This is a genomic window from Streptomyces sp. NPDC028368 (genome assembly GCF_055565615.1).
In genome coordinates this window covers 200,198-304,491 of record NZ_JBVHTY010000011.1, presented here as the reverse complement: position 1 = coordinate 304,491, position 104,294 = coordinate 200,198, and the positions used below count along the sequence as shown (strand labels likewise).

At 69.7% G+C, this 104,294-nt stretch carries 90 protein-coding genes and 1 rRNA gene; 30 read left to right on the top strand and 61 right to left on the bottom strand.

Annotated features, from left to right (window positions below):
* The 4 genes from ACZ4S3_RS25855 to thyX all read right to left on the bottom strand — a co-directional run.
* Positions 1-93: ribosomal RNA gene (locus ACZ4S3_RS25855) — 16S ribosomal RNA — on the bottom strand; the annotation flags it as partial.
* 702 nt (positions 94-795) lie between these two features.
* Positions 796-2,481: a ribonuclease J gene (locus tag ACZ4S3_RS25850; protein WP_467938049.1), complete on the bottom strand. Its 1,686-nt coding sequence runs from the start codon at positions 2,479-2,481 to the stop codon at positions 796-798.
* 113 nt (positions 2,482-2,594) lie between these two features.
* A complete protein-coding gene (gene dapA / locus ACZ4S3_RS25845; protein WP_400070107.1) occupies positions 2,595-3,494 on the bottom strand; it encodes a 4-hydroxy-tetrahydrodipicolinate synthase in 900 nt (299 codons plus the stop codon).
* Between the two features lie 198 nt (positions 3,495-3,692).
* Positions 3,693-4,451 carry an FAD-dependent thymidylate synthase gene (gene thyX, locus ACZ4S3_RS25840; RefSeq protein ID WP_467938046.1) on the bottom strand — a complete coding sequence of 253 codons (759 nt, stop codon included), beginning with the start codon at positions 4,449-4,451 and terminating at the stop codon, positions 3,693-3,695.
* Positions 4,452-4,725: 274 nt separating this feature from the next.
* On the opposite strand from thyX, the gene ACZ4S3_RS25835 reads away from it, so the two are divergent.
* Positions 4,726-4,965: a hypothetical protein gene (locus tag ACZ4S3_RS25835; protein ID WP_467938044.1), complete on the top strand. Its 240-nt coding sequence runs from the start codon at positions 4,726-4,728 to the stop codon at positions 4,963-4,965.
* A 102-nt stretch (positions 4,966-5,067) separates the two neighbouring features.
* On the top strand, positions 5,068-5,625 hold the full coding sequence (locus ACZ4S3_RS25830; protein WP_467938042.1) for a hypothetical protein: 558 nt from the start codon (positions 5,068-5,070) through the stop codon (positions 5,623-5,625).
* Positions 5,626-5,658: 33 nt separating this feature from the next.
* On the opposite strand, the gene ACZ4S3_RS25825 is transcribed toward ACZ4S3_RS25830, so the two are convergent.
* The 6 genes from ACZ4S3_RS25825 to eccD form a co-directional block, all read right to left on the bottom strand.
* Complete coding sequence (locus ACZ4S3_RS25825) at positions 5,659-6,111, bottom strand: hypothetical protein (protein ID WP_467938040.1); 453 nt, start codon at positions 6,109-6,111, stop codon at positions 5,659-5,661.
* Positions 6,112-6,126: 15 nt separating this feature from the next.
* Positions 6,127-6,879, bottom strand: a complete 753-nt coding sequence (dapB, locus tag ACZ4S3_RS25820) for a 4-hydroxy-tetrahydrodipicolinate reductase (protein ID WP_467938038.1) — start codon at positions 6,877-6,879, stop codon at positions 6,127-6,129.
* Positions 6,880-6,910: 31 nt separating this feature from the next.
* Entirely contained in the window at positions 6,911-8,290 is a 1,380-nt protein-coding gene (locus tag ACZ4S3_RS25815) for a M16 family metallopeptidase (RefSeq protein WP_467938036.1), read from the bottom strand.
* Positions 8,287-10,500 (bottom strand): polyribonucleotide nucleotidyltransferase, encoded by a 2,214-nt coding sequence (locus ACZ4S3_RS25810; RefSeq protein ID WP_467938034.1) that lies wholly within the window; start codon positions 10,498-10,500, stop codon positions 8,287-8,289. Before ACZ4S3_RS25810 ends, ACZ4S3_RS25815 begins: the two co-directional genes overlap by 4 nt.
* A gap of 268 nt (positions 10,501-10,768) precedes the next feature.
* Positions 10,769-11,056 carry a 30S ribosomal protein S15 gene (rpsO, locus tag ACZ4S3_RS25805; RefSeq protein ID WP_130880217.1) on the bottom strand — a complete coding sequence of 96 codons (288 nt, stop codon included), beginning with the start codon at positions 11,054-11,056 and terminating at the stop codon, positions 10,769-10,771.
* Positions 11,057-11,212: 156 nt separating this feature from the next.
* Entirely contained in the window at positions 11,213-12,679 is a 1,467-nt protein-coding gene (eccD, locus tag ACZ4S3_RS25800) for a type VII secretion integral membrane protein EccD (protein ID WP_467938031.1), read from the bottom strand.
* A 254-nt stretch (positions 12,680-12,933) separates the two neighbouring features.
* Here eccD and eccCa point away from each other — a divergent pair, with 254 nt between their 5' ends.
* Positions 12,934-16,890, top strand: a complete 3,957-nt coding sequence (gene eccCa, locus ACZ4S3_RS25795) for a type VII secretion protein EccCa (RefSeq protein ID WP_467938029.1) — start codon at positions 12,934-12,936, stop codon at positions 16,888-16,890.
* 112 nt (positions 16,891-17,002) lie between these two features.
* On the opposite strand, the gene ACZ4S3_RS25790 is transcribed toward eccCa, so the two are convergent.
* Entirely contained in the window at positions 17,003-17,746 is a 744-nt protein-coding gene (locus ACZ4S3_RS25790) for a WXG100 family type VII secretion target (protein WP_467938027.1), read from the bottom strand.
* Positions 17,743-18,051 (bottom strand): hypothetical protein, encoded by a 309-nt coding sequence (locus ACZ4S3_RS25785; RefSeq protein ID WP_467938025.1) that lies wholly within the window; start codon positions 18,049-18,051, stop codon positions 17,743-17,745. Before ACZ4S3_RS25785 ends, ACZ4S3_RS25790 begins: the two co-directional genes overlap by 4 nt.
* Positions 18,052-18,289: 238 nt before the next feature.
* Between ACZ4S3_RS25785 and ACZ4S3_RS25780 the strand changes: the two genes are divergently transcribed.
* The 3 genes from ACZ4S3_RS25780 to ACZ4S3_RS25770 all read left to right on the top strand — a co-directional run bounded on the left by ACZ4S3_RS25780 (position 18,290) and on the right by ACZ4S3_RS25770 (position 22,418).
* A complete protein-coding gene (locus ACZ4S3_RS25780) occupies positions 18,290-18,697 on the top strand; it encodes a hypothetical protein (protein WP_467938023.1) in 408 nt (135 codons plus the stop codon).
* A gap of 266 nt (positions 18,698-18,963) precedes the next feature.
* The gene (locus ACZ4S3_RS25775; protein ID WP_467938022.1) at positions 18,964-21,054 is read left to right on the top strand and encodes an ATP-binding protein; all 2,091 of its coding nucleotides are present in this window, start codon (positions 18,964-18,966) and stop codon (positions 21,052-21,054) included.
* Positions 21,051-22,418, top strand: a complete 1,368-nt coding sequence (locus ACZ4S3_RS25770; protein ID WP_467938020.1) for an SUKH-4 family immunity protein — start codon at positions 21,051-21,053, stop codon at positions 22,416-22,418. The genes ACZ4S3_RS25775 and ACZ4S3_RS25770 overlap by 4 nt, the downstream gene beginning before the upstream one ends.
* A gap of 185 nt (positions 22,419-22,603) precedes the next feature.
* Here the strand turns inward: ACZ4S3_RS25770 and ACZ4S3_RS25765 are convergent, their stop codons facing one another.
* Positions 22,604-22,903: a hypothetical protein gene (locus ACZ4S3_RS25765; RefSeq protein WP_467938019.1), complete on the bottom strand. Its 300-nt coding sequence runs from the start codon at positions 22,901-22,903 to the stop codon at positions 22,604-22,606.
* A 540-nt stretch (positions 22,904-23,443) separates the two neighbouring features.
* Between ACZ4S3_RS25765 and ACZ4S3_RS25760 the strand changes: the two genes are divergently transcribed.
* Both ACZ4S3_RS25760 and ACZ4S3_RS25755 read left to right on the top strand, forming a co-directional pair.
* The gene (locus ACZ4S3_RS25760; protein WP_467938017.1) at positions 23,444-23,782 is read left to right on the top strand and encodes a WXG100 family type VII secretion target; all 339 of its coding nucleotides are present in this window, start codon (positions 23,444-23,446) and stop codon (positions 23,780-23,782) included.
* A gap of 180 nt (positions 23,783-23,962) precedes the next feature.
* Entirely contained in the window at positions 23,963-25,012 is a 1,050-nt protein-coding gene (locus tag ACZ4S3_RS25755) for a WXG100-like domain-containing protein (RefSeq protein ID WP_467938016.1), read from the top strand.
* 179 nt (positions 25,013-25,191) lie between these two features.
* Here ACZ4S3_RS25755 and mycP (ACZ4S3_RS25750) read toward each other — a convergent pair whose 3' ends face one another.
* The 7 genes from mycP (ACZ4S3_RS25750) to ACZ4S3_RS25720 form a co-directional block, all read right to left on the bottom strand.
* The gene (gene mycP / locus ACZ4S3_RS25750) at positions 25,192-26,517 is read right to left on the bottom strand and encodes a type VII secretion-associated serine protease mycosin (protein ID WP_467938014.1); all 1,326 of its coding nucleotides are present in this window, start codon (positions 26,515-26,517) and stop codon (positions 25,192-25,194) included.
* A 91-nt stretch (positions 26,518-26,608) separates the two neighbouring features.
* Complete coding sequence (locus tag ACZ4S3_RS25745; RefSeq protein WP_467938012.1) at positions 26,609-28,105, bottom strand: hypothetical protein; 1,497 nt, start codon at positions 28,103-28,105, stop codon at positions 26,609-26,611.
* Positions 28,106-28,107: 2 nt separating this feature from the next.
* Complete coding sequence (locus ACZ4S3_RS25740) at positions 28,108-28,437, bottom strand: hypothetical protein (RefSeq protein ID WP_467938011.1); 330 nt, start codon at positions 28,435-28,437, stop codon at positions 28,108-28,110.
* Positions 28,438-28,439: 2 nt separating this feature from the next.
* Positions 28,440-29,711, bottom strand: coding sequence for a type VII secretion-associated serine protease mycosin (mycP, locus tag ACZ4S3_RS25735; protein ID WP_467938009.1), 1,272 nt, complete (start codon positions 29,709-29,711; stop codon positions 28,440-28,442).
* 222 nt (positions 29,712-29,933) lie between these two features.
* A complete protein-coding gene (locus ACZ4S3_RS25730) occupies positions 29,934-30,227 on the bottom strand; it encodes a WXG100 family type VII secretion target (protein WP_467938007.1) in 294 nt (97 codons plus the stop codon).
* Positions 30,228-30,343: 116 nt separating this feature from the next.
* On the bottom strand, positions 30,344-30,667 hold the full coding sequence (locus ACZ4S3_RS25725) for a WXG100 family type VII secretion target (protein WP_467938005.1): 324 nt from the start codon (positions 30,665-30,667) through the stop codon (positions 30,344-30,346).
* A 308-nt stretch (positions 30,668-30,975) separates the two neighbouring features.
* On the bottom strand, positions 30,976-32,628 hold the full coding sequence (locus ACZ4S3_RS25720; protein ID WP_467938003.1) for a type VII secretion protein EccB: 1,653 nt from the start codon (positions 32,626-32,628) through the stop codon (positions 30,976-30,978).
* 345 nt (positions 32,629-32,973) lie between these two features.
* Here ACZ4S3_RS25720 and eccE point away from each other — a divergent pair, with 345 nt between their 5' ends.
* The 3 genes from eccE to ACZ4S3_RS25705 all read left to right on the top strand — a co-directional run bounded on the left by eccE (position 32,974) and on the right by ACZ4S3_RS25705 (position 38,136).
* Positions 32,974-34,203 (top strand): type VII secretion protein EccE, encoded by a 1,230-nt coding sequence (gene eccE / locus ACZ4S3_RS25715; protein ID WP_467938001.1) that lies wholly within the window; start codon positions 32,974-32,976, stop codon positions 34,201-34,203.
* Entirely contained in the window at positions 34,203-35,045 is an 843-nt protein-coding gene (locus ACZ4S3_RS25710) for a hypothetical protein (RefSeq protein ID WP_467937999.1), read from the top strand. The genes eccE and ACZ4S3_RS25710 overlap by 1 nt, the downstream gene beginning before the upstream one ends.
* Positions 35,046-35,406: 361 nt before the next feature.
* Entirely contained in the window at positions 35,407-38,136 is a 2,730-nt protein-coding gene (locus ACZ4S3_RS25705; protein WP_467937997.1) for an SCO5717 family growth-regulating ATPase, read from the top strand.
* A 90-nt stretch (positions 38,137-38,226) separates the two neighbouring features.
* Here ACZ4S3_RS25705 and ACZ4S3_RS25700 read toward each other — a convergent pair whose 3' ends face one another.
* From ACZ4S3_RS25700 to rimP, 8 genes are all read right to left on the bottom strand, one after another.
* Positions 38,227-39,174 (bottom strand): bifunctional riboflavin kinase/FAD synthetase, encoded by a 948-nt coding sequence (locus tag ACZ4S3_RS25700; protein WP_467937995.1) that lies wholly within the window; start codon positions 39,172-39,174, stop codon positions 38,227-38,229.
* A gap of 678 nt (positions 39,175-39,852) precedes the next feature.
* Positions 39,853-40,779, bottom strand: a complete 927-nt coding sequence (gene truB / locus ACZ4S3_RS25695) for a tRNA pseudouridine(55) synthase TruB (RefSeq protein ID WP_467937993.1) — start codon at positions 40,777-40,779, stop codon at positions 39,853-39,855.
* Positions 40,776-41,231 (bottom strand): 30S ribosome-binding factor RbfA, encoded by a 456-nt coding sequence (gene rbfA, locus ACZ4S3_RS25690; RefSeq protein ID WP_467937991.1) that lies wholly within the window; start codon positions 41,229-41,231, stop codon positions 40,776-40,778. Before rbfA ends, truB begins: the two co-directional genes overlap by 4 nt.
* Positions 41,232-41,296: 65 nt before the next feature.
* On the bottom strand, positions 41,297-41,590 hold the full coding sequence (locus tag ACZ4S3_RS25685; RefSeq protein WP_467937989.1) for a DUF503 domain-containing protein: 294 nt from the start codon (positions 41,588-41,590) through the stop codon (positions 41,297-41,299).
* A gap of 145 nt (positions 41,591-41,735) precedes the next feature.
* Positions 41,736-44,891, bottom strand: a complete 3,156-nt coding sequence (gene infB / locus ACZ4S3_RS25680) for a translation initiation factor IF-2 (RefSeq protein WP_467937987.1) — start codon at positions 44,889-44,891, stop codon at positions 41,736-41,738.
* 191 nt (positions 44,892-45,082) lie between these two features.
* Positions 45,083-45,361, bottom strand: a complete 279-nt coding sequence (locus tag ACZ4S3_RS25675) for a YlxR family protein (RefSeq protein WP_467937985.1) — start codon at positions 45,359-45,361, stop codon at positions 45,083-45,085.
* Between the two features lie 121 nt (positions 45,362-45,482).
* Positions 45,483-46,475, bottom strand: coding sequence for a transcription termination factor NusA (gene nusA, locus ACZ4S3_RS25670; RefSeq protein ID WP_467937983.1), 993 nt, complete (start codon positions 46,473-46,475; stop codon positions 45,483-45,485).
* 2 nt (positions 46,476-46,477) lie between these two features.
* The gene (gene rimP, locus ACZ4S3_RS25665) at positions 46,478-46,990 is read right to left on the bottom strand and encodes a ribosome maturation factor RimP (RefSeq protein WP_467937981.1); all 513 of its coding nucleotides are present in this window, start codon (positions 46,988-46,990) and stop codon (positions 46,478-46,480) included.
* A 118-nt stretch (positions 46,991-47,108) separates the two neighbouring features.
* Here rimP and ACZ4S3_RS25660 point away from each other — a divergent pair, with 118 nt between their 5' ends.
* Genes ACZ4S3_RS25660 through ACZ4S3_RS25650 form a run of 3 tightly spaced genes read left to right on the top strand, consistent with a single transcriptional unit; the run spans position 47,109 to position 49,198 of the window.
* Positions 47,109-47,690: a hypothetical protein gene (locus ACZ4S3_RS25660; RefSeq protein WP_467937979.1), complete on the top strand. Its 582-nt coding sequence runs from the start codon at positions 47,109-47,111 to the stop codon at positions 47,688-47,690.
* Between the two features lie 46 nt (positions 47,691-47,736).
* On the top strand, positions 47,737-48,237 hold the full coding sequence (locus tag ACZ4S3_RS25655; RefSeq protein WP_467937977.1) for a DUF4439 domain-containing protein: 501 nt from the start codon (positions 47,737-47,739) through the stop codon (positions 48,235-48,237).
* Between the two features lie 49 nt (positions 48,238-48,286).
* Positions 48,287-49,198 carry an aminoglycoside phosphotransferase family protein gene (locus ACZ4S3_RS25650; RefSeq protein ID WP_467937975.1) on the top strand — a complete coding sequence of 304 codons (912 nt, stop codon included), beginning with the start codon at positions 48,287-48,289 and terminating at the stop codon, positions 49,196-49,198.
* 87 nt (positions 49,199-49,285) lie between these two features.
* Here ACZ4S3_RS25650 and ACZ4S3_RS25645 read toward each other — a convergent pair whose 3' ends face one another.
* From ACZ4S3_RS25645 to ACZ4S3_RS25605, 9 genes are all read right to left on the bottom strand, one after another.
* Complete coding sequence (locus ACZ4S3_RS25645) at positions 49,286-50,995, bottom strand: proline--tRNA ligase (protein WP_467937973.1); 1,710 nt, start codon at positions 50,993-50,995, stop codon at positions 49,286-49,288.
* Between the two features lie 89 nt (positions 50,996-51,084).
* Positions 51,085-51,621: a GNAT family N-acetyltransferase gene (locus ACZ4S3_RS25640; protein WP_467937971.1), complete on the bottom strand. Its 537-nt coding sequence runs from the start codon at positions 51,619-51,621 to the stop codon at positions 51,085-51,087.
* A gap of 40 nt (positions 51,622-51,661) precedes the next feature.
* A complete protein-coding gene (locus ACZ4S3_RS25635) occupies positions 51,662-52,507 on the bottom strand; it encodes a GNAT family N-acetyltransferase (protein WP_467937969.1) in 846 nt (281 codons plus the stop codon).
* Between the two features lie 167 nt (positions 52,508-52,674).
* On the bottom strand, positions 52,675-53,832 hold the full coding sequence (gene ispG / locus ACZ4S3_RS25630) for a flavodoxin-dependent (E)-4-hydroxy-3-methylbut-2-enyl-diphosphate synthase (RefSeq protein WP_467937968.1): 1,158 nt from the start codon (positions 53,830-53,832) through the stop codon (positions 52,675-52,677).
* Positions 53,833-54,041: 209 nt separating this feature from the next.
* Entirely contained in the window at positions 54,042-55,343 is a 1,302-nt protein-coding gene (locus ACZ4S3_RS25625) for a M50 family metallopeptidase (protein WP_467937966.1), read from the bottom strand.
* Positions 55,340-56,605, bottom strand: a complete 1,266-nt coding sequence (gene dxr, locus ACZ4S3_RS25620; RefSeq protein ID WP_467937965.1) for a 1-deoxy-D-xylulose-5-phosphate reductoisomerase — start codon at positions 56,603-56,605, stop codon at positions 55,340-55,342. Before dxr ends, ACZ4S3_RS25625 begins: the two co-directional genes overlap by 4 nt.
* A gap of 81 nt (positions 56,606-56,686) precedes the next feature.
* Positions 56,687-58,606 carry an acyl-CoA dehydrogenase family protein gene (locus tag ACZ4S3_RS25615; protein ID WP_467937964.1) on the bottom strand — a complete coding sequence of 640 codons (1,920 nt, stop codon included), beginning with the start codon at positions 58,604-58,606 and terminating at the stop codon, positions 56,687-56,689.
* A gap of 442 nt (positions 58,607-59,048) precedes the next feature.
* Positions 59,049-60,506, bottom strand: a complete 1,458-nt coding sequence (locus ACZ4S3_RS25610) for an aldehyde dehydrogenase family protein (RefSeq protein WP_467937962.1) — start codon at positions 60,504-60,506, stop codon at positions 59,049-59,051.
* A 196-nt stretch (positions 60,507-60,702) separates the two neighbouring features.
* Positions 60,703-62,349, bottom strand: coding sequence for a PucR family transcriptional regulator (locus ACZ4S3_RS25605; protein ID WP_467937961.1), 1,647 nt, complete (start codon positions 62,347-62,349; stop codon positions 60,703-60,705).
* A gap of 272 nt (positions 62,350-62,621) precedes the next feature.
* Between ACZ4S3_RS25605 and ACZ4S3_RS25600 the strand changes: the two genes are divergently transcribed.
* Complete coding sequence (locus tag ACZ4S3_RS25600) at positions 62,622-63,023, top strand: RidA family protein (protein WP_467937960.1); 402 nt, start codon at positions 62,622-62,624, stop codon at positions 63,021-63,023.
* Positions 63,024-63,046: 23 nt separating this feature from the next.
* Here the strand turns inward: ACZ4S3_RS25600 and ACZ4S3_RS25595 are convergent, their stop codons facing one another.
* On the bottom strand, positions 63,047-65,188 hold the full coding sequence (locus ACZ4S3_RS25595; RefSeq protein ID WP_467937958.1) for a type IV secretory system conjugative DNA transfer family protein: 2,142 nt from the start codon (positions 65,186-65,188) through the stop codon (positions 63,047-63,049).
* Positions 65,189-65,392: 204 nt separating this feature from the next.
* Between ACZ4S3_RS25595 and gabT the strand changes: the two genes are divergently transcribed.
* Together gabT and ACZ4S3_RS25585 are read left to right on the top strand one after the other, a co-directional pair.
* Positions 65,393-66,742: a 4-aminobutyrate--2-oxoglutarate transaminase gene (gene gabT, locus ACZ4S3_RS25590; protein ID WP_467937956.1), complete on the top strand. Its 1,350-nt coding sequence runs from the start codon at positions 65,393-65,395 to the stop codon at positions 66,740-66,742.
* Positions 66,743-67,251: 509 nt separating this feature from the next.
* Positions 67,252-67,905: a phosphatase PAP2 family protein gene (locus ACZ4S3_RS25585; protein ID WP_467937954.1), complete on the top strand. Its 654-nt coding sequence runs from the start codon at positions 67,252-67,254 to the stop codon at positions 67,903-67,905.
* 9 nt (positions 67,906-67,914) lie between these two features.
* Here the strand turns inward: ACZ4S3_RS25585 and ACZ4S3_RS25580 are convergent, their stop codons facing one another.
* The 7 genes from ACZ4S3_RS25580 to ACZ4S3_RS25550 form a co-directional block, all read right to left on the bottom strand.
* Positions 67,915-68,367, bottom strand: coding sequence for a hypothetical protein (locus ACZ4S3_RS25580; protein WP_467937952.1), 453 nt, complete (start codon positions 68,365-68,367; stop codon positions 67,915-67,917).
* Positions 68,368-68,530: 163 nt separating this feature from the next.
* Positions 68,531-69,949 (bottom strand): NAD(P)/FAD-dependent oxidoreductase, encoded by a 1,419-nt coding sequence (locus ACZ4S3_RS25575; protein WP_467937950.1) that lies wholly within the window; start codon positions 69,947-69,949, stop codon positions 68,531-68,533.
* A 5-nt stretch (positions 69,950-69,954) separates the two neighbouring features.
* Positions 69,955-70,821 carry an ABC transporter permease gene (locus ACZ4S3_RS25570; RefSeq protein ID WP_467937948.1) on the bottom strand — a complete coding sequence of 289 codons (867 nt, stop codon included), beginning with the start codon at positions 70,819-70,821 and terminating at the stop codon, positions 69,955-69,957.
* The gene (locus ACZ4S3_RS25565) at positions 70,821-71,753 is read right to left on the bottom strand and encodes an ABC transporter permease (protein WP_467937947.1); all 933 of its coding nucleotides are present in this window, start codon (positions 71,751-71,753) and stop codon (positions 70,821-70,823) included. Before ACZ4S3_RS25565 ends, ACZ4S3_RS25570 begins: the two co-directional genes overlap by 1 nt.
* 73 nt (positions 71,754-71,826) lie before the next feature.
* Complete coding sequence (locus ACZ4S3_RS25560) at positions 71,827-72,999, bottom strand: ABC transporter ATP-binding protein (protein WP_467937945.1); 1,173 nt, start codon at positions 72,997-72,999, stop codon at positions 71,827-71,829.
* A gap of 62 nt (positions 73,000-73,061) precedes the next feature.
* Positions 73,062-74,309: an ABC transporter substrate-binding protein gene (locus tag ACZ4S3_RS25555; protein ID WP_467937943.1), complete on the bottom strand. Its 1,248-nt coding sequence runs from the start codon at positions 74,307-74,309 to the stop codon at positions 73,062-73,064.
* Between the two features lie 107 nt (positions 74,310-74,416).
* Positions 74,417-75,934 (bottom strand): gamma-aminobutyraldehyde dehydrogenase, encoded by a 1,518-nt coding sequence (locus ACZ4S3_RS25550; RefSeq protein ID WP_467937941.1) that lies wholly within the window; start codon positions 75,932-75,934, stop codon positions 74,417-74,419.
* A 201-nt stretch (positions 75,935-76,135) separates the two neighbouring features.
* On the opposite strand from ACZ4S3_RS25550, the gene ACZ4S3_RS25545 reads away from it, so the two are divergent.
* Complete coding sequence (locus ACZ4S3_RS25545; protein ID WP_467937939.1) at positions 76,136-76,765, top strand: NADAR family protein; 630 nt, start codon at positions 76,136-76,138, stop codon at positions 76,763-76,765.
* A 42-nt stretch (positions 76,766-76,807) separates the two neighbouring features.
* Here the strand turns inward: ACZ4S3_RS25545 and ACZ4S3_RS25540 are convergent, their stop codons facing one another.
* Positions 76,808-77,245, bottom strand: coding sequence for a DUF4190 domain-containing protein (locus ACZ4S3_RS25540; RefSeq protein WP_467937937.1), 438 nt, complete (start codon positions 77,243-77,245; stop codon positions 76,808-76,810).
* Between the two features lie 204 nt (positions 77,246-77,449).
* Between ACZ4S3_RS25540 and ACZ4S3_RS25535 the strand changes: the two genes are divergently transcribed.
* A complete protein-coding gene (locus tag ACZ4S3_RS25535; protein WP_467937935.1) occupies positions 77,450-78,472 on the top strand; it encodes an adenosine deaminase in 1,023 nt (340 codons plus the stop codon).
* Positions 78,473-78,574: 102 nt separating this feature from the next.
* On the opposite strand, the gene ACZ4S3_RS25530 is transcribed toward ACZ4S3_RS25535, so the two are convergent.
* Both ACZ4S3_RS25530 and ACZ4S3_RS25525 read right to left on the bottom strand, forming a co-directional pair.
* Positions 78,575-79,051 carry a hypothetical protein gene (locus ACZ4S3_RS25530; protein WP_467937933.1) on the bottom strand — a complete coding sequence of 159 codons (477 nt, stop codon included), beginning with the start codon at positions 79,049-79,051 and terminating at the stop codon, positions 78,575-78,577.
* A gap of 231 nt (positions 79,052-79,282) precedes the next feature.
* The gene (locus ACZ4S3_RS25525) at positions 79,283-79,840 is read right to left on the bottom strand and encodes an HXXEE domain-containing protein (RefSeq protein ID WP_467938073.1); all 558 of its coding nucleotides are present in this window, start codon (positions 79,838-79,840) and stop codon (positions 79,283-79,285) included.
* Here ACZ4S3_RS25525 and ACZ4S3_RS25520 point away from each other — a divergent pair.
* Complete coding sequence (locus ACZ4S3_RS25520; protein ID WP_467938077.1) at positions 79,788-80,033, top strand: hypothetical protein; 246 nt, start codon at positions 79,788-79,790, stop codon at positions 80,031-80,033. The genes ACZ4S3_RS25525 and ACZ4S3_RS25520 overlap by 53 nt on opposite strands.
* A gap of 53 nt (positions 80,034-80,086) precedes the next feature.
* Here the strand turns inward: ACZ4S3_RS25520 and ACZ4S3_RS25515 are convergent, their stop codons facing one another.
* Both ACZ4S3_RS25515 and ACZ4S3_RS25510 read right to left on the bottom strand, forming a co-directional pair.
* Positions 80,087-81,268, bottom strand: a complete 1,182-nt coding sequence (locus tag ACZ4S3_RS25515) for a polyamine ABC transporter substrate-binding protein (RefSeq protein WP_467937931.1) — start codon at positions 81,266-81,268, stop codon at positions 80,087-80,089.
* A gap of 181 nt (positions 81,269-81,449) precedes the next feature.
* Positions 81,450-82,904: a gamma-aminobutyraldehyde dehydrogenase gene (locus ACZ4S3_RS25510; RefSeq protein ID WP_467937929.1), complete on the bottom strand. Its 1,455-nt coding sequence runs from the start codon at positions 82,902-82,904 to the stop codon at positions 81,450-81,452.
* Positions 82,905-83,083: 179 nt separating this feature from the next.
* Between ACZ4S3_RS25510 and ACZ4S3_RS25505 the strand changes: the two genes are divergently transcribed.
* The 4 genes from ACZ4S3_RS25505 (at position 83,084) to ACZ4S3_RS25490 (ending at position 87,057) form a co-directional block, all read left to right on the top strand.
* A complete protein-coding gene (locus ACZ4S3_RS25505; RefSeq protein ID WP_069571649.1) occupies positions 83,084-83,557 on the top strand; it encodes an Lrp/AsnC family transcriptional regulator in 474 nt (157 codons plus the stop codon).
* A 2-nt stretch (positions 83,558-83,559) separates the two neighbouring features.
* Complete coding sequence (locus tag ACZ4S3_RS25500) at positions 83,560-84,921, top strand: aspartate aminotransferase family protein (protein ID WP_467937927.1); 1,362 nt, start codon at positions 83,560-83,562, stop codon at positions 84,919-84,921.
* Between the two features lie 226 nt (positions 84,922-85,147).
* On the top strand, positions 85,148-85,891 hold the full coding sequence (locus tag ACZ4S3_RS25495; protein ID WP_467937925.1) for an ABC transporter ATP-binding protein: 744 nt from the start codon (positions 85,148-85,150) through the stop codon (positions 85,889-85,891).
* On the top strand, positions 85,873-87,057 hold the full coding sequence (locus tag ACZ4S3_RS25490; RefSeq protein ID WP_467937924.1) for a hypothetical protein: 1,185 nt from the start codon (positions 85,873-85,875) through the stop codon (positions 87,055-87,057). The genes ACZ4S3_RS25495 and ACZ4S3_RS25490 overlap by 19 nt, the downstream gene beginning before the upstream one ends.
* Positions 87,058-87,120: 63 nt before the next feature.
* Here the strand turns inward: ACZ4S3_RS25490 and ACZ4S3_RS25485 are convergent, their stop codons facing one another.
* Positions 87,121-87,537, bottom strand: a complete 417-nt coding sequence (locus tag ACZ4S3_RS25485) for a RidA family protein (RefSeq protein WP_467937922.1) — start codon at positions 87,535-87,537, stop codon at positions 87,121-87,123.
* A 121-nt stretch (positions 87,538-87,658) separates the two neighbouring features.
* On the opposite strand from ACZ4S3_RS25485, the gene ACZ4S3_RS25480 reads away from it, so the two are divergent.
* The 5 genes from ACZ4S3_RS25480 (at position 87,659) to ACZ4S3_RS25460 (ending at position 92,522) form a co-directional block, all read left to right on the top strand.
* A complete protein-coding gene (locus ACZ4S3_RS25480) occupies positions 87,659-88,066 on the top strand; it encodes a MarR family winged helix-turn-helix transcriptional regulator (RefSeq protein WP_467937920.1) in 408 nt (135 codons plus the stop codon).
* A gap of 1 nt (position 88,067) precedes the next feature.
* The gene (locus ACZ4S3_RS25475; protein ID WP_467937918.1) at positions 88,068-89,222 is read left to right on the top strand and encodes an LOG family protein; all 1,155 of its coding nucleotides are present in this window, start codon (positions 88,068-88,070) and stop codon (positions 89,220-89,222) included.
* 172 nt (positions 89,223-89,394) lie between these two features.
* The gene (locus tag ACZ4S3_RS25470) at positions 89,395-90,432 is read left to right on the top strand and encodes a DMT family protein (protein ID WP_467937917.1); all 1,038 of its coding nucleotides are present in this window, start codon (positions 89,395-89,397) and stop codon (positions 90,430-90,432) included.
* A gap of 255 nt (positions 90,433-90,687) precedes the next feature.
* Entirely contained in the window at positions 90,688-91,842 is a 1,155-nt protein-coding gene (locus ACZ4S3_RS25465) for a sensor histidine kinase (protein ID WP_467937915.1), read from the top strand.
* On the top strand, positions 91,836-92,522 hold the full coding sequence (locus ACZ4S3_RS25460; protein WP_467937913.1) for a response regulator: 687 nt from the start codon (positions 91,836-91,838) through the stop codon (positions 92,520-92,522). The genes ACZ4S3_RS25465 and ACZ4S3_RS25460 overlap by 7 nt, the downstream gene beginning before the upstream one ends.
* A 54-nt stretch (positions 92,523-92,576) precedes the next feature.
* Here ACZ4S3_RS25460 and ACZ4S3_RS25455 read toward each other — a convergent pair whose 3' ends face one another.
* The 10 genes from ACZ4S3_RS25455 to ACZ4S3_RS25410 form a co-directional block, all read right to left on the bottom strand.
* Complete coding sequence (locus tag ACZ4S3_RS25455; RefSeq protein ID WP_467937911.1) at positions 92,577-93,647, bottom strand: ABC transporter ATP-binding protein; 1,071 nt, start codon at positions 93,645-93,647, stop codon at positions 92,577-92,579.
* Positions 93,648-95,276 (bottom strand): ABC transporter permease, encoded by a 1,629-nt coding sequence (locus tag ACZ4S3_RS25450; protein WP_467937909.1) that lies wholly within the window; start codon positions 95,274-95,276, stop codon positions 93,648-93,650.
* Between the two features lie 38 nt (positions 95,277-95,314).
* Positions 95,315-96,391 (bottom strand): thiamine ABC transporter substrate-binding protein, encoded by a 1,077-nt coding sequence (locus tag ACZ4S3_RS25445; RefSeq protein WP_467937907.1) that lies wholly within the window; start codon positions 96,389-96,391, stop codon positions 95,315-95,317.
* Between the two features lie 258 nt (positions 96,392-96,649).
* A complete protein-coding gene (rlmN, locus tag ACZ4S3_RS25440) occupies positions 96,650-97,756 on the bottom strand; it encodes a dual-specificity RNA methyltransferase RlmN (RefSeq protein WP_467937905.1) in 1,107 nt (368 codons plus the stop codon).
* A 186-nt stretch (positions 97,757-97,942) separates the two neighbouring features.
* On the bottom strand, positions 97,943-99,091 hold the full coding sequence (locus ACZ4S3_RS25435; protein WP_467937903.1) for a phosphatidate cytidylyltransferase: 1,149 nt from the start codon (positions 99,089-99,091) through the stop codon (positions 97,943-97,945).
* Positions 99,091-99,648 carry a ribosome recycling factor gene (gene frr / locus ACZ4S3_RS25430; protein ID WP_362709436.1) on the bottom strand — a complete coding sequence of 186 codons (558 nt, stop codon included), beginning with the start codon at positions 99,646-99,648 and terminating at the stop codon, positions 99,091-99,093. The genes ACZ4S3_RS25435 and frr overlap by 1 nt, the downstream gene beginning before the upstream one ends.
* A gap of 175 nt (positions 99,649-99,823) precedes the next feature.
* On the bottom strand, positions 99,824-100,594 hold the full coding sequence (pyrH, locus tag ACZ4S3_RS25425; RefSeq protein WP_467937901.1) for a UMP kinase: 771 nt from the start codon (positions 100,592-100,594) through the stop codon (positions 99,824-99,826).
* A 161-nt stretch (positions 100,595-100,755) separates the two neighbouring features.
* The gene (tsf, locus tag ACZ4S3_RS25420) at positions 100,756-101,592 is read right to left on the bottom strand and encodes a translation elongation factor Ts (RefSeq protein ID WP_467937899.1); all 837 of its coding nucleotides are present in this window, start codon (positions 101,590-101,592) and stop codon (positions 100,756-100,758) included.
* A gap of 108 nt (positions 101,593-101,700) precedes the next feature.
* Positions 101,701-102,615 (bottom strand): 30S ribosomal protein S2, encoded by a 915-nt coding sequence (rpsB, locus tag ACZ4S3_RS25415; RefSeq protein WP_467937897.1) that lies wholly within the window; start codon positions 102,613-102,615, stop codon positions 101,701-101,703.
* Between the two features lie 327 nt (positions 102,616-102,942).
* Positions 102,943-103,458: a hypothetical protein gene (locus ACZ4S3_RS25410; protein ID WP_467937895.1), complete on the bottom strand. Its 516-nt coding sequence runs from the start codon at positions 103,456-103,458 to the stop codon at positions 102,943-102,945.
* On the opposite strand from ACZ4S3_RS25410, the gene ACZ4S3_RS25405 reads away from it, so the two are divergent.
* Positions 103,439-104,107, top strand: coding sequence for a murein hydrolase activator EnvC family protein (locus ACZ4S3_RS25405; RefSeq protein ID WP_467937893.1), 669 nt, complete (start codon positions 103,439-103,441; stop codon positions 104,105-104,107). The genes ACZ4S3_RS25410 and ACZ4S3_RS25405 overlap by 20 nt on opposite strands.
* The last annotated feature ends 187 nt before the right edge of the window (positions 104,108-104,294 follow it).

The window sequence follows — 104,294 nt, the reverse complement described above, 5'->3', positions numbered from 1 at the left end:
TAATCCCCTCCCGAAGGAGGTTCATCGTTCGACTTGCATGTGTTAAGCACGCCGCCAGCGTTCGTCCTGAGCCAGGATCAAACTCTCCGTGAATGCTTACCCGACTGCGTTTAATTAAAAACTGCGGGTGACACTCGCGTTGAGCGGAACGAGTGGGCGGAATAAGCCCTCTCGTTCACTGCGTCCTCGCTGTGTATTGCCTACCGGCACAGTGTGTCGGTAGGACTTTCAAAGGAACCTCATCCACCGGATGTTTCCGGTAGACGGGGTATCAACATATCTGGCGTTGACTTTTGGCACGCTGTTGAGTTCTCAAGGAACGGACGCTTCCTTTGTGCCTGTTTCACCAGGCTCTCCGGGCGCTTCCCTTCGGTCTTGCGTTTCCGACTCTATCAGATCCTCGCGGTCCTGATTTTCGCCGGTGCGTTTCCGCCTTTCGGCTTCTTCGCGTTTCCAACCTTACCAGATCCGTTTCCGTCTCTGGCCCCCTGTTGGAGCGGGGTTGGCCTTCCGGCTTTCGCTTTCCGGCCTTTCCGACTTTATCAGATCCGGGCCTCGCCGTTTCCGGTCGAATTTCGGTTCCGATTCCCCGTCGGAGGGGGCTGCCTTTCGGCTTTTCCGACTTTAACAGATTGCTCTGGGTCGGAATTTCGCTCCCTTTGGCGAGGAGCACCGTACGCGCAAGCGTGTGGCGCTTCCCGTTCAGGAGGAGCCGTAAACGTACTGGAGCGGGGCGCCTGGATGCAAATCCGGGCGCCCCGCTCCGACTTGAGGACCGTCGTACGAGTCCGTGCGTCAGACCTCGACGACCACCGGGAGGATCATCGGGCGGCGGCGGTAGTTGTCCGACACCCACTTGCCGACCGAGCGGCGGATCAGCTGCTGAAGCTGGTGGGGCTCGGTGATGCCGTCCTGGGCCGACTTGGCCAGGGCCTCTTCGATCTTCGGGATGACGGCGGAGAAGGCCGCGTCGTCGATGCCGGAGCCGCGGGCGTGCATATTCGGTCCGCCGACGGTCTTGCCGGTACTGCTGTCCACGACCACGAAGACCGAGATGATGCCCTCGTCGCCGAGGATGCGGCGGTCCTTGAGGTGGGCCTCGGTGACATCGCCGACCGAGAGGCCGTCGACGTAGACATAGCCCGCCTGGACCTTGCCGACGATCTTTGCGACGCCGTCGACGAGGTCCACGACCACGCCGTCCTCGGCGATGACGATGCGGTCCTTCGGTACGCCGGTCAGGGCGCCGAGTTCGGCGTTGGCGCGCAGGTGGCGCCATTCACCGTGCACCGGCATGAGGTTCTTCGGCTTGCAGATGTTGTAGAAGTACAGCAGCTCGCCGGCCGAGGCATGGCCCGAAACGTGGACCTTGGCGTTGCCCTTGTGGACGACATTCGCGCCCCACCTGGTCAGGCCGTTGATCACGCGGTAGACCGCGTTCTCGTTGCCCGGGATGAGGGACGAGGCCAGGATCACCGTGTCGCCGGGGACGATGCGGATCTGGTGATCTCGGTTGGCCATGCGGGACAGGGCCGCCATGGGCTCGCCCTGGGAGCCGGTGCAGACCAGCACGACCTCTTCGTCGGGAAGGTCGTCGAGCGTCTTGACGTCGACCACCAGGCCGGCCGGGACCTTGAGGTAACCCAGGTCACGGGCGATACCCATGTTGCGGACCATCGAGCGGCCGACGAAGGCGACCCGGCGGCCGTATTCGTGGGCCGCGTCGAGGATCTGCTGGATGCGGTGCACATGGCTGGCGAAGCTGGCCACGATGATGCGCTTCTGGGCGTTCGCGAACACCGTGCGCAGGACGTTGGAGATGTCGCGCTCGGGCGGGACGAAGCCCGGGACCTCGGCGTTCGTGGAGTCGGAGAGAAGAAGGTCGATGCCTTCCTCGCCGAGCCTGGCGAAGGCGGGGAGGTCGGTGAGACGACGGTCCAGCGGGAGCTGGTCCATCTTGAAGTCGCCGGTGTGCACGACCATGCCCGCGGGGGTGCGGATGGCCACGGCCAGGGCGTCCGGGATGGAGTGGTTGACCGCGACGAACTCGCAGTCGAAGGGGCCCAGACGCTCGCGCTCGCCCTCGGCGACCTCCAGCGTGTAGGGACGGATCCGGTGCTCCTGGAGCTTGGCCTCGATCAGGGCGAGGGTCAGCTTGGAGCCGATGAGGGGGATGTCCGGCTTCTCGCGCAGGAGGTAGGGGACACCGCCGATGTGGTCTTCGTGGCCGTGCGTGAGCACGATGCCGTCGATGTCGTCGAGGCGGTCCCTGATGGACGAGAAGTCCGGCAGGATCAGGTCGATTCCGGGCTGCTCCTCCTCGGGGAACAGCACTCCGCAGTCGACGATCAGCAGCCGGCCGCCGTATTCGAAGACCGTCATGTTGCGGCCGATTTCACCCAGGCCGCCGAGGGGGGTGACCCGCAGGCCGCCCTTGGAAAGCTTCGGCGGGGCGCCGAGCTCGGGATGCGGATGACTCAAAAGACTCTCCTCACCACGCGCGCCACGCTGCCGTCGAGGCACGTGGCGCGCATGACATTCGTGCACTTGCTATGTGGCGGTTGTTGGTCCGTATTCAGTTGTGAAGTCTGTGATCAGAGCTGTACCCCGCCGGCGGCGAGGTCGCGCGTGAGCTGTTCGGTCTCCTCGGGGGAGAGCTCCACCAGGGGCAGGCGCAGCGGACCGGCGGGCAGGCCCTGGAGTCCGAGCGCGGCCTTGGTCGTGATGACGCCCTGGGTGCGGAACATGCCGGTGAAGACGGGCAGCAGCTTCTGGTGGATCTCGGTGGCCTTGGTGACATCGCCGTTGAGGTGGGCGTCCAGCAGGGCGCGCAGCTCGGGGGTGACGACATGGCCGACGACGGAGACGAAGCCGATGGCGCCGACGGAGAGCAGCGGGAGGTTGAGCATGTCGTCGCCGCTGTACCAGGCGAGGTCCGAGCGGGCGATGGCCCAGCTGGCGCGTCCGAGGTCGCCCTTGGCGTCCTTGTTGGCGACGATCCGCGGGTGCTCGGAGAGCCGGACCAGGGTCTCGGTGTTGATCGGGACGCCGCTGCGGCCGGGGATGTCGTAGAGCATGACGGGCAGCTCGGTGGCGTCCGCGATGGCCGTGAAGTGGCGCAGCAGGCCCTCCTGCGGCGGCTTGCTGTAGTACGGCGTCACCGCGAGCAGGCCGTGTGCGCCGGCGTCCTGGGCGGCGCGGGCGAGCTCGAGGCTGTGGCGGGTGTCGTTGGTGCCGGCTCCGGCGACGACAAAGGCGCGGTCTCCGACCGCATCGACCACGGCGCGTACGAGCTGGGCTTTCTCGGCGTCGCTGGTGGTCGGGGACTCTCCGGTGGTGCCGTTGACGACGAGACCGTCGTTGCCGGCGTCCACCAGATGGGCGGCGAGCCGCTGCGCGCCATCGAGGTCGAGTGCGCCATCCGCCGTGAACGGCGTGACCATGGCGGTCAGCACTCGCCCGAAGGGGGTCTGCGGTGTGGAAGTCGGAGCCATGGGTCCCACGCTACTCGTAGCGCACCCCGGGGTGCGCCTCTGGGGAGCAGGGATGTGGACTCCGGCACTGCCTGCTCGGGGGTTCAAGCAGTGCCGGGTCCGTTCGTTCAGAGTAGATGAACTTCTCAAAGCGCCGCAATCCGGACACCTCGCACGCCAGTGCCGCAGCGCGTGGTGTCCGGCCTGCCGCCTGGCGCTTTACGGCGCAATGCGGCCGTTCGCATTGAATGCGCCGTACGTGAGCGGCATGAGCTTGGCCCACTGGGCCTCCATCTGCTCGCCGACCATCTCGATCTCGCGCTGCGGGAAGGAGGGGACCTGCGCCAGCTCGTGCTGCGTACGCAGCCCCAGGAAGTGCATCAGAGAGCGGGCGTTGCAGGTCGCGTACATCGAGGAGAAGAGGCCGACGGGGAGGACGGCGCGGGCCACCTCGCGGGCGACGCCGGCGGCGAGCATCTCCTGGTAGGCGTCGTACGCCTGGCGGTAGGTGTCCTCCATGACGCGGGTGGTGAGCTCGTGCTGCGCGGGGGTGCCCTCGACGAATTCGTACTTGCCGGGGCGGCCCTGCTGGACCAGCTTGCGGGACTCGCCGGGGACGTAGAAGACCGGCTCCAGCTGACGGTAGCGGCCGGATTCCTCGTTGTACGACCAGCCGACGCGGTGCCGCATGAACTCGCGGAAGACGAAGATCGGCGCACTGATGAAGAAGGTCATGGAGTTGTGCTCGAAGGGGCTGCCGTGCCGGTCCCGCATGAGGTAGTTGATCAGGCCCTTGGAGCGCTCGGGGTCCTTCTGGAGCTCCTCCAGTGACTGCTCGCCGGCCGTGGAGACCCGGGCGGCCCACAGCACGTCGCTGTCGGCCGCGCTGTGCTTGACCAGCTCGACCGTCACCTCGCTCCGGAAGCTGGCGGCTGCACTGTCCGTGCTCTCAGTGCTCTCGGCGGGGGTGTGGGACACCGGCGGTTCCTTCCGTTCGATCCTCGTGCGGCGCCCAGCCTACGGCCCGCCACTGACAGCCGGGGAAAGCCGAAGGAACGTGAGGAACGCGAGAAAAGCTCAGGAAATGACATCTGATGCACTGTTAGGCGAGCAAAACGGACCCCCCGTAGCGAGGGCCGAGCCGGCGGTTGATATTTTTCACAGAACTCACTGAAAACGGGCACCAATCGGACGACAGAGACGTCTAACCCTGTGACAGTGCCCACTTCGAGGTTCCTAGGAGAGCCCGCTCATGTTCCGCCGGCGAGAGCCCGTCCCGTTCGCCTTCGTTGCCGAGGCAGACCGGTTCCGCAGCAATGTCACTCCCCCGCCACGCCAGCGCGCCTCCCGCGCGCAGCTTCTCGGCCAGTCCCTGATCACCCTCACCGTCGTGGGCGGCCTGGCCGGCGCCCTGCTGTTCGGCATTCCGTCGCTGCAGCAGGACAGCTCCGGGCCGAGCCGGGTGCATCAGTCCGAGGCCTCGCACCGCTGACCGGACCGGACGGAGTGCGGCACCGAGTGGTTGTGCTCCGTCCGGCCCGATAGCCTCACCGGTCACAGCTTCCGTCTGCGTGATCATGAGTGAGGTCCAGCCGTGCCCCTGCCCTTTCTGACGGCCGACCGTGATCTCGACGGCCAAGGCCGTGTGGCGGATCCGGCCGCACTCCCGCACGACGAGCCCCACCACTGGCGCCGTCCCTACCGCCCAGGACCGTGGCGGGTGGGGACGGCGGCGGTGTTTTTACTGCTCGCTTCGTTCATTCTGCTGTCGGCGATGATCATCGGGCTGGCGGGTTCGCTCACCGGGGCCGCGGTCTGTGCGGCGGTGGCGGCACTGGTGATCGCCCTCTCCCTGCGCCTGTTGCGCGTGGGGGTGTGGGTGAGCGCGAGCGGTCTGCGGCAGGTGTGTCTGCTGCGGACGACGACGGAGCCGTGGAGCGCCATCGCCTCGGTCCGTACGGTGCAGCAGCCGGTGCGCTGGCTGGGGCTGCCGCGGACCGTGCAGGGCCAGGCCCTGATCGTCCACCGGTTGCCGACCGGGCAGCCGCGGATCCTGCTCACGGACCGTAACGGCGATTTCCAGTCCCGTCCCGAGGCGTTCGAGCGGGCGGCGGATGTGCTGGAGGCATGGGCGGCGGAGTACCGCCGCTAGCCGCCCGCCAAGAGGCCCCCAGCCCGTACGGACTCAGGTCCGTACGGGCTTGTTGTCGTGCAGGGCGATGGCGCGCTGCATGGCCTTGCGGGCGCGCGGGGTGTCCCGGGCGTCGTGGTAGGCCACCGCGAGCCGGAACCACGTACGCCAGTCGCCGGGCGCGTCCTCCGTCTCGGCCTGCCGCTTGGCGAAGACCTCGTCGGCCGAGTCCCGGTCGATCCGGCCGCCGGGGGTACGCCGCAGCTCATCGACCGGCAGCCCGCCCTCGGCCTCCAGCTCGCGCGAGAGGAGGCCGGCCTTGCGGGCGAACTGGGTGGTGTGCCAGAGGAACCACAGGCCGATGAACGGCAGGATCAGGACGGCGGCCCCGAAGGCGACGGTGACCGCGGTGCCCTGCTCGATGAGCAGCACGCCGCGGCTGCCGACCAGCACGAAGTAGACGACGAGAACGGCCGCCAGAACGAAATAGGTGATCTTTGCGCGCACGGTGGGTATTGCCTGTCAGCCCAGGTCGAGGAAGTTTTCCAGGCCCACGGTCAGGCCCGGAGTGGTCACCACGCGGCGCACACCGAGCAGGATGCCCGGCATGAAGCTGCTGTGGTGGAGGGAGTCGTGGCGGATGGTGAGCGTCTCGCCCTCACCGCCGAGCAGCACCTCCTGGTGCGCCAGGAGCCCGCGCAGCCGTACGGAGTGGACGGGGATGCCGTCGACGTCCGCGCCGCGGGCGCCGTCCAGCGCCGTGGTCGTGGCGTCCGGCTGCGGCGCGCTGCCCGCCTTCTCGCGGGCGGCGGCGATCAGCTGGGCCGTGCGGGCCGCCGTACCGGACGGGGCGTCCGCCTTGTTCGGGTGGTGCAGCTCGATGACCTCGACGGACTCGAAGAAGCGGGCCGCCTGCTGAGCGAACTGCATGGTCAGCACCGCGCCGATGGAGAAGTTCGGTGCGATGAGCACGCCCACCTCGGGGGAGGCGGCGAGCGAGGTGCGCAGCTGCGCGAGGCGCGCGTCGGTCCAGCCGGTCGTACCGACCACACCGTGGATGCCGTGGCGCGCACAGAAGTCGAGGTTGCCCATGACGGCGCCGGGGTTGGTCAGCTCGACCGCCACCTGGGCACCGTTCTCGACCAGCGTCTCCAGCTTGTCGCCCCGGCCCAGGGCCGCGACCAGCTCCATGTCCTCGGCGGCCTCGACGGCCCGTACGGCCTCGGAGCCGATGCGCCCCTTGGCACCCAGCACGGCCACGCGCAGCTTGCTCATCGTTTCCAGCTCTCTCTAGGTGGTACGGCGGCTAGGCGACGGCGTCGTCCAGGCGGGCCGCCTGCCGGTCGTTCAGCGGGCCGATGACGGACAGCGAGGGGCGGGTGCCCAGGATCTCGCCGGCTACCTCGCGTACCTCGTCGGGGGTGACGGCGGCTATCCGGGCGAGCATCTCGTCGACCGACATCTGATCTCCCCAGCACAGCTCGCTTTTGCCGATGCGGTGCATCAGCGCGCCGGTGTCCTCCAGGCCGAGGACGGTGGAGCCGCGGAGCTGGCCGATCGCGCGGTGGACCTCGTCGTCGGTGAGGCCGTCGGCCGCCACCTTGTCGAGTTCGTCGCGGCAGATCTTGAGTACGTCGTGCACCTGGTTGGGGCGGCAGCCCGCGTAGACGCCGAACAGCCCGCAGTCGGCGAAGCCCGAGGTGTAGGAGTACACGCTGTAGGCCAGGCCGCGCTTCTCGCGGACCTCCTGGAAGAGGCGGGACGACATGCCACCGCCGAGGGCGGTGTTCAGTACGCCCATGGCCCAGCGCCGGTCGTCCGTGCGGGACATTCCGGGCATACCGAGGATGACGTGCGCCTGCTCGGTCTTGCGGCTGAGGTGTTCGACGCGGCCGGTGGTGCGGATGTTCCGGGCGCCCGCGCGGGGGGCGACCGGGGTGGCATCCGTACGGTCCAGTGCCCCGGCCTGCTCGAAGGCGCGGCGGACGAGGCGGACGACCTTGGCGTGGTCGATGTTGCCCGCGGCCGTGACGACGAGGTGCGTGGGGTCGTAGTGCTTCTTGTAGAAGCGGCGGATGCGCTCGGGGGTGAGGGCGTTGACGGTGTCGACGGTGCCCAGGACCGGGCGGCCGAGCGGGGTGTCGCCGAGCATGGTGTGCGCGAACAGGTCGTGCACGCAGTCGCCCGGGTCGTCCTCGGTCATCGCGATCTCTTCGAGGATGACGTTGCGCTCGGCGTCCACGTCCTCGGGCTCGATCAGCGAGCCGGTGAGCATGTCGCACACCACGTCGATGGCGAGCGGCAGGTCGGCGTCCAGCACCCGCGCGTAGTAGCAGGTGTATTCCTTCGCGGTGAAGGCGTTCATCTCGCCGCCGACCGCGTCGATGGCGGAGGAGATGTCCAGTGCGCTGCGCCGCTCGGTGCCCTTGAAGAGCAGGTGCTCCAGGTAGTGCGTGGCGCCGTTGAGGGACGGGGTCTCATCGCGGGAGCCGACGTGCGCCCAGATCCCGAAGGTGACCGAGCGGACCGACGGGAGGGTTTCGGTGACGATGCGCAGACCGCCCGGGAGGGTGGTCCGGCGGACCGTGCCGGCGCCCGCGGTGCCCTTGAGAAGCGTTTGGGTACGGGCGACGGCCCGCCCCTCCGAAGAGGTGCGGGCCGTCGTCGTGTGCGTACGGGACGTCACTTGGCGGCGTCGTCCTTCGTGTCGTCCTCTTCACCCTCGATGACCGGGATCAGGGAGAGCTTGCCGCGCTGGTCGATCTCGGCGATCTCGACCTGGACCTTGGCACCCACCGCGAGCACGTCCTCGACGTTCTCGACGCGCTTGCCGCCGGCCAGCTTGCGGATCTGCGAGATGTGCAGCAGGCCGTCCTTGCCGGGGAGCAGGGAGACGAACGCACCGAAGGTGGTGGTCTTGACGACCGTACCCAGGTAGCGCTCGCCGACCTCCGGCATGGTCGGGTTGGCGATGCCGTTGATCGTGGCGCGGGCGGCCTCGGCGGCCGGGCCGTCGGAGGCACCGATGTAGATGGTGCCGTCGTCCTCGATCGTGATGTCGGCGCCGGTGTCCTCCTGGATCTGGTTGATCATCTTGCCCTTGGGGCCGATGACCTCACCGATCTTGTCCACCGGGATCTTGACCGTGATGATCCGCGGGGCGTTCGGGGACATCTCGTCCGGGACGTCGATGGCCTCGTTCATGACGTCCAGGATGTGCAGACGCGCGTCGCGGGCCTGCTTCAGCGCGGCGGCCAGGACCGAGGCGGGGATGCCGTCGAGCTTGGTGTCGAGCTGCAGCGCGGTGACGAACTCCTTGGTGCCGGCGACCTTGAAGTCCATGTCGCCGAAGGCGTCCTCCGCACCGAGGATGTCGGTGAGGGCGACGTAGTGCGTCTGGCCGTCGATCTCCTGGGAGATCAGGCCCATGGCGATACCGGCGACGGCGGCCTTGAGGGGCACACCGGCGTTCAGCAGCGACATGGTGGAGGCGCAGACCGAGCCCATGGACGTCGAGCCGTTGGAGCCCAGCGCCTCGGAGACCTGGCGGATCGCGTACGGGAACTCCTCGCGGGTCGGCAGCACCGGCACGATGGCGCGCTCGGCCAGCGCGCCGTGGCCGATCTCGCGGCGCTTGGGCGAGCCCACGCGGCCGGTCTCACCGACGGAGTACGGCGGGAAGTTGTAGTTGTGCATGTAGCGCTTGCGGGTCACCGGGGAAAGGGTGTCCAGCTGCTGCTCCATGCGGAGCATGTTGAGGGTGGTGACGCCCAGGATCTGGGTCTCGCCACGCTCGAACAGGGCGGAACCGTGCACCCGCGGGATCGCCTCGACCTCGGCGGCGAGCGTACGGATGTCCGTGATGCCGCGGCCGTCGATGCGGACCTTGTCCTTGATGACGCGCTCGCGCACGAGGGACTTGGTCAGCGAACGGTAGGCGGCGGAGATCTCGCGCTCGCGGCCCTCGAACTGCGGGAGCAGCTTCTCGGCGGCCACGGCCTTGACGCGGTCCAGCTCGGCCTCGCGGTCCTGCTTGCCCGCGATGGTCAGCGCCTGGGCGAGCTCGTCCTTGACGGCGGCGGTCAGCGCCTCCAGGACGTCGTCCTGGTAGTCGAGGAAGACCGGGAAGTCGCCGGTCGGCTTCGCAGCCTTGGCGGCGAGGTCCGACTGGGCCTTGCACAGCACCTTGATGAAGGGCTTGGCGGCCTCGAGACCGGCGGCGACGACCTCTTCGGTCGGGGCCTCGGCGCCGTCCTTGACCAGCTGGATGGTCTTCTCGGTGGCCTCGGCCTCGACCATCATGATCGCGACGTCGCCGTCCGGGAGGACGCGGCCGGCGACCACCATGTCGAAGACGGCGTCCTCGAGCTCGGTGTGCGTCGGGAAGGCGACCCACTGGCCGTTGATCAGGGCGACACGGGTGCCGCCGATCGGGCCGGAGAAGGGCAGACCGGCCAGCTGCGTGGAGCAGGAGGCGGCGTTGATGGCGACCACGTCGTAGAGGTGGTCGGGGTTGAGCGCCATGATCGTCTCGACGATCTGGATCTCGTTGCGCAGGCCCTTCTTGAACGAGGGACGCAGCGGCCGGTCGATGAGCCGGCAGGTGAGGATGGCGTCCTCGGAGGGACGGCCCTCACGGCGGAAGAAGGAACCGGGAATCTTCCCGGCTGCGTACATCCGCTCCTCGACGTCGACGGTCAGCGGGAAGAAGTCCAGCTGGTCCTTCGGGTTCTTGGAAGCGGTGGTGGCCGACAGCACCATGGTGTCGTCGTCCAGGTACGCCACGGCGGAACCGGCGGCCTGCTTGGCCAGGCGGCCCGTCTCGAAGCGGATGGTGCGGGTGCCGAAGGAACCGTTGTCGATCACGGCTTCGGCGTAGTGGGTCTCGTTCTCCACCAGGAATATCTCCTCGTCTGCGTCCGTTGCCCGTGTGGCAACGGACCTTCTGCGGCGGAGCGCCGTGCGGGCCGGTCTTCGATCGAAGCTCCCGGAGATCTCCGGGGGCCACTACCGAGGACCGGCGGCCAGGAGGCGCTCCACTGCGTTCGCTTTTGCGATATGGCACCAGACTACAAACCTTCCGTCCACCGCGCGGTGGCGAAGGTGTCCGGCGCGTACGGCAAAGGGAGCGGCTCCCGGTGGGAACCGCTCCCTCAACGGCGTCTTACTTGGCGCCCGCCGCGCCGCGGCGGATGCCGAGGCGCTCGACCAGCGCACGGAAGCGCGTGATGTCCTTCTTGGCCAGGTACTGCAGCAGGCGGCGACGCTGGCCGACCAGCAGCAGCAGACCACGGCGGGAGTGGTGGTCGTGCTTGTGGGTCTTGAGGTGCTCGGTCAGGTCCGAGATGCGGCGGGTGAGCATCGCGACCTGGACCTCGGGGGAACCGGTGTCACCCTCCTTGGTGGCGAACTCGGTCATGATCTGCTTCTTCGTTGCGGCGTCGAGCGACACGCGGACTCCTTTTGGGTCTGGTCCTTGAGCGCCCCTGGTTTGGCTTCACAGGGAATCTTGGATGACTCGAGCGGACCGTCACACAGCGTACCAGCAACAAAACGGCCCCCCGACCGGGTGGTCGGGGGGCCGCGGCGGAGCCGGGTGTGGCCGTCGCTAATTCGCGGTGAGGGTGCGCACGGTGGCGTACACATCCAGGACCGCGAGGCACAGCGGGACCAGGGACAGCAGGATCAGGCCGTCGAAGATGTCGAAGAGCCGGCCCCAGAAGGGGGTGACGCCCTTGCGCGGGACGACCAGGCCGACGCCGACGAGGAGGGCGGCGCCCACCGCGATGCTGGCGGAGAACCAGACGGTGTGGATGTTGAGCGGGCCGGAGTCGTCGAACTTGACCAGGTCGACGAACATCTCCTGCGGCGGGTTCAGTGCGACACCCAGGATCAGCAGGACGATCGTGAGGATGCCCGCGATGGTCAGGCAGGCGACCTGCGCGGTGTAGTCGAAGAGCCGGGCCCGGAGCATGATCGTGATGCCGGCGGCCAGGGCCAGCAGCTGGGCCCACATGTTGTCGGAGAAGCCCAGGACGATACCGGCCGAGCCGACGACGAGGGCGGCGCAGCCGGCGACGAGGCCGAGCAGCAGCTCGTGGCCGCGGCGGGCCTGGTTGCCGATCTTGATGAAGTCGACCGACTCGGTCTCACCGCGTTCGCTGTCGAAGGAGCCGCGGGCGATCTGGTCGGGCGACTGGTAGCCGATGGGCAGCCGGGCGAAGCGGGCGGAGAGGCCGGGGAGCCAGGCGACCATGGCGATGGAGACGACGGCGGTGACGGCGGCGACCTCGCGCGGCTGGGCGTCGGTGAGGATCGCCGCGAAGACGGCCAGGGTGCCGATGGCGGACAGGAACGCGGCGGCCACGAAGGGCGCGTCACCCCGTGGCAGCAGGACCACCAGCAATACGGAGGCGATCAGTACGGTCACACAGCCGACCAGAAGCTGCAGCCGGCCGGGGCCGTGCCCGGCTTCGACCGGGAAGATGCCGGAGCCCGCGATCAGCAGATGCGGCAGGGCCGAGAGGCCGAGGGCGATGGAGGAGCCGTGGTCGTCGTAGACCCGGGCGCGGACGCCGGACAGGGCGACCAGGACGATGCCGGTGACGCCGGCGATGATGCCGGGCAGGCGGTGCATGTCACGGTTCTCAGGGTTCGAGATCCACAGCGCGAACGCCATCATGACCAGCAGCAGGACGCCGGCGGTGAGGCCGACGTAGACCATCAGGTCGTCGCTCCACCGGCTGCGGTTCTGCTTGACCGCGGAGGCGACGGCGTCGGAGACGTCGTCGAAGACCGGGAGCGGCAGGGACTCGGCGAACGGCTTCAGGAGAAGAAGGTCGCCGTCGAGGATCTGCTGCTGCGCGAGCGACTGTCCGGCGTCAAGTACCGTGCCGTCGCGGCGTACGAGGTGATAGCCGGTCGGAGCGCCCTCGGCCTGGGACTGCCCGGAGAGCCGCAGGATCTCCGGATAAATGTCGACGAGTGCGACGTCCTCCGGTAGAGCCACGTCGATCCGTGCATCCGGCGCGGCGACTGTGACCCGGCAGAAGCCGGTGCCAGTGCTCGTGCTCACCTGGCGGTTCCCCCTATCCGTTGGGCGTTTTGTCGCGTCACGCGCCCTATATATAAAGCCGTCACTACGGGGCTGAGGCACGCTCGCGGTGCGCCAGCGTACCGTCCGATTCGGGGGCTGCCCCACCCACCCCATGACTTGACGCTTAACAGTAGGATCAACGCCTGCGTCGGGCCAAGGACTTGTGCCCGGGGGACCGTCAAACCAACGGGGGCGGTCCGAGACTGCGAGATGCATGAAGGACTGATGCCTCGGTGAGCGTTGTCATCGTCAAGCGCCCGCCCCGCGCGCTGCCACCTGAAGTACCCGCGGAGGAGGTGACACTGGAGGCACCTCCGGAGCTTCCCCGCGAGGGCGAGCAGGAGAACATGCTGATGAGCCTCATGCCCATGATGGGCATGGCGTCGTCGGCGGGATTCCTGTTCATGGGCAATCAGCCGTTCATGAAGATCATGGGCGGCTTCATGGTGGCCTCCACCCTGGCGATGGCGATCGTGCAGATCGTCAAGGCCCGCCAGGGTCCTTCCGGGCAGATGCTCCAGGAGCGCCAGGACTACCTCAAGTACCTTGCGCAAAAGCGCAAAGAGGTACGCCGTACCGCGCGTAAGCAGCGGGATGCCCAGCTCTACATCCACCCCGACCCGGGCCAGCTGTGGTCGATCGTGGCCGAGGGCAAACGGGTGTGGGAACGCCGGGCGAACGATCCGGACTTCGCGCAAGTACGTCTGGGGCTGGGGCCGCAGCAGCTGGCCACTCCCCTGAAGGCTCCGGAGACCGCTCCGGTCGATGAGCTGGAGCCGCTCACCGCGCATGCGATGAAGGAATTCCTGGACAAGCACGGACAGTTGGAGAACCTGCCGCTGGCGGTCTCGCTGCGTGCCTTCTACCACCTGACCGTCTCGGGTGACCCGGACACGGTCTACGGCGCCTCGCGCGCCATCGTCGCCCAGATGTGCACCCTGCACTCGCCCGAGGACCTGGTGGTGGCGGTCGTCGCCTCGCCCGGTGCGCAGGCGGAGTGGGAGTGGACGAAGTGGCTGCCGCAGGTCCAGCACCGGACCACGGACGGTGCGGGTACCCGCCGGCTGGTCGTCGGCGACCTCGGTGAGATCGAGGAGCTGCTGACGGACGAGCTGGAGGGCCGCGGGCGGTTCAACCCGCAGGGCGCTCCGGTGACCGACGCCCCGCACGTGGTGGTTGTGCTGGACGCCGGTGAGGTACCGATGGACTCGGTGATCGCCGGGGCCGAGGGCCTGCAGGGCGTCACCATCCTGGAGATCGTGCCGGGTGACCTGGACGAGATCCGCGGTGGTCTGGCCGTACAGGTGTGGCCGGGCAAGCTGGTGCTGGAGTCGGCGAGCGGCGCGGTCTACAACGGCGTCTGCGACACCCTCTCGATCCCCGAGGCGGAGTCGCTGGCGCGCCAGCTGGCCCCGCTGCGGGCGGGTTCCGGTGCGGACGGCGAGGAACCGCTGCTGTCCAACCTGGACTTCACCGACCTGATGAACATGGGTGACGCCGGGTCCTTCGATGTGTCGCGTACCTGGCGGCCGCGGACGCTGCACGAGCGGCTGCGGGTGCCGATCGGTGTCGACAAGGACGGCCAGCCCGTCATGCTCGACATCAAGGAGGCCTCGCAGGAGGGCATGGGCCCGCACGGTCTGTGTGTCGGTGCGACCGGTTCCGGTAAGTCCGAGGTGCTGCGCACCCTGGTGCTCGCCCTCGCCGTCACGCACTCCTCGGAGACGCTGAACTTCATCCTCGCGGACTTCAAGGGTGGCGCCACCTTCACCGGTATGTCGGAGATGCCGCACGTCGCGGCGGTCATCACCAACCTCGGTGAGGACGTCACGCTGATCGACCGGATGCGTGACTCCATCACCGGTGAGCTCCAGCGCCGTCAGGAGCTGCTGCGCTCGGCGGGCAACTACGCCAACATCACCGACTACGAGAAGGCGCGTGCCGCGGGTGCGCCGCTGGATCCGCTGCCGTCGCTGGTGATGGTGCTCGACGAGTTCTCCGAGCTGCTGACCGCCAAGCCGGACTTCATCGACATGTTCATCCAGATCGGCCGTATCGGCCGGTCGATGGGTGTGCACATGCTGCTCGCCTCGCAGCGTCTGGAAGAGGGCAAGCTGCGCGGTCTGGACACCTTCCTGTCCTACCGGCTGGGTCTGCGCACCTTCTCCGCGGCCGAGTCGCGGACCGCGATCGGTGTGCCGGACGCCTACCACCTGCCGAACGTTCCCGGTTCCGGCATCCTGAAGTACGACACCGAGACGATGGTCCAGTTCAAGGCCGCCTATGTCTCCGGGCCGTACCGCGGTCCGGGTGTCGGCGGTGGCCCCGGTGGCAGCCGTACGAACCGGTTGCCGGTGCCGTTCACGGCGGCCCCGGTCATCGAGCAGATCATCGAGGACCCGACGCCCGTCGAGCCGGTCGCCCAGGAGCAGGACGACGCGCTGGCCGACACCGTCCTGGACGTCATCGTCCAGCGGATGCAGGGCCAGGGCCCGCCGGCGCACCAGGTGTGGCTGCCGCCGCTGGACGAGTCGCCCACGGTCAACCAGCTGCTGCCGACGCTGGCGGTCACCCCCGAGCGGGGTGTGCACGCGCCGGAGTACACCGCGCTCGGCAAGCTCGTGGTGCCGGTCGCGCTGGTGGACAAGCCGTTCGAGCAGCGGCGTGACGTGATGTACCTGGACTTCTCCGCCGGTGCCGGTCACGGCCTGGTCGTAGGTGGTCCGCAGTCCGGTAAGTCCACGCTGATCCGGTCCGCCATCGCCTCGTTCGCGCTCACCCACACCCCGGCCGAGGTGCAGTTCTACTGCCTCGACTTCGGTGGCGGCGGCATGCTGACCATGGAGGGACTGCCGCACGTCGGCGGTGTCGCCTCGCGTCTGGACGCCGAGAAGGTGCGCCGTACGGTCTCCGAGGTCGTCGGCATCCTCAACGAGCGCGAGGAGTTCTTCCGCTCGAACAGCATCGACTCCATCGCGACCTACCGCCAGCGGCGGGCCGCGGGCACCTTCCCCGATGAGAAGTGGGGCGACGTCTTCCTCATCATCGACGGCTGGGCGACGTTCAAGACCGACTACGAGCAGCTCGACCCGGTGATCCTGGACATCGCCGCCCGGGGTCTCGGTTTCGGTGTCCACCTGATCATCGCCGGCTCGCGCTACACCGAGGTGCGGCCCGCCCTGCGCGACCAGCTCCTCAACCGCGTCGAGCTGCGCCTGGGTGACGCCATGGAGTCGGAGTTCGACCGCAAGCGCGCGGAGAACGTCCCGATGGGCAAGCCCGGTCGCGGTCTGTCTCCCGACAAGCTGGACTTCCTGGCGGCGATGCCGCGGCTGGACGGCATGAGCGACCCGGAGACGATGAGCGACGGCATCGCGAACCTGGTCTCGACGATCAGCGAGAACTGGCAGGGCGAGCCCGCACCGAAGGTGCGGATGCTGCCGACGATGCTGCACGTCAACGAGCTGCCGAAGGGCAGCGACTACCCGGAGCACGGCATCGCGATCGGTGTCGACGAGATGACGCTGTCGCCGGCGTTCATCGACTTCGAGACCGACCCGCTGCTGGTCGTCTACGGCGAGAGCGAGTCGGGCAAGTCGTCGGTGCTGCGTCTGATCGCCAAGCAGATCGCGGAGCGGTACCCGTCGGACAAGGCGCTCCTGGTCGTCTCCGACTACCGGCGTGCACATCTTGGGGAGATTCCGGAGAGCCATCTCTACAAGTACTGCGCCGCGGGTCCGCAGCTGCAGGAGGTCATCAGCGGGCTGGCCGGTTCGCTGGGCCGACGGATGCCCGGCCCGGACGTCACGCCGGAGCAGCTGCGCAACCGCAGCTGGTACGACCTGCCGGACGCGTTCGTGATCGTGGACGACTACGACCTGGTGGCGACCAGCAGCGGCAACCCGCTGCAGCCGCTGCTGGAGTACCTGCCGTTCGCCCGTGACCTGGGTCTGCGCCTGATCATCGCGCGCAGCTCCTCGGGTGCCGGCCGGTCCTCGTTCGAGCCCGTGATGCAGCGCACCAAGGAACTCGGTGCGCAGGGTCTGATCCTCTCCGCCGATCCTGGCGAGGGTCCGCTGATGGGCAACATCAAGGGCCAGCAGCTGACGCCTGGACGGGCGACGTTCGTCACGCGTAAGCGCGGTGCGCAGCTGGTCCAGACGGGCTGGCTGCCGGCGAACAGCCAGTAGCCGCTCACCGTACAACGGCGGTGGGGCGTCCCTCTCAGGAGGGGCGCCCCACCGCCGTTTGTGGTGTTGCCGCGCTGGTGTGGTGCGGGTGCGGCCCGCGCCGGGGCCCGCGTCAGCCGAAGGCGCCGCTCGCCGGCGCCTCGGATGTGTAGACCTTCTTCGGCTTCTCGTCCGTGGCCTTGGCATCCGTGGCCTTGGCATCCGTGGCCTTGGCATCGGTGGCCTTGGCGTCGGCGGCCTTGGCCTCCTTGGCCGCCCGTTCCGCCGCCGCGGCCGGGTCCGTCCGCGCACCCTTGGCGATGTTCTCGCCGCCGCGCGTCCTGCCGCCGCCGTTCTGCGCGCCGAAGGGGTCGGCCCCGTGTGCCGCCGAGGAGGTCTCCCACTGGTGCGTCGCGGACGGCCCCCGCTGACCGCCGCCCCCACCGCCGCGCTTGCGGAAGGCGCCGCCGAGGCCGTTGGCGAGCTGGCCGAGCGCCATGAAGCCGTAGGCGAAGTTGGTGCCGGACTGCTGGCCGCCGGAGGAGTTGGCGGAGCCGTTCGACTGCGCCTGCCCCTGGTCCCCGCTGTGGTCCTCGCTGCCCTTGTCGGCGGACGCCAGGTCCACGTCGGGCTGCTCGGCGGCGGACTCCAGGTCAACGGCGGCCAGTTCGAAGGCCGGCAGCGAGTCGTCGACGGAGCGCTTGAGCCGGTGCCACTCCCCGGCGAACGCCTCGCCCGCCGGGCCGTGCCAGTTGTTCGCGGCGACGCTGCCGACCTGCCGGTCCAGGTCGCGTACGAGACCGTCGAGGTGTTTGCCCATATCCCGCCAGCCGGCCGCCGCTTCGTGCAGTGCCTCGGGGTTGCGCCGCTCGCTCACTTGACGCTCCGCATCATCTCGACCAGCTCTTCCTCGGCCGCCTGCGCGTTCGCGGCGGTCTCCTTGATGCCGCCGCCGACCTCGGCGAGCCGCTCCTGCAGCAGGACGAGGGCCTGCTCGGCCTGCTCGTACCGCTCGAGGTGCGCGCGGGCCTCCTCGCGGCTGCCGAAGCCGTCACGCAGCGCCTCGCCGTCCGCCCGCCGTCTGAAGGCCGCCAGCTGCCGGCTCAGCTCTTCCGCGCGTGTCTCGAAGGTCGCACCGAGCTTGTGCAACTCCTCCGAACTGAGCCGGACTTCATCGGACATCATTTCTCCCCGAATTGAATAGCAGCTAGCCGCTGTACTTCTTCTCAGGTCTAGCACACCCGCAATAGGCCAGGAGCCCTCTGGGGAGCGGCCGCCGGATGCACTGCGGAATACATACGGAGCAATACGCAGCAATAGCGACAACACCGCCTTGACGCCCTGTTCACGCCGGTCATTAGACTCGGATCGCCGGTGCAGCACACGGGGTCGCTGTGCCACCACTCCGAGGGGGACACAGATGAGCAATGAGCGTCAGATCCAGGACGAGGACCTGATGGACGTCGCCGCGGACCCGGAGCAGGCGCACCGGCTGCGCAAGGCCCTCAAGACGCTGCGGGACAACCCCAACGTGGGCGGCAAGCTCCAGGAGATGGCCCGGGAGGTGCTCTCCGGGCGGATCGGCATGAAGGAAGCCATCGAGACGCCGGGCTACATGGACGCGCTGGGCGACCGGATGAACGAGATCCGGCGGGCCGCGGAGAACCAGACGGCGGCGGAGCGGGAAGAGTCGCGCGAGAAGTTCGCCAAGTGGCAGAAGGAGCAGGAGGAGAAGGAGGCCGAGGAGCGCGCCGAGCGGGACGGCCCCTCCGGCAACATCGTCACCGCGCCGCGGCGGGGCGGCCGGGGCGGCGGCCACCGGGGCTGAGCACCGCGCGGCGGTCACCGCGGTGGCCGCCGCCCTTCCCGCAGGTGCACGGACGGTCCGCTGTCCCGTGGGCACATCATCACCGGCCGGCACCCTCGCGGAGATCCGCCGCTTGTCCGCCCCCACCGGCCCCGGCCTGCATGTTCCGGTTACGGAACAGCCTGGCCCCGGCCGCTCCGCACAGGTGCACCGGATCATAAGATCGGGCAGATAGACGCAGGAATCCACGAACGTGGAGGGCGGGATTGATGGGGGACGAGGAAGTCATGAGCGCCTCAGTCGAAGGCAACGCCACGAGGCCCGGATACGAGCCGCATCCGTTCATCGGCGGGCGTACCGCCGCGCTCCGCGCGCTCGCGGCGTGGCGCATGCGGTGGCCCGGTGCGCCCCGCGTCATCGTGCTCACCGGAAGCCAGGGCAGCGGGCGTTCGCGGCTGCTCACCGGCTTCCTGATGCTGTGTGAACCCGAGTTCCGCAAGCAGCTGCCGCTGGACGACCTGGATCCGGCAACCGTCCCGCCGGACCTCCCGCCGCCCGCCGTACCGAGCCCCACGCTGCGTACCGCCGCACAGGTGCAGTGGCTCATCGCGGACCACTTCGGTCTGCAGGCGGTCCGCGCCGAGGACATCTTCGCGGAACTCGCCGCTCTCGAAGAGCCGGTGACGATCGTGGTACCGGATGTCGATACGGCCGGTCCGGTGCGGGCCGCGAACGAACCGGCCCGCCTCGTACGGGACGTCCTGGTGCCGCTGGCCGCCACCGAAACGGTTCAGCTGCTCGCCGATGTGCCCCGTGAACTGGCCGCCGAGCTGGCCGGTTCGCTGCCGCGCGGCCAGGTGCAGATCATCGACCTCGACGAGCCCGAGTGGGCCGACCCCGAGGGGCTGCTGCTGCACGCCGAGACGGCGCTCGACCCGGACTTCGGGGCCCCCGAGCTCCCGTACACCACCGACCCGGCCGCCCGCCGGGCGCTCGCCGAGACGATGGCCCGGCGCGCGGGCGGCAGCCGGCTGACGGTGCAGCTTGCCGTGCAGTCGCTGCTGATGCAGCCCGAGGGCTTCGACCCGGCCGACGAGTCCCAGCTGCCGACCGGTGTCGGCGAGGCGCTGGACCTGCACGCCCGCCGCCTGGGTGCCGATCCGCAGACTCTGCGGCTGATACTGGCGCCGCTGGCGTTCGCCGAGGGCGAGGGGCTGCCCGTCGAGCTGTTGGGCACGCTGGCCACCGCGATCGCCGGGCGGGACATGAGCCAGGACATCGCGGACGGCATGCTGCTGGTGGCTCCGTTCATCCAGCCGGTCGAGGCGGCCGGTGAGGAAGAGGACGGGGAGACGGCGGCCGAGGGAGGCGACGGCGGCCGTACGCTGCTGCGCCTGATGCACCCCGGTATCGCCGAGGAGATCCGCGCCGGCCTGCCCGGCGTCCGCGAGGCCCAGACCGAGATCGCCATGGCGCTGCTGGAGGCGGTGCCCGAGCAGGACTGGGCCAAGGCGGACCCGTACATCCGCGACCATCTCGCGGCGCACACCCTCGAGGCCGGTCTGCTGCCCCGGCTCTTCACCGACCCGGGCCTGTTCGCGCACGCCGACCCGGTGTCGCTGCGGGCCGCCGTGGCGGCCGTACCGCTCGAGAAGCTGGAGGCGCCGGCCCGTACGTATCTGCGGACCGCTCCCCTGCTCACCCGCTCCCAGGCGCCGGCCGATATGCGGGCGGCGCTGCTGGAGACGGCGTTCGTCGAGGACGGGCTGGCGCCGTACGCGGACGCGCTGCACACCCTCGGATTCGCGCTGCCGTGGCGCACGTTGTGGAGCGTGCCGCTGGCCGGGGTGGACGCGGTGACGACCGGTTTCCTGCCGCAGGCGGAGGAATCCGACGAGGCCGGTACCCGCCAGGTGGCGGCCTTCCTCGTTCCCGAGGGCACGCCCGGATCCCGTCCCGCGCGGGGCGATGACGGCGCGGACGGCGGCCCGGCCGTGCTCCTGCACGACCTGCTGCGGCCGGGGTACGTCGATGCGGACCCGGCGCAGGTACGGCGGCCCTCGGACGAGGCCCTGGAGGCGGCGCCGTTCGGCTTCAGCCGCGGCGCCGACTATCTGCGGGTGTGGGCCCGGCAGAGCCAGGAGGTGGTGACGGCACTGATCTCCGACACCCCGTTCACCGGTGCCGATATGTCCGCGGACGGCGTCCTCGTCGTCGCCACGGAGCGCGGTGTGACCGCCCGGCAGATCATCGCGCCCGTCCCCGCGCCCGGCGACGCGGCGGCCCCCACCGTGCCGGCCCAGCGCACCGGCACCACCGACTCCGACGCATCCGCCGAACCGGATGCCTCCACCGGCCTCGAAGGAGACCACTCGTGATCACCCAGGCGCAGGCACACGCCGCCGCCGCCCGCTGGCTCAACCCCGAGGGGCATCAGGGCCCGCCGCGCGAGGTGGCCATGCAGGAGTTCGACCTCGGCTGGGTGGTGTGGGCCGTACCGCCGCCCCCGGAGGTCGACCCGCAGACCGGGCAGCGGCGTCCGCCCGCCGAGGTCGGCGCCGCATGCGGCGTCGTCGACCGCGCCTCCGGCGAGCTGACGGTCTGGCCGTCCGTACCGGTCGACGAGGTCGTCCGGATGTACCAGCAGAAGCACGGTGCCGATGGGGGTACCTCCCATGCCCTCAAGGCAAGGGGGGAGGGCGCGGCCGCGGCCACGGCCGCCCAGCAGCCGCCGGTGACCGGCCCCGGCAACACCGCCGTCGCCACCTACAACGACCCCTCCACCGGCGAGGAGACCAGCCTCGTGCGGGTCTCGGGGCCGGGTCTCCCGCCCGCCGAGTACCAGCTGTCCGCCGAACTGCAGCGGCTCGGCGTAAGCGGCGAGGACATCCGGGCGGTGCACACCGACCTGCGCCCCGCGCTGCTGCCCGGTGGCTACCCGGGCGACTTCATCTTCCGCGCCTTCCCCAACGCCCAGTTCTCCTGCACCGAGGGCTACGGCATGCGGCCCGAGGAGCGTGCCGAGGGCATCGCCGGGCTGCTGCGGCACGTCGAGATGATGCACCAGATCGCCGGGCAGCAGGCACCGCCGCGGCCGCACCGGGTGCCGGTGCCGCAGGGCGTCGAGGCGGCACCGGCGATGCGCGATGTCGCGCTGGGCAAGCACCTCGCGGAGGTCTTCGGCCCGCAGGGCGTCTTCCGCCCCGATGCCGACGACACCGCCGCCACCCAGCTCCCCGAAGCCACGAAGAACACCCTGACCTGGGCCGGCCTGCCCACCGAGGTCCCGTACTTCTTCACGGCCGACCGGACCGAGGCCCCGCCCGCCGGCGGCCTGTTCACCGACGTCGCCACCTACCTCCGGCAGACCGGGACGGAGGCCCGCGAGGAAACCCTCGAGACCCTCTCCGGCTACGTCCGGATCGGCACCGACGGCCTCTACACGATGGCCGTGCAGTGCACCGCCCCGGAGCAGAACCAGAACCTGATCGGCACCGTCTGGGCGGTCCAGCCGACGTCCGGCGGCGGCCGCTTCACCAACCGCACCCTCGCCGCCTATCTGCGCTCGCTCGCCCTCCTGGCGACCACCCGGCAGCAGATGCAGGGCATGGACCCGCGCGCGGCGGGCACGGCGGTGGCCGGCTTCCAGGAGCAGATCGCGGCGATCGACTCGTGGGCACTGGACGACGAGGGCAACTGGTGGTCGCTGATCATCGAGCAGATGTGGCACGGGTTGTTCTGAGGGGGCGGTCCTGAGGGGCGCCCTGGGGCCTTGGGGGCGCTCTGAGGGGCCGTTCCGAGGGGGTTCCGGGGCCGGGGGAAAGGGCCTGCGGGGCGGGCGGCGGCTGGTGTCCCCCGCTACCCGCGCGGGCATGCGCCGCACCCCGCCGCACCGGCCCTCGCAGGGTGCATACGGACCGCCTCGCCTCAGGGCAGCAGCAACCAGTCCGCCGCCAGCGCCGCCGCCAGGCCAATGCCCAGCATCCACGTACCCAGCCGGGTACGTCCGTTCCGGCTGAGCTCAATCACAATGCCGCAGAGCACCAGCGCGGCTCCGTACACCCCGACCACCAGCACCGAGGTACGGGACGCCAGGCGGATCACGAGCACCAGCGCCATCGCGCCCATCAGGACCGAGGCCACGACGACGCGTATTCGCCGCGCCTGACGGGGAGTCAGCCCCGCGCTGTTCTCGGAAAGCGGCTGGTCATTGCCGGTTACGTCCATGAGCGGAAATGCTACGGGACCGGTGATCGCCTGTGGGCAGGGATGCGCAGGTCTTGCCCAAGTCATGGCGCTTCGGGGTGGGTTTACCGGCTGGACGAGACCGGGCGGGGCGGTCAGGGCGGGGCGGGGCCGAGGCGCGGCTCGCCCCGACGGACGAGGTCCGGCTCCCCCACCCACCCCGCATCCACTCCCACCCCCGCTCCCCTCGGGTGACCGTCAACGTGGCGTGCTCACCCTTGCGGCCGTTTCCGTATCGCGCGTCCTTGACGTGAGGCCCTTGACCAGTCGGGGCCACCGGCGACTCAGGGCTTCCCCAGACGTTCACAAAGCCCTGCGGCCCTCGGCGCAATAACCCGAATTTGCCGGTAATCACCCGCAATTTCAACGGAGTTGAGCCGACCCCGATCGCGAACCGAGGCGCCAAACTCAACACCCATCCCCCACCCACCCCGCTTTGATGCGTCCACACCAAATCCGTCCAACATGGGACTATAAGACGCATCAGATGTGACGCAAGCCACAGAAGTGACGGGGGTAGCAATGGCCGGCAAGGCCTTTGACGTCGATCCAGATGCACTGAGGACGCAGGGAGATGCGTTCATCACCATCGGCAGCGACTTCTCCAAGGCAGCGAAGAAACTGCAGGACGACCTCAAAGCCCTCAAAGACCCGTGGGCTGAATGCGACTTCGGCGATGTCTTCGAGACGATCTACACCCCCATCTCCGAAGGCATGTTCACTTCGATGGAATCCCTCGGCGACCGCCTCGAGGGCATCGGCGAAAAGCTCCAGACCATGGCACAGACCTACGGCGCCGCCGACGAGCAGGGCATCCGCACCATTCACAGCATCGGCGCCATAGGCCGCCCACAGATCTGAAGCGCCCTATCGGGAGGCGAGTGCGCGGCAAGCCCCCCAAACCCCTCACCGCACCACCCCCTTCCCTCCTCCACTTCGCTTCCTCCACTTCCCTTCCTCCACCTCCCTTCCCTACTCCTTCCGCCTATTCCTTCCCTATTCCACTCGATAATGGATACGACTGCACGGGGGACGATCACTGTGTCACTGACGCTGCCGGGTGAGGTCAGCTGGGTTCTGGATCTCCTCGGCTTCAACTGGCCGGGCGCCGACGAGGACAAACTTTTCGAAGCAGCCTCGGTCTGGCGCAACTTCGCCTCTCAGGTAAATCGGTCACTCTCCCAGGGTTCGGCCGCGGCCAATGAAGTCGTCGCAGTCAATTCGGGCGACGCGATCGACGGCTTTTCCGAGGAGTGGGGTGCCTTCTCCGGCGGCGCCGGCAGCGGCGACAACTACCTCCGCGACGCCGCCGCTGCGGCCGAGGTGATTGCGCTGGCCTTCGACACCGCGGCGCTCGCCGTTCTCGCCGGCAAGGTCGCCGTAATCGTCCAACTCGTCCTGCTGGCTGCCGAGTTCATCGCCGCCCAGGCTTCCGCGCCCTTCACCCTCGGCCTCTCCGAACTCGGCGCGGCCGGTGCCACCCAGGCGACCAGGCTGATCGTCCGCAAAATCCTCGACACGCTCCGGCACGAGGTGATGGAGGCCGCCGCCAAGGCGATGGAGCACGCCACCATGGACGCCATCAAGAACATGGCGAAGAAGGCCGCCTCCAAGGAAGCCCGCAAGATGGCCATGGACTACGCCAAGAAAACCGTCAAGGACGAGGTCAAGCAAAAGGTCGTCGAAGACGCCAAGGGCTTCGTCAGAGAAACCGTCATTCAGGGCGCCAAGGACAAGGCCACGGAAGCCGCGTCGGAGATGGCCACGAACCTCACCGAGCAGGGCATCGAGAGCCACTTCGGCGCCCGTGATGGTATCGACTGGGGCGAGACCGCGGACATCGCCAGGAAAAAGACCGGCGAATACGCCGACAAGGTCAAAGAAGGGGCCCAGGGATACGTGGATGGCGTCACCAGCCTTGCCGACCCCAAGACCTACACGGACCGCGCCCGGAACGACCTCGAAGCCCGCCAGGAAGAACTCACCCACCGCGGCCTGGATCACGCCCAACGGCAGGCCGACCGCCACACCGGGGGCGCGGCCAGCCGCCATCAAGAGGTCGCGGACCATGTGCGGTCAGTCTTTGGCTGACCGCTGCGGCGGCATGCGAGGGTATGCGGCCGTCTCGTGATGGTCGTAAAGCCCTCGCCGACTCCTCCTCATTAACGACGAGGGCCCGCAGTCCAAGGACTGCGGGCCCATGTGCCAACCGGCAAATGACCGACCGCTTTCAGCTACTCGCCTGTCGGCGTCTCAACGGCTGCGATTCCCTACTGCCGGGGCGCCTGGTTCGGCGGGGGCGGCGGCTGGTAACCGGGCGCCGCGGGGTACTGCTGATAGGGGGAAGCCTGCTGCTGCGGCGGGAAGTAGCCACCGGGTGCGCCAGGCCCACCCGGACCACCGAAACCACCGGGGCCGTCAGACGGCGGGCCATTCTGGCGCTTCTTGCGCAGCACGATGATCAGGACGATGATCCCGACGACCACGAGAACGGCCAGAACGCCGCCGACGATGCCCAGAACCGTGTTGGTGCTGTTGCTCTTCTGCGGCTGCGTCGCATCGGAGTGGTCAGACGGCTTCATGAGCCCGCCGTCATCGCCCGCTCCAGGGGACTTGAGGGGGCCGTTCTTCGGGCCGGCGGGGATGTTGGCAGTCAGGGCCTTGTACGGGTCGATGATGCCGTAGCCGTAATGAGGGTCAGGGCTCTTGCCCGCCCCGGCGCCCGAGGGCATCTTCGCGGTCTTCGTCAGACGGTTCGCGATTTGACCTGCGGTCAGGTTCGGGAACTTGGCTCGGAGGAGGGCGGCGGCGCCGGAGACGTAGGCGGTGGCGTCGGAAGTGCCCTTTGTCCACTGGTAGGGATCGAGCACGCCTGCAGACCGGATTTGTGCACCGGGGGCGCTGAGGAGGACGTGAGGCCCATAGTTGGAGTCCTCCCATACTTTTCCGTCTCGTTTGACGGCACTTACGGCAAGAACGCCGGGTGCAGCAGCAGGGTAGTAGACAGTCGAGGAACCCCAGTTGCCGCTACCAGCAATCAGGAGTACGTCCTTCTTGGCAGCATAGGCAATGGCCTGATTCTCATCATCTGTCAGCGCACCGGCGTTAGCAAATGACATATTGACCACCTTGGCACCGTGGTCCACGGCATACCTCAGAGGCTTCGCCAGGGTGTTTGTTAGCGTTGCACCATCGGAATCCCAGTTTTTGATGGCCAGGATTTTCGCACCAGGTGCAACCCCCTTGAGCCCTGCAGAACCTCCGGCTCCATGACCATGCCCGGCGATGATGGAAGCCAAGGAGGTCCCATGCTCATTTTTCGTTTCCTGGTCCGCCGGATCGCCAGTGGAAAAGTTCTTTCCGGGAAGCACATTTCCCTTCAGGTCCGGATGGCTTCCGTTAATTCCATTGTCAATGATGGCTACCGTGACGCCCTTTCCGGTCGAAACCTTCCAGGCGTCATTCAACTTCAAGAAGCTCAGCGCCCATTGGTCATTTCTGACTTGGTCTGCCGAAGCAACCGGCGCAGTGCCGAAGAGCAGTGCTCCAGCCACTGCTGCGCCACCCACCACACGCAGCGTCCGCGTGAAGCTCATGCCGTAACACCTCTCCTTAGCAGGATGGGGCCCGCAGCCCGAAGACTGCGGGCCCCGTCTCGTCTCCGCCGATTACTTGTCCGGCTGGACCCTACTCGATGACCTTGGGCGCCACGTCACGCTCCGGCGTCCAGGTCTCTTCGTCCTCGACCAGGTAGTCGGGACGCTCCCCGTTCTCACCCTTGCTGTCCTTGGCCTTGGCGCCATGAGCACCATGCCCACCGGCCATGCCCATCGGCCGACGGCCGCCAGCGTTACCCGTCTGGGAGCCGCCACGGCTGCGGTGCAGACCGGAACCGCCTTGCGAGCCACTGCCGGACTTGCCGCCGGTCGATCCGACGACGCCGCCCTTCTGCCGAGCCAGCGCTCCGCCGCGTCCCGCACCGGCGCCCTTGGCACCCGCACCGCCGCGACCTGCTCCGGCACCGCCCATGCCGGGCATTCCGGGTCGGCCGGTGCCGCGCGATGCCGAAGTACCGCCGCTAGTGCCGCCGCGTCCGGGCATGGACCCTCCTGGTACTCCGGGCATTCCCGGAGTACCAGGTCCTGTGCTGGCACTCGGGACGTGGGTACCACCGAGGTTGGTGTTACCCCCGCCGAGACCACTGGTACCACCGAGGTTGGTGTTACCCCCGCCGAGACCACTGGTGCCACCGGGCCCATTGGGCGAGAAGCTGTCCAGGCCGGCGCCGATGCTGGGGATGTGAGCGGACTTGGTAGGCGGAGTGTTGGCGAATCCACCGGAGACACCGTCATGCCGCGGCCCCTCCAGGGCACCCGGCGAGGTGTACCCACCACCGTTGGCGCCAGGGAGCGTTGAGCTCGACCCCGACCGCTTCGGCGGGTTCATCACGGCGTCCGGCATGGGAACGAACGGGGGCGGAGCGGGAGTGTCATCCCGCGGCGGCACGTCTTTGTCGCCAATGCCGACCCCGGCCGGCGGCTTCCCGATCGCCGCCACGTTCGACCGGTAGGAAGACCCCAGGTACTCCATGATGATGGCCGTCTGGAGCTGCCGCTCCTTGCCCTCGGACAGCTCACCGGAGTTGCCGTTGAGGACGTCCTCCGTCGACTTTCCGGACTCCAATTCGCTGATGGCCTTGGAGTCGTCACGACCGCCGTGCGATCCGAGCGTGACAACCTTCAGCGTGTAGTTGCCGATGGCGTCGCGGTTGCTCTCCCCCTCGGTCGGCTTCTTCATGTCGCCGACCTTCTTCTGGTAGTCGCGCAGCGACGCCTCGACCCCGCGCATGACCTGGTGCATGTTGGAGGCATACGGTCCGGCGTTGGCGATGTTCTGGCTGATCGCCTTGGCCGTTTTGCGGAATCCCTCGGCGGCCTTGCCCTGCCAGTGCTCGAGAACCTCGTCGACCGCCTTGTCGAACTCCTGGCGGAGCCCCCCCCGGCCGTCGCTGCCGACCAGGGTGTCGTTCACCCACTTCCAGCCGTTGGCAATGTCCGAGACTGTCTTCGGGTTGGCATGCGACACCATGGACTTGAGCTGATCCATGTCGTACCGGAAGAACTGCGTGTCGTGCTTTTCGTAGAAGCAGCCCTTGTCGGTGGTCACTCCGCCTTTGTCGCCCACGACTACTTCCCTCCGGGGTTCATAGCGTTGTGGACGTCGTATTCGCGGTCGTGATACGCGTCCTTTGTCTTCTTCGTCTTCTCGCTCAGGTCATGAATGAGGTCCTGAAGAACCTTGAGGATGTGGTCCTCGATGAACCCCTTCATCTGGTCATGCGACTGCCGCAGCTCCTCTTCTTCCTTGAAGCCCGTCCCGAGCGTCCCCGGCGGAAGATAGGTGCTCTGCCCCGTCTTGCTCTTGGCCTCTTCCATGGACCTGAGCACCCCGTTGAGCTTGCGCCCCACCGTGTCCAAGGCCTCGAGATCGACGAAGTACTCGTCGCTGCTGCCCATGCTTACCCTCCCCGTGTGTTCAGTGTGTTCTTACGTCGCCAGTCGCGGAGCGCGATGGCGGAGCCGGCTACCACGCCGACGGCGAAGATTCCGCCGCCGAGGATGTAGATGGCGATGCGAGAGCGCCGGTCCTCTTGGGTTTCACCCAAGGAGACAGAGACCGGTTGAATGTTGAGGCCGGCGGCTGAGTTCTTGTCTTTGTCGGGCGTCGGCTCTTCGGTGGGCCGCTCGTTGTCGTTGAGGGCCGCTACCGGGTCGACGACGCCCCAGCCGATGAAGTTGTCACGGCCCTTTTTGACGCGCTCCGCGGTCTTTTCCAGGTGCCAGATAACTTCCTCGGGCGTCCATTTTCCCCCGGGCCGATCGTGCTTGTGCTTCGCGATGAGGAGGGCCGCGGCTCCCGCGGCGTAGGGTGCGGCGAAGCTGGTGCCCTGATCGACACAGTTACCGCCGTCGGGGACGGTGGAGACCATGCTGACGCCGGGGGCGGCGATGTCGACGAAACTTCCGGACTGGGAGAAGGGCGCGCGCTCGTTGTTGCGGTCGGATGCGGCCACGGCCAGGACGTTGCCGAACTCGGTGAAGGCAGCGGGGTAGGTCTTCTTTTCGCTGCCGTCGGCGCCGCCGTTGCCTGCCGAGGCAACAATAAGAATCTTGCTGGCTGCTGCCTTTGCGACGGCGGCCCTGAGGAGGCCCTGACTCGCCCTGGGGTCGTCGGTGCCCTGGGAGATGTTGATGACGTCGACCCTCGCGTCGACCGCCTTGCTGATGGCCTTCGCGAGGTTCTCGGCCGTGCTGCCCTTTTCCGAGTCGGTCGTCTTGAAGGGGATGATCTTCGCCCCGGGCGCGATACCGACGAAGCCGGACCCGGGTATGGCATGAGCGGCGATGATGCCCGCGACCTTGGTGCCGTGCCCCACCGTGTCCTGGGTCGGCTTGCCACCGCCGGCGACGGATTGCCCGCCGGAGCCGAGCGCGGGCCTGATCTGCTGGTTGCCGCTGTCGACGCCTGTGTCGATGACGGCGACGTTGACGCCCGCCCCCTTCGTGTCCGCCCACATCTGATTGGTCAGAAGGCGCTGAAGGGACCAGGGAGTCTCTTTGATGTTGTTGGTGTTGAACTTGCACTCACCACTGTTGAGCGGCATGTTCTCGTCCGCGACCGCCGGCGCGGCGGTGGCGCACGACAGGCCGGCGACGCAGGCCGCCGTGACCAGTGCGCCCGCCGCTCGTCGGCGGTGCCCGGCTCGGTGACCAATGGCGCGAGATCCCACGGGTTGTCTGCTCTCCATCTGTGGCGGAACGGTCGGGAACGAGGGGTGAGGGGAGGGAGAAGTGCGGAGGAATTGGGGCAGAGGCCGCACAACCCTTGCGTCAGCACAGGTGGACGGCAGAAGGGCGAGCGCACTGGTGCAGCGCGCTCGCCCTCATTGTCCACTGTGCGAGCCGTGGGGGCTGCTCAGCCGTGTGCCATCCGTTCCAGTGCTGACGTAGGGTCAGCCGCCCCAGATACCGGCGTTCTTGTGCTCGGTGCTCTGGTAGTTCTGCGCGGCCTGGTCCAGCGCCTTGGCGATGGCCTCGAGCGTCGAGTGCAGAGACGCGGCGCGCTGGTCCCACTCGCGCTGACGGGCCTGGTAGCCCTCCTGCGCGGAACCTTCCCAGCTCGCGGCGATCTTCTTCACGCCCGCCTCGAGGTCATCGAGCTGCTGGCGAATGTTGTTGGCCGTACCGCGCACGTCGGAACTGGCCTGCTGGATCGTCGCAAAATTAACGAGGATCTGGCCTGACATGGTGTCTCCTCAGGAGTTGATAATGCCTGGTCGATTCACATACCGCAGAGGGGCCGAGGGATCGGCCGACGCTACTGCGGCGAGGCCGGTGCGCCACGAAGAGCGGCGCGGCCTCATCATCCGAACGGCGAGGCCGAAGCAGAGATGTGCGAGATCGACTGGGACTGCTCCTCTTCGGAGGCGCTGTAGTTCTTCGTGGTCGAGTCGATCGCTTCCTTGATCTCAGCCAGAAGCTGGTTGAGACGCTTGGCGTCCTCGTTCACCTGCGACTGCAGCTGGTTGTACGAGGAGGCCGCAGCACCCTTCCACCCAGACGTGATGGTGTCGACGACCGTGTTCAGGCGCGTGATCTCGCCCTGGATCGACTGGTTGACCGAGGAGATCTTGCCGCTGAACGCGACCATCTCCTCTTCAGTGGTTGTGTACTGCTGACCAGCCATAGTCAACGTCCCCCATGAGACTCGTACGTCGGCCGCGCCGCGCCGGCTACGGCGTCGCGCGGTTGGCATCTCCTGTTGGTGCCTTCTGCCACATTACCCACTCCATACGCCTGTTCCCAACAGGGGGTGGGCACTTGTGACGGGATCACAACATTGTCAACTACCCGTTCTTGAAACGTTGTTCGGGGGAATGGGGCAGATAGGGCGGTATCGGACGGACGTGGCCGATCATGGCCAGAAATGGCGGGAGGCCGTGCCGGCACCTCGAAGCGGGCGCCGGCACGGCCTCCAAGGGCCTTCTCGGTGCGTCAGGAAGCCTGCGGAGTGTTGGCGAGCTTCCAGTTCAGCGCGGGGCCCTGGGAGAGCAGCGAGGACCAGGACTTCAGGATCGACGGCACACGCGCTCCGCCGTAGCCGAGGCGGGCCTGGTTCTGTCCCACCTGCTGGTCCGCCTTGCCGGCCTTCTTGCCGTCGTTGCCGTTGGGCACGGAGTAGCGCAGGCCCGTGTCGGTGACGAGGAACATGGAGCCGTCGCCGGCCTTCTGGCTACCGGTGTTCACCTCCCGGTACAGCAGGCCGCTGCCGGGGGTGACGTACGAGGTGGAACCGGCCGCGATCTTGGCCGGGTAGTCCTTGCCGACCCAGGTACCCATTTCCGGTACGCCGTTCGGGAAACCGAGCTTGGCACCCAGATTGCCCGTGTACTTCCGGGTGGTGCCGCTGTAGAAGTTGCAGGTCACGCCGTTTTTGGTGGGAGTCAGGCCACTGGTCGGGTCGGGGCGCTCGAACTCGTTCGCCATATCGACGTCTTCGCTGGGCCAGGGGTTCTCGAAGCTCTCACCGTTGTATTCGAACGAGCCCTTGAACGCCTTGGGCTGCCCGGCGTTGTCTTCGTCCTTCGTCCACTGGATGGCCCCGCTGGACAGCCGGTCCACGTTCGGCGCCTGGCCGGTGCCGGAGTTGAGCAGGAGGTTGGCGATGAAGTTCGAGACCTTCTCGACGCCGGTCTTGGTGACGACGTACTTCTGCGACGTCGACGTGTCCTCGACCACCGTGCCGACTGTGCGGTCCTTCTGCGGGACGGCGCCATCGGGGGCATTGCTCGGTCCGCCCGCTCCGTCCACCGTCGGCATGAAGATCGGGACCGGGCTCTTGAGGAGCGTGTCCATCCATTCCTGGGTGACCTGCTGCGGACCCCGGCCATGGAATACCACCCGGCGAAGGAGCTCGTCGGTCTTCTCGGCGCCACCCGGGGGCTTGATGAGCCCGCCCATGGTGGAGTCGAACTTGAACGCGACCCCGTTGCTGTCGACCAGGTAGTAGTCACCCTTGGGGTCCTGGATGTACAGCGCCTGGTGCAGATCGAGCCTGCCCTTGTCCTGGGCCTCGATCTGCTGCTTCTCCTTGCCGCCCAGGACGAAGACGGCCTGCTGCGGCTTGGCTTGCTCGCTGCCGCCGGGGCGGTTGCACACCGCCCAGGTCTTCGGCTTGTCGACGTCGTCAACGGTGGGCAGCCGGTCGGGCGCGAACGGAATGCCGATGGCCGGGCCGTGCGCGATCTTTCCGTCCAGCTGGTCCTCGTCGACCGGGACGACCTTGAACTTGTCCGGGTTGAGCAGCAGCCTGGCCGAGGCGAGGTTCAGGACAGGGTGGAGCAGCTTCTGTTCCTTGCCGTTGGCGTCCTTGCCGCCGTTGAGCACGACATAGCGCGTGGTGGATTTCGACCCGACGAGCACATTGCCGCCGACTTCGTCCCACCCCTGCGGGACAATGGGCTTGAGGATGCCGCACGCTCCGAATCCCACCAGCATCAGGACGCCCACCATGATGCTGGGCACCACCGCCTTGAACGGCTTCGGTGCGCTTTCGATCGAGCCATTGGGCAGCGGCTTCAGAAATGCCGCATTCGTGCGCTTTCGCGCAAACGAATACGCATTCAGCTCGTCCCGACGTGATGCCATTGTTGCTTTCTCTCCCCGCCTGTCGGATCCACCAACGACCGCCCCCGGCACTCACGCCGTAGCGCCCTCTACTATGCCGTGTGTCGATCGACCCGTACGGTACGGGTGCCACCTTCCAACGCACCAGTCTCAGCGGCGGCCCACACGCCTAGAGGCCACACCACCAGTAGAGGAGCAGGCCGGGGGATGTCCAGCGCCACCAGGGCTCGACGCCGCAACGGGCGGCAACAGCAGCAACAGCCTTCCGCTGCACCGCAATACGCGGGAAATGCTGGCCAAAACGGCACAGCTCGGGGCAACAGAGGAAATCGCGGCCGGGATTCGGCGCCACGTCCGTCCGGCCCGGTGTCGCCGCGTTTGCGCCAACAGGCCGGGAATATCGGCGGTGTCCGGGTACAGCAGCTGGCCATCGTCGAAATCGCCGCGGCGCTGGTATTGGTGGGCCTGTCGTTCCACCACCCGGTCGCACTGGCCGTGGCCATCGTGCTGGCGGCCGTCCTGGTCATCTTCGCGCTCGGCCGGCGCCGTAAGATTCCGCTTCCGGAGTGGATCACGGCCGTGCGCGCCATGAAGCGCCGCAGCAAGAACGGCAGTTCCGCGCTCGCCGCCACGCAGGGCGTCGACCCTGCCATCGCCCCGGTCGTGGAGTGCGAACCGGCGCTGCGGACCTACGAGTACATGGCGGACGCGGATCAGCGGGCCATCGGTTTTGTCGGGGACGGGACGTTCCTGACCGCGCTGGTGCAGGTCGACGCGCGTGATGAACCGCTGCGGCCGCAGCGTGGCAGCCACATGCTGCCGCTCGATGTGCTGCACACCGCGCTCGACGTGGAGGACATCCACCTCGAGTCGGTGCAGTTCGTGCAGTACACCCAGCCGGCGCCGGCGCCGCATCTGCCCGAACAGGCCGTCGCGGCCCGTTCGTACGCACCGCTGCAGGCGCAGTCCCAGACGCCCGCCCTGCAGTTGACGTGGATCGCGCTCAAGCTCGACCCGGAGCTGTGCGCCGAGGCCATCGAGGCCCGCGGCGGCGGGGTGGAAGGCGCCCAGCGCTCGCTGCTGCGCGCCGCCGACCAGCTCGTCAGCCGGCTCACCGCACACGGCGTACGGGCCAGGGTGCTGGCCGAGCGCGAGGTCGTGGCCGCGATCGGCACCGCGGTGTGCGTCAGCCCGCGGGCCGCCAACGGCGCGATGGGACGGGACGGCCGGGCCGCCCGCCGTACCCAGGAGACGACCCGTGCGATGCGCTGTGACGACCGCTGGCACTCCACGTACTGGATCGGCCGGTGGCCCCAACTGGGTCCCGGCGGCGCGCCGTTGGCGGCCGTCACCCAGCTGCTGACCAGCACCAGGGCGATGGCCAGCACCTTCGCGCTGACCGCCACGCACGGCGGCGGCCGCGCCCCGGCCATCTCGGGGTACGTCCGGCTGTCGACCCGTAGCGAAAACGAACTCTCCGCGGCGCAGAACGAGTTGGAGCGCCGTTCCGGTTCCGTGAAGGTCGGTCTCGTACGGCTCGACCGCGAGCAGCTGCCCGGCCTGCTGGCCACGCTTCCCCTCGGAGGTACCCGCTGATGGCCACTCCCACCTATCAGCCCCGCGTCAACGTCACCGGCAACGGCTGGCGCAACCCCCCGATCGGGGGCGCCGACAGCGGCCGCCGGCTCAACCACCAGCCCCGGCCGGAGGCCGAGGAGTCGGGACCGACCGGTCCGAAGCCCAGGCCCGGTTTCGGGCTGCGCGGCCCGCGCCGCAACCCGCATGTCCTGACGGCCGAATCCCTCGGCGCGCTGACCCTGCCGGTCGGCGACGACGGCGTGATCATCGGCATCGATCCGCAGAACCAGCCCGCCGTGCTCAGCCTGCTGCGGCCCGCGCCGATGGAGATCGCGCTGGTCGGCAGCATGTGGATGGCGCAGGTGCTGGCGCTGCGTACGGTCGCCACCGGGGCCCGGGTCGCCGTCGAGACCGCGCGGCCGCAGGCCTGGGGCCAGATGGCGCAGGCCGCGGGTGGCGGGCAGCAGTGTGTGTCGATCCATGAGGTGCGCCAGATCGCGCCACAGGGACCGTCGGTTTCCAGCCCCGTACTGGTCATCCGTGACATGGGTGCGCGTCCGCCGCGCAATCAGCTCGCGCCCAGCCCCTGGCAGTCGGTGCTGACCGTGCTGCCGTTCCTCGGGCCGCGCTCGCCGCAGATGCTGGGCCGCGCCGATCTGGTCGGTCTGCAGCGGTTGTCACCCGAAGAGGCGGAAGTTGTGACGCGAATCATGCGGCTGCCGGAGCAGGTCGGTGCGGTACTGCCGACGCTCAGCGACAACGCCATGCTCTGGTGCTCGCGCGACGGCCATCAGTTCGTGATGACCCAGCCGACGGATGCCGAAACCAACCTGCTCGGCGGGCCGCGCCGGATGGACTGACCGATTCTGTGGGCCGGTTGTGCACGCTTCGTGTGGGCAACCGGTCATGGGCACGATCTACGGGCGCATCCACGGATGCGCCCGTAGGTGTGCCGACGCGGCTTGAAGACGACATGACATCGACTGCCGTTATGGGCCGACTCTTGATTAGGCTGTGTGGTGAGCGCAGAAACACATCACGACGACGGTCCACCGCGGCAGTCCACGACGGCAGTCCATGCGGGCAGTCGATACGGGGATGGAGACAAGCAGTGTTGGCGCAGCCCCGGGTGGTGTGTTCCGACGTCCGTTACATCCGAACGATCCGCCTGTATCCGGTCCTGCCGTTCAGGTGCGTTGCAGCAGTAGACCAGGAGGCACAGTGAAGGAGCAGGAGGCTTTCCGCCCGGACGGGAACGATCCTGACGATGACCAGTCCGAGTTCGATCTGACCGGTGAGTTCAAGATCGATTTTGCGGCTCCGGCCTGGTACTCGAGCAACGACACCAGCGGAGGCGGCGCCGGCGCCGCTCCCGCCCCGTCTCCTACACCCGCGCCCGCACCTGCGCCCAACGGGGCTCCTCCTGTCGGGACGCCGGCGCCGCCGCCCACCGGGCAGCCGCTGCCGGGACCCGCGCAGGGCGCCCCGGCGCCGATGACCCCGCCCGCGGAGGCCGCGCCGCCCGGGTTCCCGATGCTGCGTCCTCACGAGACGGGCGGCGACGTACCGCCCGCGCAGGCTCCCCCGGCCGTGCCGCAGGCGCCCGCCGAGCAGGTTGCCGCGCCCGCCGTGACGCCGGAGGCCGCATCGGCCGCCGACGACGGCGAGAAGGTGCGTACGGGCAGTGGCGTCGACCCCTCGGCCTCGCTCTGGGGCGACGACGATGACGCGGAGCCGGCTGCGGAAGCCGCCCCCGTGACATCGGCGCCGCAGCCGGCGGCCGCCACGGCCAACTCCCCCGCCGAGAGCGGCACTCCGGCCCCCGAGGCGGCTGCTCCCGCGCCGCAGGCGCCCGAGCAGCCCGCGCCGGCCGCCGACCAGGCAGCGGTCCCCGCACAGGGCCAGCCGCCCGCTCAGGCCCAGCCTCAGCAGGGCGTGCCGGCGCAGGCCCAGCCGCAGCAGGACGCCGCCCAGCAGGCGGTTCCGCAGCAGGGCGTCCCGCAGCAAGGGGCACCGCAGGCCGCGCCCCAGCAGGGTGTACCGCAGCAGGGTGCTCCCTGGGGCGCCGCCCCGGACGGTCAGCAGCAGGGTGTTCCGCAGCAGGGCGGACTGCCGCCGCTGCCGCCGGAGTTCCAGCCCGCCGACCCGCGCGTGGCCCAGGCGCAGGCCGGTCAGCCGCAGCCGGCCCAGCAGCCTCAGCAGGCCCAGCCTCAGCCGCAGGCCCAGCCGCAGCCCCAGCAGGCGCAGCAGCCCCAGGCCGGTTACCCGCAGCAGGCTCAGCAGCAGCCCCAGCAGGCTTACCCGCAGCAGCAGGCCCAGCAGCCCGCCCAGGGCCAGCCCGGCCAGCAGCAGCCCGCCTACGGCTATCCCCAGCCCGCGTACGGCTACCCCCAGCAGGCCCAGCAGCAGCCGCAGCAGAATCCCCACGCGGCCGCACAGCAGCCCGCGTACGGCTATCCGCAGCAGGGCGCCCAGGGCTACCCGCAACAGGGCCAGCAGCAGCCCCAGCAGGCCGCGCCCGGTTACGACCAGCAGCAGGCCCAGGCCCAGGCCCAGCAGGCAGCACAAGCCCAGCAAGCGGCCCAGGCCCAGCAGGCACAGCAAGCTCAGCAGGCAGCCCAGGCTCAGCAGCAGCAACAACAGCCCCAGCAGGCCCAGCCGTTCTCCGGTCAGCAGGCCGCCGACCCGAACGCCGCGGCGAACTACGCGCAGTACTCGCAGCCGGGCCAGCAGCAGCCGCAGCAGCGGTCCGCTCCGGGCGCGCCGCTCGGCTACAGCGCCGCCGTCGAGCTGACCTCCGACCGCCTGCTGCGCAACCAGCCCAAGAAGCGCAAGCCGGGCGCCAACGCCCAGCCGTCGAAGTTCAAGCTGGGTGCGAAGAAGGAGGAGGCCGAGCGGCAGCAGAAGCTGGCGCTGATCCGTACTCCGGTGATGTCCTGCTACCGGATCGCGGTGATCAGCCTCAAGGGCGGCGTCGGCAAGACCACGACAACCACCGCGCTGGGCTCCACCCTCGCGTCCGAGCGGCAGGACAAGATCCTGGCGATCGACGCCAACCCCGACGCCGGCACGCTCGGCCGACGGGTCCGCCGCGAGACCGGCGCGACCATCCGTGACCTGGTGCACGCGATCCCGCATCTGCACAGCTACATGGACATCCGCCGGTTCACCTCGCAGGCCCCCTCCGGCCTGGAGATCCTCGCCAACGACGTCGACCCGGCCGTCTCGACGACCTTCAACGACGACGACTACCGGCGCGCGATCGACATCCTCGGCAAGCAGTACCCGATCATCCTCACCGACTCGGGTACGGGCCTCCTCTACAGCGCGATGCGCGGAGTCCTCGACCTCGCCGACCAGTTGATCATCATCTCCACGCCGTCCGTCGACGGTGCGAGCAGCGCCAGTACGACCCTGGACTGGCTGTCCGCGCACGGCTACGCCGACCTGGTGCAGCGCGGTATCACGGTCATCTCCGGTGTCCGCGAGACCGGCAAGATGATCAAGATCGATGACATCGTGTCGCACTTCGAGACCCGGTGCCGTGGTGTGGTCGTCGTCCCGTTCGACGAGCATCTCGCCGCCGGCGCCGAGGTCGACCTCGACATGATGCGGCCCAAGACCCGCGAGGCGTACTTCAACCTCTCCGCCCTGGTGGCCGAGGACTTCGCGCGGCAGCAGCAGGCGCACGGGATGTACCCCCAGCAGCAGCAGATGGGCGGCGATCCGTACGCCCAGCAGCAGCAGTACCCCCAGCAGTACCCGCAACAGGGCCAGCAGCAGCCGCAGCAGGGCCAGCCCGCGCAGCCGCCGGCCGGTTACCCGCCGCAGCAGGGCGGCTGGACCCAGCAGCCCCCCCAGCAGCCCGGCCAGTGGCAGCAGCAACAGCCCGCTCCGGACGCGCCGCTGCCGGACGGTGGCGGGTGGACGCAGCAGCCGCCTCCGCAGTGAGCGGGGCGTCACGCCAAAGGGGCGGGGCCCGGTACTGATGTACCGGGCCCCGCCCCTTTGGCGCCCCGTCGGCGCCCTTTGGCCGTACGGTCAGCCGGCCGCCGAGATCAGTCCTCGTGCCTGCTTCACATCGATCGCCATCCGCTCCAGCAGGGCGTCGAGGGTGTCGAACTTCTCCTGGCCGCGGATGTAGGCGAGGAAGTCCACGGCGACGTGCAGGCCGTACAGATCCAGGCCGACGCGGTCGATGGCGTATGCCTCGACCGTGCGCACCTTGCCGTCGAACTGCGGGTTGGTGCCGACCGAGATCGCCGCCGGCATCGCCTCGCCCTCGACGTGCAGCAGGCCCGCGTAGACACCGTCGGCCGGGATCGCGGTGTGCGGCAGGGTCTCCACGTTGGCCGTCGGGAAGCCCAGTTCGCGGCCGCGCTGGGCGCCGCGTACGACGACGCCCTCGACGCGGTGCGGCCGCCCCAGGACCTCCATCGCACCGGCCACATCGCCCTCGGCGACCAGCCGGCGGACGAGCGTGGAGGAGAACGGCTCGCCGCCGCCCGCCGTACCGCGCTCGAAGAGGTCGATGACCTCCACGGTGTAGTCGTAGGTGCGGCCGAGCTCGGCGAGCGTTTGGACCGTACCGCTCGCCTTGTGCCCGAAGCGGAAGTTGGGGCCCTCGACGACGACCTGCGCGTGCAGCTTGTCGACCAGCACCTTCACCACGAAGTCGGCCGGCGCCAGCTTCGAGAATTCCTTGGTGAACGGGAGGATCAGTACGGCGTCCACGCCCAGCTCGGCCATCAGCTCCGCGCGCCGGTGATGCGGCGCGAGCAGCGGCGGGTGGGTGCCGGGCCGCACGACCTCGCTCGGGTGCGGGTCGAAGGTGACGACCACCGCGGGAATGCCCAGTTCACGGGCGCGCGCGACCGCCTTCCCGATGATCAATTGGTGGCCGCGGTGCACACCGTCGTACGAGCCGATGGTGACGACGCTGCGTCCCCAGCCCTCGGGGATGTCCTCCAAGCCACGCCAGCGCTGCACTGTGCCCGCTCCTCGCCCGAACTCTTGTCCGTCCACTGCGCCAATTCGGCATGACGCAGGTCTAAGACTGCCATGCCGGGGGCGGAGCTTCGCGCGAAGGGTGCCCCGCTGGGCCCGGGAACGGGACCAAAGCGAGGGCGGCCCGGCAAAGCGACCGTGCCCGGTACGGCGATCACCGCCCCTGTCCGCCCGCCCGGCACCGGCCCGCCGCCGGCATGGCCGCCCCGCCGCAGCGCCTCCCGGCCCGCCGGGCAGAGCCCCAACTCCGGTGCTCCGCCGAGGAGATGACAGCGGTCAGCCGCCGTATACGACACACCGGAGCGCGTCCCGGCGACCGTGCCGGCCGGCCGCGCAGAGCCGTATGCGGGTGTCCATCGGGGGCCGCCCCACGGCGATCGGCAAGGGGGACGGGGTGGGCCACCCGCCGGTCCCGGTCTCCGTCCACAGGCGGGCGGTGAGCGCCTCGGCGGGGAGCCGGGCGAACGCGCCCCCTTTCGCGCTGCGAGTCACTCCGAGCGCCGCGCCGAAGGAGTGAATCATCGCAACGCATGGGACAGAGTCAGGGCGAGGGGGGCGGTGGACCGCGGGCCGACGCTCAGGTGTCCACCGAAACCGCAGGTGGCCGGCCCGGAGCGTATGTCACGCGCCGGAACCGGCCACCTGCGAACGTCGTCGGCGTCAGCCGAACACCGCCAGGCTCTTCGCCTTCCCGCCCTGGTTCTCCACCAGCGCCAGGAACGTGCCGTCCGGCCCGAACGCCGCCACCGGACCGGTGCCCTCGAACAGCGGCATCGGGATCCGCGCGCCGTTCATCAGCAGCCGCGTCTGCGGCTCGGCGACGTCCCAGCGGGTGAAGGCGGCGGCCGCCGCCTCGCCGATCGGCATGACCGGCAGCCCCGGGCCCTCGGTGTCATCCACCGCGGCCTGCAGCTGCTCGAGCGTGCGCGCCCGGTCCAGCTTGTACGGGCCCACCCGGGTGCGGCGCAGCGCCGTCAGATGCCCGCCGACGCCGAGCCCGGCGCCCAGGTCGCGGGCCAGCGCGCGGATGTACGTACCGGACGAGCACTCGACGGAGACCAGCAGATCGGTCACCGGGGTGCCGTCCTCCGCCTCCGTCTCACTGACCGAATACACCACGAACGAGGAGACGGTCACCGGCCGGGCCGGAATCTCCACGTCCTCGCCGTCCCTGACCCGCGAGTAGGACCGCTTCCCGTCGATCTTGATGGCGCTGACCTTCGACGGCACCTGCATGATCGCGCCGGACAGCCGGGCAACCCCGGCGTCGATGTCCTCGCGCGCGATGCCCTGCGCCGCCTTTGACGCGGTGATCTCGCCCTCGGCGTCGTCGGTGACCGTGGTCTGGCCGAGCCGGATCGTGCCGACGTACTCCTTCTCCGTCAGCGCGAGATGGCCGAGCAGCTTGGTCGCCCGCTCGATGCCGAGGACGAGCACGCCCGTGGCCATCGGGTCGAGCGTGCCGGCATGCCCGACCCGGCGGGTGCGGGCCATGCCGCGCATCTTCGCCACGACGTCGTGCGAAGTGAAACCGGCCGGCTTGTCGACGATGACGAGACCGCCCGGTTTGTTGCTCTCACGCTTCATTCTGCCGCTCGGCCCTCGTCGTCCTCGTCCTCGCCCGGCTTGCGGTACGGGTCCGCTTCACCGGCGTACTGGGCGCCCGAGGACGCCTCGCGCACCTTGGCGTCCGAGGCCCGTGCCTTGTCGAGCAGGTCGTCGATCGTCTTGGCGTTCTCCGGCAGGGCGTCCGCCACGAACGCCAGGGTCGGCGTGAACTTCGTGCCGGCCGCCGCGCCGACCGCGGAGCGCAGGATGCCCTTGGCGCTCTCCAGGCCGGCGGCCGCGCTGGCCCGGTCCTCGTCGTCTCCGTAGACCGTGTAGAAGACCGTCGCCTCCCGCAGGTCGCCGGTGACCCGGGTGTCCGTGATGGTCACATGCGTGCCGAGGCGCGGGTCCTTGATTCCGCGCTGCAGCTTCTGAGCGACCACCTCCCGGATGAGGTCCGCCAGCTTCTTCGCCCGCGCATTGTCGGCCACTGGTCCGTCTCCTTCTTGTCTTCCACAATTGTGCTTCCACCGGCGGCGACCTGCCCGGTCATGGGTCAGTCGTCGTCGCCGTGCAGCCGCCGGCGTACCGACAGCAGCTCCACTTCGGGCCGTGCGGCGACCAGGCGCTCGCAGCGGTCCATGACATCGGTGAGGTGCCCTGCGTCCCCGGACACCACCGCCAGGCCGATCAGGGCCCTGCGGTGCAGATCCTGGTCCCCGACCTCGGCCACGCTCACCGCGTATTTGCGGTGCAGCTCGGCGACGATCGGGCGGACGACGGAGCGCTTCTCCTTCAGCGACCGTACGTCGCCGAGAAGCAGGTCAAAGGACAGCGTCCCTACGTACATGCAAGACGGGTAAAGCCACCCGTGGGGCCTTGGGGGGCACCCCCAGCGGTAGCTGGGGAGTACGAGTCCTTGGAACCGTACACGCAACGGCCGGGGCCGATCGACGGAATTCCTCCGCCGACCGGCCCCAGTGACTGCTGCGTGATCAGCCGCGCGGCTTCTCGCGCATCTCGTACGTCGCGATGACGTCGTCGATCTTGATGTCGTTGAAGTTTCCGAGGTTGATACCGCCCTCGAAGCCTTCGCGGATCTCGGTGACGTCGTCCTTGAAGCGGCGCAGACCCTGGATGTTGAGGTCCTCCGCGACCACCTTGCCGTCGCGGATGAGGCGCGCCTTGGTGTTGCGCTTGACCTCGCCGGAGCGGATGAGCACACCCGCGATGTTGCCGAGCTTGGACGAGCGGAAGATCTCGCGGATCTCCGCGGTACCGAGCTCGACCTCCTCGTACTCCGGCTTGAGCATGCCCTTGAGGGCCGCCTCGATCTCCTCGATCGCCTGGTAGATGACCGAGTAGTACCGGACGTCGACGCCCTCGCGGTCGGCCATCTGCGTCGCACGGCCTTCGGCGCGGACGTTGAAGCCGATCACGATCGCGTCGGAGCCGGTCGCCAGGTTGATGTCCGACTCGGTGACCGCACCCACACCGCGGTGCAGGATGCGGATCTCGACCTCTTCGCCGACGTCGAGCTGGAGCAGCGAGGACTCGAGAGCCTCCACCGAACCGGACGCGTCGCCCTTGATGATGATGTTGAGGTCCTGCACCAGGCCGGCCTTGAGCACCTTGTCGAGGTCCTCGAGGGACACCCGGCGGGTGCGCTTGGCGAACGCCGCGTTGCGCTCACGAGCGGCGCGCTTCTCGGCGATCTGACGGGCCGTACGGTCCTCGTCGACAACCAGGAAGTTGTCGCCGGCACCCGGGACGTTGGTCAGACCCAGGACCAGGACGGGAGTCGAGGGACCCGCTTCCTCGACGTTGTTGCCCTTGTCGTCGAGCATCGCGCGGACTCGGCCGTAGGCGTCACCGGCGACGATCGTCTCACCGACGCGCAGCGTGCCGCGCTGGACCAGGACGGTCGCCACGGCGCCGCGGCCACGGTCGAGGTGTGCCTCGATCGCGATGCCCTGCGCGTCCTGCTCCGCGTTGGCGCGCAGGTCGAGCGAGGCGTCCGCGGTCAGGACCACGGCCTCGAGCAGCTGCTCGATGTTCAGACCCTCACGGGCGGAGATGTCGACGAACATGGTGTCGCCGCCGTACTCCTCGGCCACCAGACCGAACTCGGTGAGCTGGCCGCGCACCTTGGTCGGGTCGGCGCCCTCGACGTCGATCTTGTTGACCGCGACCACGATCGGCACATCGGCCGCCTTGGCGTGGTTCAGCGCCTCGATCGTCTGCGGCATGACACCGTCGTTGGCCGCCACCACGAGGATCGCGATGTCGGTCGACTTGGCACCACGGGCACGCATGGCGGTGAACGCCTCGTGACCCGGGGTGTCGATGAAGGTGATCCGACGCTCTTCGTCGTTGACCTCGGTCGCGACCTGGTAGGCACCGATGTGCTGGGTGATGCCGCCGGCCTCGCCCGCGACGACGTTCGTCTTGCGGATCGCGTCGAGCAGTCGGGTCTTACCGTGGTCGACGTGACCCATGACGGTCACCACCGGCGGACGGGAGACGAGCATCTCCTCGCCGCCCTCGTTCTCGCCGAACTCGATGTCGAAGGACTCGAGCAGCTCGCGGTCCTCCTCCTCCGGGCTGACGATCTCGACGACGTAGTTCATCTCGTCGGCGAGCAGCTGGAGCGTCTCGTCGGAGACCGACTGGGTCGCGGTGACCATCTCGCCGAGGTTCAGCATGACCTGGACCAGCGACGCCGGGTTGGCGTTGATCTTCTCCGCGAAGTCCGTCAGCGAGGCACCGCGCGACAGACGAACCGTCGCACCGTTGCCGCGCGGCAGCATGATGCCGCCGACCGACGGGGCCTGCATGGCCTCGTACTCCTGACGCCTCTGCCGCTTCGACTTACGGCCACGACGCGCCGGACCGCCGGGACGGCCGAACGCACCCTGTGTGCCGCCACGGCCACCGGGACCGCCGGGACGACCGGCAAAGCCCGGACGACCGCCGCCGAAGCCGCCGCCACCACCGGGACCGCCGCCACCGGGACGACCGGCGAAACCGCCGCCGCCACCCGGACGACCGGCGCCGCCACCGCCACCGGGACGACCGGCGAAGCCGCCGCCGCCACCGGGACGACCGCCGCCACCGGGACGACCGGCACCCGCGGGACCGCGACCGCCGCCGCCACCGGGGCCCGGACGCGGGCCGGCAGCGGGACGCTGCGGCATCATGCCCGGGTTCGGGCGGTTACCGCCGCCGCCGGGACGCGGAGCGCCACCAGGAGCGGCACCCTGCGGACGGGGCATACCACCGGGGGTCGGACGCGCGCCGCCCTGGCCCTGTCCCTGGGGACGGGGGCCACCCTGGCCGCCGCCCTGCGGACGCGGGCCACCGGGACCACCCTGGCCGCCGGGACGCGGGGCGCCACCGGGACGGGGAGTCTGCGGACGGGCCATGCCCGTCGAGCCACCGGAGGTGAAGGGGTTGTTGCCCGGACGGGGGCCGGAGGGACGAGCACCCGGACGGGCGCTCGGACGCTCGCCACCCGGACGCGGGGCACCGCCACGGCCCTGACCACCCTGACCACCCTGACCACCCTGACCGCCCTGACCGGACGCCGGACGGGCCGGACGCGGGCCGGGGGCGGCACCGGGACGGGGCGCCGAACGGTCGGCCGCGGGTGCGGCCGGCGCGGACGGCGGAGCCTGGAACTCGGGCTGCGCGGGGGCGGCCGGAGCGGGCTTGGGCGCCGGCGCCTTCGGGGCCGGCGTGGGCCGCGGACCCGGGGTGGGACCGGCGGCGGGAGTGCTCTTGGGTGTTTCGGGGGCCTGCGGCGCCTCGGCGGCGGCCGCGGGGGCCGGAGCCACGGGGGCCGCGGGGGCCGGAGCCGCGGGGCCCGGCTTGGGGGCACCCGGCTTCGGGGCAGCAGGACGTGCCGCCTGCGCCGGAGAGGGCGCCGACGGCTTCGCGGGGGCCGACTTGCGCGGCGCCGCGGGCTTGCCGGCGGCGCGGCCGTTGCCGCTGCCTGCCTGGAAAGCGTCGGTCAGCTTTCGAACAACCGGCGCCTCGATCGTCGAGGACGCCGAACGGACGAATTCACCAAGTTCTTGGAGCTTGGCCATGACGACCTTGCTCTCAACGCCGAACTCCTTGGCGAGTTCGTATACCCGGACCTTAGCCACTTCGCTCCTTCTAGGTCCGGGTTGTCCACCGGACCGTCGCTACTTCATGGGCGTACTCATCGCGTACTCATCGAGTGCTCATCGCAATCTCGACCTACTTCCGACTCGCGAGGTACCTGACCGCACGGTTTTCCGTGCGCTGTGCGTCTTGCTGTGCATTTACTGCTGTGCGTTATTGCCATCACGGCTGCTCAGGACGCACCCCGTTCGACGAATCGACGCAATTCCGTCGTATCGAACGGCCCTGGGCTCCGAAAAGCCCGGGAAAACGCCCGGCGGCGAACCGCCAGATCGAGACAGACCAGTGTCGGGTGCACATAAGCACCCCGGCCGGGCAGCGTACCGCGCCGATCGGGGACACACTCACCCTCGATCACCACGATGCGCAGCAAATCGCCCTTGGCCGCTCGCTCCCGGCAACCCAGACACGTGCGCTCAGGGCATGCGCGGGCATGCGTCCGGCCAGACACTGCTTAAGTCTACCTCCCCGCACCGACCTCACCCCGATGGGGTAAAGCCCGAACGCTTGGTCATCATTCCCGTCGGCCGCCGCGGCACCCCATCGAGGGAGCCACGGCAGCACCGACCCGATCAGTCCTGCGGAGCGACCTGCTCCGTATCGGGCCGGATGTCGATCCGCCACCCCGTGAGCCGGGCGGCAAGCCGGGCATTCTGCCCTTCCTTGCCGATGGCCAGCGACAGCTGGTAGTCGGGCACCGTGACCCGGGCGGACCGCGCCGCCAGGTCCACGACCTCGACCTTGCTGACGCGGGCCGGCGAGAGCGCATGGGCGACCAGGTCGGCCGGATCGTCCGACCAGTCCACGATGTCGATCTTCTCGCCGTGCAGTTCCGCCATGACGGCCCGCACCCGCCCGCCCATCGGCCCGATGCACGCACCCTTGGCGTTCAGCCCCGACCGCGTCGACCGCACCGCGATCTTCGTCCGGTGCCCGGCCTCCCGCGCGATGGCGGCGATCTCCACCGACCCGTCCGCGATCTCCGGGACCTCCATGGCGAAGAGCTTCTTCACCAGGTTGGGATGCGTACGCGACAGCGTCACGGACGGCCCGCGCACACCCTTGACCACCCGCACGACGTACGACCGCAGCCGCGTACCGTGCGTGTACTCCTCACCCGGCACCTGCTCCTGCACCGGCAGCATGGCCTCCATCCGGCCGATGTCGACCAGGACGTTCTTGGGGTCCTTGCCCTGCTGGACGACGCCGGTGATGACATCGCCCTCCCGGCCGGCGAACTCGCCGAAGGTGATCTCCTCCTCGGCGTCCCGCAGCCGCTGCAGAATGACCTGCTTGGCCGTGGTCGCCGCGATCCGCCCGAACCCGGAGGGGGTGTCGTCGAACTCGCGGGGCTCGGCGCCCTCCTCGAGATCGGCCGGGTCCTCCTTCGCCCACACCGTCACATGCCCGGTGCTGCGGTCCAGCTCCACCCGCGCCTGGCGGCGGCTGCCGTCGGTGCGGTGGTATGCGATGAGGAGGGCCGACTCGATCGCCTCGACCAGCAGGTCGAACGAGATCTCCTTCTCCCGCACCAGACCCCGCAGGGCACTCATGTCGATGTCCACGGCTACGCCTCCTCCTTGTTCTCGTCGTTCTCGTCGTTCTTCTTACGGCTGAATTCCAGCTCGACCCGCGCCTTGGCGATCTCGTCGAACGAGACCCGCCGCTCGGTTGGCTTACGTCCCTTGACGCCCGGCACCTCGAGGTCCAGCCCCGCCTCGTCCACGGACATGATCCGCGCGATGAGCTCGCCGCCCTCGTGCAGCTGGACCTTGATCAGACGGCCGGTGGCGCGGCGGTAGTGCCGCAGCTCGGTCAGCGGCCGGTCGGCGCCGGGAGAGGTCACCTCGAGGGTGTACGGGGCGCCGCCCATCACATCGGATTCGTCCAGCGCCTGCGAGGCCTCGCGGCTCACCGCGGCGCAATCGTCCAGCTGGACGCCGTCGTCGGAATCGACCACGATCCTCAGCACCCGCCGCTTGCCCGCGGGGGTCACCTCGATCTCTTCCAGATCCAGGTCTCGCGCGGCGACGAGCGGTTCAAGCAATCCGCGCAGCCTCTCGCTCTGGGTGGTGCTCATCCGGGTGACTCCTCGGCCGCGTGTGCTGTTGTGGGTAGGTCGCGTGTCGGGTCAAAGCCTATCGGTTCCGGCGGGGTACTGACGATTCGGTGGACGGTCACGGATACTCTCGCCTGCGGTGATCACTACGGAAGACCCCGGGAAGTGGAACGTGCCGAACCTGGCGCTCACGCGCAGAAGAACCCTGCTGGCCGGCGCCGCCCTCGGGGGCGCCGCCCTGCTCACGGGCTGCTCCGAAGACCCCGGTCCGGAACGGGCCGAACACTCCCTTGCCGCCGGCCTCCTGCGTCGCCGCACCGCCCAGGACAGCACCGCGCTGCTGGTCCGCTACGACGCGACCCTGGCCGCCCACCCCGCCCTGGAGCCGGCCCTGCGCCCGCTGCGCACCGAAGTCGCCCGCCACGCCGAGGCGTTGGCCTCCGTCGGCACGGGCCACTCCCCCGCCGGCACCCCGTCCCAAGGCGCATCCCGACACGCCGAAACCGGCGTGTCGGACCACTCCCCCTCCCCCGCCGGGCAGTCCGGCCCACCGGTCCCCGAGGATGAGAGGTCGGCCCGCGCGGAGCTGGCCGATGCGGAACGAAAACTGGCCGACAAGCGCACCAAGGCCCTGACCACCGCCCCGCCGGAACTGGCCCGCCTGCTCGCCTCGGTGGCCGCGGCAGGCGCGGCGCACGCGTATCTGCTGGGAGCGGCATGAGGCGCCACCAGCGGCCGGAACATGACCACGAAAGGCCGTGCGCCCGATGACGGAAACGACCCGCGACAAGAACGACGGCAACGGGGCCGAGCTGGCGGCCGTACAGGCAGCCCTGGCGGCCGAATACGCGGCCGTATACGGCTATGGCGTGGTCGGGGGCCGCATCTCTCGCGCGCGGCGCACGGAGGCGCAGCAGGCGTACGACGCGCACCGCGCCCGCCGGGACGCGCTGCGCCGCGCCGTACAGGACCTGGGCGGCAGGCCACCGGCCGCGGCGGCCGCCTACGAGCTGCCCTTCCCGGTCCCGGACGCGGCGGCCGCGGCCCGGCTCGCGGCGGAGCTGGAGGACCGTCTGGCGGCCGTCTACGCGGATCTCGTACGGGCCGCGGAGAAGACCCGGCGCATGGAGGCGGCGGCCGCGCTGCGCGAGGCGGCGGTGCGGGCGGTGCGCTGGCGCGGCAGCGGCGTAGCCTTCCCTGGGCTCGTGGAGCGGGCCACGGCCGACGCGCCCTCGAGCTCCGCGAGCGCGTCCTCGAACGCGCTCTGAACGACCGGCCGCCCCGCGGCCACCGCCCCAGGAAAGGGACAGCTCAGGCATGGCAACGGCACCCATCGAACCGCCGCAGCGGTTGGTGAGTTCGCTGAGCAGCGATCCGGAAAGCCCCGTACGCGAGTGGCTCAACGCACTCCCGACGCTGGTTCAGCAGCAGCTGGACGCCTGGGACCTGACGCTGGAAAGGGTGCACGCGCCCGGAGGCCGCAGCAGCCTGCTGGCACTCGTACGGCAAAAGGACGGCACACCCGCGGCCCTCAAGTTCCCGGTACCCGGCCGGGCGTCCGCCGACGAAGCGGCCGCGCTGGACATATGGGACGGCTGGGGGGCCGTGCGCCTACTGCGGGCGGACCACAGCAGCGGCGCCCTTCTGCTGGAACGCCTGCAGAGCGCCGTATCGCTGCGCTCCCTCCCCGAGGCCAAGGCACTTCTGGAGGCAGCGGGCACGGTGCGCCGTCTGTGGGTGCCACGGGAGACCGGCCACTCCTTCGGCACGCTGGCCGAAGGCACCGAGGAGGCCGTGGAGGCACTCCGTCGGGCCGGAGCGCTCAGCGGTGCCGCCGCCCCGCTGGTGGACGAGGCGCAGGAACTGCGCCGCACCCTGCCCACGACGACCGACGAGCGCTTTCTCCTGCACGGCGCATTCCGCCAGGGCAAGGTGCTGGCCGGCGAGCGGACACCGTGGCTGGCGATCGGCCCGTCGCCCGTGGTCGGCGAGCGCGCATACGACCTGGCGGAACTGGTACTGGACCGCTTCGAAGACATGATGGGCGGCTCCGGCGCAGCCGCCGCGGCCCGCCGCCGGGTCGCCAAACTGGCCGACTCCCTGGACGTCGACCGGGACCGCCTGCGCGCCTGGACGCTGTACCGGGCGGTGGAGGCAGGCGTACGGGAATGCGCGGCGGGCGACCGCAGGCACGGCGAACTCCTCCTGGAGTTCGCGGCCTGGCTGTAAGCACCACGAGGAGGGCCCCACGGCACGGAGCCGGTGACGGCGGATCCGCGGAACACTCCGCCAAAATCCGCCGCCCACGACAACCCGTCAGGCGCTGAGCCGGGCGACGGCCTCCTCGACCGTCAGCTCCTCGCGCTCACCGGTGAGCCGGTCCTTGACCTCGACCACGCCTTCGCCGGCCCGACGCCCCGCGACGACAATGGTCGGCACGCCCAGCAGCTCCGCGTCGGTGAACTTCACACCGGGCGACACCCCGGCCCGGTCGTCAACCAGCACCCGCAGCCCCGCGGCACCGAGCTGCTCGCCGACCGACAGCGCGAGCTCCGTCTGCTTGGCCTTGCCCGCCGCCACGACGTGCACATCGGCCGGCGCCACCTCGCGCGGCCAGCACAGCCCGGACTCGTCGTGCGTCTGCTCGGCGAGAGCGGCCACCGCACGCGAGACACCGATGCCGTACGAGCCCATGGTGACCCGGACCGGCTTGCCGTTCTGGCCGAGGACGTCGAGCTCGAAGGCGTCGGCGTACTTGCGACCGAGCTGGAAGATGTGACCGATCTCGATGGCGCGGTCGATGCGCAGCCCTGTACCGCACTTGGGGCAGGGGTCACCCGGCTCCACGACGACGACGTCGAGGTACTCGTCGACCTCGAAGTCACGGCCGGCGACGACGTTCTTGGCGTGCATGCCCGGCTTGTTGGCGCCGGTGATCCAGGCGGTGCCCTGGGCGACCCTCGGGTCGGCGATGTAGCGGAACGCCTTCCCGGCCAGTCCCTGCGGGCCGACGTAGCCGCGCACCAGGTCGGGCCGGTCGGTGAAGTCCTCGGCGGTGACCAGCTCGACGGTGGCCGGCGCCAGGTGCTCCCCGAGCTTGCCGAGGTCGACCTCGCGGTCACCCGGCACGCCGATCGCGACGATCTCGCCGTCGACCTTGACCAGGAGGTTCTTGAGCGTCGCGGAGGCCGGCACCTTCAGGTGCGCCGCGAGCAGCTCGATGGTGGGCGTCTCGGGGGTGTCCAGCTCCTCGACCGGACCATGGGCCGCGCCGTCGACGGCTTCGACCTTGACCGTCACGGCCTCCGTGTTGGCCGCGTAGTCACAGGCCGGGCAGTCGACGAAGGTGTCCTCGCCGGCCGCGGCGGGGGCGAGGAACTCCTCGGAGGCGGAGCCGCCCATCGCGCCGGAGACGGCGGAGACGATGCGGTAGTCCAGGCCGAGCCGCTCGAAGATCTTGGTGTAGGCCTCGCGGTGCAGGGCGTAGGACTGCTCCAGGCCCTCGTCGGTGGTGTCGAAGCTGTACGAGTCCTTCATCTGGAACTCGCGGCCGCGCAGCACACCGGAGCGGGGGCGGGCCTCGTCGCGGTACTTGGTCTGGATCTGGTAGAGGATCACCGGCAGGTCCTTGTAGGACGTGCACTGGTCCTTGACCGTGAGGGTGAAGATCTCTTCGTGGGTGGGGCCGAGGAGGTAGTCGGCGCCCTTGCGGTCCTTGAGGCGGAAGAGGAGATCGCCGTACTCCTCCCAGCGGCCGCTGGCCTCGTAGGGTTCCTTGGGCAGCAGGGCCGGCAGCAGGACTTCCTGGCCGCCGATGGCGTCCATCTCCTCGCGGACGATGCGGGAGACGTTCTCCAGGACCTTCTTGCCGAGCGGCAGCCACGTCCAGATGCCGGCGGAGGAGCGGCGGACGTAGCCGGCGCGGACGAGCAGCTTGTGGCTGGCGGTCTCGGCGTCGGCCGGGTCCTCGCGCAGTGTCTTGATCATCAAGCGGGACATGCGCTGAACCTGTGCGGCGTGGGCCATGGGAGTTTCTCCTGCGTAAGAAAGGTGACTCCCAGGAGGTTAGCCGCACGGGGATGTAGCACGGAAATGCGTTACCCGGCGGCGGCCGCTCAGGGCCGTATCAACGGAAGGGGTGCCCCCATCACGGCATACGGGGTCGGAGCGCTGGGGAACATCACCCGCCGTGCGATATCCCGGTATCCCAGCGACCGGTACAGCCCACGGGCCGGGCTTTCGATATCGATGGCGGACAGGATGGACCGCGGCTCCTGGGCGCCGTCCGTGATCCGGGTGATCAGCGTCCGGCCGATTCCCCGCCCCTGGTAGGCGGGGTGGACATGCAGCTCCGTGATGACGAAGGAGTCGTCGAGCCAGTGGTCGAGCTGCCCGCTGCGCAGATACGGCTCCACGACGGTCGACCACCAGTGGGCGCGGTCATTGGGCATGCCGTACACGAACCCGATGAGCCGCCCGGCGGGTGTGGTGGCCCCCAGGGCACGGGCCCCGCGGCAGCCGAGGTGGCGCAGCACGATATGCCGCCGGACGGCGATCTCGTCGTCGCCCAGCCCGAAGGCGAGCGCCTGCACCGCGAGCGCATCGTCCACGCGGGCGGCGAGATCGAGAGGGCCGACCGCGACGTCATCCATGGTCGGAGCGTACAAGGCGGCGCCCCGGAACGAGCACGACTCAGAACAGCACGCTCATGAACGCGCCGACTTCCTCGAACCCCACCCGGCGGTAGGAGGCGCGGGCGGCGGCGTTGAAGTCGTTCACATACAGGCTCACCACGGGCGCGACGTCACTGAGCGCGTACCGCAGCACGGCGGCCATCCCGGTCTCGGACAGCCCCTTGCCCCGGTAGGCCGGATCCACCCACACCCCCTGGATCTGGCAGGCGCGCGGCGTCGCGGCCCCGATCTCGGCCTTGAAGATGACCTTGCCGTCCTCGACGCGGGCGAAGGAACGACCGGATCCGACGAGTTCGGCGACCCGGGCCTGGTAGAGGAGCCCGCCGTCGCCGGCCATCGGGGAGATGCCGACCTCTTCGGTGAACATGGCCACGCACGCGGGCATGATCACGTCCATTTCGCTCTTCCGGATCCGCCGGACGTAGGGATCGGGCGCGATCTCGCCGGACGGCGCGCGGGTGACCATCAGCGGCTGGTGGGCCCGGACCTCGCGGGCCGGACCCCAGTGCGGCTCGAGCAGTGACCACAGCTCGGTGGTGGGGCCCGCGGGGCCCACGATGGAGGAGCAGCGCCGGCCCTGGCGGCGCGCGCGCTCGGCGAAGCCGTGGACGGCCTCTGAGGTGGCGCAGACCGGTACGAGGTTGGCCCCGGCGTAGCAGAGGGATTCCAGCCGGCCGCCGACGTACCAGCCCCACATCTCGCCGCCGAGCCGCCAGGGATCGAGGCCTGCGATCTGTACGCGGGCGGCGACGAAGGCGTTGGCGACCGGGTCGCGGTCCAGGACCGCGAGGGCATCATCGAGCTCTCCCGGCTCGAGGACCTTGATGGTGGTGGTCGTCAGCACGTGTCGGAAAGCCTCACCGTTGCGGGCCTGGGAGGCCAGGCAGGAGCAGGTCTTGGCACTTTACCTCCCCCCGCACGGGAGCACCCGGCCCGCTTCGGGAGGGCCGGTCCCGGGGCATGCGCGAGCCCCGCGGCCCGGGGCGGGGCGGCGGGGCTCGGCGGGGTTCGTCAGCCGGCGGCGGAGACGACCGGGGCGCCGGACTCGACGCCGTCCTTCTCCATCTGCTCGGCGATCTTCAGCGCCTCTTCGATCAGCGTCTCGACGATCTTCGATTCCGGCACGGTCTTGATGACCTCGCCCTTGACGAAGATCTGGCCCTTGCCGTTGCCGGAGGCGACCCCGAGGTCGGCCTCGCGGGCCTCGCCCGGACCGTTGACGACGCAGCCCATGACGGCGACGCGCAGCGGCACCTCCATGCCCTCCAGGCCCGCGGTGACCTCGTCGGCGAGCTTGTAGACGTCGACCTGGGCGCGGCCGCAGGACGGGCAGGAGACGATCTCGAGGCGGCGCTGGCGGAGGTTGAGGGACTCCAGGATGGAGATGCCGACCTTGACCTCTTCGGCGGGCGGCGCGGACAGCGAGACGCGGATGGTGTCGCCGATGCCCTCGCTGAGCAGCGCGCCGAAGGCGACCGCGGACTTGATGGTGCCCTGGAAGGCGGGGCCGGCCTCGGTGACGCCGAGGTGGAGGGGGTAGTCGCTCTGGGCGGCGAGCTGGCGGTAGGCGTTGACCATCACGACCGGGTCGTTGTGCTTGACCGAGATCTTGATGTCCCGGAAGCCGTGCTCCTCGAAGAGGGACGCCTCCCACAGCGCGGACTCGACCAGCGCCTCGGGGGTGGCCTTGCCGTACTTCTGGAGCAGGCGGCGGTCCAGGGAGCCGGCGTTGACGCCGATGCGGATGGGCGTCCCGGCGTCGGAGGCCGCCTTGGCGATCTCCTTGACCTTGTCGTCGAACTGCTTGATGTTGCCGGGGTTGACCCGGACGGCCGCGCAGCCGGCGTCGATGGCGGCGAAGACGTACTTCGGCTGGAAGTGGATGTCCGCGATGACCGGGATCTGGGACTTCCGGGCGATCACGGGCAGCGCGTCGGCGTCGTCCTGGGTGGGGCAGGCGACCCGGACGATCTGGCAGCCCGAGGCGGTCAGCTCGGCGATCTGCTGCAGCGTCGCGCCGATGTCGGACGTCCGCGTGGTCGTCATCGACTGCACCGAGACCGGTGCGTCTCCGCCCACGGCGACCGACCCGACCTGGATCTTGCGGCTGACCCGGCGGTCGGCGAGCTTGGTCGGTACGTCCGGCATTCCCAGCGCAATGGCAGTCATCTGGCGAGCAACCCCAAGGTATGGATCAAAGGTCCCGGCGTCGGCGGGCTCCAGCTTTCGAGATTACGTCACCGGGGTTGCCGCAAGCACATCGCTCCCCTGGGCCCCCTCGAAAGAGAACGGCCGGACACCTCCAAACGCCTCGGAGGTGCCCGGCCGCCGCCAAACGTGCTTTCAGGCCACAATCACTGCCAGGTCGAACGACGCCATCAGGTCAGCTTCACCGGATTCACCACGTCAGCCACCAGCACCAGCAGCGTGAAGCAGATGAAGATCCCGGCGACGACATAGGCGACCGGCATCAGCTTGGCGACGTCGAAGGGGCCGGGGTCGGGCCGCTTGGAGACCCGGGCGAAGGCCCGTCGGATGGCCTCCCAGACGGCGCCCGCGATGTGTCCGCCGTCCAGCGGGAGCAGCGGCAGCATGTTGAACAGGAACAGCGAGAGGTTGAAGCCGGCGACCAGGAAGAGCATGGTCGCCACCCGCTGCTCCGGCGGGATGTGCAGGGAGAAGACCTCGCCGCCGACCCGGGCCGCGCCGACCACGCCCATCGGGGAGTCCTGCTTGCGCTCGCCGCCGTTGAACGCGGCGTCCCACAGGTCCGGGATCTTGCCGGGCAGCTGGACCAGCGAGGAGACGCCCTGTTCGACCATGTTGCCCATACGGTCCACGGACTGGCCGAAAGACTGCGGGACGACGCCGCTGGCCGGGGTGAAGCCCAGGAATCCGGCGGTGACGAACCGGCCGGGGACATAGCCGCCGTGTCCGTCGGTCTTGGCGACCTTGTTCTCTATCAGGTCGGCGTGGAGCGTCGTACGGGCGCCGTGCCGCTCGACGACGATCGCGGCGGGTCCGGTGGTGTCGCGGATCTGCCCCTGGAGGGTGTCCCAGTCCGGTACCGCGTGTCCGTTGAACGAGACGATCTTGTCGCCGGCCTTGAGGCCCGCGGCCTTGGCCGGGGAGTCCTTGGCGGTCTTGGGGCACTTGTCGGTCTTGGCCGAGGCCGAGATCACACAGTCGGAGACGGACCCGACCTGCGTCGTCTGCGTATTGATGCCGAAGCCCATCAGCACGCTCATGAAGATCACGACCGCGAGGATCAGGTTCATGAACGGCCCGGCGAACATCACGATGATGCGCTTCCAGGGCTTGCGGGTGTAGAACAGCCGCTTTTCGTCGCCGGGCTGCAGCTCCTCGAAGGCCGCCGAGCGGGCGTCCTCGATCATGCCGCGGAACGGCGAGGTGGAGCGGGCCTGCAGCTTTCCGTCGTCGCCGGGCGGGAACATGCCGATCATGCGGATGTAGCCGCCGAGCGGGACGGCCTTGATGCCGTACTCGGTGTCGCCCTTCTTGCGGGAGAAGATCGTCGGCCCGAAGCCCACCATGTACTGCGGCACGCGGATACCGAACATCTTGGCCGTGGAGAGATGGCCGAGTTCGTGCCAGGCGATGGAGAACAGCAGGCCGACGACGAAGACGACTATGCCGAGGATGGTCATCCAGGTCGTCATGCGCGAGCCTCCGAAGGTGTCCGTGCCGCACGGGCGGCCAGTTCACGGGCGCGAGCGCGCGCCCAGGTTTCCGCCTGCAAGACGTCCGCCACGGTCAGGGAGGTTCCCTTGGCGGGGCTGCCGTGCTCGGCGACCACTTCGGCGACCGTATCCACAATCCCTGTGAACGGCAGCCCGCCGTTCAAGAACGCATCCACGCATTCCTCGTTCGCGGCGTTGAAGACGGCGGGCGCCGTGCCGCCGAGATCACCCACACGGCGGGCGAGCGGGACGGACGGGAAGGCCTGCTCGTCGAGCGGGAAGAACTCCCAGTTCTGGGCCTTTGTCCAGTCCACGCCCGGTGCGGCGTCCGGGACCCGCTCGGGCCAGCCCAGGCCCAGGGCGATCGGCATCCGCATGTCGGGCGGGCTGGCCTGGGCCAGGGTGGAGCCGTCGGTGAATTCCACCATCGAGTGGATGTAGGACTGCGGATGGACCACGACCTCGATGCGGTCGAAGGGGACGTCGAAGAGCAGATGCGCCTCGATGACCTCCAGGCCCTTGTTCACCAGGGTGGCGGAATTGATGGTGACGACCGGGCCCATGGACCAGGTGGGGTGGGCGAGGGCCTGTTCGGGTGTCACTCCGGCCAGGTCCCGCTTGCTGCGGCCGCGGAACGGGCCGCCGGAGGCGGTGACGACGAGCTTGCGGACCTCGGCGCGCTCGCCGCCGGCCAGCGCCTGGAAGAGCGCGGAGTGCTCGGAGTCGACGGGGATGATCTGGCCCGGCGCGGCGGCGGCCTTGACCAGCGGGCCACCGACGATCAGCGACTCCTTGTTGGCCAGGGCGAGCACCCGGCCGGCCTTGAGGGCGGCGAGGGTGGGGGCGAGGCCGATGGAGCCGGTGATGCCGTTGAGGACAGTGTGGCAGGGGGAGGCGGCGAGCTCGGTGGCGGCGTCGGGGCCCGCGAGAATCTCGGGCAGCGGCTCGCCGGCTCCGTAGCGGGCGGTGAGGGCCTCGCGCAGTGCGGGGACGACGTTCTCCCGGGCGACGGCGACCGTCCGCACCCGCAGCTGGTGCGCCTGGTCGGCGAGCAGTTCCACCCGGCCGCCGGCCGCCAGGAGCGCGGTCACCCGGAAGCGGTCGGGGTTGCGCAGCACGATGTCGATCGCCTGCGTGCCGATCGAACCGGTCGAGCCGAGGATCACGATGTCGCGCGGGCCTGCCGGGTCGGTGGCGGCCGGCTCGAAGCGCAGGTGCGGATGTGCGAGGGAGTCCGTCATGCGGTCCATTGTTGCCGGTCGGCGGCGCTCCTCGTACGGGGGACCCGGAGGCCGCCCGTACGAGGAGCAGGGTGTGTCACCTCACCGGATGGGGCGGCGCACATTGTCCTTCGTGCTGGGGCCCGGGGTGGCGTCCGCGATCCAGGGGCCGTCGCCGCTGGGGTCGATGACGCCCTCCTCCAGCCAGGTGTAGCTGCCGCCCAGGACCCCGGAGACGATCTTGCGGTCGAGGTCGTCGGTGTTGGTCCACAGCCGGGCGAACAGCTCCTCGACACGGATCCGCGACTGGCGGCAGAAGACCTCGGCGAGCTGATGGGCCTCGCGGCCGTGCTCGCCGCTCAGGCGCAGATGCTCGGCCCGTACGCAGGCCGCGCTCATCGCGAAGAGTTCGGCGCCGATGTCGACGATCCGGCCCAGGAAGCCCTGTTTGGTCTCCATCCGGCCCTGCCAGCGGGACATCGCGTAGAACGTGGAGCGGGCGAGCTTGCGGGAGGCGCGTTCGACGTAGCGCAGGTGGCCGGCCAGCTCGCCGAACTCCTGGTACGTACGCGGGAGTTGGCCCGGTCCGGCGACGAGCTTGGGCAGCCAGCGGGCGTAGAATCCGCCGGCCTTGGCCGCGGCCCGGCCCTTGTCGGCGAGGGACTTGTCGGGGTCGATGAGGTCACCGGCCACCGACAGGTGTGCGTCGACGGCCTCGCGGGCGATCAGCAGATGCATGATCTCCGTGGAGCCCTCGAAGATCCGGTTGATGCGCATATCGCGCAGCATCTGCTCGGTGGGGACGGCGCGCTCGCCGCGGGCGGCGAGCGAGTCGGCCGTCTCGAAGCCGCGGCCGCCGCGGATCTGGACCAGCTCGTCCGCCATCAGCCAGCCCATCTCGGAGCCGTAGAGCTTGGCGAGGGCGGCCTCGATGCGGATGTCGTTACGGTTCTCGTCGGCCATCTGGGAGGAGAGGTCGACGACGGCCTCGAGGGCGAAGGTGGTGGCGGCGATGAAGGACACCTTGGCGCCGACGGCCTCGTGCTCGGCGATCGGCTTGCCCCACTGCTCGCGGGCCGCGGACCACTCCCGGGAGATCTTCAGGCACCACTTGCCGACGCCGACGCACATCGCCGGCAGCGAGAGGCGGCCGGTGTTGAGCGTGGTCAGGGCGATCTTGAGGCCGGCGCCTTCGGGGCCGATGCGGTTCGCGGCGGGGACCCGTACCCGGTGGAAGCGGGTGACGCCGTTCTCCAGGCCGCGCAGGCCCATGAAGGCGTTGCGGTTCTCGACGGTGATGCCGGGCGAGCCGGCCTCGACGACGAAGGCGGTGATGCCGCCCTTGTGGCCTTCGGAGGCGGGCACCCGCGCCATCACCACCAGGAGGTCGGCCACCACGCCGTTGGTGGTCCACAGCTTCACGCCGTCCAGGACGTAGTCATCGCCCTCCGGGACGGCGGACGTCGCCAGCCGGGCCGGGTCGGAGCCGACGTCCGGTTCGGTCAGCAGGAACGCCGAGATGTCCGTGCGGGCGCACCGTGGCAGGAAGGCGTCCTTCTGCTCCTGGGTGCCGAAGATCTTCAGCGGCTGCGGCACGCCGATGGACTGGTGCGCGGAGAGCAGCGCGCCGATGGCGGGGCTGGCGGAGCCGGCCAGCGCGAGGGCCCGGTTGTAGTAGACCTGGGTGAGCCCGAGGCCGCCGTACTTCGTATCGATCTTCATGCCGAGCGCGCCGAGCTCCTTGAGCCCCTTCAGCGTCTCGTCGGGGATCTGTGCCTCACGCTCGATCCGGGCGCCGTCGACCTTGGTCTCGCAGAATTCGCGCAGCGTGGCCAGGAACTTCTCGCCGCGGCGCACATCGTCTGCCGCCGGGGTGGGGTGCGGATGGATGAGGTCGAGCCGGAAGCGCCCCAGGAACAGTTCCTTGGCGAAGCTGGGCTTGCGCCAGTTCTGCTCGCGGGCCGCCTCGGCAACCTGCCGCGCTTCGCGCTCGGAAACCTTGCGGATGGACGGAGCGGTCATCAGGAGCTCACCTCGCCGCGATCGGGAGTGCTGCGCCGGAGGGCCGGTCGGCCGCCGGACAGTGCTACTTGTGAGGGTTACCCGATCCGTAGGGGTTGCACCAGTGGTGCCGCGGGGAAGCGGCGGGCGGGCAGACGGGTATCCGCCATGGGCCATCCGGGGTGCGGCTCCGGCCGACGGGGCGGCCCGCACTATCGGCCATTCGGGGGATGTCCGGCCCCGCCGCCGGGCCGCGGCATACGCCGGACCCCGGCATACGGAGGGACGTATGCCGGGGTCCGGGAGGGAGGGACGCGGCGCGCTCCGGACGGGGGGGTGCCGGAGCGCGCCGCGGCCAGGGGCCGGCGCCGGGGGGTGCGCCGGCCGGAGCCTGGACGGCAGTACGGCCCAAGGGATGGCCGTCGCTGTCCACCGGTCCAGGCCGGTCCGGTGTGTTCCGGTGTTACAGCGCCAGGCCGGTCAGGACCAGCACCCGCTCGTAGGTGTAGTCGTCCATCGCGTAGCGCACGCCCTCGCGGCCCACGCCGGACTGCTTGGCACCGCCGTAGGGCATCTGGTCGGCGCGGTAGGACGGCACATCGCCGATGATCACGCCGCCGACCTCCAGGGCGCGGTGGGCGCGGAAGGCGGTCCGGGTGTCGTGCGTGAACACGCCGGCCTGCAGTCCGTACTTGGAGTCGTTGACGGCGGCGAACGCCTCGGCCTCGCCGTCCACCTTCTTGATGGTCAGCACCGGGCCGAAGACCTCTTCGCAGGCCAGCGTGGCACCGGCGGGCACGTCCTCCAGGACGGTCGGCGCGTAGGAGGCGCCGTCCCGCTTGCCGCCCGCGAGCAGCTTCGCGCCGCGCTGCACGGCCTCGTCCACCCAGTCCTCGACGCGCTTGGCGGCGGCCTCGTTGACCAGCGGGCCGACCTCGGTGGCGTCGTCCGACGGGTCGCCGGTGACCTGGGCGTTGACGGCCGCGACGATCTTGGGCACCAGGCGGTCGTAGACGGACGCGTCGGCGATGACCCGCTGCACGGAGATGCAGGACTGGCCGCCCTGGTAGTTGGAGAAGGTGGCGATCCGCTGCGCCGCCCAGTCCAGGTCCGCCTCGGAGGAGAAGTCGGCGAGGACGACGGCCGCGCCGTTGCCGCCGAGCTCCAGGGTGCAGTGCTTGCGCGGCACCGAGTCGAGGATGTCGTAGCCGACCTTCTCGGAGCCGGTGAAGGAGATGACGGGCAGCCGCTCGTCCTTCACCAGCGCCGGCATCGCCTCGTTGCCCACCGGAAGGATCGACCAGGAGCCGGCCGGCAGGCCGGTGCCCTCGAGCAGCTCGCCGATGATCAGCCCGGAGAGCGGGGTGGCCGGGGCGGGCTTGAGGATGATCGGGACGCCGGCCGCGATCGCCGGGGCGATCTTGTGGGCGCACAGGTTCAGCGGGAAGTTGAACGGCGCGATGCCCAGGACCGTGCCCCGGGGGAAGCGGCGGGTCAGGGCCAGGCGGCCGGCGCCGCCCGCGTCGGTGTCCAGGCGCTGGGCCTCGCCACCGTTGAAGCGGCGGGCCTCCTCGGCCGCGAAGCGGAAGACGGAGATGGCCCGGCCGACCTCGCCGCGCGCCCACTTGATGGGCTTGCCGTTCTCCGCGGAGATCAGCCGGGCGATCTCCTCCGTACGCTCCACCAGCTGACGCCCTACGTGGTCGAGGGCGGCGGCCCGCACATGGGCGGGGGTCGCGGCGAGCTCGTCCTGTACGGCGACGGAGGCGGTGATGGCCTCCTCGACCTGAGCCTCGGTGGGGACGCTCACCGTACCGACGAGACGTCCGTCCCAGGGGGAGTGGACATCGAAGGTGGTGTCGCCGGTGGTCTTACGGCCGGCGAGCCAAAAGGCGGTGGGGGCTGCAGCAGTGTTCGGCACAGTGGATCCCGGCCCTTCCGAAGTGGTGGGTGGTGCGGTGGCTCCGCGAGCGCTCGGCGAGCGGCTCCGTTGCATCCAAGGTAGGGGCGCGGTGCCGCCATGGCGTTTGTCCGAACCGGAGCAATCGGTGAGCGTGCCTCTCCGTGGTGGAGGGGGCCGGGGGCGGCGGGGCGGGCGCCGCGCTGTGCCGTCCCGGTCACTCCTCCGGGGGCGTGGACGTCGCCTTGAGCGCCAGCCACAGCTCCATCCGTACGTCCGCGTCGTCCAGCGAACGGCCGAGGATCTCCTCCACCCGCCGCATCCGGTAGCGCAGCGTATGGCGGTGTACGCCCAGGTCGGCGGCGGCCGCGTCCCACTGGCCGTGCCGGGCGAGCCAGGCGCGCAGCGACGCCACCAGATCACCGCGGCCGGTCGCATCGTGCTCACGCAGCGCCCGCAGCAGCCCGTCCGCGAAGGCCCGTACGGCGTCGTCGGCGAGCAGCGGCAGAACGGACCCGGCCGCCACGTCCTCGTGCTCGACCAGCGCCCGGCCGCGGCGGCGTGCCACGTACAGCGCCTGTTCGGCCTGGCGGTAGGCGTTCGCGGCGGCCATCGGGCCGGTCGGCGCGGACAGCCCCATGGCCAGCCCCCCGCCGCGGCCCGCCTCACCCCGCGGCGCGCGGCCGCGCGGCCGCGACTGCGCCCCGGAGCGGGCCTCGGCCAGGGCGGCGAACTCGGTGCAGGCGTCGGCGGCCGCCCCGCCGTCCGCGACCAGCACGATCAGCCGGTGGCCGTCCGGAACGGCGAGCACCGCCTCACCGGTCCGGGCGGCGGCGGAGTCCATCGCGTCGGCCAGCGCGTCGAGTACGGCCGGGGTGACGTCGCCCGACGGCGCGGCGGAGGGTTCGTCGTCGGCGGCCACCGGCTCGGCCACCACCATCCGGAACGGCGCGTCCAGCAGTCCGCCGTAGAGCCGGCCCGCCACCGCCCGCGCATGGTCCGGCTCCCCCGCGAGCAGCATCTTCAGCACCGCGGCGCCGAGCCGCTGCTCGGCATCCTGCAGGGCGCGGGACCGTTCCGTGGTGAGCGTGAGCAGCGCCACGGCGGAGTGCACGGCGTACCGCTCGGCGGTCCCCAGTGACGCCCCGGTCCCCACCGCGAGCACCCCGCGGGCACGGCGCCCCGTGCCCAGTGACTGCAGCTCGACCCGGTCGTCCCCCTCGGTGTCGCTGACGACCGAACTGGCCGGCGCGGGCCGCTCCCGCAGCCGCCCGACGTCCTCGGCCAGCCGGGCCGCCCGCCGGGCCGCCCAGTCCGGGGCGGCGGCGACCACGGCCCCCGACGCGTCGTACAGCGCGGCCCAGCCGTCCAGATGCGCGGCGAGCCGGGCCAGCAGCTCGGCCGGCCCCTCGGCGCTCAGCGCGGCCCGGGTCAGCTCCCGCTGCGCCTCGAACCCGGCCGTCACCGCGCGGTACTGGTCGGCGGCGACGGCGGCCGAGACGGCCTTGCTGATGGCGATGAACGGAGTCCTGCGCGGCACCCCGAGCATCGGCAGATTCTCCTGCCGGGCCGCCTCCACCAGGGCCTCGGGCACATCCTCGTAATTGACCCCGACCGCGAAACCCAGCCCGACGACGCCCGCCTGCGCCACTCTGCGCACATACCGGCGGCTCGCCTCCGCATCCTCCGCGTCCAGCTTGAGCGCGGTGATCAGCAGCAGCTCGCCGCCCTCCATGTACGGCACCGGGTCGATCAGCTCGCTGGCATGCGCCCAGCGCACCGGGACGTTCAGCCGGTCCTCGCCCGCGAGCACGGTCAGCTTGAGCGCGGTGTGGTTGACCAGGGAAGCGAGGGTGTGGGGCATAAGACCTTCGATGACGACGGGGAGCCGGCGGCCGCCCAGCGGACGTTTGCGCCGTCCCGTATGAGCGGCCAGTGCCGATTCTGCCTCAACGGAGGAATCCAGGGGACCTCCCGGACGGACGAATCCGGGCAGATGTCCTACGAGGGCCGCCGCTCACCCGACCGCCCCGGGGCCGCCCCGCCGAAATTCGCTGGACGGGCCCGCACCGCCCACGGTCTGATCGGCAACACCCGCCCGCGCCCCGGCGCCCGACCTCAGGTGAGGACCCCGCGATGGCCCGCTATGCAACCGCCCCCAGCCTCTTCCCGCCGCCCGGCTACTCCCACACCGCCGTCGTCGAGGCGGGCGAACGCCTGGTATTCACGGCCGGCGCGGTCCCCCTGGACGCCGACGGTAACCTCGTCGGCCCCGGCGACGTGGCCGCCCAGACCCGCCAGGTCCTGGCCAACCTCACCGCCCAGCTGACGGCTGCCGGCAGCACCCTCGAGGACGTGATCGTCAGCACGGTCCACGTCGTCGCCGACACCCCCGAAGCCCTCGACCCGGCCTGGGACGAGATCCGCGCCTCGGGCCTGTCGGCCGGTCCGCACACCTCGACGCTGCTCGGCGTCAGCGTGCTCGGCTATCCGGGACAACTGGTGGAGATCACGGCGGTGGCGGGCGTACGGGAGTGAGGGCCGGCGGCCCGGCGGTGGCGCTAGCGGCGCAGGTCGACCAGGACCGGGGGTGCCGACTCCCCCTTCACCGACGTCACCGACAGCACCGCATGCCCCGCGGGTACGGAATTGGCGAGGTCCGACGCGGACCAGCGTTCGCGCTCGACCGTGCGGACGGTGACGGCCTTGGCGGTGGCGGCCTTGCCGGTGACCAGGTGGCGGAAGATGTGGAACGCTTTCCCCGCTGCACTCTCCGCAATGATTTGACGGTCCGTCACATCCCGGGTCTCCACCCACGCCTTGCCCCACACCTCGGCGAACCGCGCCCCGTCCCAGGTCGTCACGCCCGCGAACGCCATCCGGCAGCCGACCGCACCGAGGAGCGCGCTGCGCAGCGCGTCGGGGACGTCGTCCAGCGAACGCAGCGTGAGCACCGCCCCGGCATTCGCCGAGCGCAGCCGCTGGAGGCCGCGCAGCGCCTCGGCGGTGATGGTGTGCGCCGCCTCGTCGAGCACCAGACAGGCGAAGAGTGAACGGTCGGTGCGTGCCACCGCGCACTCGGTGAACTGGGCGAGGACCAGCCGTGCCAGGATCCGCGAGGCCTCCGTGTGGCCACGCTCAGGCAGCTCGATGCGCACCCGCAAGGGGTGGTCGAGGGCGCGCAGGGAGACCTGGCGGGTGCGTCCCAGGGGGTCGAAGAACGCGGCGAAGGCGGGGCGGTCGAGCAGCGCGATGCGGTCGGCGAGCAGGACCCCTACATCACCGGCACGCTCCGACTGCCGTGCGCGGGCGTCCAGTTCGCGCAGCAGGGTCTGCTCGCGGGCGTCCTCCAGGGCGGTGCGCAGCGCACCCATCGCCTCGGGCGCGCCGTCCAGCAGCTCGCGCAGCTCGGGGACCGTGGGGAAGCGGTCGTGGGCGGCGCGGAAGGGGCCGAGCAGCTGGGCGAGCGCGGTCGCGGCACGCCGGCTGTCGCCGCCGGGCAGCTGCTCGGCGAGGTCACCCACCAGCGCCTCGGCGAGCATGCCGGCCGCTTCGTCGGGGTCGGTGGTGCCGCCGTACAGGTCGAGATCGCACTCCGGGTCGGGGCGGCCGATCTTGACCACCACGTCGAACGCGTCGTCCGCGCCGAGGTCGGAGCCGGCCGGCCCGACGGCGATCACGGCGCACTGCCCGGCCAGCGCCTGCAGACACATCGACTCCACCACCGGCTTGACCACGCGGGTGGTCTTGCCGCTCCCCGCGGGCCCGACGGCCAGGAGGGAGGTGCCGAGCACGCCCGGCTCCAGGGCGCAGCCGACGCCCCGGTGCTGATACGGGTTGCGCTCGTGATCGGCGGCGGTACCGATCCGCACCTGGTGGGCGAGCAGGTCGTGATCGGCGGTCCTGCGGGCCAGATCGCGCCGCCCCGAGGGGTGCGCGCAGGCCGCGGCGCCGTGCCGCAGCACGGTGTCGGTGAAGGAGGCGAGGGAGTTGTTGCCGGACCGTACCGATCGCCAGGCCCGGTCGATCCTGGCCGCGTCCACATCGTTCATCCGCCCGGCGCGGGCCTCGTCGGCGAGCTTGTCCGCGGCGTCGGATGCGCCGTGGGCGCGCAGCTCGGGCCATCGCGCGGGGTCGGCGGCGGGCTGGGGGGCGGCGGGGGCGGGCGCGCGGTCACGGACGCGCCGGACGAGCGGCGTGACGAGGGGCATCAGGAAGCGGCGGCCGAGTTCGCGCCAGCGGCCGAGGCGGCCGAAGACGACGACCATGAGGGCCACGAACAGGCCGTAATAGATGTAGCTGGCCCAGACATAGGCCATCGGGTTGCTGCCGTCCCGCCAGGAGTCGGGAGTCAGGAGCACCAGCGGCCACAGCCAGTAGGTGCCCAGATAGCCGTTCCACAGCAGCGACCACAGCAGCCAGCCGCACAGGAACGAGATCAGCGCACCGCTGATCAGCTGCCGTCCGGGGATCCGGTCGGGCTCCTCGGCGGGCCGGGGCCGGTGTCCGTACGTCCAGATCCCGGGCCCCGCCTCCGGCCGCGGCGTCCGGAGCCAGGCCAGCAGCGGCGGCTCCACGGCGGGCGGCGTCGTGGGCATGGCAGGCGGTGCGCTGGGCCGCGGCGGCGCATCCGGCGGTGCCGCCGGCCGCGGGACCAGTTCGGAGCGGGTGTTGCGTGCGTCCTGCGTGCCCTCGGTATCCATCCGCTGCCCTTGTCCCCCTCGCGCCCTCACCTGCTGCCGCCGTTCAATCTACTGGCCGCGCGCCGCCGCTATGTCCGGTGCGGACAACGCAACACGCGCACTTCTCCCGAACGGAACATGCCAGGGCCGGGCGAGCGGCCCTAACCTGCGAGAACAAGACCCCTGTACAACCCTGTACGTCCCCGTCCAACCCAGGAGACTGCCATGACCGAACTGTCCGGAGGGCCCGCCCTCCCCCAGGAGCGTCGAGTCGTCACCGCGATCCCCGGCCCGAAGTCGCAGGAGCTGTGGGCCCGTAAGCAGGCCACCGTGGCAGGCGGCGTCGGTGCGGTGCTGCCCGTGTTCATCAAGCGCGCCGGCGGCGGTGTCCTGGAGGACGTGGACGGCAACTCTCTGATCGACTTCGGTTCCGGTATCGCCGTGACCTCGGTCGGCAACAGCGCCGAGGCCGTGGTGCGCCGCGCCACCGCGCAGCTCAACGACTTCACCCACACCTGTGCGATGGTCACGCCCTACGAGCCGTACATCGAGGTCTGTGAGGCGCTCGCCGAGCTCACCCCGGGCGACCACGCCAAGAAGTCCGCGCTGTTCAACTCCGGCGCCGAGGCCGTGGAGAACGCCGTCAAGGTGGCCCGCGCGTACACCAAGCGCCAGGCGGTCGTCGTCTTCGACCACGGCTACCACGGCCGTACGAACCTGACGATGGCACTGACCTCGAAGAACATGCCGTACAAGAACGGCTTCGGCCCGTTCGCGCCCGAGGTCTACCGCGTTCCGGTCGCCTACCCCTACCGCTGGCTGACCGGCCCGGAGAACTGCGCCCAGGAGGCCGCGGCCCAGGCGATCGAGCAGATCAACAAGCAGATCGGCGCGGACAACGTCGCGGCGATCATCATCGAGCCGTTGCTCGGTGAGGGCGGCTTCATCGAGCCGGCCAAGGGCTTCCTCCCGGCGATCGCGAACTTCGCGAAGGAGAACGGGATCGTCTTCGTCGCGGACGAGATCCAGTCCGGCTTCTGCCGCACCGGTCAGTGGTTCGCGTGTGAGGACGAGGGCATCGTTCCCGACCTGATCACGACGGCGAAGGGCATTGCCGGCGGTCTGCCGCTGGCCGCCGTCACCGGCCGCGCCGAGATCATGGACGCCGCGCACGCGGGCGGCCTGGGCGGCACCTACGGCGGTAACCCGGTGGCCTGCGCCGCCGCGCTCGGTTCCATCGAGACCATGCGCGAGCAGGACCTCAACGCCAAGGCCAAGCACATCGAGCAGGTCATGAAGGCCCGCCTGACGGCCATGGCGGAGAAGTTCGACATCATCGGTGAGGTCCGCGGCCGCGGCGCGATGATCGCGATCGAGCTGGTCAAGTCCGGTTCGAAGGACCCGAACCCGGAGGCCACCGGCGCGCTCGCCAAGGCCTGCCACCAGGAGGGCCTGCTGGTCCTGACGACCGGTACGTACGGCAACGTGCTGCGCTTCCTGCCGCCGCTGGTGATCGGTGAGAACCTGCTCAACGAGGGTCTGGAGATCCTCGAGGCGGCGTTCGCCGCGCTGTGATGCCCGGCCCCCGATGAACCCCGGCGCGGCCCGGGGCGCGGCTCATGCCGTGCCCCGGGCCGCGCCCGTTTCCCGGCACCGCGAGGTGCGTACGCGCGTAGCTGGAGGCGCCGAGTGAAGAAGATGTGCGGGGCCGATGGCGGCCGGGTGATGTGCCTGTCGGGTGTGCGCGTGGTGCCGTACGGTTTCGGCAGATGAGAGAAACACCCCGCCCGCAGGGGACTGCGGGCGACGCCCGGTCGGCGCTTCCCCGGCTCCGATCAGGCCGTGCCCTCGCGCACACCACCGGGACCCCTCGGGGCTCCGGGAATCCTCACCGATCGGATGTCCGCCCGCCCCATACCCCCCGGGGCGCGCGGGACACCGGTCAGCGCGGCCGCCTCGGAACCACCCCCCCTGTTCCGAGGCGGCCGCCTCTTTTGCCGGGGACCTCTTTCCCGCGTTCCCTCTTCCGGCGTTCCCTTTTCCGGCGCTCCCTCTTCCCGCATGCCCTTGTTCTGCTGGTCTGTGTGGTGCTGTTTGCCGCGATCAGTTGGCAGGTGGCCGATCATGAGCCGCTGCGCACGGTGGACGAGCGGGCCGGGCGGGCCGTTGCCGCAAGTGCCCTGCCCTCCTGGCTGGCCGAGTTCTTCGCCGATCTCGGTAATACGGCCATTGCACTGCCGGTGCTGCTGGTGGTGGCGGGATGGGTGGGGCGGGCCGCGTGGCGCGGGCGTCGGCGGGGCGGGAATGCCGCCGGTGCGACGCGGTGGTGGCTGCCGCCGCTCGCCGCCGTATCGGCGCTGGCCGCGGTGCCCGCACTCGTCGTCCCGCTCAAGCTCTGGTTCGCGCGGCCGGGGCCGCCGCAGATGGGCGGCGGCGCGCACGACGGCTTCTATCCGTCGGGGCATGCGGCCACGGCGGCGGTCGCGTACGGGATGGCCGCGCTGTTGCTGATCCGGGTACGGAGGCGGACGGGCCGCCGGGCCGCGGTCGCGCTGGTGGGCGGCGCCCTGCTGCTCAATGCCGGTGTCGGCCTCGGGCTGGTGCGCCAGGGCTACCACTGGCCGCTGGATGTGCTCGGCAGCTGGTGTCTGGCCGGGGTGCTGCTGACGGTGTGGTGCGCGGTGTACGGCCGGTGGGCGGCGGCCCCCGTGGGCGCGGACACCTCTTTGGCGCCGTAGGACGCCCGCTCACCCCTCCCCCGCCAGCAGAGCCACCGCCTCGTGCAGAGCGAGCTCCAGGACGCAGGGGTCGGTGAGGGTTCCGGTGCCGTCCGGCGGCACCCGCCAGCGGAGGCCTCCGGCGGCCCGGCCCGGGTAGGGGACCGCGATCCAGGTGCCGCGCCCCGCGCCCCGTACACCAGTGCCCAGCCAGCGGGCGGTGGTGCCCGGCGGGACGAAGAAGCCGGTGCGGGAGTCGCCGAGGCCGGCCAGGACGGGGCCGGGGCGGCGGAGGAGGCGGAGGAGGACGTCGAGGGCCAGCGGGCCGAGCGTGCCGTCGGTGATCAGTACGTCCCACAGGCGGCCGGCCGGCAGGAGCGCGACACCGTGCGGGTTGCGCTCCCAGGTCCAGCGGCAGGCATCGGGGTCCGGTGCCGCCGATACCAGCCAGTCCACTGCGTTGTTCGCCCCGGCGGCGCTCATGTCGTCCCTCGCTTCCCCGGCCCGGTCGGGCCGCCGTCTCCCGGAGGAGAGGGCGAGGGGGCGGGGTCCTTACGCGGGTGACGAGGGCTATCAGGCGGGCGGCGAGGGCGTTCGCAGCACCAGGGGGGCGCGCAACTCTCTGTCGCCCGCCCCCCGTTGTGTGTCAGCTGTCGAAGCCGAGGCCCACCTTGTCCATGGCCTTCAGCCACAGATTGCGGCGCCCGCCGTGCGTATCGGCGCGGGTCATCGACCACTGGGTGATGCCGATGCCGGCCCAGCGCAGCGGCTCGGGCGGGAACGGCAGCGGCTTGCTGCGCACCATCTCCAGCTCCGTGCGTTCGGTGCGCTCGCCCGCGAGCAGATCGAGCATCACCTCGGCACCGAAGCGGGTGGCGCCGACGCCGAGGCCGGTGTAGCCCGCGGCGTAGGCGACCCGGCCCGCGTGCGCGGTGCCGAAGAAGGCGGAGAAGCGGGCGCAGGTGTCGATGGCCCCGCCCCAGGTGTGGCTGAAGCGCAGGCCCTCCAGCTGCGGGAAGCAGCGGAAGAAATGCCGGGCGAGCTTCTCGTAGGTGGCCGGGTGCTGGTCGTACTCGGCGCGTACGCCACCGCCGTAGCGGTAGACGATGTCGTAGCCGCCCCACAGGATGCGGTTGTCGGCGGTGATGCGGAAGTAGTGGAAGTGGTTGTTGCTGTCGGAGAGGCCCTGGCGGTTCTTCCAGCCGATGGCGGCGAGCTGCTCGTCGGTCAGCGGCTCGGTCATCAGGGCGTGATCGTAGACCGGGACGATGTACGGGCGTACCCGCTTGACCAGCGACGGGAAGGCATTGGTGCCGAGCGCGACATGGCGGGCGAAGACCCGGCCGTAGGGGGTGCGGACGGCCATGCCCATGCCCTCGGAGGACAGGGCGGTGCCGCGGGTGCGCTCGTAGATCCGGACGCCGAGGTCCAGGCAGGCCTTCTTCAGGCCCCAGGCGAGACGGGCCGGGTTGAGCATGGCGACGCCGTCGCGGTCCCACAGGCCGGCGCGGAAGGTCGGTGAGTCGACCTCGGCGCGCAGTTCGTCCTGGTCGAGGAAGGTGTGCCGGTCCAGGCCCAGCTTGGCGGCGTCCTCCGCGGCCTCCTTGAGCTCGGCGATCTGGTGCGGCTCGGTGGCGATGTCGATCTCACCGGTGCGCTCGAAGGCGCAGTCGATGCCGTAGCGGGCGACGGCGTCCCCGATGGCGTCGAGGTTCTGGATGCCGAGCTCTTCGAGCTTGGCGAGTTCGCCAGGCCAGCGGGCCAGGCCGTTGCCGAGGCCGTGGGTGAGGGAGGCGGCGCAGAAGCCGCCGTTGCGCCCGGAGGCTGCCCAGCCGATCTCGGCGCCCTCGATCAGGACGACATCGCGCTGGGGGTCGCGCTCCTTGGCGATCAGCGCGGTCCACAGGCCCGAGTAGCCGCCGCCGACGACCAGCAGATCGCAGGTCTCGTCGCCCACGAGGGCGGGTTCGGCCGCCGGGCGGGCGGGGTCCGCCAGCCAGAACGGCGTCGGCTCGGCATCGGCGAGCGCATGGACGGGGGACGGGGTCATGGCAGCTCGTGCCATGGTTCTCAGCTCCTCTTACGGCGTTTGCCGGCGAACTGGCCGACGACTACGCAGAGCACGGCGATCAGGAACATCGCCGTACCGATGACATTGATCTGAACGGGTGTGCCCCGCTGCGCCGATCCCCAGACGAACATGGGAAAGGTCACGGTGGAGCCGGCATTGAAGTTGGTGATGATGAAGTCGTCGAAGGAGAGGGCGAAGGAGAGCAGGGCGCCGGCGGCGATACCGGGGGCGGCGATCGGGAGCGTGACGCGCAGGAAGGTCTGCACCGGCGAGGCGTAGAGGTCCTGGGCGGCCTGTTCCAGGCGCGGGTCCATGCTCATCACGCGTGCTTTGACGGCGGTGACGACAAAGCTGAGGCAGAACATGATGTGCGCGATCAGGATCGTCCAGAAGCCGAACGGGATGCCCATGTTGAGGAACAGGGTGGCCAGTGAGGCGGCCATGACGACCTCGGGCATGGCCATCGGCAGGAAGATCAGGGTGTTGACGGAGGCGCGGGCCCGGAAGCGGTAGCGCGCCAGCGCGAAGGAGATCATCGTGCCGAGGGCGGTCGCGCCGAGGGTGGCCCAGATCGCGATCTGCAGGCTCAGCCCGAGCGATCCGCACAGGTCGGCGACGCCGCACGGATCGGTCCAGGCATCCGTGGAGAAGTGCTGCCACTGGTAGTTGAAGCGGCCGTTGGGCTTGTTGAAGGAGAACACCATCACGACGATGTTGGGCAGGATCAGGTAGCCCAGTGTGACCAGGCCCGCGATCGTGATGATGTGGCGGCGCAGCCAGCGCAGGCCCTTGCCCGCGGTGCGTGGCGCGGTGGCAGGGGTGGCCGGGGTGGCTTCCCGTACCGCTGTGTTGTCTCGTACGGCCATCAGACCAGGTCCTCCGTCCCCGACTTGCGGATGTAGATGGTGACCATGGCGAGGATGGCCGCCATGAGGATGAAGGAGAGGGCGGCGGCGGTCGGATAGTCCAGGACCCGCAGGAACTGCGACTGGATGACGTTGCCGATCATCTTCTGGTCGGTGGAGCCCAGCAGTTCGGCGTTGATGTAGTCGCCTGCGGCCGGGATGAAGGTGAGCAGGGTGCCCGCGACGACGCCCGGCATGGACAGCGGGAAGGTCACCCGGCGGAAGGTGGTGGACGGGCGGGCGTACAGGTCACCCGCCGCCTCGTGGAGCCGGGGGTCGATGCGCTCCAGAGAGGTGTAGAGCGGCAGGATCATGAACGGCAGGAAGTTGTAGGTCAGTCCGCAGACCACCGCGAGCGGGGTGGCCAGCACCCGGTGTCCTTCGGTGATGCCCAGGGCGCTGGTGACATCCAGGATGTGCAGCGAATTGAGGGCGCCGACGACCGGTCCGCCGTCCGCCAGGATCGTCTTCCAGGCCAGCGTGCGGATCAGGAAGCTGGTGAAGAACGGTGCGATGACCAGGATCATCACGACATTGCGCCAGCGTCCGGCCTTGAAGGCGATGAGATAGGCCAGCGGGTAGCCCAGCACCAGGCAGAGCACGGTGGCGACGGCGGCGTACGCCACGGAGCGCACGAACTGCGGCCAGTACTCGCCGAGTGCGTCCCAGTAGGTGGCGAAGTGCCAGGTGACCTTGAAGCCCTCTTCGAGGGAGCCGGTCTGGATGGACGTCGACGCCTGGTAGACCAGCGGCGCGGCGAAGAAGACGATCAGCCACAGGATGCCGGGCAGCAGCAGCCAGTAGGGGATCAGCCGCTTGCGGGTGGGGATCTTGCGGAGGGCGAGCGGCTCGGTGGGAGCGGCCTGCTCCGCGGGGGCCTCGGTGGTACTCATGCCGATACCTCGCTTCGCTCGGCCTCGCACCCGCTCGGCGCACACCTGTCCATGGTTCGCTCGCTGCACTCGCTCACGCGGCCTCCTCGTCGAGGTCCGCTCCGGCCGCGATGTCCTGGGTGGCGTCCAGCCCGAAGGTGTGCGCCGGGTTCCAGTGCACGACCACCTCGGCGCCCGGTATGAGCCGGCCGTCGCGCTCGATGTTCTGCTCGTAGACGGCGAGTTCGCCCAGGCCCGGTGCCTCGATGACGTACTGGGTGGAGACGCCGATGAAGCTGGCGTCCTTGATACGGCCGGAGAGGCGGTTGTGGCCGTCGGTGATGGCCCCGGCGTCGTCGGCGTGGCGCAGTGCCATCTTCTCGGGCCGTACCCCGGCCAGCACCTTCTCGCCGCTGCGGGCGGTGGTGCTACATCGGGCGGCGGGCAGCCGCAGCTTGCTGTCGGCGGCCTTGAGCAGCAGGTCGCCATGCTGACGGTCGCCGGCCTCGACGACCTCGGCCTCGATGAGGTTGGAGGTGCCCAGGAAGTTGGCGACGAAGGTGGTGGCGGGGTTCTCGTAGAGGTCGGCGGGGGCGCCGAGCTGTTCGACCCGGCCGCCGTTCATCACGGCCACGGTGTCGGCCATGGTCATGGCCTCCTCCTGGTCGTGGGTGACATGCACGAAGGTGATGCCGACCTCGGTCTGGATGCGCTTGAGCTCCAGTTGCATCTGGCGGCGCAGCTTGAGGTCGAGGGCGCCCAGCGGCTCGTCGAGGAGCAGCACCTGGGGGTGGTTGATCAGCGCGCGGGCGACGGCGACGCGCTGTTGCTGGCCGCCGGAGAGCTGTTGCGGCTTGCGGCGCGCCATCGGGCCGAGCTGGACGAGGTCGAGCATGTCCTCGACCTGCTTCTTGACGGACTTGATGCCGCGGCGGCGCAGCCCGAAGGCGACGTTCTCGTAGATGTCCAGGTGCGGGAAGAGCGCGTAGTTCTGGAAGACGGTGTTGACCTGCCGCTTGTAGGGCGGCAGGTCGGTGACGTCCTGGCCGGAGAGCTCAACGGTCCCGGTGGTGGGGTCCTCCAGCCCGGCGATCATCCGCAGGGTGGTGGTCTTGCCGCAGCCCGAGGCACCCAGCAGCGCGAAGAAGGAGCCCGCGGGAACGGTGAGGTCGAGCGGGTGGACGGCGGTGAAGGAGCCGTAGGTTTTGCTGATCCCGTGGAGGCGGACGTCACCGCCGCTGCTCTGAGGGGTCTCGGTCTTGGTCATGTCGGTCGTCCCATGTGTCGTGGGCCAAAGCGGCTCGTACGGGCCTTGCGGCGGCGGTCGCGTCAGGCGCCGGTGAGGGTGGAGAACTTCTGGGTGAAGACCTTGTTCTCCTTGCCCGTCAGGGCGCGGAAGGAGTGGGACCTGGCGGCCATCTCCTTGTCCGGCAGGATCAGCGGGTTGTCCGCCGCCTTCTTGTCGATCTTGGCGAGTTCCTCGCGTACGCCGTCGACGGGGCAGGCGTAGTTGATGTACGCCGCGAGCCGGGCGGCCGCCTTCGGCTCGTAGAAGTAGTCGATGAGCCGTTCGGCGTTCTTCTTGTGACGTGCCTTGTTGGGCACCATCAGGTTGTCGGTCGACGTCATATAGCCGGACTTGGGGATCGCATAGGCGATGTCCGGGTTGTCGCTCTGCAGCTGGACGATGTCCCCGGCCCAGGCGACGCAGGCGGCGAGGTCTCCCTTGTCCAGGTCGGTGGTGTAGTCGTTGCCGGTGAAGCGGCGTATCTGCTTGTTGTCGACGCCCTTCTGGAGCCGGGCGAGGGCGGCGTCGTAGTCGTCGGCGGTGACGTCCTCGGGCCGTTTGCCCATGTCCAGCAGGGTCAGGCCGACGCTGTCGCGCATCTCGGAGAGGAATCCGACGCGTCCCTTGAGGTCGGGGTCCTCCAGCAGCTGGCTGACCGAGTCGACCTTCTTGCCGCCGGTCGCCTTCTTGTTGTACGCGATGATCGCCGGGATGCCCTGCCAGACGTAGGAGTGTGCGCGGCCCGGGTCCCAGGCGGGGTCGCGGTACTGCGCCGAGAGGTTGGCGTAGGCGTGCGGCATGTTGGCCGTGTCCAGGGCCTGGATCCAGCCCAGGGAGATCATCCGCGCGCACATCCAGTCGGTGAGCACGATCAGATCGCGGCCGGTGTCCTGGCCGTTCGCCAGCTGCGCCTGGATCTTGCCGAAGAACTCGTCGTTGTCGTTGATGTCCTCGGTGTACTTGACGGCGATGCCGGTGCGCTTGGTGAAGGCGTCCAGGGTCGGCCGGTGCTTGCCGTCCTCGGAGACGTCCATGTACTCGGTCCAGTTGGAGAAGTTGATGCGCTTCTCCGCCGCGGAGTGGTCCGTGGAACTCCCGGCGTCGGTACGGCCCGCGGGCGGGATCCCGCAGGCCGACAAGGCGCCCATGCCGCCCGCCAAGGCGGCCATGGCGCCGCTCGCGCGCAGCAGCGAGCGGCGGGTCATGGCGAGGCGGCCGCTGGTCAGGCTGCGGCGCATGGCGGCCAGTTCGGCCGCGGAGAGGGGTTCGGGCTGCTCGTGGTGCTCCATGCGCGGTGCCCTTTCAGGGGTTGTGCCCGGCGCTCGGCCGGTGGTGACGGTGCCGCGGAGGGGGCGGGCGCCCCGCCGTACGCGGTGGGGCACCCTGGGGCCGGGACCTAGGCGCGGTCCCCGAAGACCGTGCGGTGCCAGTCCTTCCTGGCGACCGCGGTGTTGTCGTACATGACGTGCTTGACCTGCGTGTACTCCTCGAAGGAGTAGGCCGACATGTCCTTGCCGAAGCCGGACGCCTTGGCGCCGCCGTGCGGCATCTCGCTGATGATCGGGATGTGGTCGTTGACCCAGACGCAGCCCGCGTTGATCTCGCGGGTGGCCCGGCCGGTGCGGTAGACGTCCCGGCTCCAGGCGGAGGCGGCCAGCCCGTAGGGGGTGTCGTTGGCGAGCGCGATGCCCTCGTCGTCACTGTCGAAGGGCAGCACGACCAGCACCGGCCCGAAGATCTCGGACTGCACGATCTCGCTGTCCTGCGCGGCACCGGCGATCAGCGTGGGCCGGTAGTACGCGCCCTTGGCCAGCTCGCCGCCGGGGACCTCGCCGCCGGTGACCACGGTGGCGTAGCCGCGCGCCCGGTCGACGAATCCGGCCACCCGGTCGCGCTGGGCGTGCGAGATCAGCGGGCCGAGGTCGGTGGACGGGTCGAAGGGGTCGCCCAGCCGTACGGTGGCCATCAGGTCGGCGACGCCGCTGACGAAGGCGTCGTAGAGCGGGCGCTGGACGTAGGCGCGGGTGGCGGCGGTGCAGTCCTGGCCGGTGTTGATCAGCGCGCCGGCGACCGCACCGTGGACGGCGGCCTCCAGGTCCGCGTCGTCGAAGACGACGAACGGGGCCTTGCCGCCCAGCTCGAGGTGGAGCCGCTTGACCGTGCCGGTGGCGATCTCTGCGACGCGCTTGCCGACGCCGGTCGAGCCGGTGAAGGAGGTCATGGCGACCGCGGGATGGCCCACCAGGCGCTCGCCGGCGTCCCGGCCCGCGCCGGAGACGATGTTGATCACACCGTCGGGCAGCCCCGCCCGCTGCGCGGCCTGCGCGAACAGCAGCGAGGTCAGCGGGGTGATCTCGGCGGGCTTGAGGACGATGGTGTTGCCCGCGGCGATGGCCGGCAGCACCTTCCAGGCGGCCATCTGGAGCGGATAGTTCCAGGGGGCGATGGAACCGACGACTCCGATCGGTTCCCGGCGGATGACGGAGGTGTGATCGGCGCTGTATTCACCGGCCGCCTTGCCCTCCAGATGGCGGGCGGCACCCGCGAAGAACGCGGCGTTGTCGATCGACCCCGGTACATCGAACTCTTTGCTGAGCTTGATCGGTTTTCCACAGTTCAGCGATTCGGCGAAGGCGAGATCACCGGCGTCCTCGGCGAGCGCGGCGGCGAAGCGGTGCAGCGCGTCGGAACGCTCCCCCGGGGTGGCGCCGCCCCATTCGGGGAACGCCCGCTCGGCAGCCTCGACCGCGGCGTCCACATCCGCCGTACCTGCGAGTTCGTAGGAGTACACCTGTTCGCCGGTCGCCGGGTCCACCACCGCCTGGGTGCGGCCCGAGGTGCCGCTGCTCAGACTCCCCGCGATGAATTGCGCGCCCTGAGCGAATCGCTCGCTGACATCGAAACGGTGATCCATGGTGCTCTCCTCCGCCTGGCACCGGGGCCGCTCAGCGGCACAGCCAGGCGTAGCTATTTCCGGAATCGATGGCCGATCTTGACAGAGGAAAAGGCCACCAACAAGTGATTCCGTTGTTGCCTTTTGGTTACGCGACGAATTCTGCGATTTTCGTCGCCGGCCCCCCGACACGTTGTCGGTGCCCGCTGACAGAATCCCGGCATGATGCACAACATCACGGGGACCGACACGCAGGACACGATCCCTCGCGAGGCGGACGGCCCGCGCTCGGTCGAGGAGCTCCGTGCGGCGACCGCCGCCGGGAAGCGCGTCAAATACCTCCCTTTCTGGGGTCATCGACCACAGCGCGACGGCCGCATCGGGGCGAGCTGTTTCAGCCAGTGGTGGCCCTCCCGCTTCACGGTCGACGGCGTCACCTACGCCACCGCCGAACACTGGATGATGGCCGGCAAGGCCCGTCTGTTCGACGACGCGGAGGCCGAGCGGCGCGCGATAGCCGCGACCCACCCCAAGCAGGCCAAGAACGCCGGCCGCGGGGTCCGCGGCTTCGACGACGCGCTCTGGCAGCAGCACCGCTTCGGCCTGGTGGTCGAGGGCAATATGCACAAATTCGGCCAGGACGCGGCGCTGCGCGAGTTCCTGCTCGGTACGAAGTCCCGGGTACTGGTCGAGGCCAGCCCGGTGGACCGGATCTGGGGCATCGGCCTGGCCGCCGACGACGAGCGCGCCGAGCATCCGGGACGGTGGCGGGGGCTGAATCTGCTGGGGTTTGCGCTGATGGAGGTGCGGCAGAGGCTGGCTGAGGGGAGTGGGGCGAAGGGGACGGAGTAGGGGGTTTGGGTGCTGTCCGGTTCAGTGCGCCGTCGCGCCGGTTCAGTGCGCCGTCGCGATGAGGGTGGCCGTCAGGGCGCTGATCAGCAGCGCGATCCCGCCCAGGACAATCCCGGCCACGGCCGTACCGCCATTGGTCGCCTCACCCCGGCCCTGCCTGGCCCGGCCGACGGCGCCGAAGACGATCGCCAGGACGCCGAGGAGGATGCCGGGAACGATGCTGACGCCGAGCAGCGCGCCGACGATGCCGACGATCAGGGCGGCGGTGCCGAAGCCGTTGCTCGGGCGGGCCGGACGCCAGACGGCGTGGGCGAGGGGGGCGCGGGGGGTGAGGGACGCCGGGTGGCCGGGGAAGCCCGGGTGGCTCGGGGGGCCGCTGTAGGCGGGGTGGGTGAGGTAGTGGGGACGGTTCGCGGAATTGGGGGCGGGCGGGGGCGGCGGGACGGGGCGCGGGTGCTGCGCGGCGTCCAAGGGCTGCACGGCCGGAGGCTGCACGGCCGGGGGCCGCACGGCACAACGATCGCGCGTCCGCCGCCCATAACCCATCACGTGCTCCTGCCCCCCTGTCCCCTGCCCCTGCTCTCCCCGCCATGTTAGGACCTGCACCGAGCCGCCATCCCGGTCGCGCATACCATGACCAGGCCGTTCCGCACAGCCGCCACACCACTCGACCAGGAGGATCCGTTGTCCGATCTCGATGCATTCATCGCGGGCCTGCCCAAGGCGGAGCTGCACGTCCACCACGTCGGATCGGCCTCGCCGCGGATCGTCTCGGAACTGGCCGCCCGGCACCCGGACTCCGCCGTCCCCACCGACCCCGAAGCGCTCGCGGATTACTTCACCTTTCGCGACTTCGCCCACTTCATCGAGGTCTATCTCTCCGTCGTGGACCTGATCCGCGACGCCGACGACGTCCGGCTGCTGACGTACGAGGTCGCCCGCGACATGGCGCGGCAGAACATCCGCTACGCCGAGCTGACCGTCACCCCCTTCAGCTCGACCAGCCGCGGCATCCCCGACGCCGCCTTCGTCGAGGCCATCGAGGACGCCCGCAAGTCCGCGGAGTCCGAGCTGGGCGTGGTGCTGCGCTGGTGCTTCGACATCCCCGGTGAGGCGGGCCTGGCGGCGGCGGAGGAGACCGCCAGGATCGCCTGCGACCTGCAGCCCGAGGGCCTGGTCTCGTTCGGTCTCGGCGGCCCGGAGATCGGCGTGCCACGCCCGCAGTTCAAGCCGTACTTCGACCGCGCCATCGCGGCCGGCCTGCACTCCGTACCGCACGCCGGCGAGACGACGGGCCCCGGCACCATCTGGGACGCGCTCACCGACCTCCGCGCCGAGCGCATCGGCCATGGCACCAGCGCCACCCAGGACCCCGGGCTGCTGGCCCACCTCGCCGAGCACGCCATCGCGCTGGAGGTCTGCCCGACCTCCAACATCGCCACCCGCGCGGTCCGGACGCTGGACGAGCACCCGCTCAAGGAGATGGTCGACGCGGGCGTCGTGGTCACCATCAACAGCGACGACCCGCCGATGTTCGGCACCGACCTCAACACCGAATACGGCGTCGCCGCCCGCCTGTTGGGCCTGGACACGACCGGCCTCGCCCGCCTCGCCAAGAACGCCGTCACGGCCTCCTTCATGGACGCCCCCGCCAAGGCCCGTCTGGCGTCCGAGATCGACGCGTACGCGGAGTCGTGGCGCGGCTGACGACGCGAGCGGAAGGGGGTACGGGTTCCCGGCGGGCGGCTCTCGTCGGCCGCCGGGGCCCGTGCGCTCGCCTCGGTAACCCGCCTTCTCCGCCCTCTTCTCTCACTCCACCCGCCAAGGCGCCCCGAGCCCGCCGGGGAAGCCCGCGATGAACTCGCGCACCGCCCACCGCGCGGCCGCCCGGTCGACCAGCTCATGCGCGGGGAAGTACGCGCCCTGACCACCGCACACCAGCCAAATCGGCTCCTCCGGCGGGCCGTTCACGTCACCGTCCAGGCACCGGGCGCCGAGCTCCTTGGGACGCACCCGCCGCCCCGGCAGGACATCGACGCCCGCATCCCGCGTACGGCAGAGCTGAAGCAGGGCGCCGTCATCGCGCTCACCGGTCACCAGAAAGACCTCGGGCCCACCGCTGATCGTCAGAGCGCCGCCCCCCTCCTCCCACCGCTCCACCGAAAGCTCCGTGCAGACCGCACCGTCCAGCTCGGCCAGCGCCGCCTCCAGCCGCGCACCGTCCGGCTCCTGCAGCACCCGCGACCGGCAGATCCCCGCCTCCCAGCGGCTGACCGCGGCCCTCATCCCGCACCCGCCATGCGACTCATGTCCGGAGCATACGGTCGCCGAAGCAGGCCCCTGGCCTGGGGGCATGGGGCGAGGCCGGCGGGAAAGGGCCCGCTGTCAGACCCTTGCGCTTTCATGGGGGTGTGACGATTTTCGATGCGAGCAGCTCCAGCCACGAGTCACCGATCAGTCCCTACGCCGAGGACGGCATACCGCGACTCACGGCCGGCGCCTGACCTGGGGAGCCCGTCAGCCCCGGGCACTGCGCAGACCGGCCCGCAGACCGGCCCGCCGCCCGCGGCCGATCACCGTGCGCGCCACCGCATGGGAGACCACCGTGGCCGCCCCCGCCACGGCCACACCGCGCGCCATGCCCCGTACGGACACCGGCTCGAGCCGTTCGGCCCGCCGCAGACGTCCGCGTGCCCACAAGGTGAACGGAATGACGATGACGGGCGAGGTGGCGGAGCCCGGGGTGTAGCCGCGGGCGGCCGCCGCCTGGGCGAGGTGCATGACGCCGTGCAGCCCGAAGCCGTCCAGGGTGCTCCGGAAAAACGCGGAGCGGCCTCCCGTACGGTGCCCGCTTGCCGCCGCGGCGGCCACGATGACCGCCATCACGCCCACCGCGGCCCGGAACTCCCGCTCGTCGAAGCTCTCCATGAACCGCCAGACGGACTCCGGCACTTGCGGAAACCGCTTACGCAGAACCGGCACGTTCTCCCGTATCCAGCGCGGCCCGAATACCACCTCCTCCGTGTCGTGCAAGGCCCAGGCGGCAAACAGGCCAAGGGTGACGGCCGGGGAGATCTCGCGCGGCGACGACTTCGACGGGGCGGACACCGGCGGCACCGCGGCCCCGGAGAAATCCCCGGCCAGGGAGCGAGCAGAGGAAGCGGAGGAAGTGGAAGAAGTGAAGGAAGCGGAGGAAGCCGAGGAAGCGGCTGACTTGGAGGACAGGAACGTCATGAAAGGCAACTCTGGCATGGGAGTTGACGGGTGATCACAGCACTGTACGCGCCGCGCGACATCTCCGGCTCCGCTTCCTCGCCCGCCTCACAGCCCCACGATCGCGTTCCACTCCTTGGCGAATGCGGTGCGCTCCGCGGAGGTGATGTCGCGGGCGATGGCCAGCCGCTTGCGCATCGCGTCGTCGGGGAAGATCAACGGGTCCTCGGCGAGCGCGGCGCGCTCCTTGTCCTTGGAGGAGGCGAGGATGTCGCGTGCGGCCGGGACGGGGCAGACGTAGTTGACCCAGGCGGCGAGGTCGGCGGCGACCTCCGGCCGGTAGTAGTAGTCGATCAGTCGCTCGGCGTTGCGCTTGTGGTCAGCGAGGTTGGGGATCATCAGGCTCTCCGCCCACAGCTCGGCGCCCTCCTGCGGTACGACGAACTCGATGTCCGGGTTGTCCGCCTGGAGCTGGATCACATCGCCGGAGTAGGCCTGCGCGGCGAGCACGTCCCCGGAGTCGAGGTCCTTGATGTAGTCGTTGCCGGTGAAGCGCCGGATGTGGCCCTTGCCGACCAGGCCGCGTATCTGGTCCACCAGCCGGTGGAAGTCGTCGGCGGTCCAGCGGGTGATGTCGACACCGTTCCCCTGCATGAGCATGGCGAACGACTCGTCCAGGCCGGACAGCAGCGTGACCCGGCCCCGCAGGTCGTTCTTCCACAGGTCGGAGGTGTGCCGGATCTCCCGGCCGAGCTTCTTGCGGTTGTAGGCGATGCCGGTGATCCCGGACTGCCAGGGCACGGAGTGCTTGCGGCCCGGGTCGAAGTGGGGGGTGCGCAGCAGCGGATCGAGGTTCTTGGCGACATGCGGCTGGGCGGCCCGGTCCATCTCCTGGACCCACCCCAGCCGGACGAACCGGGCGCACATCCAGTCGCTGATGACGATCAGATCGCGGCCGGTGCTCTGGTGGTTCATCAGCGCGGGGCTGATCTTCCCGAAGAACTCGTCGTTGTCGTTGATCTCCTCGTTGTAGGTGACGGAGATCCCGGTGCGGCGCTGGAAGGCGTCCAGGGTGGGCCGGCGCTGTTTGTCGTGATCATCGACGTCGATGTACAGCGGCCAGTTGGCGAAGACGATCCTGCGGTCCTGCGCCGAGCGGTCGGTACTCCTGCGGTCCGCCGCTTTGACGTACGCGGGCGGCACCCCGCATCCGGTCATGGCGGCCAGCGCGCCCGTCACACCGATTCCGCCCATACCCCGGAGCAGCCCGCGCCGCGAAAGATCAGCCATGGCGAGCACTCTCACGTGCCGCGGGCGGAGGCGGCAAGAGACAGAGCGTCAACTGCCGGGCCTCCGCCCGCGACGGTGTGTCGAGCGTTCCGTGGCGCTCGACGGTGGGGATCCCCCTGATCGGCCGGTCAGGCCTGCGGTCAGGTCAGGTGAGGTCGGCCGACCGGCCGGGCTGGTCGGGTCAGCCGTCCAGCGAGGTCATCACGTGCTTGATGCGGGTGTAGTCCTCGAACCCGTAGGCCGAAAGGTCCTTGCCGTAGCCGGACTTCTTGAATCCGCCGTGCGGCATCTCGGCGACCAACGGGATGTGGGTGTTGATCCACACACAGCCGAAGTCGAGGCTCTTGGACATCCGCATGGCGCGAGCGTGGTCCTTGGTCCACACGGAGGACGCGAGCGCGTACTCGACGCCGTTGGCCCACTCCAGTGCCTCCTTCTCCTCGGAGAAGGACTGGACGGTGATGACCGGGCCGAAGACCTCCTGCTGGACGATCTCGTCGTCCTGCTTGAGGCCGGAGACGACGGTCGGGGCGAAGAAGTAGCCCTTGTCGCCGACCTGCTCGCCGCCCGCCTCGATCTTGGCGTGTGCGGGCAGCCGCTCGATGAAGCCCTTGACCTGCTTGAGCTGGTTGGCGTTGTTCAGCGGGCCGAAGAGCACGTCCTCGTCGTCGACCGCACCGGTCTTGGTCTCCGACGCGGCCTTGGCCAGCGCGGCGACGAACTCGTCGTGGATGGAGTCCTGGACGAGCACGCGGGTCGCGGCCGTACAGTCCTGGCCGGCGTTGAAGTAACCGGCCACCGCGATGTCCTCGACGGCCTTGGCGATGTCGGTGTCCTCGAAGACGACGACCGGCGCCTTGCCGCCCAGCTCCAGGTGGACCCGCTTGAGGTCCTTGGCGGCGGACTCGGCGACCTGCATACCGGCGCGCACCGAGCCGGTGATGGAGGCCATCGCCGGGACCTTGTGCTCGACCATCAGGCGGCCGGTCTCGCGGTCACCGCAGATGACGTTGAAGACGCCGCGGGAGTGGCCCAGCTCGTCCAGCACGCTGCCGATGATGTCGGCGATCAGCACCGTCGAGGCGGGGGTGGTGTCGGACGGCTTGATCACGACGGTGTTGCCCGCGGCCAGCGCCGGGGCGAACTTCCACACGGCCATCATCATCGGGTAGTTCCACGGCGCGACCTGCGCGCAGACGCCGACCGGCTCGCGCCGGATGATGGACGTGAAGCCCTCCATGTACTCGCCGGCCGAGCGGCCCTCCAGCATCCGGGCGGCACCCGCGAAGAAGCGGATCTGGTCCACCATCGGCGGGATTTCCTCGGAGCGTACGAGGGCGATCGGCTTGCCGCAGTTCTCGGACTCGGCGGCGATCAGCTCCTCCGCCCGCTCCTCGAAACGGTCGGCGATCTTGAGCAGTACCTTCTGGCGCTCGGCCGGGATCAGGTCGCGCCAGGCGGGGAAGGCGGCCTCGGCGGCGGCCATGGCCGCGTCCACGTCGGCGGCGGCCGAAAGAGGGGCGGTGGCGTACGCCTCACCCGTCGCCGGGTTGACCACCTCGGTGGTCCGCCCGTCGGCGGCGTCCCGGAACTCCCCGTCGATGTAGTTGCGCAGACGACGCAGTGCGGTGGTCACTGGTGCGCCCCCTTCAGTCAGATGTCAGGTTGGTTTGGGTCCACCCTAGCCATGGAACCGACGTTTTCAACACACCCGACACCCGTGAACAACGAAATCAGTGAAATTTAGATCACTCCACAACTGATTTCATCGGTTTGGGGTTGCAAGACTGTCGAGGCTGGTGCACAGTGAGGGACGTGGCCACTCGTGACAGAAACGGCACTCCGTCGATCGACTCCGTCTCCCTGGCGATCATCGAGCAGCTCCAGGAGGACGGGCGCCGTCCGTACGCCGCGATCGGCAAGGCCGTCGGCCTGTCCGAGGCGGCTGTGCGCCAGCGCGTACAGAAACTGCTCGACCAAGGCGTGATGCAGATCGTCGCGGTCACCGACCCCCTCACGGTCGGTTTCCGTCGGCAGGCAATGGTCGGCATCAACGTCGAAGGTGACCTCGACCCCGTGGCCGACGCTCTGACGACCATGGAAGAGGTCGAGTACGTCGTCATGACCGCGGGCTCCTTCGATCTCATCATCGAGATCGTCTGCGAGGACGACGATCACCTTCTGGAAATGATCAACAAGCGGATCCGCACGCTTCCCGGCGTCCGGACCACCGAGAGCTTCGTCTACCTCAAGCTCCGGAAGCAGACCTACACCTGGGGAACGAGATAGCAATGAGCCGCGACCTCTCCAAGACGGCATACGACCACCTGTGGATGCACTTCACCCGCATGTCGTCGTACGAGAATGCCCCCGTGCCCACGATTGTGCGCGGTGAAGGCACCAACATCTACGACGACAAGGGCAAGCGCTACATCGACGGCCTCGCCGGCCTCTTTGTGGTCAACGCCGGCCACGGCCGGGTCGAGCTCGCCGAGACCGCCTACAAGCAGGCGCAGGAGCTCGCCTTCTTCCCCCTGTGGTCCTACGCCCACCCCAAGGGCGTGGAGCTGGCCGAGCGCCTGGCCAACGAGGCCCCCGGCGACCTGAACAAGGTCTTCTTCACCACCGGTGGTGGCGAGGCCGTCGAGACCGCCTGGAAGCTGGCCAAGCAGTACTTCAAGCTCACCGGCAAGCCGATGAAGCACAAGGTGATTTCCCGCGCGGTGGCCTACCACGGCACCCCGCAGGGCGCCCTGTCCATCACCGGCCTGCCGGCCCTGAAGGCCCCCTTCGAGCCGCTGGTCCCCGGCGCGCACAAGGTGCCGAACACCAACATCTACCGCGCCCCGATCCACGGCGACGACCCCGAGGCCTTCGGCCGCTGGGCCGCCGACCAGATCGAGCAGCAGATCCTCTTCGAGGGCCCCGAGACCGTCGCCGCGGTCTTCCTCGAGCCGGTGCAGAACGCCGGTGGCTGCTTCCCGCCGCCGCCCGGCTACTTCCAGCGGGTCCGCGAGATCTGTGACCAGTACGACGTGCTGCTCGTCTCCGACGAGGTCATCTGCGCCTTCGGCCGCCTGGGCACGACGTTCGCCTGTGACAAGTTCGGCTACATCCCGGACATGATCACCTGCGCCAAGGGCATGACCTCGGGCTACTCCCCGATAGGCGCCTGCATCATCTCCGACCGCCTGGCCGAGCCGTTCTACAAGGGTGACAACACCTTCCTGCACGGCTACACCTTCGGTGGCCACCCGGTCTCCGCGGCCGTCGGTGTCGCCAACCTCGACATCTTCGAGCGCGAGGGCCTCAACAAGCACGTCCTCGACAACGAAGGCGCCTTCAAGAGCACCCTGGAGAAGCTGCACGACCTGCCGATCGTCGGCGACGTCCGCGGCAACGGCTTCTTCTACGGCATCGAGCTCGTCAAGGACAAGGCCACCAAGGAGTCCTTCAACGACGAGGAGACCGAGCGCGTCCTGTACGGCTTCCTCTCCAAGGCGCTGTACGACGCCGGCCTCTACTGCCGCGCCGACGACCGTGGCGACCCGGTCATCCAGCTCGCCCCGCCGCTGATCGCCGACCAGACGGTCTTCGACGAGATCGAGCAGATCCTGCGCGGCGTCCTCACCGAGGCGTGGACCAAGCTCTGATCATCACTCTGACCGTCGCGTCACTCTGATGCGGTAGTGCCCAACTGAATATCCAACGGCTCAGATTCACTCATTTTCAGCTATACGAGTGAATCTGGGCCGTTGTCCGTGCCGAGCGCCGAATACCAGGGGTCAGCAGTACTTACCGTGCCAGTGACCGATATCCTCCAAGGTCGTTCACCCGGTCGGGGGAACGAACGGACGCGAACAAGCAAGAGGTGCGCAGATGGTGGCCCCGCCTGACAACGACGTTCTCTGGGCCCGCGGCCTGCACCACACGCACGGCAGCACCTCGGCCCTCACCGGCGTCTCCCTCGGCGTCCGCGAGGGCGAGATCCTCGCCGTCACCGGCCCGCGCGGCAGCGGCAAGACCACTCTCCTCAAATGCCTTTCCGGCCAACTCGCCCCGACCGAGGGCGAAGTCTGGTTCAACAGCGCCCCCGTACACACCCTCTCCTCCCCCAGCCGCGAACGGCTGCGTCTGGACCGGTTCGGCTGGATCGACACCGAACCCCACCTCGTCCCCGAACTGACCGCCTGGGAGAACGCCGCCCTCCCGCTCCTGCTGCGCGGCTCCGGCCACCGCTCCGCCAAGAGCACCGCCATGGAGTGGCTCGACCGCCTCGACGTCGGCATGTGCGCCCGCCGCCGCCCCGGCCGGCTCGACCAGTCACAGCGCCAGCGCATCGCCATCGCCCGCGCCCTCGCCGCCGGGCCCCAGGTCCTGTTCGCCGACGAGCCGACCGCCACTCTGCACCGCGCGGACGGCACCCAGGTGCTGCGCACCCTCACCACCGCGGCCCGCTCGCACCAGATCACCGTGGTCCTGGCGACCCACGACCCCGACATTGCCACCGTCGCCGACCGGGCCATCACCCTCCTCGACGGCCGCCGCACGGGCGCCCCGGCCGCCACCGACGAATCCTCCGACGATGCGGAAAGCAGGGCAGCGTGCTCGCTCTCCGTCTAGCCCGCGGCTCTCACCCCCTCGTTCTGCTGCGCCGCCTCTTCGTCGCCACCGCGGCGGCCGGCACCGGCTTCCTGCTGCTCTCCAGCCTCGGCCATGCCGCCGGCCATCCGGCCACGGCCGATGATTCGCTGGTTCGCCTGATGTGGTGCGCGGCCCCACTCGCGGCCACCGCCCAGTTCGCGGCATCGGTCGCCCGTACGGACCCCGCAGCCCGCCTCCACCGCGGCATGGCCGCCGCCGGCCTCGGCCCCCTCCGGCTGACCCTGCTCGCCGCGGCCTCCACCGCGCTGACCTGTCTCTTCGGCGCCCTCCTCGCCCTGCTCGTCTTCTTCCGCCTGCGCGGCGACCTCGGCGGCTCCCCGCCCACCGCCGTCGACGCCATCGGCATCGACTCCGACCTGCTGGGCACAGGCCACCCGGTCCCGCTCGTCGGCGCCCTGATGCTGCTGTCGGTCGTCCCGCTGAGCGCCGCCGCCGTGACCGCCCTTTCCTTGCGCCCCCGCAGCGACAACATCGCCGCGGAGCCCGACACCGAGGCCCCCGCCAAGGCGGGCAACCCCTCCGGTCTCCCCTGGGGCATGGCCCTGACGGCGGCGGGCCTGGCCATCGAGGCCTACGCCAGCCGCAGCGCAGCCCCCTCCGGCGCGCCGCTGCCGTTCCCCGGCCGGCTGGTCGGCAGCCCCCCGGGTGTGCTGGGCGGCTGGGCTCTGTCCGTCCTCGGTCTCGTCCTGGCCGGCCCCGGCCTGGTGCATCTGTGCGGCCGCCTCCTGTGCGCCGGACGCCCCGGTGCACTGCGTCTGCTCTCCGGCCGCGTGCTCCAGGGGGAGTCACGCCGCCTCGGACGCCCGCTCGGCGTGCTGTGTGCGGTCGCCTCCGGCACCTACGCGGCGGTAAAGGTGTACGAAGCCTCTTCCTCCCGTCCTTTCGGACCGCTCACCGCGATCGGCGCGGCCGTCGTCCTCGTCTGCGTCACCGCCAGCGCGCTCACCGCCGCAGTGGAATCCCGCTCGGCCCGCGCGCACGGCACGGCCGCCCTGCGCCGCTTCGGCGCGCCCGCCTCCGTCCTGCGTCGCGCCGCCGCTCTGCGCGCCATGGCTCTTGTGATCGTGCTGGGGCCATTGACCTGGTCCGTGGCGCAAATGGCCACGCTTCCCTTGATGCCTTGAGGAGTGGGTGCCCCCGCAGGATCCTCGGGGGGCAACGACTCCGCCCCGAGCGGCAGCCGCCTCTCAGCGGGCCAGGGCGGTGGCTTCCACCTCTATTCGCCAGTCCGGCTGGGCCAGTGACGACACTTCCAGCAGCGTGTCGGCCGGATAGGGCTCGGACAGGAACTCGCCCCGCAAGGTGATGACGTGCTCAAGATCGGCAGCCATATCCGTGACAAAAATGCCTACCTTCACCACATCGGCGAATGACGCACCCGCTTCGGCAAGGACCCTTGCGACGTTCGCGAACGCCTGCCGCCCCTGAGTGAGGAAGTCGTCCGAGACGGTCCGCCCGTTGTCATCGATTCCCGCTTGCCCCGAGACGTGAATCAGGCCGCCCGCCTTGATCGCCTGCGAGATCCTGTACGGCTCGTACCAGTCCGGCGTGGTGGCGATCCGCTGGATCTCCCGCGCTCCGTGAACCCCTGCAACGCCGCTCATCAACACAACTCCCCCAAACTTCCATGTGCGCACATCACTTGCATGCACATACATAAGTTTCAGGCGCATGTACGCTGATGTCAAGAGCCCAGCGGGAAAAGGCGGAAGAAAGCAGAAGACGATGGACGCGGAGCACTGGGACCGGTTCGGCGCACTGCACACGCGCGTGGAACAGGAGCTGGCCAAGGCACTCCAGCAGCACCACAGCATCGGACTTTCCGAGTACCGCGCGCTGGCCCGGCTCGCCGAGGCGGAAGACGGCGAGCTGCGCATGCAGGAGCTCGCCGACCTCATCGGCCTCAACCAGAGCTCCGTGAGCCGGCTGGCCTCCCGCCTCGAGTCCTCCGGCCTGACCCGCCGCGACCTGTGCCCGAAAGACCGGCGCGGCGTCTACAGCGTGATCACCGACGAGGGTCGGGACGTACAGAGCAAGGCACGCCCGACGTACGACGACGCCTTGCGCGCCGCACTCGACGCGGCGGCCGAAGACGGGCACCTCGGGCCGATGGTGGAAGTACTGCGGACCTAACATGGCGGGCGTGCAGCCGAATTCAGAGCCCCCAGCATCCCGCCGCGCCCTCGTCAGCGACTATGAGATCGAGTCCCTCGCGGAGTTCGACCGGGTCGTCTCATCGGGCAGCCTCGCCGGACATCGCATCCAGTCGGTCGATCTGACGGACCGTACGTTCGCGCTGCTCAGCACCGATACCACCGAGTCCGTTTTCCTCGGCTGCGTCATGGAGCCGGACGCCGCCGCCAAAGTGCGGGCCGGCGGCGCCCTGGTCTTCCCGCCCATACCCAACCTGCCGTTCGATCCGTACCGCGGCAGCCTGTACGGACCGGACGAGCTCTACACGGGGCTGGCCGACGCCGGATACGAAGCGACCCCCGACGCCCGCACGTACCACTGGTACCAACAGACCAGGACGGACGGCGATGTCTTCGCCTCGATGCTGCGCAGCATCCACGATGACGCCGTCTCCGACGCTCTGGACGAACATCTCGCCGGTGCGCGGGTGGTCGGCATCATGGGCGGACACGCGATGGAGCGCGGGTCCGCTGCCTATGCGGGCGCGGCCCGGCTCGGCCGCCGGCTCGCCCGCGACGGCCTGACCGTCGCAACAGGTGGTGGTCCCGGCGCGATGGAGGCCGGAAACCTCGGGGCGTACGCCGCGCCCTTCGAGGACACCATGCTCGACTCGGCGCTGGAACTCCTGGCCAAGGCGCCGCACTTCACCCCCTCCCTCACGGACTGGGCGCGGGCCGCTTTCGACGTGCGCCGGAACTGGCCCGGCGGCAATTCCTCCGTCGGCATCCCCACCTGGTTCTACGGGCACGAGCCTCCGAACGCCTTCGCCTCCCATATCGCGAAGTACTTCGTCAACGCGGTGCGCGAGGACGGCTTGCTTGCGCGCTCCAACGCGGGCGTGGTGTATCTTCCGGGCGCCGCCGGGACGGTGCAGGAGATCTTCGACAACGCGACCCCGAACTACTACGGGTCGCGGGGTGAGCCAACCCCGATGGTGCTGGTGAACCGCGAGCACTGGACCGAGAAGCTGCCCACCTGGCCGCTGCTCCAGGCGCTCGCGGCGGACCGTGCCATGGCGGCGCGGATCGCGCTGGTCGATTCGGTGGACGAGGTCCCCGACGCACTGGCCCGCCTTACGGCCGAGCCGGCTTACTGACCGGACCGGCTCCACCCCGGCGAGCCGGACCGGTCCAGTGCACTGTCACCGTAATCCGCCGACCGATCCCGAGATCTGGTTGACCAACGGAGGCAACTGCCGACCCGAAATGCGCGTCTGCCAAGCCAGGCAATGAACAGGTAATGCAGGCAGTGCGCGAACGGAGCTCTTGGTGATCATCGGCCTTCTGACGGCCGTAGCGGCGTCGGCTTGCTACGGCACGGGTTCGGTCCTGCAGGCGGTGGGCTCGCGCAAGTCCGCCCGCCGGGAGGCTGCTGCCGCATCCACCACCGGTGTCACCCAGCACGGCGGCCCCAGCCTGTCCTCCACCGCCAAAGCCGCCGTGACCTGGGAATTCATGGTCGGCACGGTGCTGGACTTCATAGGGTTCGGACTCGGCGCACTGGCCGCCCGGCTGTTGCCGCTGTTCCTCTCCCAGACGGTGATCAGCGCCAACCTCGTGATCACGGCCGTGCTGAGCATCAAGCTCCTCGGTATCCGGCTCACCCGCCCGGAGTGGGCCTCCATCGCCGTGGTCTGTTCGGCACTGGTACTGCTCGCCACGGCGGCCGGGCCTGAAGGCGGCGGCGACACACCGATCGCCGGCCACTGGTGGCTGCTGGCCGTGTCCGTCGCGATCGTCGGCGGCGGCACCCTGATCGTGCGCCTGCTGGGCGGGCGGGCCGCGATCCTCGCCGGGCTGCTCTCCGGCCTGGGCTTCGGTGCGCTCGGCGTCGGCGTACGAGTGCTGAACGGTGTCGATCCCTTCCATCTCACGTCGCTCCTCAGTGACCCTGCGCTGTACGCGATTCTCGTCGCGGGCATCGGCGGGATGTATCTGCACACCGTTGCCCTGCAGATCGGCTCGGTGAACGGCGCCACGGCGGCCCTGGTGGTGGGCGAGACCGTGGTACCGGGCATCCTCGGCGTGCTGTGGCTGGGGGACTCCTCCCGGCCGGGTTTCGCGTGGGTCGCGGTCCTGGGGTTTGTGGTGGCTGTGGCCGGGGCCGTCGCGGTCGCCTGGTTCGGGGAGCCGGACCCGGAGACCGTACCGACGACGGCAAGCGATACGCACTCACCGGACGGAGCTTTGAGCGACGACAGCTCCGCAGCGGGCGGCGGCTTGCCTCAGCCCACGGTTCCCGAAGGCATGGTCGCGCCCGGCGAACAGCCCGCTCCTTCCTTGGCCGGCGAGCACGCCGGCTCCTGAGCAACGATCCGAGCCGATCGGCTTCCGCACGCGGGACTGCGCCCTCACCCTTCTCCTCAACTTGCTCTGGTGCAAGGCTTGTTGATTGCTCATGACGCCCCTCTCCATGCGTTGATCACGAGGCTATGAGCGGCGGCATCGCACGGCGTCAACCGAGGAACCGAACCTCGGTGTCAACCCGTGGCATGACACCCGTCCGATGGATCAACCCGTGCGGCGACGCGGCGGCTGCCGCGAAACCGAAAAATGAACGGCATGAGCAAATCACTCCAGCAGCGGCTGCGCGCGTGGGGCGCGTCACCCTCATATCCCTGGGTTTCCGGCGGGGCGCTGACCGCGTTCGCGGCGGTGGAGCCGGCGGTCGCGCCGCGGCATTCACTGGTGATCGCGCTCGCAGTGCTGGTGTCCGCGGCAGCACTGCTGTGGCGCCGCTCGTATCCGGCCACCGCCTCCCTTTCGGCCACGGCGGCGCTGGTGAGTTTCGCAGCCGGGACGGACCTTTGTATTGCGGCGGCCGTGAGCGGGCTCATCGGCTGCTACACCCTCGGACGCCGCAGAGTGCTGCATCCCGCTGCGCTCGTCGTCGCCGGGTCCTTCCTCTCCCTCGTCGTGAATCTGCGGCACCTCGCGACGGGGGACAGGCACCTCTCCTCACCGGACCGGCTCGCCGAGTGGTTCGTACTGACCCTGGCAATCGCGGCGGCGGTGTCGACGGGAGATGCCGTTCGGGCCCGCGAGGAGGCTCGGTGCGAGCAGGCGGATGCCCAGGCGCGTCTGATCGCGATGGAGCAACGGCAGGCCGCGGAAACCGAGCGGACGGCGATCGCACGGGAGTTGCATGACGTCGTGTCGCACTCCGTTTTGGTGATTGCGGTGCAGGCGGAGAGCGCCACATACACCACACAGGAACTCTCACCTCAGGCCCGCGAGAGCTTTCAACAGCTCGCCGCCTCCGCCCGCTCGTCGATGGCGGAGCTGCGCCGACTGCGGGAGGTACTGCGGACCGGCCCTGATGACAAAGCCGGGACCGCTCCCCAGCCGACCCTTGACACGCTGGACGATCTCATAACGCAGCACCGCTCGGTGGGCGGGGAGGTCGAACTACGTGTCAGCGGTAACCGCGTGGCGCTGCCGACCTCCTGGGAGCTGTCCGCATACCGCATCGTGCAGGAGGGGCTGACCAACGCACGTCGGCACGCCCCAGGCGCTCATACGGTGGTGGAGATCGGCTACCGGCCCGACCGGCTGGCGGTGCGGATCACAGACGACGGACCGGGCCCGATGGGCACGATCCACTCCGGCCATGGCCTGGCCGGAATGCAGGAGCGGGCGGCGCTGCTCGGCGGCAAGCTCAGCGCCGGCCCCGGGCCCGACGGCGGCTTTCTCTTAGAAGCGGAAATCCCATGGTGATCAAAGCAATTGTCGCCGACGACCAGGCGGTCGTCCGCACCGCATTCGTCAACCTCCTGGGCACCCAGGACGACATCGAGGTGGTGGGTGAGGCGGAGGACGGCGTCCAGGCGGTCCGCGTCGCTGCGGAGCGGCGCCCCGACCTGGCATTACTCGATATCCGTATGCCGCACAAGAACGGCATCGAAGCAGCCCGTGAGATCACCAGAGCGTCCAACGGTGCAACCAAGGCACTGATGCTGACGACGTTCGGCCTGGATGAGTACGTATATGACGCGCTGTCCGCCGGGGCCAGCGGGTTTCTCCTCAAGGACGCGACCTTTCCCGAACTCCTGCATGCGGTACGGGTCGTGGCCGAGGGCAATGCCCTGCTCGCACCGGAGCTGACCAAGCGGCTGATCGCGGCCTTCGTCAAGGAACGGTCGGCGCCGGTGCCGGTCCGTACGGTCGAGGAGCTGACAGGCCGCGAGGTGGAGGTGCTCGTCCAGATCGCTCAGGGCTTGTCCAACGCGGAGATCGCCGCACGTCTGACGATCACCGACCACACCGTCAAGACACATATCAACCGGCTCTTCACGAAGATGGGCCTCCGCGACCGCGCCCAGGCAGTGATCCTCGCCTACGAGCTCGGCCTGGTCGTCCCACAAGGAAAACGACCCGAACCCCTTTCCCGCCCATAGGAGCGACCCACACTTCAGGAGCATCACATGGCACGGCAGCGAAGCCTCACCTGGTTACCCCGTCGCAGCGTCCAGGACCACGACGTCCTGCGCGGCGAAGACAATGCCCACACGTTCTCCGGTTTCCGGCGCGTCCTGCAGCGCGCACGCCGCCTCCACCTGCGGCCCCAAGGCCGGCTGAAGCAGCAGCGCTACATGGGTTCCGCGGAACGTCCGGGACGCGACCGTGCAGGGCAAACCCTCCTGGGCAGATGTCAGGCGCACTCCGGCGGGCCGTACGAGCAGGCGGCACGCCCCGTCCGTAGTGCCGCCCGGGACCGGCACCTTGCCCCACGGGGTGACGGCGACCGCACCCTGCACCGTCGCCTCGACCACATTGTCGAAACCGAGGAAACGCGCGACGAATTCGGTGGCGGGCCGCTGCCAGACCTCCAGCGGGGTGCCGGTCTGCGCGATCCGTCCGTCCTGCATCACCACGACCCGGTCGGCCAGTGCGAACGCCTCACCCTGGTCGTGCGTGACGGCGAGCACGGTCGTACCCAACTCCCGGAACAGCCGACGGAGTTCGACAACAAGGCGTTCACGCAGCCCGCGGTCGAGCTGGCCGAGCGGCTCGTCCAGCATCAGCAGCCGGGGCTGCGGGGCGAGCGCGCGGGCCAGAGCGACCCGCTGCTGCTCGCCACCGGACAGCGAGGCGACAGCGCGCCGCTGCGCGCCCGGCAACCCGACGAGGTCCAGCAGCTCGGTGACGGTACGTTCCTGGTCGGCACGGGAAATGCGCCGCATCCGCAGCCCGAAGGCGACATTCCCCGCGACGTCGCGCTGCGGGAAGAGCTGGTGATCCTGGAACATCAGTCCGACGCCCCGCCGGTGCGTCGGCACCCCCGCCTGGTTCCGGCCCTCCAGCAACACCTCTCCGGCATGGGTCTGTTGAAGACCGGCCACGACCCGGAGCAGCGTGGATTTGCCGCTTCCGCTCGGCCCCAGCACACACACGATTTCGTGCGCGGTGACGTCCAGATCCACCGCGTCGAGCGCGGGACGCCCGCCAGACTTGCCGAAGCGGACGGTCACCCCGCCCAGCCGCAACAGCTGTCGCGCCGTGGCCTTGGCGTCTGCCGTCATCTAGAACTCCCCGGACTGGTCGGTGCGGATGCGCTCCAGGGCCAACAGGGCGCCGGCACACACCACCATCAAGATGGTCGACAGGGCCATCGCCTGCCCGTAGTTGAGCTCCCCGGCGCGCCCCAGCAGCCGTGCCACGGCCACCGGCAGGGTGGGGTGGTCCGGCCGCGCGATGAAGACTGTCGCACCGAATTCGCCGAGCGATACGGCGAAGGCGAAGCCCGCCGCGATCAGCAGCGCCCGCCGCACCATCGGCAGATCCACCTCGCGCCACACCCGCCACGGAGAGGCACCGAGCACGGCGGCTGCCTCCCGCAGCCGTCCGTCCACCGCCCGCAGGACGGGCAGCATCGTCCGGACCACGAACGGCACCCCCACCAGGGCCTGGGCGAGGGGCACCAGCCACCACGAGGAGCGCAGGTCCAGTGGTGGTTTGTCGAGGGTGATCAGAAAGCCGAAGCCGACGGTCACCGCGGACACCCCGAGCGGCAGCATCAAGAGGGCGTCGAAGCCACGAACGAGCCGGCCGCCCCGGCGCGTCAGGGCGGCTGCCGCCAGCCCGCCCACCGTCAGCGCGATCACCGTCGCGGCGGCTCCGTAGGCGAGGGAGTTCCCCAGGGCATCGAGGGGTGCGACGGCGAAGGTGCTGTCGGCTGTCGCGGCGGAGCTCAGCGATTCGTAGAAGACCCCTCCGTAACCGTCCGGGCCGGCGAAGGACCGCTCCACGAGCACCAGAAGAGGTACGACGAGCAGGACGGCGATGACGGCCAGCGTCCCCCACAACAGCGCCCACTGGCCGCAGCCGTGCGGCCGCCGAGCGGTCGTCGATGCGTCCACGAGCCGCAGGGTGGATTCGCGTCGGCGCACGGTCCAGGCGTGCAGCACCAACAACCCCAGCACCGCCACGAATTGGAGCAGCGTGAGGACGGCGGCCGTCGGCAGATCAAGGAAGTCCGCGGTCTGCCGGTAGATCTCGACCTCCAGAGTCGAGAAGGTGGGCCCGCCCAGAATCTGCACGATCCCGAAGGAGGTGAACGTGAACAGGAAGACCATCAGCGCGGCGGCGGCGACGGCCGGACCGAGCGCGGGCAGCGTCACTTTCCGCCAGGCGGCGAATCGTCCGGCTCCCAGCATCCGCGCCGCCTCTTCCTGACGCGGATCGAGCTGGCCCCAGAGGCCGCCGACGGTGCGTACGACCACCGCGTAGTTGAAGAAGACATGTGCCAGCAGAATCGCCCACACCGACGTGTCCAGGCGGACGCCCCACAGGTCGTCAAGCAGCCCGCCACGTCCCACCAGCGCCAGGAAGGCCGAGCCGACGACGACGGTCGGCAGCACGAACGGCACCATCACGACCGCCCGCAGCAGCTGTTTGCCGGGAAAGTCGAAACGCGCGAAGACGTACGCCCCCGGCAGGGCGATCAGCAGCGTCAGCGCGGTCGAGGCCGCCGCCTGCCAGACCGTGAACCACAGCACATGCAGGACATCGGGATCGCCCAGCACCGCACCGATCCGGCCGAGCTGCCACTGCGCGCCGTCCTTCAGCCCCCGTCCGACGATCGCGACGACCGGATAGGCGAAGAAGAGCGCGAAGAAGGCGAGCGGCAGGGCCATCAGGCCGAGCCGCACCGCCGTCCCCCGCGAGGGCCTCCTGCGCAGCGCGCGGGTTACTTCAGAACGAGCGACGACCACTGCTTGATCCACTGTTCGCGGTTCTTGGTGATCGTCTCCGGGGGCACCGTCGCCGGCTTGTCGATCGTCGCGCCGTACTTGGTGAACAGTGCCGGCTCCTTGGCGTCCTTGCGAGCCGGGTTGACAAACATCTGCAGCGGCATGTCCTCCTGGAACTTCTTGCTCAACAGGAAGTCCAGCAGCGCCTTGCCACCCTTCTCGTTCTTCGCGCCCTTGAGCAGACCGCCGAATTCGATCTGACGGAAGCAGGTGCCGGTCGCCACACCGGTCGGTGCCTGCCGGGGCTCCGGCTTCTTGCCCAGGACCTCGGCGGGCGGGCTGGAGGCGTAGGAGACCACCAGCGGCTTGTCGCCCTTGGCCTTGCCGGCCGCGGAGCCCGAGAACCGCTCGTCGTACGCCTGCTCCCAGCCGTCGACGACCTCGACGCCGTTGGCCTTGAGCTTCTTCCAGTAGCCCTGCCAGCCGGCCGCACCGTACTTCGCGATGGTGCCGAGCTGGAAAGCGAGTCCCGGAGAGGAGGTCGCGGAATTCTCCGTGACGAGCAGCCCCTTGTACTCAGGCTTGATCAGATCGTCGAAGGTCTTCGGCGGCGCGATCTTGTGCTTGGCGAAGTACGCGCGGTCGTAGTTGACGCAGATGTCGCCGTAGTCGAGGGGTGTGACGCGGTGCTCGCCCTTGTCGAGCTGCAGGTCGGCGGGCACGGCGTCAAGCCCCTTGGCCTTGTACGGGGTGAAGAGGCCTTCCTTCAGGCCCCGCGAGAGGAGGGTGTTGTCGATGCCGAAGAAGACATCGCCCTGCGGATTGCCCTTGGACAGGATCGCCTGGTTGACGGCCTTTCCTGCATCCCCGCCCGGAAGCACCTTGACCTTGTAGCCGGTCTCCTTCTCGAAGGCGGCCAGCACCGACTTGGACGCGGCGAAGGAGTCATGGCTGACGAGCGTGACGGTCTTGGCGTCCGCGCTCCCGCCGCCCGTGCTGCCGCACGCGGAGAGTGCGGTCATGCCGACCGCGGCGGCGAGCGCTGTCGCGGCGATCCTGCTGGTGGTGCTCACTGATTTCCTCCTGGCTGGCCAGGAAGAGACGCGGCCCCGCCCGGTGTCCGCGGCTCTGGACGTCAGGCGACGTACGGCGCGCGGCCCCGGGCAGGGCGCAACAGCATGAGTGACGACCGAACTTCCTACCCGGAATGACCCGGGCGAGGTTCAAGGGTCTGCGGGCACCGTAGGTCTACGACGCTTCCGCACTCTCAGCGCTGTGGCGCTCCCCTGTCGGAATGTGCATTTGTTCGATCACACGGTACCAGCGAGCGGTCAGCGTTCCGAAGCCGCGAGCTGTCCGCACGCGCCGTCGATCTCCTGGCCACGAGTGTCCCGGACGGTCACCGGCACGCCGTGCGCCTCGATGGCCTGTACGAACGCCAGCTCGTCCTCGGGCCGCGAGGCGGTCCACTTCGACCCGGGTGTCGGATTCAACGGAATGAGGTTCACATGGACCCGCTTGCCCTTCAGCAACCGTCCCAGCAGGTCACCGCGCCAGGCCTGGTCGTTGATGTCGCGGATCAGGGCGTACTCGATGGAGATACGCCGGCCGGACTTCTCGGCGTACTCCCACGCCGCGTCCAGCACCTCGCGCACCTTCCAGCGGGTGTTGACGGGAACCAGCGTGTCGCGCAGCTCGTCGTCCGGCGCATGCAGCGACACCGCGAGCCGGCATTTGAAGCCCTCGTCCGCGAACCGCAGCATCGCCGGCACGAGACCGACCGTGGAGACGGTGATGCCGCGCTGGGACAGCCCCAGGCCGTCGGGCTCGGGGTCGGTCAGCCGCCGGATGGCGCCGACCACCCGCTTGTAGTTGGCGAGCGGCTCGCCCATCCCCATGAAAACGATGTTGGACAGCCGCGCCGGGCCACCGGGAACCTCGCCGTCACGCAGCGCCCGCATCCCATCGACGATCTGGTGCACGATCTCGGCGGTGGAGAGGTTACGGTCCAGGCCGGCCTGGCCGGTGGCGCAGAACGGGCAGTTCATACCGCAGCCGGCCTGCGAGGAGATGCACATGGTGACCCGGTCCGGGTAGCGCATCAGCACGGACTCCACGAGCGTGCCGTCGTGCAGCTTCCACAGGGTCTTGCGGGTGGTGTCGTCGTCACACGAGATGTGCCGTACGACGTTCATCAGGTCCGGCAGCAGCTCCGTCGCCAGCTTTTCGCGCGCCGCAGCCGGGATGTCGGTCCACTGCGCCGGATCGTGCGCGTAACGGGCGAAATAGTGCTGCGAAAGCTGCTTGGCGCGAAACGGCTTCTCGCCGATTGCGGCCACCGCTTCGCGGCGCTCGACAGGACTGAGATCGGCAAGGTGTCGCGGGGGCTTCTTGGCTCCGCGCGGCGCGACGAAAGTGAGTTCTCCGGGTGCAGGCATGGTTCCTCCAGTGTCGCAGACGCGCGAAGAGGGGCCCGCCACGTACTGCGGCAGGCCCCTCTGATCCCCGAAACCCCCGCGTACGCAGGGATGACGCGAGGAAACCAGGCGAGGATCACACAACCGGAGCCCGTACCGCCCTGCGCGCGGCGGGCGCGCGGAGCGGCCGGGTCGGCGGACAGCGGTTCAGCCGGAGCCGACGAAGACCACGAACAGCAGCCAGACGACCGGCGCGGTCGGCAGCAGGGAATCGAGGCGGTCCATGATGCCACCGTGGCCGGGCAGCAGGGTGCCCATGTCCTTGATGCCGAGATCTCGTTTGATCATGGATTCGCCCAGGTCACCGAGGGTGGCGCTGACCGCGACCGCGAGGCCGAGCAGCAGGCCCTGCCACCAGACGCCGCCCTTGATCAGGAACTGCATGCACAGGGCGCCGGCGACCATCGCAAAGAGCAGCGCACCGAGGAGGCCCTCGCGGGTCTTACCGGGGCTGATGCGCGGCGCGAGTTTGTGCTTGCCGAAGCGCCAGCCGACCGCGTACGCCCCGGTGTCGCTGACGACCGTCAGCAGCAGGAAGGTCAGCACCCGCTGCGGCCCGTCGTCCTCAGCGGCGAGCATCAGGGCCACGAAGGTCGCGAGGAACGGCACGTAGAACGCCGCGAAGATACCCGCGGTGACGTCCCGCAGATAGTTCTCGGGCGCCTCGGTCATCCGCCAGACCAGGACGGCCAGCGCGGTGAGCGCCATCGCCACCCACGCGCCTTCGGCGCCCCGTACATACCCGGCGACCACCATGGCCGTGCCGCCGACCGCGAGCGGCACCAGGGGGACCCGGATGTCCTTGCGCTCCGACAGCCGCGAGGTCAGTTCCCACATGCCCACCACGACGGCGACCGCGATGACGCCGACGAAGACCGGCTTGTAGACGAAGAGCGACGCGATGATGATCACGCCGAGACCGACGCCGACCCCTATCGCGGCACGCAGATTGCGCCCGGCGCTCTTCTTCTTCGGCTTCTCTGGGCCGCGCGAGCTCTCGGGCTCGGGGGAACCGGGGAAAGCAGTGGGCATGGGCTCCTGCGGCTCTTCGTCACGGAACAGGGGGCCGCTCACTCGAGCAGCCCCCCGGTCGTCCCGGTCGTCCCGGTGGTCGTCCTGGTGTCCGCCCGGCTCGGGCACGATGGGCATGGGCCGAGTCTGCGCCGCGTCGCCCCCGTCGTGCACGGGACCCGCCGGGGCGGGGGGCGCCGCCCCGCGCAGCACGGGGGCCGTTCCCTGGTCGGGTGGCCCCCAGTGAGCGGCGCCGCGCGGGGTCCCCCAGGATGACTCGTTCATCAGACCTCGAGGAGCTCGGATTCCTTGTGCTTGAGCAGCTCGTCCACCTGCGCGACGTACTTCGCGGTGGTGTCGTCGAGCTCCTTCTCGGCGCGGCGCACCTCGTCCTCGCCGGACTCCTTGTCCTTGACGAGCTTGTCGAGGGTTTCCTTGGCCTTGCGGCGCACGCTGCGGATCGAGATCTTCGCGTCCTCGCCCTTGGCCTTGGCGACCTTGATGTACTCCTTGCGGCGCTCCTCGGTCAGCTCCGGGAACGTCACACGGATGATGTTTCCGTCGTTGCTCGGATTGACGCCGAGGTCGGAGTCACGGATGGCCTGCTCGATGTTGCGCAGCGCGCTCTTGTCGAACGGGGTCACCACGGCCATCCGCGGTTCAGGCACCGAGAACGACGCCAGCTGGTTGATCGGCGTCATGGCGCCGTAATAGTCCGCCACGATCTTGTTGAACATCGCCGGGTGCGCACGCCCGGTGCGGATCGCGGCGAAGTCCTCCTTGGCGACCACGACGGCCTTCTCCATCTTCTCCTCGGCCTCGAGGAGGATCTCTTCGATCACCACTTGCTCCTGGTCTTATCGGTAAGAAGCAGAGCCTCGCCCCTGCCGCGCGTCTTCTCCTGCACGGTGTCCGACCGGCAGGCTGTTGTCCATCCCCGTACCGAGGTCTTCCCACGGCCGGGAGTTGCCGCCCCCGCAGGCCGAAGCCCGTACGGAGTCTCGGCAGTTGGGGCCGTCAGGCCCGGGTGCCCTGATCGCTGACGAGCGTGCCGATCTTCTCACCCTTCACCGCACGCGCGATATTGCCCTCGGCGAGCAGTTCGAAGACGAGGATCGGGAGCTTGTTGTCGCGGCACAGGGTGATGGCGGTGGCATCGGCGACCTTCAGCTCGCGCGTGATGACCTCGCCGTATTCGAGGGCATCGAACTTGACCGCGTCGGGGTTCTTCTTGGGGTCGGAGTCATAGACGCCGTCCACCCCGTTCTTACCCATCAGCATGGCCTCGGCGTCGATCTCCAGGGCCCGCTGGGCGGCGGTGGTGTCGGTGGAGAAGTACGGCATGCCCATGCCGGCGCCGAAGATGACGACCCGGCCCTTCTCCAAGTGGCGCACCGCGCGCAGCGGAATGTACGGCTCCGCGACCTGGCCCATGGTGATGGCGGTCTGGACGCGGGAGTCGATGCCCTCCTTCTCCAGGAAGTCCTGGAGGGCCAGGCAGTTCATGACCGTGCCGAGCATGCCCATGTAGTCGGAGCGGGCCCGGTCCATGCCGCGCTGCTGGAGTTCGGCGCCGCGGAAGAAGTTGCCACCGCCGATCACGATGGCGATCTCATAGCCGTCGCGCACCACGGCGGCGATCTCGCGGGCCATGGCGTGCACCACATCGGGGTCGACGCCCAGTCCGCCGCCACCGGCGAACGCCTCGCCTGACAGCTTCAGCAAAAACCGTTGCCTGCCGCCGTGGTCGGCCTTGTCTGTGTCCGCGCCGTCGGCACCGTGATTCATTGAGCTCTCCTCGTGCACATACGAAGAAGGCCATTGCCGTGGGTCTGGTCCAGATCCCTGTGCGGCAATGGCCTCCTCGTCACATCTGCGGCCGGCCGTTGAGCGGCCGACTGCGTACGACCCTAGCGGGGTCGCAGGTCATTCGCTGCCTTGCGGCAGGCTCAGATGCCGACCTTGATGCGCGAGAAGCGCTTCAGGGTGACACCGGCTTCCTGGAGGACCTTCTCGACGGACTTCTTGTTGTCGAGCGCGTACGGCTGGCCGAGCAGCGTCGCGTCCTTGAAGAAGCCGTTGAGGCGACCCTCGACGATCTTCGGCAGGGCAGCCTCGGGCTTGCCCTCCGCGCGCGTGGTCTCCTCGGCGACGCGGCGCTCGGCCTCGACGACCTCGGCCGGGACGTCGTCCTTGGCGAGGTACTTCGGGGCGAAGGCGGCGATGTGCTGCGCGACGCCCTTGGCGACCTCGGCGTTCTCCTTGTCGAGCTCGACAAGGACACCGATCTGCGGAGGCAGGTCAGGCATGGTGCGGTGCATGTACGCCGACACATAGCCGCCGGAGAACTGCGCGAAGCGGTCCAGGACGATCTTCTCGCCCAGGGTGGCGTTGGCCTCGTCGACGAACGCCTGGACGGTCTTGCCGGCCTCGATCTCGGAGGCGAGCAGGGCCTCGAGGTCGGCCGGAGAGGTCTTCGCGACGTGCGCGGCGATCTCGTTGGCGACGGCCTGGAACTTCTCGCCCTTGGCGACGAAGTCCGTCTCGCACTTCAGCTCGACAATGACACCGGAGGTGTTGTCGTCCGCGATCAGGGAGACCACGGCGCCGTTCTCGGCGGAGCGGCCCTCGCGCTTGGCGACGCCCTTCTGGCCCTTGATACGCAGCGCCTCGACGGCCTTGTCGACGTTGCCCTCGGCCTCGTCCAGGGCCTTCTTGCAGTCCATCATGCCGGCGCCGGTGAGCTCGCGGAGCTTCTTGACGTCCGCGGCGGTGTAGTTCGCCATGGTCTGTGAATCTCTTCTCGAAATCTCGAAGTCGAAAGATCTACGGGTGGACGGCGGGGGCGGCGCCTGTGGCACCCGCCCCCGCCGTCATCAACCGGATGCTGCGGGTCAGGCCTGCTCGGCGTCCGCGGCCGGCTTCTCGGCCTCGACGGCCGGAGCCTCGGCAACCGGGGCCTCGGCGGCCGGGGCCTCGGCAACCGGAGCCTCGGCGGGCTTCTCGGCGGCGTCCTCGGAGTCCGTCTTCTTCTCGCCCTCGAGCAGGTCACGCTCCCACTCGGCCAGCGGCTCGGCGGCAGCCTTGTCGCCGGGCTTCTGGTCGCCGGTGGCGGCGCCGGAGCGGGCGATGAGGCCCTCGGCGACGGCGTCGGCGATCACGCGGGTGAGCAGGGTGACGGAGCGGATCGCGTCGTCGTTGCCCGGGATCTTGTAGTCGACCTCGTCCGGGTCGCAGTTGGTGTCGAGGATCGCGACGACCGGGATGTTGAGCTTGCGCGCCTCACCGACGGCGATGTGCTCCTTCTTGGTGTCCACGATCCAGACGGCGCTGGGCACCTTCTGCATCTCGCGGATACCGCCAAGGGTCTTCTCCAGCTTGGCCTTCTCGCGGGAGAGAACCAGGAGCTCCTTCTTGGTGAGGCCGGACGCGGCCACATCCTCGAAGTCGATCTGCTCGAGCTCCTTCAGGCGCTGCAGGCGCTTGTAGACGGTCGAGAAGTTGGTCAGCATGCCGCCGAGCCAGCGCTGGTTCACGTAGGGCATGCCCACGCGGGTCGCCTGCTCGGCAATGGCCTCCTGGGCCTGCTTCTTCGTGCCGACGAACATGACCGAGCCGCCGTGGGCGACGGTCTCCTTGACGAACTCGTAGGCGCGGTCGATGTACGACAGCGACTGGAGCAGGTCGATGATGTAGATGCCGTTGCGCTCGGTGAAGATGAAACGCTTCATCTTCGGGTTCCAGCGGCGGGTCTGGTGCCCGAAGTGGACGCCGCTCTCCAGCAGCTCCCGCATCGTGACGACGGCCATGGCCGTACTCCTTGTTGCTCTCGGTTCCACTGCGGCCGGTCGGCCGCGGTGCCTGACGCCCCGACGCGCCTGCCTGAGAAGGAACCTTGCGGAACCTTCCGAGGACCGAGGAGCGCGGCCATCGTGCTGCCCGAAAGGGACTGCTGCACTGATGGCGGGGCGTGCGAAGTCGACCCGGTGACCCGGATCGCCACAAGAAGTGTACGGGACGGCCGATGTACTGGGCGACACGCACCTTTTCGTGCCCCTCGCGAGTGACACCGTTGTCCACAACCGGCGGGTTACCCACAGATTCAGACCAAGATCCCCAAGCCTCGACGGACTGCGTCACGGTCGGGACATGAAACGAAATTCCAGCTCGGCTGCGAGCTTCCGGGGAATGCGCGGCCTGCGGCCGTCGGGCATGCGGCGGCTGAAGAAGGCGCCCGAGAGCCGTGGGCGGGGCTGCTTCTTTCCGGTGCGCCTGGTGACCGGGTTCCTTGCCGTCACGACGGCTGCGGCCATTTCCGTGACGACGCTGATGGCGGCATACGGAGTGCTGAGCACGGCGCCGGAAAGGGCGACAGCTGCACCAACGGCGCTTGTGGCGGCGGATTCCGCGGGTGGCGGTACGGCTCGGATGGAGAGCGGGGCGCGGGGATCAGGCCGAGCTCGGGCACCAACTTCGGCTCCGGCACCAACTTCGGCTCCGGCTCCGGCTCCGGCTCCGGCTTCGGCTTCGGCTTCGGCTTCGGCTTCGGCTTCGGCTTCGGCTTCGGCTTCGGCTTCGGCTTCGGCTTCGGCTTCGGCTTCGGCTTCGGCTTCGGCGGATCGTGCGTGGCCGGTGGAGGGGGCGGCGGGCATACGGCCTGCGGTGTTACGTGGCTGGGATCCGCCGCCCACGCCTTGGGCAGCGGGGCACCGCGGTGTGGACCTGGCAGCCTCGGCCGGTACGACGGTGCGCGCGGCGGCGCCCGGCCGGGTGGCGTTCACCGGAACCGTCGCCGGCCGCGGAGTCCTCACCATCGAACTGTCCCGCTCGGGCCATCCGCCTTTACGCACCACCTACGAACCGGTCCGAGCCACGATCCGAAAAGGAGAGCACGTCCTGGCGGGCCAGCCCGTCGCCGTACTGCAACAGGGCCCGTTCCACTGCCGCGCACCCTGCCTCCACTGGGGCCTGCGCCGCGGAAAGACCTACCTGGACCCGCTCACGCTCCTGCCTCCAGCCATGCTCCGCGGCGGCCCGTCGCGCCTGCTCCCGGTGATCGGCATCCCCGTACCACCGGACCGTACGGGCCCCGAGCGGGCGGGCCGCCCCACCGCTCACGAGACGGCCGGCGCGCCTACGGGAACCGCACTCGCGGGGGCGGTCGTACTCGCCGCCGCCACGCTCTGGGCCCTCGGCCGCCTCTCGCCGGCCTGGTCGGCGAGCCGAGGCGAGGGCCGCCGGGAGCGCCGATCTCGCGGGTGGGCACGGGGCTGCCGAAGGCGGGTGAGCTCAGGCAGATGAGGTGAAGAGAGCACGCGGACCGTAGGTGCAGACGCGCGGGGTCACGCACCGCGGCCTCGGTGGCAGCCTGCGCACAGAGCACGGCTGCGGGCTGCGGGCTGCGGGCTGCGGGCTGCGGGCTGCGGGCTGCGGGCTGCGGGCTGCGGGCTGCGGGCTGCGGGCTGCGGGCTGCGGGCTGCGGGCTGCG

Excerpts from the sequence above, each read along its gene's own strand:
- dapA (WP_400070107.1), bottom strand. The coding sequence starts at position 3,494 with ATGGCTCCGACTTCCACACCGCAGACCCCCTTCGGGCGAGTGCTGACC.
- ACZ4S3_RS25835 (WP_467938044.1), top strand. The coding sequence starts at position 4,726 with ATGTTCCGCCGGCGAGAGCCCGTCCCGTTCGCCTTCGTTGCCGAGGCA.
- dapB (WP_467938038.1), bottom strand. The coding sequence starts at position 6,879 with ATGAGCAAGCTGCGCGTGGCCGTGCTGGGTGCCAAGGGGCGCATCGGC.
- ACZ4S3_RS25785 (WP_467938025.1), bottom strand. The coding sequence starts at position 18,051 with ATGTCCGATGAAGTCCGGCTCAGTTCGGAGGAGTTGCACAAGCTCGGT.
- ACZ4S3_RS25780 (WP_467938023.1), top strand. The coding sequence starts at position 18,290 with ATGAGCAATGAGCGTCAGATCCAGGACGAGGACCTGATGGACGTCGCC.
- ACZ4S3_RS25775 (WP_467938022.1), top strand. The coding sequence starts at position 18,964 with ATGAGCGCCTCAGTCGAAGGCAACGCCACGAGGCCCGGATACGAGCCG.
- ACZ4S3_RS25765 (WP_467938019.1), bottom strand. The coding sequence starts at position 22,903 with ATGGACGTAACCGGCAATGACCAGCCGCTTTCCGAGAACAGCGCGGGG.
- ACZ4S3_RS25760 (WP_467938017.1), top strand. The coding sequence starts at position 23,444 with ATGGCCGGCAAGGCCTTTGACGTCGATCCAGATGCACTGAGGACGCAG.
- mycP (WP_467938014.1), bottom strand. The coding sequence starts at position 26,517 with ATGAGCTTCACGCGGACGCTGCGTGTGGTGGGTGGCGCAGCAGTGGCT.
- ACZ4S3_RS25740 (WP_467938011.1), bottom strand. The coding sequence starts at position 28,437 with ATGGGCAGCAGCGACGAGTACTTCGTCGATCTCGAGGCCTTGGACACG.
- ACZ4S3_RS25730 (WP_467938007.1), bottom strand. The coding sequence starts at position 30,227 with ATGTCAGGCCAGATCCTCGTTAATTTTGCGACGATCCAGCAGGCCAGT.
- ACZ4S3_RS25725 (WP_467938005.1), bottom strand. The coding sequence starts at position 30,667 with ATGGCTGGTCAGCAGTACACAACCACTGAAGAGGAGATGGTCGCGTTC.
- ACZ4S3_RS25720 (WP_467938003.1), bottom strand. The coding sequence starts at position 32,628 with ATGGCATCACGTCGGGACGAGCTGAATGCGTATTCGTTTGCGCGAAAG.
- ACZ4S3_RS25710 (WP_467937999.1), top strand. The coding sequence starts at position 34,203 with ATGGCCACTCCCACCTATCAGCCCCGCGTCAACGTCACCGGCAACGGC.
- truB (WP_467937993.1), bottom strand. The coding sequence starts at position 40,779 with ATGAAGCGTGAGAGCAACAAACCGGGCGGTCTCGTCATCGTCGACAAG.
- ACZ4S3_RS25685 (WP_467937989.1), bottom strand. The coding sequence starts at position 41,590 with ATGTACGTAGGGACGCTGTCCTTTGACCTGCTTCTCGGCGACGTACGG.
- rimP (WP_467937981.1), bottom strand. The coding sequence starts at position 46,990 with ATGAGCACCACCCAGAGCGAGAGGCTGCGCGGATTGCTTGAACCGCTC.
- ACZ4S3_RS25655 (WP_467937977.1), top strand. The coding sequence starts at position 47,737 with ATGACGGAAACGACCCGCGACAAGAACGACGGCAACGGGGCCGAGCTG.
- ACZ4S3_RS25650 (WP_467937975.1), top strand. The coding sequence starts at position 48,287 with ATGGCAACGGCACCCATCGAACCGCCGCAGCGGTTGGTGAGTTCGCTG.
- ACZ4S3_RS25645 (WP_467937973.1), bottom strand. The coding sequence starts at position 50,995 with ATGGCCCACGCCGCACAGGTTCAGCGCATGTCCCGCTTGATGATCAAG.
- ACZ4S3_RS25640 (WP_467937971.1), bottom strand. The coding sequence starts at position 51,621 with ATGGATGACGTCGCGGTCGGCCCTCTCGATCTCGCCGCCCGCGTGGAC.
- ispG (WP_467937968.1), bottom strand. The coding sequence starts at position 53,832 with ATGACTGCCATTGCGCTGGGAATGCCGGACGTACCGACCAAGCTCGCC.
- ACZ4S3_RS25625 (WP_467937966.1), bottom strand. The coding sequence starts at position 55,343 with ATGACGACCTGGATGACCATCCTCGGCATAGTCGTCTTCGTCGTCGGC.
- dxr (WP_467937965.1), bottom strand. The coding sequence starts at position 56,605 with ATGACGGACTCCCTCGCACATCCGCACCTGCGCTTCGAGCCGGCCGCC.
- ACZ4S3_RS25615 (WP_467937964.1), bottom strand. The coding sequence starts at position 58,606 with ATGACCGCTCCGTCCATCCGCAAGGTTTCCGAGCGCGAAGCGCGGCAG.
- ACZ4S3_RS25605 (WP_467937961.1), bottom strand. The coding sequence starts at position 62,349 with ATGCCCCACACCCTCGCTTCCCTGGTCAACCACACCGCGCTCAAGCTG.
- ACZ4S3_RS25600 (WP_467937960.1), top strand. The coding sequence starts at position 62,622 with ATGGCCCGCTATGCAACCGCCCCCAGCCTCTTCCCGCCGCCCGGCTAC.
- ACZ4S3_RS25595 (WP_467937958.1), bottom strand. The coding sequence starts at position 65,188 with ATGGATACCGAGGGCACGCAGGACGCACGCAACACCCGCTCCGAACTG.
- gabT (WP_467937956.1), top strand. The coding sequence starts at position 65,393 with ATGACCGAACTGTCCGGAGGGCCCGCCCTCCCCCAGGAGCGTCGAGTC.
- ACZ4S3_RS25580 (WP_467937952.1), bottom strand. The coding sequence starts at position 68,367 with ATGAGCGCCGCCGGGGCGAACAACGCAGTGGACTGGCTGGTATCGGCG.
- ACZ4S3_RS25575 (WP_467937950.1), bottom strand. The coding sequence starts at position 69,949 with ATGGCACGAGCTGCCATGACCCCGTCCCCCGTCCATGCGCTCGCCGAT.
- ACZ4S3_RS25570 (WP_467937948.1), bottom strand. The coding sequence starts at position 70,821 with ATGGCCGTACGAGACAACACAGCGGTACGGGAAGCCACCCCGGCCACC.
- ACZ4S3_RS25565 (WP_467937947.1), bottom strand. The coding sequence starts at position 71,753 with ATGAGTACCACCGAGGCCCCCGCGGAGCAGGCCGCTCCCACCGAGCCG.
- ACZ4S3_RS25560 (WP_467937945.1), bottom strand. The coding sequence starts at position 72,999 with ATGACCAAGACCGAGACCCCTCAGAGCAGCGGCGGTGACGTCCGCCTC.
- ACZ4S3_RS25555 (WP_467937943.1), bottom strand. The coding sequence starts at position 74,309 with ATGGAGCACCACGAGCAGCCCGAACCCCTCTCCGCGGCCGAACTGGCC.
- ACZ4S3_RS25550 (WP_467937941.1), bottom strand. The coding sequence starts at position 75,934 with ATGGATCACCGTTTCGATGTCAGCGAGCGATTCGCTCAGGGCGCGCAA.
- ACZ4S3_RS25545 (WP_467937939.1), top strand. The coding sequence starts at position 76,136 with ATGATGCACAACATCACGGGGACCGACACGCAGGACACGATCCCTCGC.
- ACZ4S3_RS25530 (WP_467937933.1), bottom strand. The coding sequence starts at position 79,051 with ATGAGGGCCGCGGTCAGCCGCTGGGAGGCGGGGATCTGCCGGTCGCGG.
- ACZ4S3_RS25515 (WP_467937931.1), bottom strand. The coding sequence starts at position 81,268 with ATGGCTGATCTTTCGCGGCGCGGGCTGCTCCGGGGTATGGGCGGAATC.
- ACZ4S3_RS25500 (WP_467937927.1), top strand. The coding sequence starts at position 83,560 with ATGAGCCGCGACCTCTCCAAGACGGCATACGACCACCTGTGGATGCAC.
- ACZ4S3_RS25495 (WP_467937925.1), top strand. The coding sequence starts at position 85,148 with ATGGTGGCCCCGCCTGACAACGACGTTCTCTGGGCCCGCGGCCTGCAC.
- ACZ4S3_RS25485 (WP_467937922.1), bottom strand. The coding sequence starts at position 87,537 with ATGAGCGGCGTTGCAGGGGTTCACGGAGCGCGGGAGATCCAGCGGATC.
- ACZ4S3_RS25480 (WP_467937920.1), top strand. The coding sequence starts at position 87,659 with ATGGACGCGGAGCACTGGGACCGGTTCGGCGCACTGCACACGCGCGTG.
- ACZ4S3_RS25475 (WP_467937918.1), top strand. The coding sequence starts at position 88,068 with ATGGCGGGCGTGCAGCCGAATTCAGAGCCCCCAGCATCCCGCCGCGCC.
- ACZ4S3_RS25465 (WP_467937915.1), top strand. The coding sequence starts at position 90,688 with ATGAGCAAATCACTCCAGCAGCGGCTGCGCGCGTGGGGCGCGTCACCC.
- ACZ4S3_RS25460 (WP_467937913.1), top strand. The coding sequence starts at position 91,836 with ATGGTGATCAAAGCAATTGTCGCCGACGACCAGGCGGTCGTCCGCACC.
- ACZ4S3_RS25455 (WP_467937911.1), bottom strand. The coding sequence starts at position 93,647 with ATGACGGCAGACGCCAAGGCCACGGCGCGACAGCTGTTGCGGCTGGGC.
- rlmN (WP_467937905.1), bottom strand. The coding sequence starts at position 97,756 with ATGCCTGCACCCGGAGAACTCACTTTCGTCGCGCCGCGCGGAGCCAAG.
- ACZ4S3_RS25435 (WP_467937903.1), bottom strand. The coding sequence starts at position 99,091 with ATGAACGAGTCATCCTGGGGGACCCCGCGCGGCGCCGCTCACTGGGGG.
- pyrH (WP_467937901.1), bottom strand. The coding sequence starts at position 100,594 with ATGAATCACGGTGCCGACGGCGCGGACACAGACAAGGCCGACCACGGC.
- tsf (WP_467937899.1), bottom strand. The coding sequence starts at position 101,592 with ATGGCGAACTACACCGCCGCGGACGTCAAGAAGCTCCGCGAGCTCACC.
- rpsB (WP_467937897.1), bottom strand. The coding sequence starts at position 102,615 with ATGGCCGTCGTCACGATGCGGGAGCTGCTGGAGAGCGGCGTCCACTTC.
- ACZ4S3_RS25410 (WP_467937895.1), bottom strand. The coding sequence starts at position 103,458 with ATGCCCGCCGCCCCCTCCACCGGCCACGCACGATCCGCCGAAGCCGAA.